This window comes from Rhizobium sp. H4, from assembly GCF_003013335.1.
GTDB lineage: Bacteria > Pseudomonadota > Alphaproteobacteria > Rhizobiales > Rhizobiaceae > Rhizobium > Rhizobium sophoriradicis.
This window is the reverse complement of the sequence record NZ_PSOW01000015.1, coordinates 1-113517: the sequence shown is the minus strand read 5'-3', so window position 1 is coordinate 113517 and position 113517 is coordinate 1. Positions and strand designations below refer to the sequence as shown.

Below are 113517 nucleotides of genomic sequence, written 5' to 3'. Positions count from 1 at the left end.
GCATGATGTCATCCTTCCGTTGGCGGCAAACAGGAAGATCAGTGCCCGCGTCTGCTGACCCGTTCGCCATCGATCGCCAAACGGCAAGGGATGTGAAGGTTGGTATCGGGATGCATTCACCATAACGCCATTGTCAAAACGTCGGCGTCGCGGGGCGGCTGGCCGCATCCGGCCGAGGCCGATACTAAGAGACGCGCAGTCCGGGATCAAGACGCCGTGCGCGATACCTCGAGGGGCACCGCCTGCAGGTGGCCGGCAAGCTCGACGCGATTGCGGCCGCCGCGTTTAGCGGCGTAAAGCGCCTTGTCGGCGGCGCTCAGCATGGCATCGAAATCGAGCGGCGTCGAGCGGCCGGGCGCCACCCCGACGCTGACCGTGCATTTCAGCACTTCGCCGTCGATCGGAATTTCGCGCGCCTCGAAGGCCCGGCGGATTCGCTCAGCCGTCAGTTCAGCCCGGCCGGGCATGATCTCCTTCAGCACCAGCGCAAATTCTTCGCCGCCGAGCCGGGCGGCGGTGTCGCCGGGGCGGCAATGGGCGGTCAGTTCGTCGGCGAAGACAGTGATCACGCGGTCGCCGGCGGCATGACCGTAACGGTCGTTGACGGATTTGAAATGGTCGATATCGAAGACGATGACGGCGGTGGTCGTTCCCATCGGGCGCGTGCCGTATTCGTCGAAGACGGCGCGTCGGTTGAGCAGCCCGGTCAGCGGATCAGTGATCGCCTCCAGACGATGGCGGGCGGCAAGCCGCCATTGATGCAGCGCCAGCGACAGCGCGCCGATCCCCGTCATGCCGGCGATGCAAATGGCGAGGCTCAGATCCTCGGCCCAGTTGCTAGGCGCCTTGCCGAGCACCAGCTTGCCGTCGGAAACGAGAACCGCGGCGCAGAGCAGGAAGGAGATCGCCGTCAGCGTATAGAGCGCGGCAATACCGAGGAGCGGCGCCGGCGCTTCGGCGCGAGCAAGCCAATATTGCCGGGCGGTGGCGAAGAGCAACAGGGCGATGGCGAGATTGTCGGCAATGAAGGCGAGGCCGTCATAGCCTGACAGCATCGGCAGGATCGAGGCGGCAATCGCCGCCAGAGCCCGGATCGCGATGGCGGCATTCGACACATGGCCAGTGAGGAACTGTTTCCCCGCGCCCCATATCGTGGCAAAGCCGGCATGGAACAGCACGAAGCTGCCAATAGCGAAGAGAGCTTCCGGTCGGTTGACGTAGGCGCTGTAGACAAAAATCCCGCTGACGACGAGGACGAGGCCGATGGTGGCGGTGAGCAGCACGGTTTCGGCCCGTCGCACCAGCCAGCTGCCCATCAAGGTCACGGCAAGACAGGCCGCGGAGACGCCGAGCGCCAGCAAGAGGGAGTTGTAGTCAAGCGTCATGCTTCTTCAGTCTCCGCAGCGGTTGTCGCGCCAGATGATCGGCAGACTGGGGTTCCGCGCGGAGAATGTCTTATGCATCCGTTAACAAATGATGCATCGCACAATGAAAATGTTATGCGCCTAACGCCGGGGCGCTATTTAAAATGAATATTCTATTTAAAATTGAAAATGCCTCACACCACGACCTGCCAATACAAGGGGAACATCGGATCGAAAACCGTCACCGGACCGGCGCCAGTTTCTATCCTTGCGGGAAAAACGATCGGATCGCTCTGCTTCGACAGGGTGATCCGCTCCTCGTTCGGCGACAGGCCGTACCAGGCCGGCCCATTCAGCGAAGCGAAGGCTTCCAACCTGTCGAGAGCGCCCTCCTCTTCGAAGACATGGGCGAGGCAGTTCATTGTATTGATCGAGGTATAGATGCCGGCGCAGCCGCAGGCGCATTCCTTCAGGGGATCGACATGCGGGGCGGAATCGGTGCCGAGGAAGAAGCGGGCGTCGCCGCTGACGGCGGCGGCGCGCAGCGCCAGCCGATGGTTTTCGCGCTTGGCGACCGGCAGGCAGTAATAATGCGGGCGGATGCCGCCGACGAGGATGGCGTTGCGGTTGATGATCAGATGGTGGGTGGTGATCGAGCCGGCGAGATTGCCCTTGGCGGCCTTGATGTAATCGATTCCATCCGATGTCGTCACATGCTCCATCGTCACCTTCAGTTCCGGCAGGCGCCGACGAAGCGGATCGAGCACGGTATCGATGAAGACGGCCTCGCGGTCGAAAATATCGACGTCAGGGGTCGTCACCTCGCCGTGGACGCAAAGCGGCAGGCCGATCTTCGCCATGCGCTCCAGCACCGGCATCGCCTTTTCCATGTCGCGCACGCCACCATGCGAATTGGTGGTGGCGCCGGCCGGATAGAGCTTGACGGCGGTGATGAGGCCGCTTTCCGCACCCGCCTCGACATCGTCAGGGCTGGTGTGCTCGGTGAGATAAAGCGTCATCAGCGGCTGGAAGCGATGGCCGTCCGGCAGGGCCTTGAGGATGCGCTCGCGATAGGTCGCCGCATCTGATGTGGTGACAACAGGCGGCACCAGATTGGGCATGATGATGGCGCGGGCGAAGGTGCGGCTCGTATCGGCGATCACGCCTTCCAGCATGGCGCCGTCGCGCAGATGCAGGTGCCAGTCGTCGGGACGGCGGATGGTGATCGATTGCATGGCAGGCCTCCGAAGCGATGCGTCTGCGGCCTCGATAGCACTAAAGTGCGGCGCATTGAAATCGATTCGTGGGCCGCGGCATTACGTCAGCGCGATCTCCAGCGTCACATCGGCCGCGCGGCGGTTTTCCAGGATCAGCCTTCCGTTCGGCAGGTCGTTGCCGTAGACCTTGGCGCTGGCGGCCTCCTCGTCGAGGTTGTAACCGCGCCAACGCGCCCAGAGCCGCTCCTCCAGCACCTCGATCGGCGGCGCCAGCATGATGGTGAAATCGAAGATGCCGTCGAGTTCGGCCCATTTGCCCTGCGTGAACAGCAGATAATTGCCTTCGACGATGATGAACCGGTCCTTGGGATCGATCGGCCGGGCCGAGGCGATGGCGAGTTCACGCGAGCGGTCGAAGACCGGCACCAGAACCTCCTGGTCGGCCGGCCTGACGGCGCGGACGATATCGAGGAAGCCGCGGACATCGAAGGTTTCCGGAATGCCCTTGCGGGCCAAAAGCCCGCGTTCGATCAGGATGGCATTGTCCATGTGGAAGCCGTCCATCGGCAGGACCGCAGAACTTTCGCCCCTGGCTTTCAGCGCCGCTGCCAGATTGTCGGCCATGGTCGATTTGCCCGAACCCGGCGGCCCGGCAATGCCGATCAGGTAACGTCTGGCATCGCCGGCGCGGCTAAGAACCTCGCCGGCGATTTCGTCGATGCGTGCATTCATGCAGCAACGGGCTCCGTCGGCACCGCCTTGGCGCCGGTCATGAAAGCGACGGCGTCCGACATGGTGTATTCCTTCGGATTGATCACCGTCAGGCGCCGGCCGAGGCGGTGAATATGGATCCGGTCGGCCACTTCGAAGACATGTGGCATGTTGTGCGAGATCAGCACGATCGGCAGACCGCGGGCGCGCACATCGAGGATCAGCTCCAGCACCTTGCGGCTCTCCTTGACGCCGAGAGCCGCGGTCGGTTCATCCATGATGATAACCTTCGAGCCGAAGGCGGCGGCGCGGGCGACGGCGACACCCTGGCGCTGGCCGCCCGACAGCGTCTCCACCGCCTGGTTGATGTTCTGGATGGTCATCAGGCCGAGTTCGGAAAGCTTGTTGCGGGCCAGCTTTTCCATCGCCGGCCGGTCGAGCATGCGGAACATCGAGCCGAGCGGGCCTTTCTTGCGGATCTCGCGGCCGAGGAACATGTTGTCGGCGATCGAGAGCGCCGGCGACAAAGCGAGGTTCTGATAGACGGTCTCGATGCCGGCCTCTCGCGCTTCCATCGGCGAGCGGAAATGCACCTGCCGGCCTTCCAGCGTGATCGCTCCCTCGTCGGGGGTGACAGCGCCGGAGATCGCCTTGATGAGCGAGGACTTGCCGGCGCCGTTATCGCCGATGACGGCAAGGATTTCACCCGGGTAGAGGTCGAAATCGGCATTGTCGAGGGCGGTCACGCGTCCATAGCGCTTGACGAGTCCGCGGGCAGTGAGAATGGGTTCGACAGCCATGATTACACCGAAACCTTTCTGATCCACTGATCGATGGCGACGGCGGCGATGATCAGCACGCCTGTCAGCAGGACTTTCCATTGCGGGTCGGCGCCGAGCATGTTGAGGCCCATCGACACGACGCCGACGATCATGGCGCCGAAGAGGGTGCCGAGAATGGAGCCGCGGCCGCCGAAGAGCGAGATGCCGCCGATCACGGTCGCGGTGATCGCCTGCAGGTTATAATCGGTGACTGCCGAGGACGGCGAGATCGAGCCATTGCGGCCGATCGAAACCCAGGCGGCGAAGGCGGCGATGACGCCCGATATGGTGTAGACGGTGAGCAGCACCTTCTTGGTCTGGATGCCGGAGAGCTTGGCCGCTTCCGGATCGTCGCCTACCGCATAGACATGCCGGCCCCAGGCGGTGTGGTTGAGCACATACCAGAGCAGCAGGACGAGCAGCACCATGGCGATGACGCCGAGGGTAAGCACGGCGGTGCCGAGCCTGAAGCTTGCGGCGAAAAGATGCAGCAGCGGAGCCTGGGCGTCGACATCGGCGTCGCGGATCGTCTCATTGGCGGAATAGATGAAATTCGTCGCCATGACGATGTTCCAGGTGCCGAGCGTGACGATGAAGGGCGGCAGCTTCATGAAGGCGACAAGGAAGCCGTTCAGCAAGCCGCAGAGACCGCCGACAAGCATGCCGGCTGCGACCGCGATAGGCGTCGGTATGCCGTAGGTGATGGCGACATTGCCCATGATAACCGCCGAGATCACCATGATGACGCCGATCGAAAGATCGATGCCGGCCGTCAGGATGACCAGCGTCTGGGCGGCGCCGAGAATGCCGACGATGGCGATCTGCTGCAGGATCAGTGTCAGGGTGTAGGACGAGAAAAACCGTCCGCCGAGCGTTATCCCGAAGATGATGATCGCCAGCACCAGCACGATGAGCGGCACGGCGGCCGGCGTCGAGTGCAGAAAATGCTGCGCACGCTTGATCAGCGGGACGCCCTGGTGCTCGAAGGAGGCGACGTTCTTGTCGCTGCCGTCGAGAACGCGTTCGAATTCCTGTGCTCCGGTCATGGTTCCTCCTCCGCATCCGCGCGCCGAACCCGCGCGGAGGCCGCCACCCATTGTCATCCGTTCGTTGCTTAGCCGGTGGGGTGACGGCACATCGTCCGTCCAAAACGGCCGGGGATCAAGCCCCGGCCACTTTCTCTTTCAATAGATCGGGCTCAGCCCCAGCACTTGTCGGTGCCTTCCTTGGTATCGATCGACTTGACGCCGGGAACCGGCTTGTCGGTGACGAGCGAGACGCCGGTGTCGAAGAAGGACTTGCCTTCCGTCGGCTTCGGCTTCTCACCGCTATCGGCGAACTTCTTGATCGCCTCGATGCCAAGCGACGCCATCAGCAGCGGATATTGCTGCGAGGTGGCGCCGATGACGCCTTCCTTGACCGACTTGACGCCGGGGCAGCCGCCGTCGACCGAGACGATCAGCACGTTCTTTTCCATGCCGACAGCCTTCAGCGCCTGATAGGCACCGACAGCGGCCGGCTCGTTGATCGTGTGGATGACGTTGATGCTAGGATCCTTCTGCAGAAGGTTTTCCATGGCCTTGCGGCCGCCTTCCTCGTTGCCGTTGGTCACGTCATGGCCGACGATGCGCTTGTCGTCTTCGTCGCCGATCTTGTCCGGGTTCTTCGGGTCGATCCCGAAGCCCATCATGAAGCCCTGGTCGCGCAGGACGTCGACCGTCGGCTGCGACGGCGTCAGGTCGAGGAAGCCGACCTTGGCGTCCTTGGCCTTGTCGCCGAGCGTTTCCTTGGCCCACTGGCCGATCAGCTTGCCGGCGAGCAGGTTGTCGGTGGCGAAGGTGGCGTCGGCGGCATCGGCCGGCTCGAGCGGCGTGTCGAGCGCGATGACCAGCACGCCGGCATCACGCGCCTTCTTGACCGAAGAGACGATGCCCTTGGTGTCCGAGGCGGTGAGCAGAATGCCTTTGGCGCCGTCGGCGATGCAGCTTTCGATCGCCGCAACCTGGCTTTCGCTATCACCGTCGACCTTGCCGGCATAGGACTTCAGCGAAACGCCGAGTTCCTTGGCCTTGGCCGTCGCACCTTCCTTCATCTTGACGAAGAAGGGATTGGTGTCGGTCTTGGTGATGAGGCAGGCGGAAACATCAGCCGCCATGGCAGGTGCGGAAAAAGCGACGCCGAGCGCGAGCGCGCCGAAAGCGAGAACTGATTTCTTCATGAACTCCTCCCAGAGTTTGCCGGCGCCGCCCGTGCGGGCCGGAATTTTCGAGATGTGACACTTCGCTTCGGTCGCTTGTCGCTTCCGAAGCCGCCCGTGCCCTTGACGCTGGCAATTAAGAGCGAAAGAAATTGGCTTGTCAATAAATAAATCCAATTGAATTATTAATTCGATGTGGCATGCTCGATTGAATTAGGGCATAGGCCAACAATCGGGAGGAGCGGCCATGTCGTCTTTGGATGGACGGGAACACACACCGGTCCCGCCGCCAATTCTAAATCCGGCCGGAGGTGCGAACCAGGTCAGGGTGCGGGCCTATAATGAACGGCTCGTGCTGTCGCTGGTGCGCCTTTACGGCGCGCTGTCGAAGGCCGACATTGCACGCCGCAGCGGGCTGTCGGCGCAGACGGTGTCGGTCATCATGCGGGTCCTGGAAAAGGAAGGGCTGCTGTCTCGCGGCGCACCGGTGCGCGGCCGCGTCGGCCAACCGTCGATCCCGATGCATCTCAATCCCGACGCGGTCTATTCCTTCGGCCTGAAAATGGGCCGGCGCAGCGCCGATCTGGTGCTGATGGATTTCGTCGGCCGCATCCGCATGCAGTTGCACCGGACCTATGCCTATCCGCTGCCGCACGAAATCCTCGCCTTCGTCACGTCAGGCATTCAGGAGATCGAGAGCCGGCTCGACGACAAGCAGCGCAGCCGTATCGCCGGCCTCGGCATCGCCGCCCCCTTCGAGCTGTGGAACTGGGCCGAAGAAGTCGGAGCGCCGCCCGGCGCCATGGAGGTCTGGCGCGACGTCGACCTGCAGGCCGATATCGCCGCGCGCGTTTCCCACCCGGTTTTCCTGCAGAACGATGCGACCAGCGCCTGCGGCGCCGAGCTCGTCTTCGGCGTCGGCCCCTCCTATCCCGATTTCGTCTATTTCTTCATCGGCTCCTTCATCGGCGGCGGCATCGTGCTGAATTCGGCGATCTTTTCCGGCCGTACCGGCACGGCGGGCGCGATCGGGCCGTTGCCCGTGCGCGACAGGAACGGCGAAACCAAGCAGCTGCTCGAAATCGCCTCGATCTTCGTTTTGGAAAACATGCTGCGCGAGCGCGGCATCGATCCCGAGCCGCTCTGGTATTCCGCCGACGATTGGGTGGATTTCGGCCAGCCGATGGAAATCTGGATTCAGGACACCGCCAAGGCGCTGGCGCAGGCAATCGTTGCGGCCGCCTCGATCGTCGATTTCAGCGCTGCCGTCATCGACGGCGGCTTTCCTCATTGGGTGCGCAGCCGCGTCGTGCAGGCGACGATCGACGAAGCCGCCAAGCTCGACCTGCAGGGCGTCGTCATGCCCGAGATCATCGAGGGCGCGGTCGGCGCGCAGGCGCGCGCCATCGGCGGCGCCAGCCTGCCGATCTTTGCGCGCTACCTCACAGACCAGAACGTACTCTTCAAGGAGATAGACCATGCTGAAGGGACTTGATCCGCTTCTGAGCCCGGAATTGCTTTTCACGCTGCGCGCCATGGGCCACGGCGACGAGATCGCCATTGTCGACGGCAACTATCCCGGCGTCGAACATGCCCGCCGGCTGATCCGGCTCGACGGCCATCATCTCATTCCGGTGCTCAATGCCGTGCTCAGCGTGCTGCCGATCGACGATTTCGTGCCGGAGGCGATCTTCCGCTCGACCGTCAAGGCCGAGCGCGACAAGCTCGATCCCGTGCATGAGGAGATGATCGACTGCTGCGCCCGTCACGAGCCCCATCGGCAGGTGGTGCCGCTCGTCGGCCAGGATTTCTACGGCCGGGTGCGGGCCGCCCATGCGCTGATCCAGACCAGCGAGCCCAGGCTCTATGCCAACATCATCCTGCGCAAGGGCGTGATCTACCCGAAGGAGGGCGGCCAGGCGGCCGAGGTGGATCCGTTCGTCTACTAGAGCATTTCCGGCCGGCCCGATGCCCGCTAAAAGTCTCTGGTTATCACCTTGACGACCCACGCCATCTCCACAGGCTTCTCTAGCCGTTGGATTGTCTTGAACCTCGGGGGAATTCCACCGGAACCGTACCCGGTGACGAAGGCGAAGGAAATGTTCCGTGCCACCAGCCTCTCTGCGATCGGAATAGCCGACTCCCCGTCCAGATTGAGATCGAGCATGGCGAAGTCCAGATGAGCGGTAGCGTCGAGAAGCGCAAGGGCGTCGCCCACGGAAGCGACCGGGCCGACCACCTGGGCACCGGCACGAGCAAGGGAGCGCACAAGTTCGTCGGCGATGAAATAGTCGTCCTCGACCACGAGAATGGCGAGGCTGGCAAGGGAGTTCATCGTCGTCATGTCTTTCATTCCTTTCCCCCATCTATGGCTATGGGGGCCAGAATGGTGCAGCGAACGCCATCTGCGCCTATTTCATAAGTAGTATTCGCCTTGAGCTGATACGGGAGTGCCCGCTCAATCAGTTCGCGACCGTAGCCGGAGCCCCGCGGTGGAGCGTCGTCAGACGGCATGTTTTCAACTCCGGTTTCCACCCACTCCAGAAACAGGGCCGGCGCCCCGCCGCCTTCATTCTTGAGGCGCCACCGGATCGTCAGGCAGCCCCGTGGAGACGCCAGAGCCCCATATTTGACGGCGTTGGTCGCCAGTTCGTGCAGCGCCAGCGCGAATGTTTGAATCGCCCGCGATCGCAGCCGTATTCCGCGCGGTCCATCGAGCATTATTTTTTCTTTACCGCCGACATGAGCGGCCAATTCGGCCTCAAGCAGTTCGTCAAAGGTAACCCGTTGGTCTTCGCCCAGCCGGGAGAGAAGACTCTGCACTCTGGCGACGGCAGCAAGCCTACGACTGAATGCCTCGGCGAAGTCGTCCAGCGTCATACTTGACTCGATCGTCTTCAGCGACAGCGAGCGTATAACGGCAACGATGTTGCGGGTTCGATGCTGGAGCTCCGCCAGCATGACCTCCTGCCTGCCCTGGAGTTCCTTCAGTTGCTGCACATCGGTGCAGGTCCCCAGCCACTCGAATTCCAGGCCGGTTGCCGGAAGCGAGCGGCTGTGGTGCCAGATATATTCACCGTCCGAAGCGCGGCGAATACGATTTTCGCAGTCGAGCCCGCCCTTGGCTTCCGCGTCCCTCCAGGCCGCCATCACAAGGTCGCGGTCTTCGGGATGGATGACGTCCAGCCAGCCCATTCCAGCGCTGTCTTCGTTGCGCTGTCCAGTGAACCTCTCCCATTGCGGGCTTGACCAGATGCGATGGCCGAGCGATCGCGCTCGCCAGACCAGTTGGGGAACGCCTGCTATAAGCGAGCGCTGCAAGGCTTCGCTTTCATAAAGCCGCTGTTCGGTTCGCCGCCGCTCCGTGACGTCCTGGCCGACCTTGAGGAAGCCCCTCACCGAGCCGTCCGGGTTTCGCAGGCAAACGGTCGAGCCGTCGACGAAAACCCGCGAGCCGTCCTTGCGCAAATGCCATCTCACGTCGGGCGCCGAACCCTCGCGTCTGGCCGTCTCGATCTCGTTGCGATCCTCCCCCCGCGTCCGATCTTCAGGCGTAAATAATTCGCTGCACGACATTCCCGCGGCCTCCTCGGCCGTCCACCCGAAGACCTTCTCAGCGCCCTTATGCCAGTCGACGATCCGATCCTGCGCGTCTGCGACAAAAATCGCATAGTCGCGGGCCTTCTCCACGACGATAGAGAAACGTTCCGTTGTCGCCTGAAGGGCCTGGACCTTGTGGAGCCTGTCGATCACGGGTCCGAGGATCGTGGCGTAGGTACGAAGGAATTGAGTGTCTTCTTCCCCGAAATCCCTCGGCTCGACGTCGTCAACCTGCAACAGCCCGTAAGCACGGTTGGCCGGCAAGAAGATCGGCACGTTGGCGAGCGCGGCGACACCGGCCTCTTTCATAAACATGGGAATTCTGAACCGCTCTTCCCTGGTGACGTCCTGAGTGATAACGGGCTCGCCGGTCCGGATCGAATAGGTTTCGGACGAATAGTCGTCCATGTCCAACTCGAGGCCGACGATGTCGGGCTGCCATCCGATGGCCGCTCGCACTCGCAGCTTTTTTCCACCTTCGTGAATTTCCAATACCTTGGAGCGCTGCGTTTCGACCGCATCGCTAACCAGACGGCAGGCCTCGAATAGGATGGCATCCAGATCATCTGAGCGAAGTGCGAATTCCCCGAAGTCGGCGAGGACTTTCTGGCGCTTGAGTAGCTGACCATGATCCAACACTTGCTTCCTCGGACGTGTCATTTCGAATCCTCTCGAACATCCCGCAAGAAGATCAGTTCCCGACAATGCGCGACCGGTGATCGCCGGCATCACGCGTACCTTGGATTGATCTAGCGTTAGTTCGGAATTTAACGAGTCATGGAGGCACCGGCGGGGCTGATGTTGAACGCCAATCAGATGCGGCAGCAGCAGCCACAGACCGGGAACATTCCTGGGATAAGGCGGTTAGTCGGCATCCAACCAGGAGGACCCCAATGTATCACCATGTAAAGAAGCTCATGTATACCGTTCGGGTTGACGAACCTGATCCGAAATTCGGCAATATGCTGCTTGAGCAGTTCGGTGGCGCAAACGGCGAACTTGCCGCCGCCATGCAATACTCTATTCAAGGTTTGAATTGCGAGGATCCCGGACGGAAGGACCTCCTGATGGACATCGGAACCGAAGAACTCAGTCACCTCGAGATCGTCGGGACTCTTGCGAGGATGCACCTCAAGCCGCTGAAGTCCGTCAGAGAAGAGGCGGAAGCCGACCCGCTGATCGCCATTGCAGGCGGCGGTGGGGTGAACCTTTTCAATTCGATGGGAAACCCCTGGACTGCCGATTATCTCAAAATAACGGGTGAATTGGACGTGGATCTGCGAAGCAATATAGCCGCGGAGGCACGTGCCAAGATCGTCTACGAACGCCTGATCGACTTCTGCCGCGATCCGGGGACCAAGGATGCGCTGCAGTTCCTGATGACCAGAGAGATCACCCACATGCGTGCTTTCGCCCTGGCCCTCGAAAGCATGGGCAAGCCGCCGCTGAGCGTCGGCAGGATTGCGCCGACTGCAGGACTGGTCGATCAGTTCTTCAACGATTCCACCGGTGAAGGGGATTTGGGTGAGGTCGACACCCGCGGCCCCTGGAATGAAGGAAAACCGTGGGAGTTTGTCGAGGCGCCGGCCTTCCATGATCTCCCGGGAGTGGAAAACGGGGGAACGGCAATCCACGCTCGAAGCGCCCCTCCGAACGGAGCAGAAGCGATCCAGGAAGTCCTTGTGGATGAGCTCCGTGACCTCCTGCATGCGGAAAAGCAGCTGTTGAAGGCGCTTCCCAAGATGCAGAAAGCCGCCCGCACTCAGCAGCTCCAGACCTTGCTGCGCAACCATCTTGTCGAGACGGAGGGGCAGGTCGAGCGCCTGAACGAATGTCTGCGCATTGTCGGCACGTCGCCTCGCGCCAAACCATGCAAGGGCATGGCCGGCCTGGTAGAGGAAGGCGAGGAGGTGATGGCGGAAGGCAAGAAAAAGGAAGACGCTCCCGCTGATCTGGCTTTGATCGGAGCGGCGTTGCGCGTCGAGCACTACGAGATTGCCGCCTACACCACCGCTCGCAATCTGGCCCTTCAACTTGCGCAGCCGGCGGTCGCTCAACTGCTCACACTGTCGCTGGGCGAAGAGCAGAATGCGGGACAGTTGCTGGATCAGGTTGCCCAACCCCTGATGTCGGCGGCGAGAATGCCAAGTAGCGTCCTGACAGTTTAGCCGACAGGAGCGAGGAACGCGTGATCCGGCTTGACGGCGACGGGCCTGCATAAGCCGAAGTTGCTACAGACGGCACCGCGCCTGTGAGGAGACGTGGTGCCGCCTGCGTGCAGGCGCATCGCCGCCGCAAGAGCTGCCTTTGTTGACCGCCAATATTAATGATATGCATAATCAATAATTCGAGCTATAATGACGGCTGACATCATAGTTTAAAATGGCCGTCGAAAGGATCGTGACGTGCGGATCACGAAGGAAAAGAAGCAGGAAAACTACGACCGGATTATCGCAACGGCGTCAGAGCTGTTTCGCGAGCGCGGTTTCGATGGCGTCGGCGTGGCGGAATTGATGGAGCGCGCAGGGCTCACCCATGGCGGCTTCTACAATCACTTCCGCTCCAAGGAGGAGTTGATCGCGGAATCGACCGAGAACGGTTTGAGCGAGACCTTGCAGCGCTACGCCGGTCACGACGTCCTCGATGTCATGGAGCTTTATCTTGCACGCGAACACCGGGATGGGCGCGGCCAGGGGTGCACGGCCGCGGCACTGAGTTGCGATGCCGCTCGACAGCCTAAGGAAACCAAGGCCGTTTTCGCTGACGGAATAGATAAGCTGGTGCGCGCGGTGGAGGGTGGCATTGCGCAACGTCACGCTTCCGGCGCCGGCGGGCGGGCGCAAGCTATCGCCATCCTCGCTCAAGCGGTTGGCGCAATCGTGCTTTCGAGGGCCTGTCCGGACGATTCCCCGCTGGCGGACGAGCTGCTCGACGCCTGCCGGGCGGATTGCCGCGACGCCATTGAGAATCGGATGCGGGAACGATAAGGGCACGCATAGGCCGGCGCGACCGACCTCAATCAGCGACCTCGATGACCACCTTGCCCTTGGCCCGCCCGGTCTCGACATAGGCCAGCGCATCTCCGGTCTTTTCAAACGGGAACACCTTGTCGACGACCGGCCGGATCACGCCTTGTTCGATCAGGTTGGCAATCTCAACCAGCTGCCGCCCCTCGGCGCGCATGAACAGGAATGAATAAGCGACGCCGAGACGCTTGGCCTTTTTGCGAACGCCGCGGCTGAGCAGCCGCAGCACCAGTTTCAGGAACAGGTTCAGGCCGAGCTCCCTGGCGAATGCAGGATCGGGCGACCGGAAATAGAGATGAGCCGGCCACCCGGCTTCAGCACGCCCAGCGATTTTTCGAGCGTCTTCGGATCCTGGCTGTTCAGCACCAGATCGTAGCCCGACAAGATCTTTTCGAAGTCCTGCGTCTTGTAGTCGATGACCACATCCGCCCCGAGACTTCTCGCCAGCTCGGCATTTTTTGCGCTCGTCGTCGTCGCAACCGTCGCGCCGAGATGTTTGGCGAGCTGAATGGCGAACGTCCCGACACCGCCGGAGCCGGCCTGAATGAAGACCTTCTGGCCGGGCTTTATCTTACCTACCTCGACGAGCGCCTGCCAGGCGGTCAACCCGACGAGCGGGATGGACGCCGCTTGGCTCATGCTGAGGTTGCTCGGCTTCAGCGCCGCATCGGCTTCATCGATGGCAATGAATTCGGCGAATGTCCCGACCCGATGATCGCGAGGCCGTGCATAGACTTCGTCACCCACCTTCAACCGCCTCACCCTGGATCCGACTTTGACAACCGTTCCGGCGAGGTCATGCCCGAGGACGAAGGGCGGACGATAGGGAAGAATAAGCTTGAACTCCCCGTCCCGCACCTTGGAGTCGAGCTGGTTCACGGCGGTGGCCTGAATCCGCACGAGGACGTCATTGTCCAGCAATTCCGGTTCCGGCAGGTTGGCCAGACGCAGAGCGCCTTTCTTCTTGTATTTATCAACGACGAATGCCTGCACGGGGCCTTCTCCTGTTGCGGCGTCAGCCAAAGGCTCAAATCGGCGTGGACCCATGTCGTAGACGACGACCTAGTCCCGTCATGAGATTTTTAATGACGTTTATCATCATAGATGATTAATGATTCTCATCATTAAAGTTGTCAAGCGATTATTTCCGATCCGACGCTTCATCCGATTTGCGGCGAAGCTATCCGTTGTGCGCAGCGAAACCCCGGCACCCCTGGTCAAGGCAACTCACCGTTAACCTTCGACGCTCACAATAGTCTTTCGAACTTGACTGCGCGCTTGACCGCGACCGCAAGCCGGCCTTTCAATTCCGCCCGAATGATTTGTGGCGGTCTCGATACCGCAAGGACGATGCGGTCCTGCGAACTGGCCATGATGGCTCTTTACAAAACAGGAGCCCGTTCATATGCCTCGCATCCAATCGAGCAGACCCCAGATGGAGATATTGGGCTGGCTCTCGATCTTCCTGCTTCTTTTCTGCCTGTCCTGGTTCTTCGATTGGCACGAGAGGCTGGATGGGTTCATCGAACGGTATCACGGCTATCCCCTGGACCATGCGCTGCTTGCCTTGAATGTCTCCGGGTTTTTGGGAGTCGTCTATTCCGCGCTGAGGATCCGGGATCTCTCGAGGGAGGTTCATCGCAGGCTGCAGGCCGAAAAACATGTCGACTGGATTGCCTGTCATGACACGTTGACCGAGCTGCCGAACCGCAGATTTCTGGAGTCCGTATGCGCGCAGGCGATGATCGATCAAAGGGCAGAAGAAACCTATGCCGTGTTCAGCATCGATCTCGACGGCTTCAAGAAGGTCAACGATCTCCTCGGCCACGATCACGGTGATGCGGTGCTGAAGACCGTTGCTCAGCGGCTCTCCTCGCTCTTTCCCCGTGAGCACGTTTTCCGCCTCGGCGGAGACGAGTTTGTGGTCCTGGCGCGCCGCAGCGGACATCCCGATCTCGTCGCTTTGGGGAACCGCATCGTCAGCGCCATCGGCAAGCCGTTCACATTCAATGGTGTCGCCGTCGACCTCGGCGCCAGTGTCGGCTTCGCAGTTTATCCCGAGGACGGCGATGAGCTCGGTCAGGTCATCCGGCATTCTGATTGCGCGATGTATGTCGCCAAAAAGCAGGGCCGCAATCTGGTGAAGCCCTTCGTGCCTTCGATGCAAGACGAGCTGGCGAAGCGGGTCAGGATAGAAGGCGATCTGCGCGCGGCCATCCGGAAGGGCGAGATCGTTCCCTATTATCAGCCGCTCGTGGATCTGAAGGCAAACAAGATCATCGGCTTTGAGGCGCTGGCGCGCTGGAAAACGGCGTCCGGCGAATTCATCCCGCCGAGCGAATTCATTCCAGTGGCGGAGGAAGCCGGCCTGATCGTCGAATTGACGGACCAGCTGCTTCGCAGCGCCTGCACCGATGCGCTTTCCTGGCCAAGCGAGCTTGTCCTGTCCTTCAATCTTTCTCCGATCCAGCTGAGCGACCGGTTGCTGGGCCTTAGAATTCTCAAGATATTGGGCGATGTCGGCCTGCCCGCGCACCGGGTCGAGCTTGAGGTGACGGAGAGCGCCATCATCCAGGACGCGGTCACGGCAAGGATTGTCCTCGACGATCTGGTGAATGCGGGGGTCAGGATTGCTCTCGACGATTTCGGAACGGGCTTTTCCAGCCTCTCGCAGCTGTCCAGCTACCCGTTCGACAAGATCAAGATCGACAGGAGTTTCGTCGCTTCGTTCGAGACCAATGACAAGCAGGACAAGGTGATCAAGGCCATCGTCGCTCTCGGCACCGGACTGGGCGTGAGGATAACGGCCGAAGGCATCGAAGAGGAGAGCCAACTTCAGCGGCTTCAGGATCTCGGCTGTGACTTCGGCCAGGGATATCTGCTGGGCAGACCTGCGCCGATTGAGGAGATCACCGCACATCAGGTCGACAGCAGGATTCTGCAGCGTCTTTGACGAAACCATGCGTTCGCCTGACGAGGGCAGGAGCGACAATCGATGCCCCTCGCCCGGTAGGGATCAACCGTCGATTTCGACTTCCGCTTCGCAGTTTACCGGCGCATTCAACGGGATGGCCATGCCGATGGACGAGCGTGCGTGGGCGCCGGCGTCGGGACCGTAGAGTTCCAGTATCAGATCGGAATAGCCGTTTGTGACCAGCGGCGTCTCATTGAAATCAGGCGCAACATTCACCATGGCGAAAACGCGCAGCCACGCCGTCACCCGATCGAGGTCTCCGACGGCGCGTTTGAGGCTGGCGAGATGGGCCAAGGCGACGAGCCGCGCCGATGCGTAACCCTGCTCCGGCGAAACTTCGGCTCCGACCTTGCCCAGCGGTTTTGCCAAAGTCCCATCCGGGTTGCAGGCGACATGACCCGAAATATAAGCGCGGGTGCCGCGCACCCGAACCCAGGCAAAGGGCAATTTCAGGCCGTCGCGAACCTTCAAAGGTTCGGGCAATTGCAGACCCATTTCGACCAGACGTTGTTCGATGATGGCCATGATGCACCTCCCATGTGATTAGATCGCGCCAAAGCGGCCAGTGGTTTTGCGATGGCGATATGCGAAAAACCGGGGCTTTAGGGCGTGGCGGCCAAATCCAAGGATCGCGACCCGCTTAGGGCACGATGCCGTCAAGCTCCGGCATGAGAATGACGCTCTCGTTCGCCGCGGGATCGTTGCGGGCACCGAGGAATTCGGCGTCTTCCGTGCTGCGATTGACGGCCACGTGCGGAACACCGGCCGGAATGAACAGGTAGTCGCCGGGGCGTACCGTTTCGCAGCGTTCGAGCTTCGGCCCCGACCAGATCTCGATCTCCTGGCCTGCGGTCATGAGAAGGGCGGTCTCGTGTCCCTCATGGCGATGGGCGCTGGTTCGCCTGCCTGCGGGCAGCGAAATCCTCCCGAGCCAAAGCATGGTCGATCCGACGCTCTCAGCCGAGACGCCCGATCGGTAGACAGATCCCTGCTTGGCAATATGGCTGTCGCCGCCGCTGATGACTTTTGCGGTTACTGCAGAAGGATTTTTCGGCTGGGCTGCTTCGTTCTTCATGGCTCTCACCATTTTCGTGGCGGCGATGAAACAGACTCTGCGCGCTCAGCCGGCGCAAGTCCTGAAGCGATGCCGAAAAATTCCGAAAAGCTGCGAAATCGGCGTATCATAGCCGGCCATGAACACCCAGCACCTTGCATTCGGCCATTTCGAGTTCATTGCCGAGAACGGATGCTTGCTTCGTGACGATCGGCCTGTCGCCATCGGCGCCCGCGGCGCTTCGCTGCTTGCCGTTCTGCTTGCGGCACAAGGGGGCGTCGTCGCCAAATCGGCTCTGATGGATGCCGTCTGGCCGGGATTGGCCGTCGAGGAAAGCAATCTTTCCGTTCAGATTGCCGCGCTTCGCAAGCTGCTCGGCCCCGCATCGGACGGCGGCGAATGGATCGTCACCGTCCCACGGCTCGGCTACAGGTTTTCCGGCCGGGTGGAGACCGCAAGCGACGGAGCCGATAGCGGGTGGCATGCGCAAGCCGAACCCAACCCCGGGATTGCAGTCCTGCCGTTTGAAAATCTGGGCGGCGATGCTGAGAAACAATATCTGGCCGACGGTATCGCCGACGACCTGATCATCGCGCTCACCCGGTTTAGATGGCTGCGCGTCGCGTCACGCGGAGCGAGTTTCGCAAGATGGAATGGCTCCAGGGATCCGCGCACCGTCGGGCTCGAACTCGGTATCAATTTTCTGGTGGATGGGGCGATCCGGTACACCGGCGATCGGATCCGGATATCGGTGCACCTCGCCGACGCGGCCAAGGGCGCGACGGTCTGGTCCGAGCATTACGACCTTCAGCTGGCCGAGATATTTGCGGTACAAGACGCCATCGCCGAGCGGATCGCCGCGGCGGTCGAACCGGAGCTGCTGTTGCGCCACGGGCTTGCGGTCGCTCCCCACACCGGCAACATCACGGCCTGGGACCTTGTCCGCCAAGGCACATTCAATTTCCACAAGGTCTCACAGCCAACCCACCTTCTGGCAAGACGATTTTTCCGCGAGGCCGCCGAGCTCGACCCCATGCTTCCGGAGGCGCAGATCTGGCGGGCGCGGGTCAATGCCGGCCTCATCGCCTACGGCTGGACGGACGATCCCGCCGCGGATGGCCAGGAAGGGTTAACTGCCGCCCTGCGGGCGATCTATCTCGACGCGCGAAACCCCTACTCACATTATGCGCTGGCGATCGTGTCGGCCTATACGGGTCGAGCCGACCAGGCGATCCTCGCCGCGGAACGGTCGATCGAGCTCGGCTCGAGCTTCGCCCTCGGGCATCTCGTCCTCGGCATGGCCCGGCTCTTTTCCGGTGATGCGGCCGGCGCACGCAAGCCTTTGTCTCGCGGCCTCGAACTCAATCCGCATGATCCGCAGAATGGGGTCTGGTTCAGCCTGCTGATGCTCGCGCGGCTCTTTTCGGACGATGTCGAGGGCGCGCTCGCGGTGGGACATACGGCCCTAAAGGCGCGGCCCGACTGGCCGGCGCTCATGCGCCTCCAGGCCTGCTGCCATATGGCCACGGGACATTTTGAGCAGGCTCGCCGCTTTGCCGCTGCCGCCAAAGGCATTCCCGAACCTGCCGGCGATGCGCTTGGACCGTTCCGGGATGGCAACCAGCCGTGGGCGACCCGCCTCAGCGGGCTGTTGCAAGAAGCGGAACGTTAAAGGCCCTTTTGCGAGCAAGTCGCAGGCAAGGTCATTACGCTCCGGCAGGCGGCAGAGCAATTCAAATCTCCCCCGCCGACGGCCCCCAGACATCCGTCAGTGCGAAGCCTGAGGGATGCGGGTCGAAGGGGTCGAGGGCCACCTGGGTGAGGCCGAAGGTGAAGCCGCGGCCGGTGATGGTGGGGATGACGGCTTGGCGGCCGGCGACCTCGGTCACCGCCTGCAGGCCGACCTCGAACTCGGAGCCGATGATCGATTTCGAGGTGAAGACGTCGCCGGCCTTCGCCCTGCCGCGGGCATGGAGCGCGGCGAGATTGGCGGAATTGCCGGTGCCGCAGGGCGAGCGGTCGGCCCGTCCCGGCCACATGGTGGTGCAGGTGCGCACCGTGCCGTCGGCCTCGGTATCGCGGAACATCACATAGGCGACGCCTGAAATTGCCGGGATTTGGGGATGGACGACCTTGATGTCGCGGTTGATCAGCTCCTTGAGGATCATGCCGGCCTGGACGAGGCCGGCGGCATTGGCCTTCTCGATCGTGAGATTGATCTGGCCGACATCGACCAGCGCATAAAAGATGCCGCCATAGCAGAGATCGGCTTTGATCCTGCCCCAATGCGGCGTGTCGATCTCGACGTCGAGCTCATGCACGAAGGACGGCACCATGGTGAGCTTGACCTTTTCGCAGCGCCCGTCGCGGCAGGTCGCCGTCGCCTTGACGAGGCCGGCGGCGGTTTCCAGCGTCACGATGGTCTCCGGCTCCTGCATCTCGACGATGCCGGCTTCGAGCAGCGCCGTCGTCACGCAGATCGAGTTCGAGCCGGAGCTCGCATGCGCCTGGTCGGGCTGCAGGATGATGAAGGCGGCGTCCGCTTCCGGATGACGCGCCGGCAGCAGCAGGTTGACTGAGCCGATCGGGGCGCCGCGCGGCTCGAGGCAGAGGAAGCGGCGAAGCTCGTCGCCCTTCGGATCGGTGTTCAGCCAATGCAGTTGGGCGGCGATGGTATCGCCGGGGATCTTCGGCACGCCGCCGATCGCGACACGGCCGATCTCGCCTTCGGCATGGACGTCCAGCAACTGGATCGTGCGCTTCCATCTCATATCGAAAACTCCGGTTCTGAGGTCACGGCTCTCATCAGTATCGGTCGATGCGGAACGGGCGCATGTCGACCGGCGGCTCAATGCCGGTCACCATATCGCTGATCAGCCGCGCTGTCGTCGGGGCATAGGTCAGGCCGAGATGGCCGTGGCCGGTCGCATAAAAAACACCCGGCATTTTCGACGACGGCGAAATGATTGGGATCGTATCGGGCAGCGCCGGGCGATGGCCCATCCAGTCCGTCGCCTCTTCGAGTTTCAGGCCGGGCAGCGCCCGCTGGGCGTGGCGCACCAGCACGCGCGGGCGGCGGAAGTCCGGCGCGGCGTCGAGACCGGCGAGTTCGACATTGCCGCCGACACGGATGCCGCCGGCCGTCGGCGTCACCATGAAGGCACGCGCCGGCCAGATCACCGAATAGCGCATCGATATGCCCGGCTTCATGATCTGGGTGTGATAGCCACGCTCGGTTTCGAGCGGGATCGGCTCGCCCAGTTTTTTGGCCAGGAATCGCGTGTGGACGCCGGCGGCGAGCACGACAGAATCGGCCTCGATGCGGCCGCCATTTTCCAAGAGGACGACGACGGCGCCATCGCCCTTGCGCTCGATGTTCCTGACGGCGCCGGAGACAAAGGCCGCGCCCGCGGCTTTGGCCGCCTCGGCCAGTTTGACCACCAGTCTATAGGGATCGCGGATCGACTTGTTGTCGGGCAGCAGCACGGCCTTGGCAATGACGGGCGAAAGAGCCGGCTCATAATATTGGATGGCGCCGTTGCTCAAGACTTCGAATTCGAGGCCGTAGCGCTGCATCATGGCGAGGTGGCTGCGGTCGGCGGCAAATTCCGCCTCGGTCTCGTAGATCGCCAGACACCCCTCCTCCGTCATCAGCTCGGAGGCGCCGATCGCCTGCAGCATCGCCCTGAAATCGCCGAGCGCGCGCTGCGACAGGCTCATGCCGGCATCTTCGATTTCCCTGAGGCGCGACGGGCGGCCGGCGGCAAGGAAACGCAGGAACCAGGGCAGCATTTTTGCTGCATAGGAGGGCCGCAACCAGACCGGGCCTTCGGGATCGAGTAGCCAGCCGGGCATTTTCTTCCAGGTCGAAGGGCCGGACCCAGCGGCAAAATCGAGGGCGATGCTCGCCATATTGCCGAAGGAAGTGCCGCGTCCCGGCTCGCCTTTGTCGACCAGCGTCACTTGGAGGCCACGTCGCTGCAGGTCGAAAGCAATGGAGGCGCCGATCACCCCCGCGCCGACGACAACAACCTTCTTCTTCGTCTCTTCAGCCATGCCATCAACCCAACCGCACGGCTGACAAGACCGCCGCTTCGCCAGCCTGATATATCAGAACGACGTTGATTGCCTATGAAATTTTTACTGGGTGGCGGGCAGGCCGGCGCCGACGCTGTCGCCGACCGAACCGACGGTATTGTCCACCGACTGGCCGAGACGTTTTAGCTGAGCGTCGTAATTGCGCCGGGTGCGCGGATCGAAGATGGCGATCGGCGTGCTGACAGCGACGCCGACGGCACTTCCGGCGGTCTGGGCAGCGCCCATCGCCACGGCGCCGACGGCCTCGCCGAGGCCGACATTGGAATCGGTGATTGTCTGGCCGGCGATCAGCCGGTCGCCGATCAGCTTCACCACTTCGGGGCTTTCGGCGAATTTGCCGTGGTTCAGCCTGTCGCCGCCCTTGAGCTTGGTGAGATCGAGCACGGTGATGCCGGCCGCTTCGAGCTTGCTGCGATAGGGCTCGGCCGAGGGATCGATCTGGCCGAGGCGATCGATATTGCCGGAGATGCGCCGCGACAAGGCGAGCGCCCGGTCGTCCTGCGAGACGAAGATGGTGAAATGCGGCCTGTCCTTGCCGAGGCTTGCGAACTGGCGGCCGAAGACGTCGACATCGAGATCCGGCGAGGCGAGGATGACATTGTTGATCTTGCCGGCGACGTGGCCGTTGCGGATCGCCATCTGCCTGAGTGCTTCGACGGTGAGCCAGGTGCCCATCGAATGCGCCATGATGGTGATGTCGCTGACGGCGGGATTGGCGGCGGTTCGCGTCAGCAGTTCTTCCAGTGCATCGCGGGAATAATTGGTGCTTTCCTTGTCGTAATTGTAATCGAAGATGCTGGCGCGCGAGGGCCAGGTGAAGACGACAGGTGCCACGTCGGCATGTGAATCATGGACGATCTGGGCGAAGCGGTAGACGGCATCCTCATAACGATTGTTGAAACCGTGCACGAAGACCAGCACGCGGCGGCTTTTCGGCATATGGGTCTTCAGCCAGGTCTCGCCCGCCCGCTCGCCTTCGAGCGGATCCACGGACACGGTGACGAAATCGCGTAAGGGATCGGCCGGCAGCCGCCTCGGCCATTGCACCTGGCCGACCTTGCGATTGGCATCCGGCGGAATGGAGACATCGACGGCATTGACCGTGAGCCCGGTGCCGCGTTCGCCGGAGAACAGCACGGCGGGATTGTCATCGGCAGCCCGCGTCGTCGCCACGAGCAGATCGACCTTCGAGGTGCCCGGCGGCACCGTGCCGGCCGCCTGCATGACGCCGACCGGCCTGCCGCCGCAGCCGGCGAGCACCAGCGCTGCAAGCAGAAGACCTGTCTGGGCCGCATGCGGGACGCGCCATCTGCCGATCATGATCAAACTCCAACCGGTGCGCGCACCGGACAGGGGCGCCCGTTCAAATAGTCCGTCGACGCCTGCCGAGTCAAACCGCGGGAAAACTTTGGGGGAAAAAGAAAAGAGCCTGGCGCGGGAGGAGGTGCGCCAGGCTCTTGATCCTGACTGGCAACTGGGAGGAGGAGTGTTGTCAGTCCGATGTAAGAGCGCTGGGAGGAGGAGTGCGCTGCTTACGAAGATAGTGATAGCCCATTCATTTGATCGGGAATAGCGAAAATACCGCAATGCAGCAATGCATCCAGTGCAATGCTTGCCCTCGAAATGACAGATCAACGCCTCATTTTGCGGCATGCTTGACCAGGTGGTCAAAATATTGCCGGAAAATGTGGCCTCGTTGATCGCCGACGGGCGCCCCTCATCCGGCTGCCGCCACCTTCTCCCCGCTCGCGGGGAGAAGGGGATATGCCGCGACCTCTCCGTTCCCCACCAACCTCTCGCAGGGCACGTCCCTCTCCCCGTAAAACGGGGAGAGGGTTAGGGTGAGGGGCAAGCCAAGCGCACTCTCATCGGCTGCCGTCGTCCCCTCACGCCGCATTGAATAGCTTCCGGCCTTCGGCATCCAGTGCCGAAAACTCCTCATCCGACAGCGTGATGTCGACGGCCGCGACATTTTCTTCCAGATGCTTGACCTTGGACGTGCCGGGGATCGGCAGCATGACAGGACTGCGCTTCAGCACCCAGGCGAGCGCGATCTGGCTGGGGGCCGCATTATGCTTCCTGGCGATCGTATCGAGCAGCGAACCGGGCTTGGCGAGATCGCCAGCGGCGAGCGGATACCAGGGGATGAAGCCGATATCGTGCTTGGCGCAATAATCGAGCACGTCCTCGCTGGTGCGATCGACGAGATTATAGCGGTTCTGGACGGTGGCGACCTTGAAGTGCTTCGAGGCAGCCTCGATATCGGCGACGGAGACCTCGCTCAAGCCGGCATGGCGGATGAGGCCGGCGTCGAGCAGCGATTTGATCGCATCGAACTGTTCCCTGGCTGGCAATTTCGGATCGATGCGGTGAAGCTGCCAGAGATCGATGCGCTCGACCCCGAGATTGCGCAGGCTTTTATGCGCCTGCTGGATCAGATATTCGGGACGGCCCACCGGCAGCCAAATGTCGGGGCCGTGTCGGGTCAGACCGCCCTTGGTGGCGACGACGGACTTGCCGCCATAGGGATGCAGCGCCTCCTTGATCAGCCATTCGGAGACATCGGGACCGTAGGAATCGGCCGTATCGATGAAATTGACGCCAAGCTCCGGCAGGCGCTTCAGCGTGCGGATGGATTCGGCGTGATCTTCGGGCTCACCCCAGATGCCCTTGCCGGTGACGCGCATGGCGCCGAAACCGAGACGATTGACCTCGATCTCCCCGCCGATCCTGAAGGTGCCTGACTTGGCTGCGTTGTAACTGGCCATGATCTTTCCTCTCTTGGTCAATGAAAATGGTTTGAAGTCTGCGGGACGGCGGAACCCTGCCGAGCCCCCGGTGGCATCGGCTGGAAGCGGCTTTCGAAGCGCGACTGTCCGCCCTGCCCTTGGCGCTGGCAAGATAGTGGTGAGCTGCCCGCCGCCGCCGCATCGGCAATGCGGGCGCCGCGACGCTTGAGATATAGGATGGTGCCACTGACATAACAGGGAGGACGCCGGAAACATGGCGTCAAAGCCATGCCGGCGCCCCTATGTTAACGACTGCCGTTCAGGCGCCCGTTTCGCCGGAAAAGGCGGCGAGTTCCATTTCGGTGTCGCTATCGCGGTATCGCAGGCGCTCGCGGGAAAGCTCCAGCGGCTTGCGGCGGGAAATCCGGTAGACGGAGGCCGGCGGCAGGTTGCGCACCGTGCCGCCGATGCGCACGGCCTTGAGGCCGAGCCGGTCGAGGATCGGCCGCGGCACCGGACAGCGCGGGCCATAGGTGAACTGATAGACCGCCCCGCCCGGCCGCATATAGGTGAAGGCGCCGGCAAGGATCGAGGCGATCTTGCGCGGCGACATCGACAGAAGCGGCAGACCGCTGATGACGGCGCCGACCGGTTCGTCCTTGAAAATATCGGCGTGGGCAAGGTGGGCGGCATCCATCTGCAAGACGCGCGCGGCCGGGAAACGCGCCTGCAGCGCGTTGATAAATTCAGGCCCATACTCGATCAGGGTGAGATCCGCCTCGCTGACGCCGCGGGCGAGCAGCGCCCGGGTGAACACGCCGGTGCCCGGGCCGAGCTCGATGATCGGCCCATCAAGTGCGGCAATTTCGCTGGTCATGATCCTGGCCAGCGAATCGCCCGACGGCGCGATGGCGGCCACCCGAAGCGGATTGCTGACCCAGGAGCGGAAAAAATGCAGGAAGTCGGAGCATGCAGCCTTTGCGGTCATGACTGTTCCACCTGTCTGAAATTCAATTGAGTATCAATGCGACCATCGCGGCCAGCATGGCAATTCCAAGGCAGAGGCGTCAATCGCCTGTGTGAGCCGGCGTTTGCGACGATTTTTTTAATCGGCGTCCGGTCTGGTTTGCGCATCCATGGCTTTTTGCCATCAATGACATGGCGGGTGCTCGCGCGAATGGCTGGCGCCGTTCCGGCCACCGTCCACATGGAAAGGGCGGCCCGGAAGCCGCCCCTCAGCCCGATCGCGAAGCCTCAATAGTTGCAGCTGGAGCTGCTTGTCGGGTTGAAGCCGAGCTTGCAACCCATGTTCAGCGGCTTCTTCGGGTTCATCATGTAGGGTGAAGCCATGGTATTAGGGCCGCGCTCGCCGATGGAACCAGTGGTGCGCCGGTCGCGCTGCACCTGGGTTTCTTCCTGGGCAACCGGCTGCTTGACCGCGCCCTGCTCCGTCGCACTCGACTGGAGGGGAGCCGCTTCGGCCGAGAACGAGGAAAGGCCGAACATTGCGCCGAGGGCCGCCGCCGCCAGGCCGCTCTTGAATGTCATGATCATGATCGTCTCCTTGGGAGGATTTCAGGGAATTTACGCCGAGGAGTTAGGAAGCGGATCTGTCACATACTACCGCACCGCAACAGGAGTCACGAACATGTGAGCGGCGCCCCGAGCGAAAGAGGACGGCTCGTCGCCGCCTCTTTCCTTTGCCGGCTCAATAACCGTTATCGCAGGGCATGCTGCCGGGACCGATCGATCCGGAAAACGTAGGGTTGCACTTTGTCGGAGCCGCCGGCCTGTTGACGGGCTGGTGAGTGATCGCGCCGGTCGTGGATTTACCCTGCGAAGATGCCTTTACGACCGGCGGGGTTCCGCGACCACGCGCGACTTCCAAAACTCGTGATTGCAGGCGATCCGGCGTGACCTCTCGCGAAAAATTGTGAAAAGTCGCAATCCGGCGAAAGGCGCCGACAGCGCCGGCGAGGAAACACGAATTCTCTGTTCTCAATTCGCGTATAATGTGCGGTAGCCTTGGCCGGAGAGGCAGGCGACATATTGCCGATGGGCGGCGGCGCGAGCAATCGTTTCGGCTTCCAACGCATCGGCCTGCGCATATCCGGTCAGCTGCGCGCGCAGCTCATACTGGCGCTTCGCCTCGTCATACATGGCATTGCCGTCGGTCATGCAGAGACCGTGTGCAACGGCCGGCGGATTGACCGGCACGCCGACGGCCAGCAGCACCGGGTCGTTGGCATGATCGACGCAGCCGGAAAGAACCGCCATCATCGCCGCCGCGCCCAGAGCCCGAAAAATTCCCATCGCCATGCATTCCTCCGGCCGAAAGCGCGCCAAACATCATCACGCTCGCGAGTACACCAGCAAGGTTGCGCGAAACTAGGCATGCCAACGGCAGGCAACTGCTCGGCGAGCCCATGGTTTGATATTGCGGGCCTATGAGGATTTCCCCACCAGAATCTATATAGCACTGCGGAATCCCGAAGCGGGGGAATTTCGGGATCCCGAAGTGGCGGTTTTTTCTTCCTGCCGACTCGCCCGCGTTTTTCGGCGGCAAGCTTGCGGTCGATCTCCGACCACTTCCGGCACCTCTCCGCCGTGCATCGCCGCCAATCCTGCGTGGGCGGCGCGCCCTCATGGTCACCGACAAACGTCAGCGTGAAGATGTTCGGATGCGCGACACCGTTGCCCGCCCGGCCGCGGCGAACCTTGATAAGGCCCTTATATTCCAGCTCGTCGAGGGCATCGGCCACATATTCGCCGGTGACGCCGTAAGAAACGAACTGCGGATGGGTCACGACGAGCCTGCCATTTGCCAGGGCGGCGTGCGCGGTGTGCTCGATGATGATGCGGAAGAAGGCGCGGCTGGCATTCGCGCTCAGTGATGTGAACGCCGGCGATTCCAGCAGCTGGATCGTCAACCATTGCCAGCGAAGGCTGCCGTCGCCGCCGCTCGGCGGGTTGGTATATTTGCGCACCAGCGACCGCGTCTTGCCGGCACTGGTGCGGCTCTTGTCACGAGGGTTGAATTCCGCCATCAGACCATCACCTCGGCTGCCGGCACGCCCTCGCAATTGACGGCAGAGGAACTCGTTTTTTCACGCCTACTGAGGGGAAGACGGGCCAACTCGCCCACATCGCCAATCACAACAATATTCTTCGACATTCAACATTCCATGGTTGCAACGGCTGGCAATCTAGCGTAAGAACGTTTCATGAACTAGGAAAATAATCTTAGTCGCTTAGATGTCACCTGATCCCGTTAGACGGTGATGGGTAGTTGCACACGGTTGGAGGCCACGATGCGAAAGTTCGGCATGAGGGAGAAGGGCGCGATGATCTATGCCAGCGGCTGTTGGTACTGGTTTCAATCTTGCTGGGAAGCGCCCCCCAGACTTTTGCCTGCGATCAGCCGATCGTGATTTCCAACTGGTCGCTCTGTGCGACCGGCAATGTTAGCGCTGAGGGCGGCGACGCTGATTGGAAAGTCGTTCCTGCGTGGACTCGCCAGAAAGCCATAAGCGCGTATTTCGGAAACGAGCCGCGGCTCTTGGCAAACCACGGCCTTGCAACGAAAAATTCCAGCGAGTCGTAACCTGCCTGCCCGGGTTGGCAAATGGGCAATCCGGATGAGTGCTCTTATCTGATCTGCAGTGGCTATTACTCATCCGCGTTCGGGAAGAGAGAAAGGGAAGCCTTTGAGAGAGACTTCCCGGCCGAGCAATAGTTTTTCGCTTCGCTGCCATGGGGAGAGGATGGAGCGACCGTCGCGGCAAACTTAATTTCATCCGTCTGTATTCCTGAACACGACAACGAATCCAGCGTAACGCTCAGCGGTGTCGAAATCGTCGGCATGTCTGGTCAGCTCAATGGTTGTGAAGCTCAAAACGCTGCAATGACCTTGGCTTCGGCCGCCATGAAGTCGCAGAACAACTTTACGCGCAAGGGCACCGTGCGCCCGAAGGCGTGCAGAGCATTGAACGGTAGCTTGGGCAGGGCGATTTCGGGTGCGAGATCAAGCAAGACGCCATCATTCAACTCTCGGGCGACCAAACATCTCAGCAGATAGGCCGCACCAAGGCCGCTCCGCGCGGCGTAGATCAATGCCCGTCCAGAATCGCAGTTGACGCGCCCAGAGGGAATGAATGTTCTTCCATCGGCCAAACGCAAGGGCGATACCATGCCACCGGACATAAATCGGGCGAACGGAACGCCTGTAAGGGCCTCGGCGGATCCCGCCGTCCCCCAACTCCTCAGGAATGGCGAGGATGCCACCACTATCATTGGCAGATCTGCCAGGTGACGGACAATGAGATCGCCACCTGTGGGATCTCCAACACGCAAAACCACGTCATAGTCTTCCCTGATCAAATCGACAAAACGGTCCGTCAAACCGATATCGAGGTGTAGGTCCGGATTGGCAGCCGCAAAGCGATCAAACAGGCCAGGGAGCAGTAAGGGCGCCAGTTCCCCGGGCATGCTGATGCGCAACCGTCCAGACGGCGCAGCCTGAGACCGGATCGCATCGTCGCTGGAATCGAGTTCCCGCAGAAGCGGCGCCACACGTTGGAAAAAAAGCTGACCATCCTGGGTAAGGGTGAGTGCACGGGTAGTGCGGAAAAAAAGGCGTGTTCCGATTTTCTTTTCCAACCGAGCAACGCTTTTGGAAACTGCCGATGGAGTCGTGTACAAATCGCGGGCTGCAGCGCTGAACGATCCGGCCTCTACGGTCCGCACAAACGCCATTAATCCCGACGTCTCACCCAATAGGTTTGGCATTTGCATCTCCCCGGCACAGCTCATGTGCCCAACGCTGATCTAATGGCGCAAGGCACTCCTGTTTATCTCAGTCTCACCAGACAACGGAGATAAACAATGCAACATCTGAAAGACAAGGTTGCCGTGATTACCGGCGGGAACAGCGGTATCGGCAAGGCGACTGCGCGCCTGTTTGCACAGGAAGGCGCGCAGGTCCTTATCACAGGTCGGCGACAGAACGTCGTTGACCAGGTGGTGGACGAAATTGGAAACGGCGTCATTGGCGTCGTTGGCGACGTTGCCGACCTTGAACACCATCAAAGGCTTGCAGAGATAGTGAAGAGGCGGTTTGGCAGCTTGGACATCTACATGGCCAATGCCGGGATCATCAACCTTACCGCTTCCAGGACCGTCACACCGGAAAACTATGATAGGCACTTCGCCACCAATACGCGGGGTGTGTTTTTTGGCGTGCAAGCGATGGAGCCGCTGATCCGCGATGGTGGCAATATCATTGTCACTAGCTCACTGGCTGCCACGAAAGTTCTGCCGGATCATACCATTTATGCCGGCTCCAAGGCCGCCATCGCCGCATTTGCAAAGAACTGGGCGATCGAGTTCAAGCCCCGAAAGATCCGCGTTAACATCTTGAGCCCGGGACCGGTAGATACCGCAATCCTCGGCAAGCTTGGAGTTTCCGATGCCGATCGCCCGGCCCTCGAACGCCATTTGGCTACCATCATCCCTGCTGGCCGTCTCGGACAGCCCGAGGAACTGGCCCGCGCCGCCCTCTTTCTCGCCTCCGAGGCTGGTAGCTTCGTCAATGGCGTAGAGTTGCATGTCGACGGCGGTATGACCTTGGCTTGAAAGGAGTGAGAGATGCATGTGCGACGTAGTCCCCGAAACGGCTGCGTCGGCTGGCGGTGAATGGCGCATTGCCGGCGAGACGGTGCTTCCATGGCCGATTTCGCCACGGCCAAGGTTACTCCAATCAGGGGAGGTATGGCGCCAGTTCTGCCGAAGCGGTCGAAGACTGGTCAAGCGCAGGGAGGCAAGGCAAATTCGACCACGACTGCCAGGGTTTGCCCACCGTTCACTGTCCAACTCGACCATCGATTGCCTCTCTAACCACCAACACTGTTGATCGGACACTTTGATGCAGCGTTGGACTCCCGTCGCCGAACCCCTGGTACGATCAGGAGCGAAGTCCAATGGCCAGCGTAGCCTCTCTTGAACAGGAAATTCCCTCGAATATTTGTGATATTTCCTCGATATAAGAAACGTGCGAATATCTGGAAGCACTGCGGAATCGCTCGCGACAATGGGGGATATATGCGTAGTAGGACTGATAAGGCCGGCCGCTACAGGCGGACGTACGTTCATGCGGCGATTATTACGGACATCGCACATAAGCAGCCCCACCCAAAGAACGTGTATCCATGAGCTTGCCTTCCCCCAGCGATCCTTCCGAAAGTTTGCCAGCTGAGACAATCGAGGCGCATCGGCACGAGACGCTGGAGGTTAACCGGAAGCCTGCGAACGAGATGTCGCGCGTTCTCAGAACCGCGCCGGTCCATCTAGCGGCAGACCCGTCCGGCGGTGCAATCGCCCATTGGCATCACGACGCTTTGCATGACGTCGTCGAGCCTATGACCGATCACGTCATCATGGCTTACAACGGCGCGATACAGCGCATGGAACGGCGGTCCGGAAGATCGATCGAGAGCGGAACGTTTCGTCGCGGGGTCGTGATCATCATCCCGTCTGGGTCAAGCTCCCGCTGGGATATTCCAAAACCGGTAGATGTCGTGCAGCTCTATCTTCCCCACGCGACACTGAAGCGCATTGCCGACGAAACCGACTCTTTCACGCCGACCGACCTCCTGGAGCGAACGGCGCATCCGGACCACATTACGTCCCGATTGCTCCTAAGTGCAGCCGATGTCTTAGAAGGCAATACGGCACTGGATACATTGTTCAGGCAGCAGTTGACTGATCTTCTCGCCACGCGCCTGCTGGCTGCGCACACTGGCAGGGCGCCGAGCTACCAGCCGGCGGTCGGCGGCCTCGCGCCCAACGTTCTGCGCCGGGCCATCGAACGATTACGGTCGGACGCTGACGCGGACGTCTCTCTTGCGGCCCTCGCTGCCGATTCCGGGCTGTCTCGTTTTCATTTCTGTCGGGCTTTCAAGGAAAGCACGGGCCTTTCACCTCACAACTGGCTGCGTCAATATCGGCTTGAGCAGGCCATGAACATGCTACGTGACCCTCAACTTTCAATCGCGTTAATCGCAGCTTCCCTCGGGTACGCCTCGCAAACTGCATTTGCAGCCGCGTTCCGCAAATTGACCGGTGAAACACCGACGGATTGGCGCCGCCGCCACGGCTGACCGCGATCTCCCTTCGCCCTCGCCTCGGATTTCGAGACTCTCATTCTTCGCGTGCACGTCATCGGCTCGAGTACACGACCATGCCGCGCGATCGCGTTGGCTAGGCGTCGGTCGCGGCGTCACTTGACTGTGCCTTGCCACAGCCATGGCCGCGTTTCGAGAGCTGACGTGTGCAACGCTGGACGATGAACCGCGACGCATCCGCTAAACCGCAATCGCTCTGCAATGGCGCCAATCGCTCTGGCGCAGCGGGAGAGTTGTTCCGCTAAACCATCATTGCGCCCATGCCAATGGATCCTGCGGAAACAGAGGATGGGTGTGGGATACCGCAATCGGACCGATGAGGGGTCAATCGCAACGAAGCGACCCAAGGCGGTTTGCATGTACCCAATTTCAGCAACGATCCGTTCGAATCGATGACGGGCAACGAAACAATTATTCTACAAAGGATCTGCACAATGACCTCCATTACAACCAGCGACGGTGTTCAACTTTTCTACAAGGACTGGGGACCGAAGTCCGCTCAACCGATCGTCTTTCACCACGGCTGGCCACTCAGCTCCGACGATTGGGATAATCAGATGCTCTTCTTCCTGGGCAAGGGCTTTCGCGTGATCGCTCATGATCGCCGCGGTCATGGCCGGTCTAGCCAGGTGAGCGACGGTCACGACATGGACCACTATGCCTCCGACGTTGCCGCAATGATCGACCACCTCAATCTTCGCAACGCGATCCACGTTGGACACTCTACCGGCGGCGGTGAAGCCGCGCGGTATGTCGCACGCTACGGTAAGGGCCGCGTTGCCAAACTGATCCTGATTGCGGCGGTGCCGCCATTGATGCTGAAGACCGCCGCTAACCCCGGCGGCTTACCGATCGAGGCATTCGATGGATTGCGCAGCCAACTGGCCGCGAACCGTTCGCAGTTCTATCGCGATTTCCCGAGTGGCCCGTTCTATGGTTACAACCGTCCAGGGTCAGAGCCTTCGCAGGCGGTCATTTCAAACTGGTGGCGTCAGGGCATGATGGGCGGTGCGAAAGCGCATTACGATGGCATCAAGGCATTCTCAGAAACAGATTTCACCGAGGACCTGAAGAGCATCACAGTGCCGGCGCTGGTATTGCATGGCGATGACGACCAGATCGTCCCGATCGGCGCATCAGCTCCATTGTCGGCGAAGCTCCTGCAGGCCGGGACGCTGAAAATCTATGAGAATCTGCCGCATGGGCTGTGCACGACCCACGCAGATGTCATCAATGCCGATGTGCTGGCGTTCATCGCCGGCTGAGCGACATCGCGTCACCTCCCCGCGCGCCATCGATTACCGAACATCTCCCCGCCCATCAGGAGCGGCAACGGTGACGCGCGGCCCTTGGAAACCACAAATTACGGAGTGGATAATATGAGACTTGTAATAGTAGGCGCCGGCTTCGCTGGCATGTACGCCGCGCTTTCCGCAGCCCGCTTGCGCGATATCGAAGGCGTTTCGCCCGAAGAGCTCGAAATCGCAGTGGTGTCACCGGAACCGACGCTCGTCATCCGCCCCCGGCTTTACGAGCCTCAGCCTGAGACGCTGACGGCACCTCTGCAGGCTGTATTTGACGCGATCGATGTCGCCTATGTGCAGGGCAGCGTCGAAAAGATTGACCCGAAAGCCTGCACCATCGACGTCATCAATGCCAAGCACGAACGAAAGCTCCTTCAGTATCATCGCCTGGTGATTGCCACCGGCAGCAGGCTGTTCCGCCCGAATATTCCTGGCCTTGCCGAATACGCCTTCAGCATCGATAACATTGATGATGCTATCGCCCTCGATCGCCATCTCCACGAGCTTGCGAAGATGCCGGATTCGGCCGCGCGTGACACCATCGTTGTTGCCGGCGCCAGCTTTACAGGAATCGAGGCGGCGACCGAAATGCCATCGCGGCTCAGGACCGTGTTCGACAAACCCGTTCATCCTCGCATCATTATCATCGATCGCAGCAGTGCGGTCGCCCCAGATATGGGCGAAGGTCCTCGCCCGGTCATTGAGGAAGCACTGCGCAAGCTCGGCGTGGAAACGCGGCTCAACGCCGGGGTTTCATCGCTGGATAAGTCAGGTGTGACGTTGAGTTCCGGCGAGCATATCGAAACCATGACCGTGATCTGGGCGGCAGGCATGCGCGCCAATCCGCTGACCACCAAAATCCCCGCCGAGCGCGACAAATTCGACCGGCTGCTGGTCGACGGCTGCCTGCGTGTGCCCTCCGTGCCTGGCGTCTTCGCCACCGGGGATGCCGCGCGTGCCGCTTGCGACAACTGCGGCAACTACGCAATGATGTCATGCCAGCACGCCACCCGCATGGGCGCATTCGCGGGTAACAATGCCGCCGCCGAACTGTTGGGCGTACCGACACGACAATACCACCAGGAGGCCTATGTCACTTGCTTGGACCTCGGCGATGCCGGAGCAATTTTCACCCGAGGCTGGGACCGTAAGGTGGAATTGGTCGGAGAGAAAGCGAAGGCGGCCAAGCAGGAGATCAACACCGTCTGGATCTATCCGCCGCAGGCTGAGCGCGCAGCTGCGTTGGCCTCCGCTGATCCGGAGCGTGTAACGAAGCTCTGAATGCATCACACAACACGAGCTGCTTATGGCACGAGCGCAGCTCGTTATATTCCGATCTACCTCGTAACACGCCCCATCGCATAGATGCCCTCTGTCGGTCATGAGAGCGCGCTTGATCGCTAAGCAAGGTCGCGTCCGCGCTGCCGAAACGAGCCATTCGGAAAACAGTTCGTTTAATTGTCGGTTCACGGTCCGCGCTTGCCGCGGTCGTCACTGGTTAGTCAAAGCGCAATGCCGCTCCATTCGGGCACCATCAACTTCGGCGGGATCGCGCGCCTCTTCTATGGCTGAACCCTCTTCAATATCCGTCTTGAATTTCGCTTCACACCTATTCGGGTCAATGCTTGTCTTCAGCTTCCGGCTTTATGAATAGGGCATCGGTGGAGCAGGATTTTATGGGCGACGAGCTAGATCGATCGACATCGGTGCGTCGTTACTTACGGCAGCATATTGGTTTCTCATCGGTGCCGGCACGAAAGCAAGGCTTTCGGCAGGCATGGCCAGAGAAAGCCCTCTCACTTTGCATTGATCATGAATCAAGTCTACGATCTCGTTCCTGGCCGGCGTTCGAAGGGCAACATTGTCGACGCGGAATTGCAACTCGACTTCGATGGCGATTGCGTCGATGGCTTTTAGGGCGACGACCGGCGGTGGATTCTTGGTGATCAGGACGCCGGATTGTAGCACCGACCGCATGACTTCTTCGACAAGGCGGGGTGTTTGCGTTGCGGCGATGCGCACACGCACCGCGATTTGGTGGGTCTCATCAGGACGGCTGAGATTTGTCACTCCCTGCTTTGCTAGGATGCTGTTGGTAGCACGACGACATTGTGCGTAACGGTCAGCAGGTTGGTGGAGCGCCAGTTGGTTTCGATGATGCGCCCTTCGGTTCCGTCGGTCAATTGTATCCAGTCGCCTATTGCATAGGCTCTGCCGAGCGTCAGCGCGACGCCGGAAAATACGTCTCCGAGTGTATTCTGCATCGCAAGGCCGAAGATGACGGCTATGACGCCCGAGGTTGTGACCAACGTGCCGACCGGCATGCCGAAGACGAAACCGATAACGGACAGCGCCACTCCGAGATAGATGACGGCTATGGCCATATCCAAGATGAGACGCGCTTCGCGTGGCTTGCGGTTCAATCTAAAGTAGATTTGGATGAAACCGATGATCGCCCAGGCGAGATGAGTCCACCACAGGATCCTGGCTGACTTGGAAAGCAGCGCACCAAAGCCCTGCGTATAAAGACTGTCTGGCCGATGCGGCGTGATCCCCGCCAAATATAGAACGAGGCTCATGCCAGTAAAGAACAGGATCTGGACGAGCAGTCGGCTCGTCGGGCGGTTGCCGCCCTGGATGTGCCAAACGACGATGCCGGCAGCACCCAGAAGGTTGACCAGAAGAAGCGGCACGAAATTGTCGTCACCAAACATGGCAGATCACCGATTATGGTTGCATCAAAGAACGGCCGGGCAGCAGCACTGCGGCCCGGCCTGATAGATTATTTCTTGATCGGGTAGATCAATTCCTGCTCAGCGGTATCGACCACGAAGACAGCGAGCAGCTTTGCCGGCTGAGTCTTGCTGGCGTTTTCACTTAGACCGTGGCGATCGCCTGGCAATTCCGAAAAGCTTTCACCCACCTTATAAACCGCGATGGGACCGTCATTAACCTGACTGCGGATCGCGCCTTCGAGAACGGTAGCGTAAATGAAGGAGGACATTGGATGCGTGTGGCCTTCCGAGAACCCGCCCGGAGCATATTCGACGAGCACGCCTTTCATGCTCTTACCGGGAACGTTCGGCAATTCATGGTCATAGACCACCGTGATCTTCGCGCCCTCGCCGCCATTCAGCGCATCATGTGCAAGAGCCGCACTCGATAGGAGAACCGTCAACGCAACGGCAAAATGCAATGACTTGATCATGTCTATCGTCCTTTCGTGAGTAGGCACCGGCCGCCTCGCTGACGGCCTGTGTGCTCGTTATTTTCTCGGTGTTGTGGCAAACCAGTCATCGAAACGGATGCGGCCGATGCGAGGATGATTGTCGGAGACGAGTGACCCGTCCTCCAACTTGGTCCCGAAATAGAGGGCCTGCGGATCTGCGACAACTTTGCGAGTATCTCCTATCGCCTTGAGGTAGCGCGCGGCGAAATCGCACAGCCGCGCTCGCTCGGGGCCGCAGATTTCGATAATGCCGTTGGCTGGCACGGCAAGGGCAGCGTCAGCTACGAAATCAGCTACGTCGTCAGACGCGATCGGCTGCAGGAAACCCGTCGACAAGCGGGCGGTATCCCCGACTGTGCCTTCTTGGGCGATTCCGCCGAGAAACTCCATGAACTGTGTCGACCGGACGATTGTATAAGGGATGCGGGCTTCCCGAATAATCTTTTCCTGGGCGTCCTTGGCTCGAAGATAGCCGCTATCCGGCAATCGATCGGTGCCGACGATGGAAAGCGCAATATGGTGTTTCACGCCCGCATCCATTTCCGCGGCCATCAGGTTCCTGCCCGCCGTCTGAAAGAATTCGAGCACGGCTTTATCCTCAAACGAGGGCGAGTTCGCGAGGTCAATCACCACCTCTGTATTCTCAAGTACTTCCGCTAAGCCCTCGCCGGTTAGGGTGTTAACACCGGTTTTGGGGGCAGCGGCAATGACCTCATGCCCCTTCTTTCGTAGGCGGTCGGCAGTTTTGGAACCGATCAATCCCGTTCCGCCAATGATCACGATTTTCATAAGTACCTCCATATGCAGCTTCCCAACCAAATGGGGTGCATCGTTCGATAGTGATTAGGGGGAAGGCCGAACCGGTTATAACCTTCAAGGGCACACGTGCCGGCTCGGCCCCAACTCAAGTGGCGTTAGTAATCCCAGGCAATCGGTACCCAACGAAAGGCGTCACCTTCGACGGCGACGTGGCCGGTGGACGGGAATGGCATATGCGTGGCCACCAGCAGTTCGCCAGTCGCTGCCAGCTCCTTCAAGAGCCGAACCCGAACGCGTGCAGCCTCCTCCGGATCGTGTTCGAAACCGTTGTGCCAGTCGGGGTGGTCGAAGCCGACCGTGAACACGGCGTCACCGGCGAACATCAATCGGTCGCTGCCGGACGTCAGACGCACGATACTGTGGCCGGGGGTATGGCCGCCGGTGCGGGTAACGACCACTCCCGGCGCTACCTCATATTCCTCATCGAACAGGCGCAAATTACCGTGATATTCTTCCGCGAACCGCTTGGCGGCAGCCCGAAGCGCGTCCGGGAATCCTGCCGGCATGTGCACACGAGAGAAATCGGGCGCCTCCCAGAATTTGACCTCGGCGGCGGCCACGTGAATCCGTAGATCCGGACGCAACTGCTCCTTCACTCCGCCAACGATCAACCCGCCAACGTGGTCCATGTGCATATGGGTCAACACAATATCGGTCACCGAACCAAGATCAATGCCGGCGGCCTCCAGTCGCCTGACCAACTGCCCGGCCTTCGGCAAGTTCAAGTCGGGATCCAACCCTAGTCCAGCATCGATGAGTATGGTCTGAGCGCCGCTGCGCACCACAACTACGTTCAGCGCCCAGTCGCAAGCGTCCTTCGACAGGAACATGTCGCCCAGCCAGGTTTCCCGGTCGGCCGGGGCGGCATTGTGTCCCAACATTTCGGTTGGAAGCGGTAGCACTCCATCGCTAACCACCAAGACATCAATCTCGCCGATCCGCAGCGCGTAGCGTGACGGAACCAGTTCTTCGGTTCCCAACCTGCCCGTTTGGGAGGTGTTGTCCAGTTTAATGTTTGCCTTCTGAGAGTTCTTGATCATCTGGTTCATCTTTCAAAACTCCTGCGTTCTATCTTGGTGCTAAATTCTGGGTGGCTTACCCTTCCTGGCTAGACTGGAAGCACGCTCGCCGGTGAAGTCTAAGGCTATTGGCGACACACCCACTGCTGGCGTGTCCTCTGATGTTCTATCGAAGCTGATTTGCGGCTGCGCCAGAACGATTGCTGCCGCTGTAGAGCGATTGCTGCCAACCATGCGCATTCGGCAAGTGTCCAAAGTTTCGGCGGTCACTTGAATGCGGCCGATGTGATTCATCTGGATGCTGGAGCGCCTCGACCGGCGGATATCCTGGCGATATCGGCTCAATGATGGCAGAAGGCTGGTCCCCAGCTTACGATCGATCGTGGATCCATCAGACGTTATTGAAGCAACCCGAATCTTCGATGAGCGGTGTTGGTGGTGACCGCACGGGTGAGGAATTCTACGCGCAATGGATTTAGTCTGTGACCATGTTCCCTTGTGAAGGAACGTGGGACACGGAATTGCAGAAAGCGCCTGCGACGGTGCATCGTGGAAAAGACCGGAGGGAAGCTAGTTGGAAATCCTCCTGCAACCTCCCCCTAACGCGCCGCATAGCTATTTTTCATTCACTTTCACGACGCAATTTTGCCGCCGCAGCAAAGTTGCCCACTACTTGGATCGGCTGTCTTGAGCGCCGTTCTCCAAGCTCTGCGCCACCGTCAGGTAGTAGTTGCGGGCGGTCGCATTCATCTGACGTCCACCGAGTTCCCGGAGCGCCCGGATCTTGATCATCATTGCAGCGCCGTTCTGTGGCTCAAGGGCAATAACATAATCAGCCTGTTCCGCCGCCCACTGGAATTCGCCGTCCGAAAGCGACGCCTGAGCATGCTCCATCATCTTCGCTGGACCGCCAGCCATCGCCACCAGCTTTGCTGCCCGTTCCTTGTCGGTCAGCGGGAAGATATGTGTCGGGTTGCCGTCAAACCAGCCGGCGTTTTGTGAATAGATCCCACGCACCGCCCAGGCGACAGTACCGTAATATTCCTGCAGGTATGGATGTTGCCGCAACTCGGCGGGCAGGTTTATCTCCTGAACCAACTCGTCGGGGGTCTTGCCCTTGCTAATTCCTTCCATCGTCTTGTCGTAGACGAACTTGATACCGTCCCGGTAGGACGTGAGCGCGTCCTTCGCTTCGTCTGCGCCGCTGATCGTGCCCATATGGCCAGGCACGATGAAGTCAGCGTTGAGCGCAATCAGCTTGTCCAGGCTGGCGATCCATTTTTCCACGGGACGCGTCGGAAGACCTCTCAGCGGCGCTATGTTGGGAAAGGTCTTCAAAAACACGTCGCCCGCGATCAAGACCTTACGATCCGGCAGCCAGACAGAGACGTTCTCGTCGGCCTCGCCAGGCGTGAGGATCAGTTGCATCGGCACGCCCGCGATCGTCAGGCTTTCTTCCTCGCCGTCGAAGGTCTGGGTGGGCGGCAAAAACCCCTCGCGGGTATGAGGCGTCACCCTGCCGTATTCCAACTGCGTGCCGGCGTTGACGAACTGATCGTCAGGCAGAGCGATACCAAACGCATCGCCACCGTCACGACGTCCTCGACCTATGTCCGGCTTGGCCGTGACCAGAAGCTTGTGGCTATAGATTCGAGGCTTGTCACCGCCTGCGAATACTGTTGCACCCCCTGTGTGGTCGGGATGATTGTGGGTATAGATGATCGCATGCACAGGGTGGGTCATCCGATCACCGAAGGCTTCAACGATCGCCTTGGCATCGACCGGATTGGCCGAAGTATCGACAATGATCGAGCCACCTTCGGCCTGAATCAAGGTGACATTGCTGGCGGAGTAGCCGATCGCGGCGTAGACGCCCTCGGAAACTTTCTCGACGCGTTTGCGAAATTCCTGCGAGTGCGCCCTCAGTCTGTCTCGACCTGAGAAATCGTCGGCAGCGAAAGCCGGAGCCGTCATCCCGAGTGTTGTTGCGATAGCCATGACGACTCCTACTTTGCGTTTCAATGAGCCTGACATCTTACCCCTATCTCCAAAATGGCCAGCGGCGAGCATTCGGCCGCTCTAGGTGAGGGCGAAAAGTAAGATGCTCATTTACAAAACGGTAGCCAGCGATTTGACAAGCCGCCTCTCACCAGCGATAGGCACCTTATGGATTACAACGCTGTCAGCATGTTCATCGCGGTCACGCAGACGGGCAGTCTTTCTGCTGCCGCCACGCGAATGGGAGTTCCGCTTCCGACCTTGAGTCGCAAAATCGCGGAACTCGAGAGTCACCTGAAAGTGCAGCTTCTGGAGCGCACCGCCCGTGGCTGTCGAGTGACGGACGCCGGATCGCGATTGTTCGAGCACGCCAGCGGCGGGATAGAGGCGCTGCAGGAGGCCGAGCGCTTGATTGTGAGTGCGCAGGCGCGACTGGTCGGACGCCTTCGCCTGTCGCTACCGCAATCCTTCGAACCCTGGTGGGAGCTACTAGGCCTGTTCCAACGCGCCCATCCGGACATTCAGATCAGCGTCTATTCGACGGAAAGACGTGTTGATCTCTTGTCGGACGGGGTCGATGTCGCGCTACGGGTTGGCGCGATCGCCGACGATGCGGTTGTCGCCCGACATATGCTCACGTTCCGGCATGTCCTTGTCGCCAGCCCCAGACTGGTCGAACGGCATGGCAGATTGAACCAGCCGGCCGATCTCAGCCGATATCCCTGCGCCGCATGGGGGTCCGCCCTCGACGCCCGCCCCGTCTGGATGCTTGGCGGTCATGCGAACCAAGTCTCAGCCACTTTCACGGTGAACGACTATCTTCACTTGAGGGCAAGGGCCGTTGCGGGGGACATTGCGACGGAATTGCCCTCGTTCCTCGCCGCGGAACCTCTAGAAAAGGGCGAGCTCCTAGAATTGCTGCCCAAGCATCCTTTCCCGGACACTGCTTTGCACCTCGTCTACAGGCGCCAACGGCATCCATCCACGATTGTTCGGGCTTATCTCGACTTCTGCTCGGCGCATCTCTCGATCATCGAGGACAGTTGCAGGGTTCCGTCGGACGAGGAGTAGTTCCAATAGCGGTTGCACCGCGATCCCGGAGAAGGGCTTGAACCCCGATGGAGCCCCGACGCTTAGCCGGAAAGGCAACATAGTGGCCAAAAAGGCAAATTAGCGTGGCAAGCGACAATGAATGGAAATGGCGCACCCGAAGAGATTCGAACTCCTGACCCCCAGATTCGTAGTCTGGTGCTCTATCCAGCTGAGCTACGGGTGCGTGGCGGAAGCGGCGGTGCCGCTTGCGTGGGCGATCCTCTAAAGGGTCCTTTCGGACAATGCAAGAGCATTTCTGAAAAAATCGCGCGTTTGCCTGTTTGCGGCCGCGGTGGGCGAAATTCCCTCACTTCTCGCTGTGCGTCCGGTTGCGGTAATCGTCCAGCGAAACCGGGCGATCGGGGATTTCGATGCGGAACTGGGTGCCGACCGTCGGTTTTTCCACAAGCGCGATGGTGCCGCCATGGGCGAGCACCAGCTCGCGGGCAATGGTGAGACCGAGGCCGGTGCCGCCGGAGCGGGCCGAACCGCGGAAGGCGGCAAAGAGGTTCTGGCGCGCCTTCAACGGCATGCCGGGACCGGTATCGTCCACCGTGATGCTGACGACACTGCCGACGCGCTGGGCGGAGACGGTGATGCGCCTGACGGCGCCCGGGCCGCCCTCACCCGGCGCGGTCAGCGCCTGCAGTGCGTTGCGGCAGAGGTTGTGAATGACCCTGAAAAGCTGTTCGCCATCGGCATCGACCTCGAGATCGGCAGCGAACTGTTCGATGAATTCGATGCCGCTTTGCGGGTCGATCGCCAGCATGTCCCTGACATCCTGGGTCAGTTCCAGCAGCCGGACATGGCGGCGGCGCGGCGCCGATTCGCTCGCCTTGCCGTAGGACAGCACCTCGGTGGTATAACCGACCGCCCGGTCGATGGTGCGCAGCAGCTTCGGCGCGAAGCTCTTGACCATCGGATCATCGACATCGACCAGCCGGTCCGACATCAGCTGGGCGGAAGCCAGGATATTGCGCATGTCGTGGTTGATCTTGGAAACGGCAAGGCCGAGGGCCGCGAGGTTCTTCTGCTGCTTCAGCGTCTTCTGCAGCTCCATCTGCATCGAGGTCAGATTGCGGCCGGCGACCGCCAGCTCGTCGCGGCCGCCGTCACCGATATAGACATGGGCGGGGTTTTCGGGGTCGGAGGAGAATTGCTGCATGCTGCCGGTCAGCCGGCGAATCGGGCCGATGAGGAGGCGGTTGATCGCAAAGAAGATCAGCGTCGCCGTGAACAGCGAGATCAGCACCGACAGCAGCAGCACATTGCGCGAATAGGCGAACATCGCCGTGCGCAGCGGCCGGTCCTTCATCACCACTTCGACGCCGACCTGGGTGTCGCCGACGGGGCCGTAGACGCGGATTATCCTGCCGCCGCCGAAAATCAGCGTGTCGAGCGCGTCGCGAATCGCCGTCAGCGGCGGCACGTCGGTCAGATCGTAGGATTCGTCGACCGAGGTCGGCATGTCCGTTGTCGCCAGGAGCCGCGAGGTGCCTTCCTTGCGCAGCACGATCGCCTTGGTGCCGGTCGCCTCCAGCGTCTCCTTCTGCAGCGCCCGCGGCAGCTCGATCGGCTGCAGCCCATCGATGACGATGGCGGCGGCGGCGGCGGTGTTCAGCCTGTCCTGCAGCCAGCGCATGCGCATGCTGGCAACCGAGGGAAAGAAGATCAGGATTTCGGCGAGCATGATGAAGACGACGGTGAGCCAGAGCAGCTTGCCGGACAATCCGCCGAACATGCCGGCAGACGGGCACCGCCCCTTGGCGGCCTCGCCGGCCGCCGGGATGTCTGCCGAAGGATCGTTGCCCTGGTCTCGAACCGGCATTTGAGTCTCGCCCGATTAGCGGCATGCGGCCGCCCTATCGCTAGTTAGAGCATGATGTCGTCCGAAAACCGCTTACACTTTTCGGCATCATGCTCTGGAGCCTTATATTAGACCAACAGGCTCCGCTTTCAAATCTTTGCGATCAGCGTCACGTCGTCACAAAGAAGCGCCCGGCCGGGAGGAGGAAGGCCCCTCCCCAACCCCTCCCCACAAGGGGGAGGGACTAATTTGCGGCGCCCGCGCGCCAAATATCAGCCTTTCCGCGGATGAGAAGATGAAGTGGGAAGCGCCGGTGCGACAGGTTAAGCCCCTCCCCCTTGTGGGGAGGGGTTTGGGGCGGGGTCTTTGCCGGCACGAACCGGGCAGAAAAACAAACGCCGCCCGAAGGCGGCGCTCGACGATGCGTGATCCGGTGGAGATCAGAACTCTTCCCAGCTCTGTTCGGCAGGGGCGGCACTGCCGCCGCCGAAGGCGCGGGCGACCTTGGCGATCGCCCGGCGGGCGGGGGAGGCGACCGGCTGCCGGTGCGGCTCGTTGCGGACAAGCGCCACGGGTGCTGCCCCATCCGACAGCTTGAAGCGGGCGATGAGGTGCACCAGCCCGTTGGCTTCGGCCGAAAGCCTGTGGGTGGCGGCGGAGGTTTCCTCCACCATCGCCGCGTTCTGCTGCGTCACCTGATCCATCTGGTTGACGGCGGTGTTGACCTCCTTGAGGCCGGTCGACTGCTCGACCGCGGCGGTGGCGATCGAATGGATATGATCGTTGATGGCGATGACGCGGGTGCCGATTTCGGAAAGCGCCTCGCCGGTCGCCTGGACGAGCTTCACCCCGACCTGCACCTCGTCGCCCGACTTGGTAATCAGCGCCTTGATGTCCTTGGCGGCCGTTGCCGAGCGCTGGGCAAGTTCGCGCACTTCTTGGGCGACCACGGCAAAACCCTTGCCGGCCTCACCGGCGCGGGCCGCTTCAACTCCGGCATTCAGTGCCAATAGATTGGTCTGGAAGGCGATCTCGTCGATGACGTTGATGATCTGGCTGATCTCGCGCGAGGCCTGCTCGATGCGGCCCATGGCCTCGACGGCATTGCGTACGACGACGCCGGAGCGGCCGGCATTTTCCTTGGCTTCCGACACCATGACGGTGGCTTCATGCGCCCGCTCGGTGGAATTCTGGACGACGGCGGTGATTTGATCGAGCGCCGCCGAGGTCTGCTCGAGGGCGGCCGCCTGCTGTTCGGTGCGCTTCGACAGGTCGTCGCTGGCATTACGCAGCTCGGCGGTGTTGCCGTTCATCGCTTCCGTCGTCTGGCGCACTTCGCGCATCGTCGCCTGCAGCGTCACGAAGCTGTTGTTGACATTCTGCTGCAGCTCGGCGAAGGCGCCTTGGAAGTTGCCGTTCATCGTCTGGGTGAGGTCGCCTTCGGCAAGGCTTGCGATGACCCGGCGGGTCTCGCCGATGCCGGCATCAACGCTCGACAGCAGCGTGTTGATGTTGCCGGCGAACCGGTTGAGGTTCTCGTCCTGATAATCCTTGTCGATGCGGTGGCTGAAATCGCCGGCCGCAGCCGCGGCGACGACGACGGACATGCTCGACTGAAGATCGTCGCTCTCGGCACGCATTGCCGCTTCCTGGGCGTTCAGACGCTTGATGGCCAGGCCGTTCTGCTTGAACACCGCGACGGCGGCGGCCATCTCGCCGATTTCGTCCTTGCGGCCGGCAAAGGGAACCTCCGCGTCGAAATTGCCGTCGGCGACTTCCTTGATCGCATGGGTGACGCGCTTGATCGGACGGCTGAGATGGCTGGTGCCGATATAAAAGCCCATGCCGACGCCGACCGCGATGCCGATGCCGGTGATGCCGAGGACGAGCATCAGGACCCAGGAACGGAAGCTCTCGATCTCATCACTGACGGCCTGAAGCGCTGCCTTGTCGGTGGCGACCACCACGTCGATCTCGGCCTGGAATGCCTTGCGGTTGGCGCGATTCGCCTCGTTGTTGCCCTGGGCGCTGGCGGCCTCGGGGCCGACCTCGGTGCCCAGCCGTGCCGTTTCCGTGCGGAAGGTGCGGAATTCGGCGGCGCGCGCGACCAGCTTGGCGAAACTGTCCTTTTCGTCCTCGGGCACCAGCGGCGCCCAGCCGGCGATGACCTTGTCGATTTCATCGAGGCCAGCCATCAGGCCCTTGGCAAAGTTCGGCGTATCCTTGATCGACTTGGCCGCGTAAATACCGCGCGATTCCATGACGACGGCCGTGACGAAACGGTTGAGACGTTCGCCGGCATAGGCGCGGGCGGCGGCGTGCTCGTAAGCCGTGAGATTGCGGCTGTATTCACGCATGGCGGATAATGCCGTTGCGCCGATCAGAAGCGCCACCGCGCCCATCACGCAAACCAGCAGATTAATTTTCCCGCGGATCTTCAATGCAATGCCTCCTAGCTACACCACAGCTTGGAAAGCAGTTCCCCCAGCCGATACGCTGAATATCGGCGAAATTGATTAAAGTTAGATTTCCAGTATTTACGATTATGCGCAGGAATTATTGCCGATCCAGCCATCCCCTTCGGCTTCAAATTATTGAAACATAGGGTTTTTTTTGTTGATTTTGGGGCGAAGTACAACCTTTCGGAGCGTCGCGGATTTATTAACACCACAATGCGAAAACCGCAGTCGGCGGCGCCCGCGCAAGTGAAATTATCGGCTATAATTGACTTTGCCGGGCTTCATCCGTATAAGCCGCCGCACGTCCGGTCATTCAAGCCTTTCATGGGCCGCCCGTTCGAAAAACAACGCTCCTTGCATCATGCAAATTCAAGAAGGGCCGCACTCCGCGGTGTTTAAATAAATGAAGCGTACCTACCAACCATCCAAGCTTGTTCGCAAGCGTCGCCACGGCTTCCGTGCGCGCATGTCCACGAAGGGTGGCCGCAAGGTCATCGCTGCCCGCCGCGCGCAGGGCCGCAAGCGTCTTTCGGCTTAAGGCCGGGTTGCCCGGTAAGAGATGGCGGGCGAATTGACGACCAGTGAGAAGAAATACACTGTCGGGCGGCTGAAGAGCCGCCCGCAGTTTCTTGCCGTGCGCGAGGGCGAAAAACGCCGCGGAGCTCTCTTCCTTCTCGAAGTCCTCGACCGGAAGGAACCCGACAGCCAGGCCCGCGTCGGATTCACAGTCACCAAAAAACATGGCAACGCGGTCGAACGGAACCGCATGCGCCGCCGCCTGAAAGAGGCGGTGCGGCTTCATGCGGGATTTGCAATGCGGCCCGGACACGACTATGTGGTTGTCGCGCGCAGGGACGTGCTTGACGCGTCCTTCCAGGAATTGGCCGCGGAGCTGAAGCTTCGCGTGGAAACCAGGCCGAAACACCGGCGCTCCGGAGACGGACGCCCCAGGAACGTATGATGGAAAACAACCGCAATTACTTCATTGCGATCGCTCTCTCGGTGCTGATCGTCCTCGGCTGGCAGTTTCTCTATATGAATCCGCGCATCGAGGCCCAGCGCAAGGCGCAGGAAGCCCAGAAGGCGCAGCAGCAGACAGAGCAGGTGCAGCAGCCCGCAGGCGGCCAGGCCCCGGCCCAGACAAGCGGTTCGGCACCTTCCGGCCAGGCGGCCGCGACGGCGACCCTCGAGCAGGCGCTGGCAAAGAACCCGCGCGTTGTCATCGATACTCCTGCCCTTTCCGGCTCGATCAACCTTGCCGGCGCGCGGCTCGACGACCTGAAGCTCAAGGGCTATCACGAGACCGTCGACGACTCGAGCCCGATCATCACCCTGTTCAGCCCGGCAGACACCAAGGACGGCTACTTCACCGAGCTTGGCTATATCGGCAGCGACGCGACGGGCGCCGTCCCCGGTCCCACGACGCTCTGGACGGCACCGGAAGGCGCCAAGCTCACTGAAAAAACGCCGGTGACGCTCTCCTATACAAATGACAAGGGCCTGACGTTTACCCGGACGATTTCCGTCGACGAGCGCTACATGTTCACCGTCGCCGACAAGATCGAAAATACCGGCCAAGCTCCCGTATCACTGTCTTCCTACGGCCGTGTCACGCGTTACAACAAACCGACGACGCCCTCCGTCTACGTCCTGCACGAAGGCTTCATCGGCGTCATCGGCGATGACGGCCTCGTCGAAACAAAATACTCCGCCGTCGAGAAGGAAGCCGTCATGCCGGCGAAATCCACCGGCGGCTGGCTTGGCATCACCGACAAATATTGGGCGGCGACGATCGTTCCGCCGCAGACGTCAGCCTATGAAGCGCGCTTCTCGCATTTTGCCGATGGCCAGCCACGCTACCAGGCCGACTACAAGGACGATGCCTTCACCGTCGCGCCGGGCCAATCGATCGAGCTCAAGAACCTGGTCTTTGCCGGCGCCAAGGAAGTTCCCGTTATCGACGGCTACGAGGCCAGCTATTCGATCCCGAAATTCGACCGGCTGATCGACTGGGGCTGGTTCTATTTCATCACCAAGCCGATGTTCAAGATGATGGACTTCTTCTATCGCTTCTTCGGCAATTTCGGTGTGGCGATCCTGTGCACGACCATCGTCGTGAAGCTGTTGTTCTTCCCGCTCGCCAGCAAGCAATATGCCTCGATGGCGAACATGAAGCGCGTGCAGCCGAAGATGGAGGAGCTGAAGACGAAATTCGGCGACGACCGGATGGGGCTGCAGCAGGCGATGATGCAGCTTTATAAGGAAGAGAAGATCAATCCGATCGCCGGCTGCTGGCCGGTGGCGCTGCAGATCCCGATCTTCTTCTCGCTCTACAAGGTGATCTACATCACTATCGAGATGCGGCATGCGCCCTTCTTCGGCTGGATCAAGGACCTTTCGGCGCCCGATCCGACGACGATCGTCAATCTCTTCGGCCTGCTGCCCTTCGAGGGGCCGGCGTTGCTGCATCTCGGCGTCTGGCCGCTGATCATGGGCATCACAATGTTCGTGCAGATGCGCATGAACCCGACGCCGCCCGATCCGACGCAGGCGATGATCTTCAACTGGATGCCGCTGGTGTTCATGTTCATGCTGGCAAGCTTCCCGGCCGGCCTGGTCATCTACTGGGCCTGGAACAACACGCTCTCGGTGGCGCAGCAGGGACTGATCATGAAGCGCCATGGCGTCAAGATCGAACTCTTCGACAATCTGAAGGGCATGTTCCGGCGAAAACCGGCGCCATCGAAATGATGCTCGCAAGCCCCGCTCCGGCGGGGCTTTTCATTTCCGGCCGGCCCTTGAAACGAGGCGCGGACCGCCAGAAAGCTTGACATCCGCCCGCAAAACCACGAAGCCGACAGAAGACCGAACCCTAGGATTGCCGAGCCCGCATGCCCGAAACCGAAAAGCCGCTCTTCGGCCACCCCTGGATCTTCATCCGCGGCGTCCCGTCGCTCACCTTCCTGCCGCCGGAGGGGCCGTCGGAAGTGGCCTTTGCCGGCCGCTCGAATGTCGGCAAATCGTCGCTGATCAATGCGCTGGTCGGCCAGAAGGGCCTGGCGCGCACCTCGAACACGCCGGGGCGCACGCAGGAACTCAACTATTTCGTCCCGGACGGCTATTCCGGCGAAGGCGGCGATCTGCCGCCGATGGCGATCGTCGACATGCCGGGTTACGGCTATGCGCAGGCGCCGAAGGAGCAGGTCGACAAGTGGACCAAACTTGTCTTTGATTACCTGCGCGGCCGCGCGACGCTGAAGCGGGTGTACGTGCTGATCGACAGCCGTCACGGCATCAAGAAGAACGATGAGGACGTGCTCACCCTGCTCGACAAGGCCGCCGTCTCCTATCAGCTGGTGCTGACCAAGACCGACAAGATCAAGGCGCCGGCCGTGCCGAAGCTGCTGGCCGAGACGGCGGACAAGATCCGCAAGCGCCCGGCCGCCTATCCCGCCGTGCTCTCCACCTCGTCCGAGAAGGGCGACGGGCTCGACGATCTGCGCCAGGCGATCGCGCAAACGGTCGGCATCGCAAACTGGAAATAATGACCCGACCTCTATTGTACTTACCAAAACAGCTAAAAGTTTATTTTACCGGTCAAACGGAAAACTAAAGGTTGACGAGCCGGATTGGGTGGCCTACATAGTGCTTACCGAATTTTGCTTGCTGGCTTGGTTATCGCGCGATTAGCACCGCGGCCTGAACGAACTTCCTTTCAAAAATCGTTACCACCATCCGCATCGCCTTAACGCCTTGCGGTTTCTCAATATTGCTATGAAAGGGTTCATCATGACCACTGGCACAGTTAAATGGTTCAACTCCACCAAGGGCTTCGGCTTCATCCAGCCGGACAACGGCGGCGCTGACGCCTTCGTTCATATCTCCGCCGTCGAGCGCGCCGGAATGCGCGAACTCGTCGAAGGCCAGAAGATCGGCTTCGATCTCGAGCGAGACCACAAGTCGGGCAAGATGTCCGCTTGCAATCTCCAGAAGGCTTAAATCGGGATCTGCTTCCCTTTGACCACGGATGTACTGGCACTGCCGGAAGCACCGATTTATTCAAGGCCGGGCGCTCTGCCTGGCCTTTTTGTTTTCGCTCGCAGTCGAGCCTTCAATATCGGAGAAGAAATGACAGAAACATACAGCAAATCCCGCCAGCGGGCGGAGATCGCCTTCGGCAACATCCAGTCCGAGTTTTTCGCGAAGAATAAGGCGATGGAAGAGCTGGAATCCGGCGCCCAGTCGCAACAGGCAAAGACCTTGCGGTTGCGGGAAGCACGGCTTGCAAAGCAACGCGACGATCGCGCCTCGGCGATGTCTGCTCTTCTTGCGAAACGCGCCAAAGCCTGCTGATCACGGGCAAAAGGTTGCGGCCGAGGCCGATGCAGGTGGCCCGGAGACGTGGCATGCCGAGCTGCGCCGAATATCTTCTCGTGCACGAACCGCGCCGCATCGCCCTCTCCCGACGCACTTTCAAAGAAAGCTTTCGCGGGTTCAAAGGGGCGTCAACAGGCACGCGCAGAGCCGTGCTGACAGTTCACTCATACCAAAGGACGCCGTAATGGCAGAGGATACGAAGGAACTTCAGTCGATCAATACAGCATGGCAGATCGCCATCCAGGAGATTTTGCGCATGGTTATCCGAGATATGTATCATGGCGGCGGCGAGGCCTCGTTCAAGTCCCATATCAAGCGCATAGAAGAGGCCGCCGTGGACAGTATTTATACGGATTTGCGGCTGCGCGGGACGGATGAGTGGACCGAACTTCTGGTCAAAGAAAGGGCCAGCAATTTTGTCACCACGCTGCTAACCTCATTCACCTATGACCGGCCGTAAGCTCGCGACTGACGCTGACACAAGACCTCGCGGCCAACAGAGGCCTGCCGACAGTCATGTCGACCGTGGCGTTCACGGCGGCTTCGAGATCCCCGACAGTTGGCGCATTTAGACACCGGCTGATTAGACCTGCGACATCGATTGTACTTGCGCCATCGCAGTTTTTGCAGCAACGCTTGATCTCATGCTGTTGAAGAGCAGCGGCGTCCGCGAGAAATCATTCATGACTGACAGCAAAGACGAAGCGCTTTCGCCAGACGGCGTCGGCAACCTGCCCCATCTTGCGGAAGCCCTCGACGACGACCGGTTTCGACACTTTCTCGATCATGTTCCGTTTGCGGTGGCGGTTTCCGAGCTCGGCACCTGTGAGAAGCTAATCTACGTCAACCTCGAATTCGAACGGCTGACAGCGCTCACCGCCACACAGGTGGAGGGAAAGCGCTGGTCGGACATCGAGGTGAATTGCACTGCAGTCTCCGGCGAGGCAACGCTTACAGCCGCTGTGACCACGGCGGAGGAATATATTGGCGCCTTCTCGCTCGTAGCAGAACCCGAAAGCAATGTGATGATCGACGTGTGGTCGAACACGATCGTCAACGATGATGACATCCCGCTGTTTCGTCTGGTCGCCTTTGCTGCCCGCAATGAGGTGACGGGTGGCCAGAGCTTCAGCGAGCTGCTGGTCGAGAAGGATGTCCTTCTTCGAGAACTTCAACATCGCGTGAAGAACAATCTGCAGATGATAACGGCGCTGATCCGAATGGAAGCGCGTAATGCTCAAAAGAATGAGGAAAGCGAGCGGTTTGCACGTCTTGCGGGGCGGATTGAAGCCTTGGCTCTCCTCTATCGCGCACTGTCGGACGACGAGAAGGGCGCGATGATCGATCTCGGCAGCTATGTGAGCCAGATCGCCGCGTCGGTTATGGCCGCCCACGCTGTAGAAGGCATCCGGCTCGACATGAAGGTGGACACCTGGCCGGTTTCTGTGAACGTGGCGATGCCTGCCGGACTCGTCATTAACGAGCTGCTGACCAATACGTTCAAGCATGCCTTCGTAGGGCGGGATAGCGGAGAGATCACTCTGCGCTGTGTCGTCAGCGACACCGGATGCAGGATCACCGTCGCCGATAATGGGGTCGGCCTTCCTCAGGATGCAGCCTGGCCGAACCCCGGAAAACTGAGCGCAATGATCATCCAATCCCTGAAACAGAACGCCCGCGCCGAGATCGAAGTAAGCTCTTCCCCCGGCACTGGCATGAGTGTCTCGCTCGTTTTCCCAAGGATCGAAGCGGCCCAATAGCTGTGTCAGTGGCGCCGGCGCCCTATTCACGGAAACGCTAGACGCTGGGCACCATTCGCAGTTGGTTGGGGCGCGCCCGAAGAGCGCGCCTTCCGCCGATACACACTTACATCTTCGGCAGCAGCACCTTGTCGACGACGTGGATGACGCCGTTCGACTGTTTGACGTCGGCGATCGTCACATGCGCGACATCGCCGTTCTCGTCGGTCAGGGTGATCTTGCCCATATTTTCCCGGGCTTTGATCACGCAGCCGCCGACGGTCTTGATGGCGTGTGCGCCGCCGTCAGCCTTGATCATCTTGGCGACGGTCTCGGCCATCGCATCGGCGGCCACGACGTGGCAGGTCAGGACCTTGGTCAGCGTCGCCTTGTTTTCCGGCTTCAGCAGCGTCTCGACGGTGCCTTTCGGCAGGGCGGCGAAAGCTTCGTTGGTCGGCGCAAAGACGGTGAAGGGGCCTTTGCCCTCGAGTGTGCCGACGAGGCCGGCTGCCTTGACGGCAGCAACCAGTGTCGTGTGATCCTTGGAATTCACGGCGTTTTCGATGATGTTCTTGCTGTCGAACATCGCCGCGCCGCCAACCATTGGGTTCTTGGCGGCGGCAAAGGCGACAGCAGAAAGGACGGTGGCGAGCGCGAAACCGCGCAACAGGGACTTGATCATGATTTTCTCCTCACCGGACATCATCCGCGGGGCTTTATGCCTGAGCGTCGCCGGATATTTCGAACTACGGAGGTCCGCGCCGAAGAGTTTCAGACAGGAGAAAATGATTTCACGGCCGGCGCCTGATTACGGCCGGTGCACCTTGCCGCTTGCGACGATCGGGCCGGTCGCCTGTCCGGTCGGCGAGCCGCCGAAGGGTTCGAGGCTGACGGCAAGGCTTGCGCCATCCGTGACATGGTTGCGCAGTTCGGCGGGAATGACGAGCTCACCGCTTTCGCCCGGCTGAAAGACGCCGAGCGATTTTGCCAAGCCGCCGCCCGGCACGAGCCAGAGTTCCAGCGATTTCTCCTCCGGCTTGCCGGCAGCGACCGGCACGATCTTCAGCCGGCCGCTTTGCAGCTCGTAGGAGGCGCGGAGATTGATCGCGTTGTTTTCACCGGAAAGCTCGGCTACCAACGGTGCCGGCCCCTGCGGCTCAGGCACAACGCCGGAGGCGAAGATGACGGCGCTGACGGCGACGACGATGCAGGCGAAGGCCAGCGAGCGCCAGAAGACCGCCGAGTTCCACAGTCCTTGCGAGAAGGAGGCGGGTTTGCCGGCATCGCCGAACAGCCGGGACTCAATCTGCTTGAAGGTTTCCCGGCTCGGCGCAACGCCGTCATATTCGTCGTTGAAGGCGGAGAGATTGGCTTCCCAACGGCTGACGATCGCAGCAAATGGGCGATCGTGGCGCATGCGCTCTTCCACCACCCGGCGGTCCTGCAGTGACAGGACGCCCAACACATACTCGCCGGCGAGAACTTCGTCTCGGGAGCGGTCTCCCTTGCTTTTATCGGGCGATGTCATCGTTCCATGCACTCTCTCAGTTTCAAGAGGCTGCGCCTGAGCCAGGTCCGCATCGTGTTCAGCGGAACGCCAAACTGATCGGCCAGTTCCTGATAGCTCAGCCCTTCGACATAAGCCCGTTTCACGGCGACCGCACGATCAGCTTCCAACTCTTCCATGCAGGTGTCAATCCGCCTTCCTTCATCCTTCGTCACTGTCTGCCTTTCCGGGTCGGGCGCGGAATCGGCAAGATCGTAAGCGCTGTCGAGTTCGTCGGCGATGGGCTTGCGCGCGCGCAGCAAATCGATCGCCCGGTTGCGGGCAATGGCCGAAAGCCAGGCCGAGGATGAGCCCGAGGCGGCCTGGAAGCTGCGGGCACGTTGCCAGATGCTGATATAGACGTCCTGCAGCGCTTCCTCGGCTTCGGTGCGGTCCTTCAAGATACGCAGGCAGATTGCCAAAAGTTTCGGTGCGGTCTGGTTGTAGAGGGCAGCGAATGCCGTGCGGTCGCCGAGCGCGACGCGGCCGATCAGGTCCTTGATCTCATCGCCTTGCATGCCGTTCCTCATATCGTGCTTTTGCCGTACGACCGGGCCGAACTCTCGGTCTCCGTGCCACATACGAAAAACTATTGCGTTCTGGATTATTCCCTCTGTTGGAAAGTTGCGATAAAAGGCCGCGATCAATTCCTGCGGGGTTCCCATGAACGAGTCCGAAAGCGAAATCCAGGCACGTCTTCTCGCCCAAGCGCTGCCCTTCATGCAGCGTTATGAAAACAAGACGATCGTGGTGAAATACGGCGGTCACGCCATGGGCAACCCCGAACTCGGCAAGGCCTTTGCCAGTGATATCGCGCTTCTGAAGCAGTCCGGCGTCAACCCGATCGTCGTTCACGGCGGCGGTCCGCAGATCGGTGCCATGCTGAACAAGATGGGCATCGAATCGAAATTCGAAGGCGGCCTGCGCGTCACCGACCAGAAGACGGTCGAGATCGTCGAGATGGTGCTCGCCGGCTCGATCAACAAGGAGATCGTCGCGCTGATCAACCAGACCGGCGAATGGGCGATCGGCCTGTGCGGCAAGGACGGCAACATGGTCTTCGCCGAAAAGGCGCGCAAGACCATCAAGGACCCGGATTCCAACATCGAGCGCGTGCTCGACCTCGGTTTCGTCGGCGAGGTGGTCGAGGTCGACCGCACGCTGCTCGATCTGCTTGCCCGCTCGGAAATGATCCCGGTCATCGCCCCGGTCGCCCCCGGCCGCGACGGCGCGACCTATAATATCAACGCCGACACTTTCGCCGGCGCCATTGCCGGGGCGCTGAACGCCACCCGCCTGCTGTTCCTGACCGACGTGCCCGGCGTGCTCGACAAGAACGGCCAGCTGATCAAGGAGCTTTCCGTCGCCGAAGCGCATGCACTGATCGCCGACGGCACGATCTCCGGCGGCATGATCCCGAAGGTCGAGACCTGCATCGACGCGATCAAGGCCGGCGTCCAGGGCGTCGTCATCCTGAATGGCAAGACCGCCCATTCCGTCCTGCTCGAGATCTTCACCGAGCACGGCATCGGAACGCTGATCGTTCCCTGATCGAATAGCGCCGGCATTCAAGAGAGCCTCACCCTGAGGTGTCCCGAAGGGACCTCGAAGGGCGGGGCGGGTGCGCTGGCGTTTGATGCATGCAAGGAGCGGCGCTGCGGCGTGTCCTTCGAGGCTTCGCCCTTCGGGCTACGCGCCTCAGGATGAGGTGCGTTGGAGAATGCCGCGCTGAACCCTCCCAAGCCGCGATATCGCATCCGACAGGTCGCAAATCGCACGATCTAGCCTTGGCAAGGTTTCGAATCGTGCTTTAGGTTGCCCCCGAAAACTAACTGGGTTGAGCAAAAAGATGCGCCTTACAGACTGCTATAATTTTCATGATTTCCGGCGCATGGCCAAACGGCGGCTTCCCGGGCCTATCTTCGACTATATCGACGGTGCGGCCGATGATGAGGTGACCTATCGGCGCAACACGGCGGCCTTCGATGCTTGCGATCTGGTGCCCAACGTTTTGCGCGGGGTGGCCGACATCGACATGTCGGTGACCGTCATGGGGCAGAAGCTGGCGATGCCGGTCTATTGCTCGCCGACGGCGCTGCAGCGGCTGTTTCACCATCAGGGGGAGCGGGCGGTCGCGGCGGCGGCGGCCAAACACGGCACGATGTTCGGCGTCTCCTCGCTCGGCACGATCAGCCTGGAGGAAGCCCGGCAGATCAGCGCCGGACCGCAGGTCTATCAGTTCTACTTCCACAAGGACCGCGGTCTCAACCACGAGATGATGGCGCGGGCGAAAAATGCCGGCGTGCAGGCAATGATGCTGACGGTCGACAGTATTACCGGCGGCAACCGCGAGCGCGACAAGCGCACGGGTTTTGCCATTCCCTTCAAGCTCAATCTCGCCGGCATGACGCAGTTTGCGATCAAACCCTCCTGGGCGATCGACTGGCTGACGCACGAGCGCTTCCGGCTGCCGCAGCTCGAAAACCACGTCAAGATGGATGGCGGCGCGCTGTCGATCAGCCGCTATTTCACCGAGATGCTCGACCCCTCCATGTCGTGGGACGACGTGGCGGAGATGGTGCGCGCCTGGGGCGGGCATTTCTGCCTGAAGGGCATTATGTCGGTCGAAGACGCCAAACGCGCCGTCGAAATCGGCTGTACCGGCATCGTGCTGTCCAATCATGGCGGGCGCCAGCTCGACGGCTCGCGCAGTGCCTTCGATCAGCTCGCAGAGATCGTCGATGCCGTCGGCGACCGGATCGACGTGATGATGGATGGCGGCGTGCAGCGAGGCACGCATGTTCTCAAGGCCCTGTCGCTGGGGGCAAAGGCCGTCGGCCTCGGCCGCTACTATCTCTTCCCGCTTGCGGCGGCCGGACGGCCCGGCGTCGAACGGGCACTGGAGACGATGCGCACCGAGATCGAACGCGGCATGAAGCTGATGGGCTGCACCTCCGTCGACCAGTTGACGCGGAGCAATCTGCGCTTCCGGTCCTGAGCGGGATCTCGTTTTCGGGCCGCAGCCTTTCATGCGGATGCGGCCCGCAAAGATCTCAGAGCAGGCTGTAAATCGCCGCCGCTTCCTGTTTCAGCTTATCCATCATCGACCGGTAAGGCCCCGGCCCATAGCTGATGCGGCCGACGCCGAGCCGTGCCAGGGTTTTCACATCGGGGGCGCCCGCCCGCATCATGACATTGACCGGCAGCGACGATGCCGCGCAGATCTTTTCGATCAGACCGGGATCGATCAGCCCGGGCACGAAGAAGCCGTTGCCGCCGGCCGCCGCATAGGCCCTGCCCCGCTCGATCGCCTCGTCCACCAGACCGGCATGTTTTGCAAGATCGCTCTCGGCCAGGAAGAGGTCGGTGCGGGCGTTGATGAAGAAGGGGATGTCCTTGCCGTCGGCCATGGCGCGAATGGCGCGGATGCGGGCCGCCTGGCTCTCGACGGGGTAGAGCCCCTCGCCGGCAACGACCCGGTCTTCAAAATTAATGCCGACGGCGCCGGCCTCGACCAGCCTGGCGACGTTGGCCGCCGCCCCCTCGGGCTCCGCCGAATAGGCGCCTTCGAAATCGACCGAAAGCGGCAGGTCGACGAAATCCGCGATGGATTTTGCCGTCTCGACAAGCACCGACATCGGCAGCTTCTCGCCGTCGGCATACCCGTGGGCTGCGGCGACCGACCAGCTTCCGGTCGCAAGCGCCTTGGCGCCGGCCTCCGCCACAGCCTTCGCCGTGCCGGCATCCCAGATATTGTAGAGCACGATCGGATTGCCCTTCTGGTGAAGCGCGTGGAATGCCTTGGCCTTTTCAGTCTGGTTCATGCTGTCTCCTCCGTCTTTGCTTGCGTGCTGATCTTTTCTTCATGGCGCAGCAGCCATTGCTTGCGCCAAAGCCCGCCACCGTAGCCTGTCAGCGACCCGTCTGCGCCGAGGACACGATGGCAGGGCACGATGATGGCCAGCTGGTTGGCGCCATTGGCGCGGCCGACGGCACGCACCACCTCCGGCCTTTCCATCTCCCTGGCAAGATCGCCATAGGTGCGGGTCTTGCCGACAGGGATTTCCATCAGCTTTGCCCAGACATGTTTTTCGAAGGGCGTGCCGCCGAGCGCCAACGGCGTCCTGAAGAGGCTGAGCCGCCCCTCGAAATAATCCCGGATCTCCGCCCCGATCTGATCGATGACAAGGGTGCGGCCGATCGCGACCGAGGAGCGGACGCGTTTCTGCAGCGCTTCGAGCTCGGCCGGCAGCGCCTTGCGATCGTGAAATTCGAGAAGATGCAGATGCGTCTTGTCGGCAACCGCGATCATCGGCCCGAGCGGCATATCGAACCAATCGGCAAAGAGCAGTTCGCGGTTCTGCGAAAGCGCCGGCGCCTTGCCGACGAGCCGCTGGAAAGCCGAGCGGAAGCCGCTTGGCGATTCGTATCCGGCGTCAATCTGGACATCGATGACACGCGCCCCGGCGGCGAGCTGCCTGGCCGCTTCGCCGAGCCTGATGTAACGGACGATATCGTGGAAGGTCATGCCGAGCGCCCTCTTGAAGGCCGGCGCACGGTCGAGGGATCATGGCCGCGGCGCACGAGTTCGTCTTCGCTCCAGCGAACCTCCGGCTCGGCCTCGAGCCGGGCCAACAAGGCATCGACGATCGGCTCCCGCCCCGGCTGCTCCAGCGGCCTGCAGCGCCGGCAGGGACGGAAGCCGGAATGCATGCAGGCGGCGATCGTCTCGAAGAACAGGGTGTTTTCCCGCTTCGGCTTGCGCGCCGGGCAGGTCAGACGGCAGAAGACACCGGTCGTCTTCACGCAGACATGGCCTGCCCCTCGTAATCGGCGCTACGCGCGATCAAGGCTTCATAAAGCGTATCATCGTCGGGGCGTTCGAACAGCATGTCCGCTTTCTAGCATCCCGCGCCTGCCGCGTCCGCCGAAAATCGGGCGTCTATTTTATTCGGCCGCGTCGAGACTTTTAACATGGCGTTGCGGGCGCAGCATCGACTCCTCCTCGGCATCCTGCGGCGCGCCCCAGAAATTCTCGAGCGTCGGGCCGTTCTTCAGATGGCGGCGGCGGAAAAGAAATTCGAGAACCTCATGAAACCAGACGCGGCGCCCCATCTGCGTGTACCAGCGCATGGAATGGCGCTGCTCGCGGTCGCGATGAAAGAGGATGCGCATCAGCGCCTTTGGCCGCGCCTGGACCGCAACCTCGATGAGCTTGACGCAGGCGATCAGCACGAAGGGGTGGAGGTACCGCATCTTCAAGACCTGATGTTTGTAATCCCATTTGCGGATATCGCCCTCGATCACCTGCCGGTCGCGGGCGATACGGAAGAAAGGGGTCCAGCGATGCGGGGTGACATAGAGCGCCTGGATCTGGTCGGGATCGTAGGAGAGCAATTGCCGGAAGCCGCGCCAGAGATCGCTGAGCTTCTCTTCTTCGAAACCGACGACCCAGGTCGCCATCGAGAGGATGTCGTGCCGACGCAGAAGGCGGATTGCCTCCCTGTCGGTCGCCTTGGCTCCGCCCTTCTTGATCAGCGCCAGGGTTGCCTCGTCGGTATTTTCCATGCCGAGCAGCCAGCGCACGACACCGGCCTTGCGATAGAGGTGCAGAATATCGGCGTCGCGGACGATGTCATCCGCCCGCGTCGAGCCGACGATCTGCACCGGCACATTCTCGGCGATCATCGCTTCGAGGAAAGCCAGCCAGGCCTTGCGCGACGAGGTCGGGTTCTCGTCGGCGAGGTTGATGAGTTCGACACCCTGTTCGCGATAAAGCCTGGCGATCTCGCGGGCAAACAGTTCAGGCGAGCGGTGACGCCAGCGGGTCCAGAAGCCGCGCTGGCCGCAATAGTTGCAAAGATGCGGGCAGCCGCGCGAGAACTGCATAACGACCGCCCGCTTGCCACCCCAATAGCTGTAGCGGGCATGATCGATCAGTTCCCAGCCGATGCGATAGGCATCGAGATCGGCGATCGCCTGCGCCGGTTGGGTTGCCTGGACTTCGCCGTGGCCGTCGCGATAGGCGACGCCGGCAATGGATTAAGCGGACGGTTGGCGGCCAGGGCATCGGCGAGGCGCCGCATCGTTTCCTCGCCCTCCCCTCGCACGACAATGTCGAATGCCTCGGTCTCGGCCAGCACCTCTCGCCAATGGTAGGTGGGAAACACGCCGCCATAGACAATGCGGATCGAGGGATCGCAGCGCTTGACCGCTTCCGCGATTGCGCGGGCAGTAGGATGGGCCGAAGTCGAGCCGGAATGGCCGATCAGCACCAGATCAGGGCCGTTCGCCGTGATCCGGTCGGTGATTTCCGCAATGGTCAGCGGTCCGAATTCCGCATCGATGAGGCCGACATCATGACCGTCATCGATCAGGGGACCTGCGACCGAGAGAAGGCCGAGCGGTGGAAGGTGATCATCGGGAATACGGCTGCCGATCGCGGTATGCGGCGGATTGATCAGAACGATCTTCATGCGACTTTACCCTTGCGGGTCCCCTGTCTGACGCAGGCAGAAAGTCACCAGCGATCAATGGCGATATTCAGCCAGAATCTCTTTAAAGTTGTGAAAATCTGGCGGCATTTTCAAGAAGGCGACGGGAAAGCGGAAACTCGAGCAAAAGCCCTTTGGTTTCCCACGGCAGCCATGCCATAAGACCGCCATGACAAAGATCGACCGCACCCCCGAAAAAGCCGATTTCGACCACGTTACGGATTGGGTTTTCGACCTCGACAACACGCTCTATCCGCATCATGTCAATCTCTTCGCGCAGATCGACAGGAACATGACCGCCTATGTCGCCGCGCTCTTACAGATGGAGCGAGAAGAGGCGCGCAAGCTGCAGAAGCAATATTATCTCGAGCACGGCACGACGCTGCAGGGTCTGATGATCCATCACGGCATCGATCCGAACGACTTTCTCGAAAAGGCGCATGCAATCGACTATTCGGCTCTGATGCCGCAGCCGGAACTCGGGCAGGCCATCAAGGCGCTGCCGGGACGTAAATTCATCTTCACCAACGGCAGCGTCAAGCACGCCGAGATGACGGCAGGAGCGCTCGGCATTCTCGAGCATTTCGACGATATCTTCGACATCGTCGCCGCCGATTACGTGCCCAAGCCGGCGCAGGCGACCTATGACAAGTTTGCGGCGCTGAAGCGCGTCGACACGGGCAAGGCGGCGATGTTCGAGGATCTGCCGCGCAATCTGACGGTGCCGAAGGCGCTCGGCATGCAGACCGTGCTGCTCGTGCCGCGCAATCTGGAAGAGACGGTCGTCGAATGGTGGGAGAAGACGAGCGGCGAAGAGGATCACATCGATTTCGTCACCGATGACCTTGCTGCATTTCTCGGCAAGGTGACCAGATCCGGTTGACGTCACCTTACCAAAGTTTCACCCAGCTTACCGATGTTTAACTGGGTCTTTCCGGCCCGCTGCCATAGCGTCTTTCGTGAGGGGACACCTTACGAAAGGGAAACACGATGTACCGCAACAAGCTGATACTGGCAGCGCTCTCCTCCGTCCTCGTTTTCGGCGCAGCCGCCGGGACAAGCTTTGCCGCACCGGGCAACGGGCCGCGCCCGCATCATGCCGGCATGGACGGTCCGGGCCGCGACGCCTTCCTCGAAATCACCTATGTCCGCATGCTCAAGGAGTTCGACGCGAACAAGGACGGCAAGGTCTCCAAGGAGGAAGCGACCAGCGGCCTCGACAAGATCTTCGCCGCGATCGACACCAACAATGACGGCTCGCTGACCCCCGGCGAAATCCGCCAGTACCGGCAGACGCAGCTGCAGGCGATGAAAGATCAGCACAAGCAGGAGGCCGGCGACGAAAGGGACGCGAAGACTGCGTCCGACATGTCTGACGGCGAGCCCGGGCGGCCAAACCCCGGCGGGCATGACGGCCATCACTGGATGCGCCATGGCGGCAATTTCATGCGCGCCTCGATGATGATGCGCCGGGCCGACACCGACGAGAACGGCCAGATTTCCAAACAGGAAGCGGTTGCCGCCTTCGATAAGCTGTTCACCCGCATGGACCGCAACAAGGACGGCGTCATCTCGATCGACGATATGCCCGACCGGCCGCTTCTGTAAGGCTAAACCATTGCCCTCTTTCCCCGCTCCGGTGGGGAAAGAGCCATGTCAAAGCGTCGGATGAAACCATGCGACGCGCTATAACTTTTTCATTTTATGCATGTCGTAATCCCGGAACCGCTGCACACTTCCCGGCGACATGCATCAGTGCTCGTAGAAATCCTGAACGATCTTCCATGCGGCGTCGGCCGTGTCGACGAAGCTGATCAGCTTGACGTCATCAGGCGCGATCGTGCCGAATTCGGCCAATGCCTCGAAATTGATGATGCTTCGCCAGAAGGCCTCGCCGAACAGGATCAGCGGCAGGCGCTCCATGCGGCCGGTCTGGATCAGCGTCAGGCATTCGAAGAATTCGTCGAGCGTTCCGAAGCCGCCGGGAAAGACCGCGATCGCCTTGGCGCGCACCATGAAATGCATCTTGCGAATGGCGAAATAGTGGAAGTTGAAGCTGAGCTCCGGCGTCACATAGGCGTTCGGCGCCTGCTCATGCGGCAGCACGATGTTGAGGCCGATCGACGGTGCGCCCTCGTCGGCCGCGCCGCGATTGCCCGCTTCCATGACGCCGGGACCGCCGCCGGTGACGATGACATATTCCTGGAAATCGAAGCTCGCCGAATATTTCGAGCAGAGCCGGGCGAATTTGCGGGCTTCGTCATAATAGATCGACGCCGCCTCCAGATTGGCGCGCTGGATGTCGTTGCGCGCCGCCCAGGCGCTCTGGCCGGGGGCAGGAATGCGGGCGCCGCCGAACATGACGACGGTCGAGCGGATGCCGCGTTCCGTCAGCATCATCTCGGTCTTCAGCAGTTCCAGCTGCAGGCGGATCGGCCGCAGCTCCTCGCGGCAGAGGAAATCCTCGTCGACATAGGCAAGACGATAGGCCGGCGACATCGTCTGCGGCGTCTTCGGCACGGCTTGCGCCCGCTGCCTGTCGGTCGAACTGCTTTTTAGCGGGTCCCATACGCCATCCTTGCGCCTAGAACCGCCGTTTCGTCCCTTCGCCATGTCCAAATGCCTTTCAGTATTGGCAGCATCAACTGCCGGATATGTCGCTATAACGCCTTGAAACCAGATATGATCTTGTCGGAAAAATCATTCCGTTCTACGGGTGCATGCTATAGAGCAGGATATACCCACACCGATCGCATTTCAGGAGACTTCGGCGTCTCCACGATAGAGATCGAAGTTTAAGGAATTCTCATGAGCGCCACCGACCTCGCATCCCTCGAAAAAACCATCGAAACCGCCTTCGACAATCGCGACAATGTGAACATGTCGACGAAAGGCGAGGTCCGCGATGCGGTGGACGCGGCGCTCGATCTGCTTGACGGCGGCAAGGTCCGCGTGGCCGAACGCGGCACCGACGGCAGCTGGACGGTCAATCAGTGGCTGAAGAAGGCGGTGCTCCTGTCCTTCCGCCTCAATGACATGGAGGTGGTCAAGGGCGGCTCGGGCAATTCCACCTGGTGGGACAAGGTTCCCTCGAAGTTCGAAAACTGGGGCGAGAACCAGTTCCGCGCCGCGGGCTTCCGCGCCGTTCCCAACTGCGTCGTGCGCCGCTCGGCCTATATAGCGCCCAACGCCATCCTGATGCCGTCCTTCGTCAATCTCGGCGCTTATGTCGGCGAAGGCACGATGGTCGACACCTGGGCGACGGTCGGCTCCTGCGCACAGATCGGCAAACATGTGCATCTGTCCGGCGGCGTCGGCATTGGCGGCGTGCTGGAGCCGATGCAGGCCGGCCCGACGATCATCGAGGACAATTGCTTCATCGGCGCCCGGTCCGAAGTGGTCGAGGGCTGCATCATCCGTGAAGGCTCGGTGCTCGGCATGGGCGTTTACATCGGCAAATCGACCAAGATCGTCGACCGCGCCACCGGCGAGGTGATGTACGGCGAAGTGCCGCCCTATTCGGTCGTCGTCGCCGGTTCGATGGCTTCGGCCAATGCGACGATGGCAAACGGCCAGCCGGCGCCGCATCTCTACTGCGCCGTCATCGTCAAGCGCGTCGACGAACAGACCCGCTCCAAGACCGGCATCAACGAGCTGCTCAGAGATTGATGACACCGGCACATTGATCCGGTAAACAGACGGCTTCTTTTACGCGAGGCGACTCCGCCTTGCCATGTCTTTGCCATTCCCGCCGGATAGTTCGACGCCATGACCGCTACCGACCCCGTCGCCAATCTCCAGACGTTGATTCGCTGCCCGTCCGTGACGCCCGCCGAAGGCGGCGCGCTCGCGGCGCTCGACGCCATGCTCACGCCGCTCGGCTTTACCGTCGACAAGGTGACGGCACGCGAAGAGGGCACAGCCGATATCGAGAACCTCTATGCCCGCCTCGGCCGCGACGGCCCGCACCTGATGTTTGCCGGCCACACCGACGTCGTGCCGGTCGGCGACGAGGGCGCCTGGACACATCCGCCGTTTGCCGCCGAGATATCAAAGGGCGAGCTCTTCGGCCGCGGCGCCGTCGACATGAAGGGCGGCATCGCCTGCTTCGTCGCAGCCGTCGCCCGCCATATCGAAAAGAACGGCCCGCCGGCCGGCTCGATCTCCTTGCTGATTACCGGCGACGAAGAAGGTCCAGCGATCAACGGCACGGTCAAGCTGCTGCAATGGGCGGCTGAGCGCGGCGAGCGCTGGGACGCCTGCCTGGTCGGTGAACCCACAAATCCCGACAGGCTCGGCGACATGATCAAGATCGGCCGGCGCGGGTCGCTGTCGGGCAGGATCACCGTGCACGGGGTGCAGGGCCACGCCGCCTATCCGCACCTCGCCGACAATCCGGTGCGCGGCATCGTCCAGCTGACGCAGGCGCTGATGGATCCGCCCTTCGACGGCGGCACCGACGATTTTCAGCCGTCGAACCTCGAAGTGACGACGGTCGATGTCGGCAATCCTGCCACCAACGTCATTCCGGCAAAGGCATCGGCAAGCTTCAACATCCGCTTCAACGACAGCTGGACGGTCGACACGCTGCGTGCGGAAATCCTGCGGCGGCTCGATGCCGCCGCAGGCAACGGTCAACTGCGTCCGGGCCGGGAGCCGGTCAAATACGATATCGTCTGGGCCGACCGGCCGAGCCACGTCTTTCTCACCCGCAACAATGCTTTGATCGCCTCGCTGTCTTCGGCCGTCGAAAGCGTCACCGGCCGGTCGCCGGCGCTCTCGACCACCGGCGGCACGTCCGATGCCCGCTTCATCAAGGACTATTGCCCGGTCGTCGAGTTCGGCCTGGTCGGTCAGACGATGCACATGGTCGACGAGCGTGTCGCCGTTGCCGATCTGGAGACGCTGACGGCGATCTACGAGACCTTCATCGACCGCTGGTTCGCCCATGCCGGGTCTTAAGGAAGTCCAGTATTATCTGGCCGGCCTGTGGCTGCTGATCCGGATGGATCCGCGCGGCTTCCGCTTCCTCGATCTGTCGGAGCGCGGCGTCAACCGATCGTTCTGGGCGATGGCCTGGTGCCTGCCGCCTATGGGTATTTCCTGGCTGTGGTGGCGACAGGCCTTCCTGCGGTCGATGCCGCCGGAAGCCGATGTCGATTTTGCCTTCTTTATCAGGCTCGGCCTCGTCGAGGTCGCCAACTGGTTCGTGCCGCTGGTCTTTGCTGGGCTGCTGCTGCTGGCCTTCCGCATGGGCGAGCGCTTCGCCCCCGTCGTCGTCAGCGTCAACTGGCTCGGCGTGCCGCTCTCCTATATCAACGGCCTGCTGCTGGCGCTGGTGTTCTTCCTGCCCGGCACCGTCGGCCTCGTCTCGCTGCTGCTGCTCGCCTTCATGCTGGCGCAGGTCTTCGCGCTGGCACGAATCCTCCGGATGATCTGCCATGATCACGCGCTGATGGTCGGCGCGCTGACGCTGGTGCTGCTGGTGCCGTCGATGATCCTTTCGGAATATCTGCAGCACTTCCTCGGGATCTATCCCGCCTGACCCAAGCTACCGCATCGGGCCGATGCGGGCCTCATGAGAGATCGTCGTCGTTTTCGTCGGTAGGCCTGCGCCGATTGGTGATCACCTCGGGATAATCCACCTGCAGGAAATAGAGCCCGTCCGGCGGCGCCACCGGGCCGCAGGCCTTGCGGTTGCGCGCTTCGAGTGCCGCCTCGACATCGTCGGGCGTCCACTTGCCCTCGCCGGCGAGCTTCAGCGTGCCGGCGAAGGAGCGGATCTGATTGTGGAGGAAGCTCTGCGCCGTGGCACGGATTTCGATCAGCGCACCGCTGCGCGTCACGTCGAGCCGGTCGAGCGTGCGCACCGGGCTATTCGCTTGGCAATGGGCCGAGCGGAAGGTGGAGAAATCGTGCCGGCCGACCAGTCGCTGGGCGGCGGCATGCATGACCTCATGGTCGAGTGTCTTCGGCACCCACCAGGCCTTGCCGGCTTCGAGCGCCAGCGGCGCCCGGCGGCTGACGATACGGTAGAGATAATGGCGACGGAGCGCCGAGAAGCGAGCATCGAAGAATTCGGGAACCACCTCGACGTCGAGAATGGAGACGCGCTCGCCGGCAAGCCTCAGATGCGCATTCAGCGCATTCTGCAGCTGATAGGGCGACCATTCCTTGGAAAGATCGACATGAATCACCTGTCCCATGGCGTGGACGCCGGAATCGGTGCGGCCGGCGCCCCGGACCGAAACGGTCTCGCCGGTCAACGACAGCACCGCGGCTTCGAGCGCACCTTGCACCGACGGACCGTTCTCCTGCCGCTGCCAGCCGACATAGGGGCCGCCGTCATATTCGACGGTCATGCGGTAACGCGGCATCAGGAGAGCCTCGTGCCTGCGCAAAGCGGCGTGCCCCGGAGGAAATCGGCCGCTGCGAGCGGCTTGCCGCCGGCCTTCTGCAGCCTGGTCAGCCGCACTGCGCCGGAAGCACAGGCAACGACGAGATCGTCCGTCAGCAGCTCACCGGCGGCGCCCTGCCCCTCAGCCAGCTCCGAGCCCAGCACCTTTACCCGTTCCGGCCTGCCGCCGATCTCAAGCTCGAACCAGGCGCCGGGGGATGGCGCCAGGCCACGGATATGATTGTGCACATCCCTGGCATCTCTTGCGAAGTCGATGCGCGTCTCGGCCTTGTCGATCTTGGCGGCGTAAAGCACGCCGTCTTGCGGCTGCGGCGTCAGCGGCAGGTCGTTCATTTCAAGCTTCACCATGGCTTCCGCCATCGCCTTGGCGCCGACCTGCATCAGCCGGTCGTGCAATTCGCCAGCCGTCATGTTCGGGCCGATCTCGACTTCACGGGTCAGGGCGACGGCGCCGGTATCGAGACCCTTGTCCATTTTCATCACCATCATGCCGGTCTTTGCATCGCCGGCCATAATCGCCCGCTGGATCGGCGCAGCACCCCGCCAGCGCGGCAGTAGCGAGGCATGGCCGTTATAGCAGCCGTCGCGGGTGCCGTTCAAAACCGCCTCGGGCAGCAGCAGCCCGTAGGCGACGACGACGGCGACATCGGCCTTGAACGCGGCAAACCTCTCGCGCTCCTCCGCATCCCTAAAATTGATCGGCGTGAAGACCGGGAGGCCGAGCAGTTCGGCCGCCTGATGCACCGGCGATTTCTGCAGATCGAGCCCGCGCCGGCCGCCCGGCCGCGGCGGCTGCGTATAGACGGCGACGATCCTGTGGCCGGCGTCGACGAGCAGGCGCAGGGTCGGCACCGAGAACTCCGGGGTTCCCATGAAAATGATGCTAAGAGACATTCTATCTCGCCAATTGAGGATCAACCGTCTTCAAACGGGTTTACGAGCTTGAGATCAAGCCCCTCGAAATCTCTGGTGTTGCGGGTAGCGAGTGTGGCGCCATTTGCAAGGCAGATGGCGGCGATCATCGCATCCTTGGTCTCCATCGGCCGTCCCGCCTTCCTGCGCTGCGCCGCCAGGAGGCCGTAGCGATTGGCCGCGCTCAGGGAAAAACCGAGGATCCGGCCGGAAAATTCCGACTCGATCCTGTTGAAGTCGGATATCAATGTTGCCTTCCGCCTGCCATCGCCGAGAAGTTCAAGACCATAGCGCATTTCAGCGACGGCGATCGTCGTCAAGAAAAGCATCTCGACGTCGTAACCATCAAGCCAGTTCAATATCCGCTCGCTATGGGTCCTCCCCTGCAACTCGGAAATCACATTCGTATCGAGGACGATCATGTGTCGAAGCGCGGCGGTTCGCGGTCGAGTTCGTGACGAGATGCGGCGATGGCTTCCACTTCCTCATCACTCAACCTTGCATCGCTCATCAGCGAGCGCAGGCGCTGTCCGGCGGAAGCCCCCGAACGCCCGACCGCAATCTGCCGGCGGATGATTTCGATCGCCTCTTCCGAAAGGCTGCGGCCATTTCGCTGCGCGCTTTCCTGCAGTTGCCGCTTCATTGCGTCTGGAACATCGCGAATAAGCAGGTCACCCATTCGGCACCTCCATTATGATATCAGCGATATCATAATGCTTTGTCGCATCATTTTCAACGCAACGCTCAGAGCGCCTTGGATTTCGCCGCCTTGGTGAACTTCTTGATCACCATCTCCCGCTTCAGCCGCGAGATATAATCGATGAACAGCACGCCGTTCAGATGGTCGATCTCGTGCTGCAGGCACGTGGCGAGCAGGCCGTCGGCTTCCACCGTCTGTTCCTTGCCGCTGCGGTCGAGATATTTGACCGAGACGACAGCCGGACGCTCGACCTCGGCATAATAATCCGGAATCGACAGGCAGCCTTCCTCATAGATCGAGCGTTCGTCGGAGGATTTGACGATCTCGGGGTTGATGAAGACCTGCGGCTGCTTTTCCTCGCCTTCGCGCGACACATCGATGACGAGCATGCGGCGCGGCACGCCGATCTGGACGGCGGCAAGGCCGATGCCGGGCGCGTCGTACATGGTTTCCAGCATGTCGTCGGCAAGGCGCTGCAGGTCGGCATCGACCCGCTCGATCGGCTGGGAGAGCTGGCGGAGAATGGGGTCGGGAAGTATGATGAGTGGCTTGATGGTCATGGGCGTTCCCATAACCCATCTTTTCCCACTATGGAATTATCCGGCAGGCGGGGATTGCTGTTTTTTGCATCCCCGCCCGGAATTCCGCCATATTTGTCTCACGCCGCCTGGCGGGCAGCAATGACCGAACGGCCGTCCGGCCTTGCCCGGAAGCGCTGCACAGCGCGATCAGGTTCTCCACCTCGGCCGCGATTTTCGGCTTTGCGAACAAGACGCGCGGCCTCGGAAGATATTCAGGATCGCCGATTTCGTTCACGTTTTGATCTATATGTTGCCGCATCTTCTGTTATGGTTGCGCCATGACCGTCACTTCCGAATCGCTCGCAGCTTCCGTCGCCTCCATCAGCCCGGCCATGCTGGCGCTGGCCGGCGGCGTTCTTGCAGCCCTCATCCTGCTGGTGATCGTGCTTTTTCTGCGCGCCGCCGGCCTTCGCCGCGAACAGGCGGAGGAGGCGGATCTGCGCGCCAGGGAAAGTGCGATGCGCATGGCCGAGCTTTTGAAGATCCAGGCGGAGATGCAGGGCCGCATCACCGCCATGGCCGAGGTCTTCGGCGCGCGGCAAAGCGAACTCAATCAGTCGATCAACCAACGCCTCGATGGCATGTCGCAGCGCATGAGCTCGACGATCACCGAGCAGACCAAATCGACGCATGAGGACCTGCAGCGGCTGCAGGAGCGGCTGGCCGTCATCGATGCCGCCCAGAACAATATCCAGACGCTTGCCAAGGATGTGGTCGGGCTGCAGGCCATTCTTTCCAACAAGCAGACGCGCGGCGCCTTCGGCCAGTCGCGGATGGAAACGATCGTCGCCGACGGCCTGCCGATGGGCGCCTATGCCTTCCAGCAGACGCTGTCGAACGGCTCGCGGCCGGATTGCACGATCCGCATGCCGAACGGCGCGCCGCCGCTCGTCATCGACGCGAAATTCCCGCTCGAAGCCTGGAACGCCATTCGCGACGCCGGCAGCCCCGAGGCCGGCAAGCTCGCCGGCCAGCAGTTCCGCCGCGACATGGAAATCCATATAAGGGATATTGCCGAGAAATATCTGATTCAGGGTGAAACCCAGGATACGGCCTTTCTCTTCGTGCCGTCCGAATCGATCTTTGCCGAACTCCACGAAAATTTCGAGCCGGTGGTGCAGAAGGCACACCGGGCGCGCATCGTCATCGTCTCGCCGTCGCTGCTGATGCTGTCGATCCAGGTCATCCAGGCCGTGCTGAAGGACCAGCGCATGCGGGCGCAGGCGCATCTGATCCAGGGCGAGGTCGCGGCTCTGATGGACGATCTCGGCCGTCTCGACGAGCGGGTGCGCAAGCTGCAGGGCCATTTCGCCATGGCGCAGAAGGATATCGACATGGTTGTCACATCAGCCGACAAGCTGACCAGGCGCGGCGCCAAGATCGAAGCGCTGGAATTCGAGGCGGGCGGCGATATCAGGCCGGCCCGCGACGACGAAGCCCCGGCCAAATCGGTGGAAAGCCGCACCGGTCTTCTCAAGCTTCGGGTGGTTGACGAGGAGTGACCGCTTCGGGCAGTGTCTGCCCCGCATTTCAGACAAGAGTTGGAGCATGACGTCGCCGGCATGTTCCAAAGGACGGGACATCCTCATGATCACAGTTTTCGGGTCCATCAACATGGATCTCATCGCCACGACAGGCCGCCTGCCGAAGCCCGGCGAGACGGTGGCCGGCAATAGCTTTGCCACGGCCGCCGGCGGCAAGGGCGCCAATCAGGCGCTGGCGGCGCGGCGCGCCGGCCGCTATGTGCATATGGTCGGCGCCGTCGGCAAGGATGGCTTTGCCGCCGACGCGCTCGCCCTGCTCGATGACGCCGGAACCGACCTCTCCCTCGTCAAACATGTCGACGGCCCCACCGGCACGGCGCTGATCCTCGTCGGCGGCGATGGCGAGAACATGATCGCCGTGGTCCCCGGCGCCAACGGCCGGGTGACGGCTGCCGATGCCGAGACCGCGGTCGGCAGGATGAGCGAAGGCGATATCCTCATGCTGCAGCTCGAAGTGCCGGTCGATGCCGTTGAACGTGCACTCTCGGCTGCCCGCGCCAAGGGCGTCACCAGCATCCTCAACCTGGCGCCGCTGATTGCCGATGCGCCGCGTCTCGGGCGCCTGGCCGATATCGTCATCGCCAACGAAACCGAGTTCGAGCGGCTCGCCGGACAGGACGGCATGGACGCCGAGGCACGCGAGGCGGCCCTTCACCGCCTGCACCAGGAGACCGGCCAGACGTTGATCGTCACACTCGGCGGTGATGGTGTCATCGCCATTCGCGACGGCGTTATTTCCAGGGCGCAAGGCCTGAAAATCGAACCTGTCGATACCGTCGGTGCAGGAGATACCTTCTGCGGCTATTTCACCGCCAGCCTCGACGAAGGCCTCGATTTTGCCTCGGCGCTGCGCCGCGCGGCCGTCGCCGGCTCGCTCGCATGCCTCAAGGCGGGGGCGCAGCCTTCGATCCCGTCAAGCAAGGACGTCGCGGACAGAATATAGTTTCAGTCTCTTTGCGAAGCCGCCGAGAAAACCCGTTAGTTTTAAGGGAATTTCTGCGGCTTTCCTTGCCTCGACCATTCGAGTTTCATTCAAATTTAAGGTATTTCCGGCGATCTTCCTCATGGTCGCCGGCGCCCTTCGTTTTTGCAGCCGGCCGCCAGTTCAAAGTGCTGCAGCGTCACGTGGTGTCTTGAAAGACGCGCGCCGCTGCAGGCGGCTGCTCCATGACGGGGCGATGCCTTCGCTCCTATCGCCGGAGAATGCCCGTTCGGCGTATCCTTGCCCGAGGACCCCATGTTTATTTTTCGCATGAAATCGCTTGCGGCGAAACTTCTCGTCATCACCGGCATCGCCATCGCGCTTGTTCTCATCGTCTCGAACTTTTTTCTCATCGGCCAGACACGGGATCGCGTCCAGACGCTGACGATGGATCAGGCCAACCTCGAGGCGAAATCGATCGCCAACGAAATCGCCGCCAATGTCGGCGAACTCGCCAGTGCCGCGCGCACTATGTCGGGCGTGATCGGCCGCGGCCATGAGGGCAAGTCGCTCGACCGCAAGGGCATGATCAATGTGCTGAAGGCCAATCTCGAGCAGAACGCCTTCGCCTTCGGCAGCTGGTTCTGCGAGCAGCTCGGCGCGCTCGACGGCAAGACCACCGAAATCGCCAACAGTAATGACGAAGGCACGAACAAGAACGGCGCCTTCACGCCTTACTGGTCGAAGACCAAGGATGGCGGCGTCCAGTACTCGACCTTCGACAATGATTATACCGCCGAATGGTGGAAGCTCGCCGCCGACAGCGGCAAGGGCGCGATCACCACGCCTTACCTTGCCGAGGGAACCGATGTCCCGACGCTGCTGACCTCGATCGCCTATCCCGTCACGGCGGGCGGCAAGATGATCGGTCTCGCCGGCGTCGACATTTCGCTGAAGTCGCTTACCGACAAGCTGCAGGCGCTGCATCCTTTCGACTCCGGCCGCGTGACGCTGCTGTCGCAGGCCGGCAACTGGATCGTCGCCCCGACCCCTGACCTGATGACCAAGCAATATGACGGCGAAGGCGCCGACGTCGTCAAGGCGGCGCTGTCGAACAAGCAGCCCGGCCTCGTCAGGAACCTCGCCTATGACGGCCTCGATCCCTTCGACCGCGTCGTCTATCCCTTCGCCGTTCCCGGCGTCAACGCCACCTGGGTCGTGCTCGTCGATGTCCCGCACACCGCGATAAACGCGCCGGTTAACGACCAGACCTACATGATGATCATCAACGGCCTGATCGTGCTCGGCGCGGTTATGCTTGCGCTCTATTTCGCCGTCCGTTCCCTCGTTCAGCGGCCGCTCGGCGGGCTGGTGGCCAGCGTCAAGGCGCTGAGCGACGGCCAATATGAGGAGCCGGTCGCAGCTCAGGATCGGAGCGACGAGGTTGGTTCGGTCGCCAAGGCGCTCGAAGGCTTCCGCTTTGCGCTCGCCGATACAAGGCGCCTCGAAGACGAGGCTGCCAGAGAGCGGCAGGCGGCGGAGGCCGAGCGCGGCCGCTCGGAATCGGAACGCCAGGAATCGGTGTCGCTGCAGCGCCGTATCGTCTCGATCGTCGGCGCCGGCCTTTCCGAGCTGTCGCGGGGCAATCTCGGCCACCGCATCACCGAGGACTTCCCCGGCGAATACGGCAAGCTGAAGCAGGATTTCAACGCGGCGCTTGCTAGCCTCGAAGAGACCATCAACACCATGAGCCTCAGCGTCGCCAATATCGGCTCCGGCACCGGCGAGATCAGCAACAGCGCGTCCGACCTCGCCAAGCGCACCGAACAGCAGGCGGCAAGCCTGGAGGAGACGGCGGCCGCGCTCAACGAGCTCACCGCGCAGGTCGATTCCAGCGCCGATAATGCCCGAACGGCGGCCGACAACGTCAGCCTCGCCTGCCAGGACGCCGAAAGGTCCGGCGAAGTGGTGCAGAAGGCGATCGCCTCGATGCAGGGGATCGAACAGTCTTCGACGGAGGTATCGCGGATCATCGGCGTCATCGACGAGATCGCCTTTCAGACCAATCTGCTGGCGCTGAATGCCGGCGTCGAAGCGGCGCGGGCCGGTGAGGCCGGCAAGGGTTTTGCCGTGGTCGCCCAGGAAGTGCGCGAACTCGCCCAGCGCTCGGCCAACGCCGCCAAGGAGATCAAGACGCTGATCAACACCTCGGCCGTCCAGGTCAAGGAAGGCGTCGATCTCGTCGGGCGCGCCGGCGGCACGCTGCACAAGATCGCCGAACAGGTGATGGGCATCAACGACCTCATCCGGCAGATCTCGGCCTCCGCCAGCGAACAGGCCGTGGGGCTGAAGGAAATCAACCAGGCCATGAACCAGATGGACCAGGTGACGCAGCAGAACGCGGCGATGGTCGAGGAAGCAACCGCCGCCAGCGTAGCGCTCAACGACGAGGCACAGACGCTGAAAGCGCTCGCCACACGCTTCCGGGTCTCCGGTTCGGGCAACGCCGCTCAGCTCACCGCCGTCGCCCAGCAGATGCGCGCGCCGGCAACCTCAGCCGCTTCGCCCAGGACCGCAGCCCCGGCAGCCCGCCGACCGGCCGCGCCATCGCACGGCTCCGCCGCCTTGGCGCAGGACAATTGGGAAGAGTTCTGATCGTTCCGTTCCGTCTATAATGAAAAAAGGCGCCTGCGAAATCAGGCGCCTTTTTTGTCAGGAATAGACGCAGTTCAGGCCGCGTTCGAGGTCTGCTCTTCGTTGAGGAAGGCGTAGATCGCCGAGGCGGAATCGGTGGCGCGCAGCTTTGCCACGAGATCGTGATCACGCAGGACGCGGGCGATGCGCGACAGCGCCTTGAGATGATCGGCGCCGGCGCCTTCCGGCGCCAGCAGCAGGAAGACGAGATCGACCGGCTGGTCGTCCAGCGCCTCGAAATCGACCGGCTGCTCCAGCCGGGCGAAGATGCCGACGATCGAATGAATGTTCACCAGCTTGCCGTGGGGAATGGCGATACCGTTGCCGACGCCGGTCGAGCCCAGGCGTTCACGCTGCAGGATGACGTCGAAGATCTCCCGTTCGGAGAGCCCGGTGATCCTTGCGGCTCTTGCCGCCAATTCCTGAAGCAACTGTTTCTTGGAATTTACTCTGAGGGCGGGAATGATCGCATCCTGATGGAGCAAATCTGCCAATGCCATTTCTTTTTCCTTCTGTCGCCGGGATCAGATGTGCGGGGAAGCGGCGGCGATACCGCCGCTTACCGCCCTGATCTCAGCCTTTGATATTGGCCGAATCGATCCAGCCAATATTCCCGTCGTGGCGACGGTAAACAATGTTCAGATGTTCCTTGCCGGGGCTGCGGAACAGGAGAAGCGGCTCGTCGGTCATGTCGAGCGCCATCACGGCGGTGGCGACCGACATGGTCTTCAGCTGCTTCGTGCTTTCAGCGACGATCGCCGGGGCGAAATCGTCGGGAATTTCATCCTCGTGATCAGGAACGGAGTCCATGACCGTGTAGGAGACTTCTGCAAAACCATTCAGGTGGTTTCCGGCATGATGGTCCTTCAGCTTGCGCTTGTAGCGGCGCAGACGCTTCTCGATGCGCTCGGAAGCGGCGTCGAAGGCAAGCTGCGGATCGGTTGCTTCGCCGGCGGCATGCAGCACCACCCCGCTGTCGAGATGAAGCTTGCAGTCTGCCGAGAAACGAGAACTCGCCTTTTCCACGGTCACCTGGCCGGAATACCCCCCGTCGAAGTATTTCGTGATGGCCATACCAATTTGGTCCTCGATCTTTTGACGGAACGATTCACCAATTTCCATATGTTTCCCGGATACACGCACACTCATGGAGTTTCCCTTCTTATGGTCGTTTGCGGGTATCAGTTTACGCCAAGCCTCAGGTTCATCCAAGCACTTCGCGCAATCTCAAGCAAGATCGGCGTGGGCCTGCGGGCCCTCGGTGCCCTTGGGATGATGGGGATACCTTCAAAAGGCGCTCACGGCGTCGATTGCGGCGGGCTTCTAGCCAGAGCTTACCAAAAAGTCAATAGGGCGGAAAATCGCCTGCGCCGATGCGCGGGAAACGTGCGGAGGATTCCTTGCCGACAGGCGCCCCACGCCGATCACCGCTTAGGTGGCTTTCAACGCTTCGCGCTTAAGCTGTGCCGCCTTACGGGTAACATTATGGCGGTGATCACTGCTGGCCGGCTGGCGTCGACGGCTGCCCCTCACCCTAACCCACCGGGGTCGAGGCCGCGGCTCGACCCGGTTGGTGGCGGGCGGCGATCTCTTAGAGTGACAATTGAATTGTCTAAACGCTGAGAAACGTCTGATACCAGTAGAATCAACGCCGTGCAGCGAGTCCACCAAATTCGGACGGCTGGCGATGCGGTTCCGACCGAGCCCGGCACTTGGATGAGACCCGCGTCAGAAGCCCGCAACCTTGGCCAGCGCCCGCTTCTCGCGGCGGCGTTGGACCGAGGAGGCGATGTTCATCGCTTCCCGGTATTTCGCCACCGTGCGGCGGGCGAGATCGATGCCGCCCTTCTTCAGCATGTCGACGATATCGTCATCGGAGAGCACCGCGTCCGGGCTCTCCTGCATGATGAGGGCGCGGATCTTGTGACGCACAGCCTCGGCCGAATGGCTGTCGCCGCCTTCGACGGCGCTGATCGACACTGTGAAGAAATATTTGAGCTCGAAAAGGCCGCGCGGCGTCAGCATGTATTTGTTCGAGGTGACGCGGCTGACGGTGGATTCGTGCATCTTGATCGCCTCTGCCACCGTCTTCAGGTTCAGCGGCCGCAGGTGGTCGACGCCGTTGAGCAGGAAGGCATCCTGCTGGCGGACGATCTCGCTCGCCACCTTCATGATCGTCTTTGCCCGCTGATCGAGGCTGCGCGTCAGCCAGTTGGCGCTCTGCAGGCACTCGGAAAGGAAGGCATGATCCTCACCGTTCCTGGTCACGCGCGAAAAATAGGACTGGTTGACCAGCACGCGCGGCAGCGTATCCGGATTGAGCTCGACCAACCAGCCGCCGTCCGCGGAGGGCCTGACGACGACATCGGGCATGATCGCTTCGGAAACACCCGCCTCAAAGCCGCTGCCGGGCTTCGGATTAAGCTGGCGGATTTCACCGAGCATGTCGAGAAGGTCTTCCTCGTCAACGCCGCAGAGCCGCTTCAGCGTGGCGAAATCGCGCCGCGCCAGCAGTTCGAGATTGTCGACGAGCGCCTGCATGGCAGGGTCGTAGCGGTCCTTCTGCCTGAGCTGGATCGCCAGGCATTCGGCCAGGCTGCGGGCGAAAACACCCGGCGGATCGAGTGTCTGGAGGGCGGCAAGCACGTGTTCGACCTGTTCGACGCTCGTGCCGAGCCGCTCGCCGGTCTCGACGAGATCGGTCTGGAGATAGCCGGCATCGTCGAGTTGATCGATGAAATTCTGCGCGATCAACCGGTCGGTCATGTCAGGCAGGACGAAGGGGATCTGCTGAGCGAGATGGTCGCGCAGCGACAGCTGGCCGGCGACGAAATCGTCGAGATCATAATCGGCGCCCTCGGTGCTGCCCGGCATCGACTTCCACTGGCCGACAAGCTCGGGCGCATCGAGGCGCTGCGGGCCGCCGTCATCGGGAAAGACATTGGTATAATTGGCGTCGAGCTCGTCGTTCAGCCGGCCGGTGCTCTCGCTGCCGCCATTGTCGTACCAGTCGCTGGAGAGCGCCTCAGCGCGATTGTCGGCGCCGTCGTCAGAGCCGGCATCTTCCGGCGGCTGGCCGAACGGCTCGTCCTCGCCGGCACCCCGTTCGTCACCCGCTTCGCCGTCGTTAGACGGGAATTCGAGCAGCGGGTTCTTTTCCACTTCCTGGGCGATGAACTGATTAAGCTCGAAATGCGTCATCTGCAGCAACTGGATGGATTGCATCAGTTGCGGCGTCATCACCAGGGACTGGCTCTGGCGCAGGAAAAGATTGGCGGACAGTGCCATGACGGACGCGAAACTCCCCTCAATTCCTCCGGGAAACCGCGTCCAGTTAACGCCTCGGGCCACGGAAATCCAGTTGGCCCAAAAATTGCTTTTTTATCTCATTTGGTCAAGCGGAACTAAGCGACAAGGTGAATTTCCGCGCCGGCGAGAGCATGACGGATGCCGATTTCAGGCCGTTTTAGCCCAAAATCAGCCTGATCCAGCGTCAGAGGCTGAATTTGTCGCCGAGATAGAGCCGGCGCACTTCCGGATTATTGACGATATCGTTCGCCCGGCCATGGGTCAGCACTTCGCCGGCATGAATGATATAGGCGCGGTCGATGAGACCGAGGGTCTCGCGCACATTGTGGTCGGTGATGAGAACACCGATGCCGCGCGCCGTCAGGTGATGGACGAGGTTCTGGATGTCGGCGACCGAGATCGGGTCGACACCGGCAAATGGCTCGTCGAGCAGCATGAAGGTCGGGTCGGTCGCCAGCGCACGGGCGATTTCGAGACGGCGGCGCTCGCCGCCGGAAAGAGCGACGGCAGCACTCTTTCTGAGCTTCTGGATATGAAATTCCTCCAGCAGCTCGTTCAGCTTCTGCTCGCGCTCGGCCTTGTCCTTGACATGCACTTCAAGGACGGCGCGGATGTTTTCTTCCACCGTCAGCCCACGAAAGATCGAGGCTTCCTGCGGCAGATAACCGACGCCGAGGCGGGAGCGGCGGTACATCGGCATGGTCGTGACGTCGTTGCCGTCGATTTCGATCGTGCCTTCATCCACCGGCACAAGGCCGGTAATCATGTAGAAACAGGTCGTCTTGCCCGCACCGTTCGGACCGAGAAGGCCGACGGCCTCGCCACGGCGCACCACCAGCGAAACGCCGTTGACGACGCGACGCGTCGCATAGGTCTTCGTCAGACCGCGGGCGATCAGCGTTCCCTGATAGCGACTCTTGTCGGCGGCACCCGCAGCTTGTGGCTCGGGCTGGCCGAACATGGTGGATAGCGATGATAATTTCACGTGGGAGGCCGGTTCAGTTCTGCTTCTGCGAGTTCGGCTGCGATTTCGGATCGAGCTGAATCTGGACACGCCCGCCGCAGCTTTCAAGCTCCGCCCGGCCGGTTTGCATATGAACGGTCAGCTTACAGCCGGTGAAGACGTTCGGCCCATCCGAAAGAATAACCTTGTTTCCCTGGTCCGCCGTGAGGATGAACGTCTGCGCGGCCATGTCAAAACTGCCGTCATCAGCCGTCGCCGTCTGCGTGCCCGAGACCAGGTAGACCTTGTCCGTCACCAGGATCTTGTCGATATCGGCGCTTCCCGATGCCAGCGAGGCCGACTGCTCCGGTTTGGCTTCGGGTTGCGCCGCCGCGTCGGCGCCCGGCTTTGCCGCCTTGTCCTTGTAATAGACGGTCATCTTTCCGGACTGCAGCGTTGTTGTGCCCTGGACGACCTTGACATTGCCGGTGAAAAGGGCCGTGTGCTCCTGGTCGTGGATCTCCAGCTTATCGCTTTCGATTTGGATCGGCTGGTCGTTGGAAAGCTTCATGCCCGACATGGTCGTCGACTGTGCGCCCGCGCCCGCGGCCGTCAGAATAAGGGCAAATGCGCCGGCAATGAATGCTACGCCAGTCTTGCAAGCTGAAATGCGACAATCTTTTGTCATGGTGACCCGGCTGGTTAGGTGCCCTGTTTATGGATGGTGGATGGATCGACATTCATGCGAACATTCCCCTCGAATGTGATCACCCGCCCCTTATCTGTTATCTCAAGCGTCTTCGCAACAATGGAGGCATTATCCTTGGTGATGGTGACGGGGTCGTCGCTGCGCATGTTGCCGCCCTTGATATCGAGCCGGGCGGACTGGAATTGCGCGTTGAGGCCGCTGCTCAGCACCAGGGTGAAGGGAGCCGTCATATGCAGATTGTCGGTGGCGCGGTTGTAATCGGCGGTCGAGGCGACGACGCGGGCGATCAGGCCGTCATTCATCGGCACGGCGGCCTTGATGGTCTCCAGCGTGATGAAATCGGGATTACGGATATCCTGCAGCGCCCGTTCGGCGAGCATCGAATAGTTGATGCCGTCGGAATTGCGGCCGGCGATCGCCGGCTTTTCCATCACGACCTTGCCGTTCTCGATCTTGGCGCCTTCGAACTTGACGTTTTCGGGCAGGTAGATGCTGACCAGCGCCACCGCCGTGAGGCCAGCGGCGACGATGAGGGCCGCCACCGGCAGCAGGATCTTCAGCCGCCGCACCCGGGCGGAATGGAACAACGCGTCGCCATAGGCGCTCCTGCCGGAGCCCGCATAGGCGGCCTGTCCGTTGTTCTTCAGGGTATCGAGCATAGGTCTCGTTCCATGTGCGGTGATCGCCGCGCCTTCGTAACAAAGCCGGCCGCCAATCACAGTTCGTTTCGCATTATTACATTGGCTTGCCAATATGGAATTTTTTCTGCAACAAGCAACAAAATGGAAAAACATTAAAAAGTGGCATTCGTACGCGCCGCTGCCATCTATTTCACCGACGACCGGCGCCATGCCGACGCCGGGCCAGTGCTGGAGGTACCTCATGGACAGTTCGATCATCGCCGATCGCCGGCGGCTGCGCCGCAAGCTCGGCTTCTGGCGCATCGTCGCGGTGGCCCTCGTCGTGGCGCTTGGTCTGGCCTTCTACGGCTTCGCCTTCGGCGGTGCCGGAACCGAGCGCCCGCATATCGCCCATGTGACGATCTCCGGACTGATCGTCGATGACGACGAGCTTCTGGAGCGATTGAAGAAGGTCGAGACCAGCGATCAGGTGAAGGCAGCGGTAATTTCGATCTCCTCGCCCGGCGGCACGACCTATGGCGGCGAAAAAATCTTCAAGGCGATCCGTGCCATATCGGCCAAGAAGCCCGTCGTCTCGGACGTACGCACGCTTGCCGCCTCGGCCGGCTATATGGTCGCCACTGCCGGCGATACGATCATTGCCGGCGACAGCTCGATCACCGGCTCGATTGGCGTCATCTTTCAATATCCGCAGATCCAGCCGCTGCTCGACAAGATTGGCGTGTCGCTGCAGGAGATCAAATCCTCGCCGCTGAAGGCCGAGCCCTCGCCCTTCCACGAGGCGAGCGAGGAAGCCAAGGCGATGATCCGCAACATGGTGGTCGACAGCTACAACTGGTTCGTCGACCTGGTCGCCGACCGGCGCAAGCTGCCGCGAGAGGAGGCGCTGAAGCTCGCCGACGGCACGATCTTTACCGGCCGGCAGGCACTCCAGGCGAAGCTCATCGATACGATCGGCGGCGAGCCCGAAATCCGCGCCTATCTCAAGTCCCGCGGCGTCGATGCCGATCTGCCGATGGTGGACTGGGACAAGAAGAGCAACACGCCCTTTCTGCTCGCTGGGGCTGTTTCGCGGTTGATTACGATCCTCGGTTATGATGATCTCGTCAAAGGCCAGGATATTAATGGAATCCTACCCCCAAAGTTGCTTCTTGACGGGCTGCTTTCAGTTTGGCAGGTTGGCCACGATTGATAAGAAATCAATAATTTAAGGGGGCGACTGTGATCAAATCCGAACTGGTGCAGATTGTTGCGGCACGCAACCCGCATCTCTATCACCGCGACGTCGAAAACATCGTCAACGCGGTTCTCGACGAGATCACCGATGCACTGGCCGCGGGCAACCGCGTCGAATTGCGCGGCTTCGGCGCGTTTTCGGTCAAGAACCGCCCCTCCCGCTCCGGGCGCAACCCGCGCACCGGCGATACCGTCTTCGTCGAGGAGAAGTGGGTTCCCTTTTTCAAGACCGGCAAGGAGCTGCGCGAGCGGCTCAATCCCGGCCAGGCCGACGAAGAGGATTGAGCAGCGCAGGCTGTCTGCGGCGAAACCGCACTTGAACTCGACGGCGGTTTTCCTATTCTGCTGACGCATCGGCCCGAAAATCGGAAGCGATTTTCGGGCCGATGCGTAGATACAAAACGCCGCGCATGGAGACCTCAAATGGCCAAGAAGATCGTCAACCTCTTGATTCTGCTGCCGCTCGGCGTCATTCTCATCGTCTTCTGCGTCGCCAACCGGCAGAGCGTCACCCTCGCCTTCAATCCGTTCCGGCCTGACGATCCGGTGCTTGCGGTTTCGGCGCCCTTCTTCGTCTTCCTGTTCATCGCGCTGATCGCGGGCATGCTGATCGGCTCTGCCGCCACCTGGTTCACCCAGGGCAAACACCGCAAACGGGCCCGCACAGAGGCCAAGGAAGCCATTCGTTGGCAGGGAGAGGCCGACCGCCACCGGACGCGCGCCGAAGATATCGCCGGCCAGCTGCCGTCGCGGTAATGTTGTTGCCGGCGCGTCAAACCGGCAAGAAGCTCAGCTCCTCATAATCCCCCTCCGGCGACGCGCCGTTGCCGGTCACCTGGAAACCGTGCGAGAGGTAGAAGGCCTTCGCTCGCCGGTTGTTCACCAGGCATTTCAGCCGGTATTTATGTTGCGGCCATTCCGGCAGCGCCTGCAGCAGCGCCTTGCCGGCACCGAGACCCTGGAATTCCGCTCTTATGTAAAGCATGTGGATGAAATCGTCTTCCGGCCAGAGCGACAGGAAGCCGGCAAGTCTGCCATCGGCATGCTCGCAGACGAGGATCGTTTCGCCACTGGTATGGGCGGCAAAATCCTCGCGATGGAATTTGCCGGGATCGACCCAGACGAATGTCTGGCGCCGAACGGACAGATAGATATCCGCGAGCATGTCCTGGTCTTCTGCCCGCGGCGGCCTGATGGTCCACGTCATGATGAGCCCTTAAACCAAGCTCCTGCCGGCGCCAAGTTCACAGCGAACGGCACTCAATCGGCCACCATTTTTGCAACGACGGCGGCATTGAAATCGGAGAAGAAACCTTCGGCCAGCCTTTGCGAGGTCGAATCGAGCAGGCGCGCGCCGAGTTGGGCGAGCTTGCCGCCGAGTTCGGCCCTGCCCCGGTAATGCAGGATCGTCTCCGCGCCCCGCTCTTCGAGCACGACATCGGCGGCTCCCCTGGCGAAGCCGGCAAGACCACCCTTGCCTTCGGCGGACAGCGTATAACTTCTCGGCGCATCGACATTGGAAAGCGTCAGCAGGCCATGGAAAGTAGCCGACAGCAGGCTGAACTTGACCTTGATCGTCGCCTCGAAGTTTTCCGGCGACAGCCGCTCGATATTTTGGCAGCCCGGAATGCAGCCGCGCATGATCTCGGGATCGTTGAGCGCCGCCCAGACGACGTCCCGCGGCGCGGCGATGCGTTCTTCGCCGGTGAAATCCATTCGACAGCCCTATCTCCGATTCGCCTATCTTATCCCAGTGGGAAGGCCTTTTGCCAAGGCGCAGAGGAATGTTATCTGCCAATCCCGAGCAGGCAATAGGCGGCGCGGCATTCTCTAAGGCTCCTCATCCTGAGCCGCAGTCCGTGTCCGCTGCCCTTCCGCGCATGCACGTCCAGTCAAAGCTATGCTGATATTTTGACTACGCGCGCCTCAGACGGCTTGAAATAGACGCCCGCGCCGACACGCAGTTGATCCGGCACGGTTTTCTAGGCTACTGCATAATTCAAAGGGTGCGGCAGAGGACGCAGCCCCGTCAACATACCCCGATAGAGACGCGGAAGAGCACGTTGAAACAAAGAGAACGCCGGCCGGGCCAGAAGAAAACCTCCGGTCCTTCCGGCGAAAGCCGCAGGGACGACCGGGGCGGACGGCCGCCGAAGCCGGTTGCGCGGCCTGCGGCCAGCCGCGAGACGGTGCGCGAAGCTGCCGTGCCTGCCGCCGTCGAGCGTCCGTTGACGGCGCGCAGCGGCGAACGTCCGGCCGAGCGCGTACCTGTCATTCTCGACTCGCTCGGCGCCGGCGATTTCCACCTGATCGACAGCGGCGATGGCCAGAAGCTCGAGCAATACGGCCCCTATCGCATCATCCGGCCGGAGGCCCAGGCGCTGTGGCAGCCTTCGCTGCCCTCTCATGTCTGGGAAAAGGTCGATGCCGTCTTTACCGGCGATACCGATGAGGAAGGCACCGGCCGCTGGCGCTTCCCGAAGGCCGCACTCGGCGAGACCTGGCCGCTCAACCTGCTCGGCGTCGATTTCCTCGGCCGCTTCACCTCCTTCCGCCATGTCGGCGTTTTCCCCGAGCAGATCGTCCACTGGAGCTGGATGAAGGACCAGGTCGAAAAAACCGGCCGACCGCTGAAGGTATTGAACCTCTTCGGTTATACCGGCGTCGCCTCACTGGTCGCCGCCGCGGCGGGCGCCGAGGTTACCCATGTCGACGCTTCGAAAAAGGCGATCGGCTGGGCACGCGAAAACCAGGCGCTCGGACGCATGGAAAAGCTGCCGATCCGCTGGATCTGCGAGGATGCGATGAAATTCATCCTGCGCGAGGAGCGCCGCGGCAGCCAGTACGACATCATTCTTACCGATCCGCCGAAATTCGGCCGCGGCCCCAATGGCGAAGTCTGGCATCTCTTCGAGCATCTGCCGCTGATGCTCGATGTCTGCCGCGCGATCCTGTCACCGAAGGCGGCCGGCCTCGTGCTGACGGCCTATTCGATCCGCGCCAGCTTCTATTCGATCCACGAGCTGATGCGCGAGACGATGCGGGGTGCGGGCGGCGCGGTCGAATCCGGCGAGCTGGTGATCCGCGAGGCCGGCCTCGACGGCAAAACGCCGGGCCGCGCACTTTCCACCTCCCTCTTTTCCCGCTGGGTGCCGAAATGAGCAAGGACTTCCACGATCAGGGACCGCGCAGGGTCGGCCAGGTGAAGGAAGTCACCTCGCTCGCCAATCCGATCATCAAGGATATCAAGGCGCTGACGAACAAGAAGTCGCGGGAGGAAAGCGGGACTTTCCTCGCAGAAGGGCTGAAGCTCGTCATCGATGCGATCGAACTCGGCTGGACGATCCGCACGCTGGTCTACGCCAAGGCCGCCAAGGGCAAGCCGCTGGTCGAGCAGATGGCGGCCAAGACCGTCGCCTCGGGCGGGCTGGTGCTTGAAGTCAGCGAAAAGGTGATCGGCTCGATCACCCGCCGCGACAATCCGCAGATGGTGGTCGGCATCTTCGACCAGCGCTGGAAGCCGCTCAAAGACATCCGACCCAGGGAGGGCGAAACCTGGGTGGCGCTCGACCGCGTGCGCGATCCCGGCAATCTCGGCACCATCATCCGCACAGCGGATGCAGCCGGGGCTTCCGGGGTCATTCTGGTCGGAGAGGCAACCGATCCCTTCTCGCTCGAGACCGTGCGCGCCACCATGGGCTCGGTCTTCGCCGTGCCGGTCGCACGCGCAACGCCGGAGGAATTCCTCGCCTGGCGGAAATCAGCCGGCGTTGCCGTCGTCGCGACGCATCTTGCCGGCGCGGTCGATTACCGCACCATCGACTACCGGAAGAAGCCGATCGTGCTCCTGATGGGCAACGAGCAATCCGGCCTGCCCGAGCAGCTCGCCAAAGAGGCCGACGCGCTTGCCCGCATTCCGCAGCAGGGCCGCGCCGATTCCCTGAACCTCGCCGTTGCCACCGCCGTCATGCTTTTCGAGGCGCGCCGCCATCTCCTCTCACTTGCCGAGGGCAAATGACTGAACAGACCTATGTGCGCCCCGCGCTGTTTTCGCGTCCGGCGCCGATCTTCTTCTTCATCGTCGCCGCCGTTCTGATCGACCAGATCGTCAAGATCGCCGTTAACCACTACCTGCCGCTGCAGGAGGTAGTGCCCGTCATCCCGATGCTGGCGCTCTACCGCACCTATAACCTCGGCGTCGCCTTTTCGATGTTGTCGGGCATGGACGGCTGGTTCATCGTCGGCATGCGGCTCATCATCGTCGCCTTCGTCATCTGGCTGTGGTATCGCACCGCCAAGGACCGCTGGCTCGCCCATCTCGGTTACGCGCTGATCATCGCCGGCGCGATCGGCAATCTGATCGACCGCTTCGCCTACGGGCATGTGATCGACTACATCCTCTTTTACACCGAAAGCTGGTCCTTCGCGGTATTCAATCTCGCCGACAGTTTCATCACCATCGGTGCGGCCTGCGTCATTCTCGACGAGCTGCTGCTGCCGAAAAAGGCCAGCCGCTAAAATCTTATCGAATTCCTGAAGGCATTCGGAACGGGCCTCATGTTAGCCATATAGCATGCAGAACCTGGGACAGTTGCAGGAAAGATTGTCCGCCGCCTTCGGCGGACCCGCCGCCAAGCCGCATCAGGAGCGGATGGGGCAGTCCTCCCCGCGACCACGTGCAGCGGCACCTCAGGAAGCCAATCAGGCCCGAGCGCCAGCGCCGACACAGCGCCTGCTGTTCTACTGGCTGAGCGGCGCCGGCCTGCTTGCCGCAACGATCCTCATGCTGCTTGCCCATGCCGGCGATCCGCTGCTGCTTCCAGGCGGGCTTGTCGTTCTCGGTCTTGCGGTGATTGCCGGCTACCTACTCCTGACGATCCGCCGGCACGGGGCAAACAAGCCCGGCCGCCAATCCCTGCCGGAGCGCAACGACGGCGCAAAGCTCTTCGCCGACGTGCACGACGTGCTCGGCGACATCACCCTCGGCCGTACAATGGACCGGCGCATCGTCTCCGCCAACGATACGTTTCGCCGTCTGACCGGTCGACTGCATCCGGAGGGACGCAGCTGCGAGGAGATCGGCCTCGCCTTCCGCCCCGGTCCGATCCCGCATTGCTACGATGTCGAAATCTCGACACCGGAAGGCCAGCGGATTTTCGTCTGGCGCGACGTCGTCACCCGCGATCCTGCGAGCGGCCGCCTGCTGCTGCAGAGCGTTGCCCGCGACGTCACCGAAGAGCGGCTGATCGCGCAGGGCCGCGAGGAAGCCCGCCAGAAGGCCGAGTATAACAGCGCCGCCAAGTCCAGGCTGCTTGCCACCGTCAGTCACGAGGTGCGCACGCCGCTTTCCGGCATCCTCGGCATGACGCACCTGCTCGCCGAGACGCGGCTGACACAGGAGCAGCAGAATTATCTGGCGAATATCCGCCAATCCGGCCACGCGCTGACACAACTCGTCGAAGACCTGCTGGATTTCTCCACCATCGAGGTCGGCCGTTTCGAACTGCACCCGCGCTCCGAATCGCTGCGCAAGCTTCTCGAGAGCGTCGTCGAGATGCTTGCCCACCGGGCGCATGAAAAGGGTATCGAGATCGGCGCCACCGTGTCATCGGACGTGCCGGAGCAGATGAGCTTCGATCCGGCGCGGCTGCGCCAGGTTCTGTTCAACGTCATTGGCAACGCCGTGAAGTTCACCCAGGTTGGCGGCGTCTTCATCCGCGTCTCGCTTGACGCCGGCAACCTGCTGATCACCGTCGCCGATAGCGGTCCCGGCATGACGGCGGAGGAGCAGGCGCGCGTCTTCGGCGAGTTCGAGCAGGGCGGCACCGTCGCCGACAAGAGCGGCGGCACCGGGCTCGGCCTGGCGATCTCGGCGCGCATCATGCGCGAATTCGGCGGCGCATTGACGGTTGCCAGCGAAAAGGGCCTGGGCAGCGAATTCACCATCCGCTTTCCCGTCGATGTCGGCGGCGAAAGGTCCGAGCGGCGAAACACGCTGCTTGCCGGCAACAGCATCGTGCTTTTGGCGCCGGCAGGCGCGGCGCGCACCGCCATCGCCGAGACCATCACCGCGCTCGGCGGCATCTGCCATCTCGTCGGCGACGGCGAGACGGCGCGGGAAAAGCTGCTCGGCATGGCCAATGGCGGCGGCCGACCGACCGATATCATCGTCGACCACCGCATGTCGGCGGAATTTTCCACTCACCTTGCCGATCGCGCCGAAATCGCCGCGCTCGGCCTGCGCAAGGTTCTGCTCGTCAATCCGGAAGAGCGCAGCGCCCATCCGCTCGACCTGTTCGATGCCTGGCTCATCCGGCCGCTGCGCGAACAGTCGCTGATCGATGTGCTTCGCGGGCGCATGCGCGGCATGGAAAAGCGCGACGCGCTGAACGACAATCAGCCGGGGTTTGGGCTTTCGGTGGCGGAGACGAGGGTGGCGGCGAGCGGGCTCAGCATCCTGCTCGGCGAGGACGATCCGATCAACGCCATGCTGGTGCGCGTCGTCCTGGAAAAAGGTGGGCACAAGGTGCGCCATGTCGAAGATTTCGAGACGCTGCTCGATTGCGCCCTCGGCGAGGCGGATGCCCGCCCCGACATCATCATCAGCGATCTGTCGATGCCGGGCGGCAACGGCATCGACATGCTGGGACGGCTGCGCGGCCACGAACGGCGGCTCGATCTTGCCCCCGTGCCGGTGATCGTGCTGACCGCCGACAAGAGCGACGAATCCCGCCGCCAGGTCTTGCTCAACGGCGCCAACCGCGTCATGGTGAAGCCGGTCGACCCGCTGCGGCTGCTGACCGAAGTACAGGCCGTCGCCGCACTTTCGGCCCGTCGGGCAGAGGCGCGATAGAGCCTGTGCGGCCACCACGCGCCTTGCCTCGGGAAATGCAATATGTCACTTTCCTGTCGTACAGAAGTGTTTTATGGCGTCGATAAGCCGGCAACCGGAGAATCGCCATGTCCTCCATCGACATCCTCAATCGTGACGTCACCGCGGAGGCTGCACGGCCGTCGACGGCTGCTGCCCAGAAGGACGGCGATATCCTTGGCCGCATAGGCAATCTGGAAACGCGCCTTGCCCGCACGACACGCGAGATCGACGCCGCCCAGGCGGTGCGCTACCGTGTCTTCGTCGACGAAATGAAAGCGCAGCTGCCGCTGGACGCCATGCGCCGCCAGCGTGATGTCGACGCCTATGATGCTGTCTGTGATCATCTTCTTGTTCTCGACCGTGCGATAGAGGGCGACTCTGAAGACCAGATCGTCGGTACCTATCGGCTGCTGCGCCAGGATGTCGCCATGGCCAATGGCGGTTTTTACTCGGCTTCCGAATTTGAGATCGAGGGGCTTCTCGCCAAGCATCCGGACAAGCGCTTCATGGAGCTCGGCCGTTCCTGCGTGCTGCCGGAATACCGCACCAAGCGCACCGTCGAGCTACTGTGGCAGGGCAACTGGGCCTATGCGCTGAAGCATGGCATGAGCGCCATGTTCGGCTGCGCCTCATTCCCCGGCGTCTATCTCGAAAGCCACGCGCTGGCGCTGTCCTTCCTCTATCACACTGTGCTGGCGAAGGACGAATGGGCCGTCGGCGCATTGCCGCATCTCGCCCGCAACATGGACCTGATGCCGGTCGAGGCGGTCAATCCGAAACGGGCGCTGATGGCCCTGCCGCCGCTCATCAAGGGGTATCTGCGCCTCGGCGCGATGGTCGGCTCCAGCGCCGTCGTCGATCATGCCTTCAACACGACAGACGTGCTGATCGTGCTGCCGATCTCCAGCATTTCCGACCGCTACCTGAACTATTACGGCGCCGACGCCGGCCGCTTCGCAAGCTAAATATTTCCTGATCGGCTTGCAGCATGCTGCCCTGGCGCAAACCCGCCAGGCTCTCCGATCGGCGCCCTCATAGATCGGATCGCCTTCTCGTATCCGACGGGTTCTCTCCATAGGCCGCCCGATAGATCGCCGCAAAACGGCCAAAGTGGAAGAATCCCCACTTCAAACAGATGTCCCGCAATGGCTGCCGGTTTGAAGGATCGCGCAGATCCTCCCGGACCGCCTGCAAACGGATCGTCCGGAGGTATGCGGACGGTGTGGTTGCCTTGAAAGCCCGAAAACCGACTTCGAGAGCGCGAGTGGAAATGCCCGCCGCCTCCGCAACATTCTGCATCGTCAACGGCTGCGCGATGTTCGCATGCATGAATTCCATTGCGCGGCGGACATGCCGCGGTGCGATCAGATGGATTTTCTTGTCCAGAAGATGCGAGAGCCGATGAGGAACCAAGCGCACGACCAGATCGGCAAATGCCTGGGTCAGGTTCGACATGGCAATTGGCGAGTGAAGGAGCGGGCCGTCGTTGCGCATGCCGATGATCATCGTCTGGGCGAGACTGCCGATCAACTGCCCCGCCGCGGTGGAGCGATCAACGACCGGCGACAAATCCAATGACCCGATCAGCGGGGTCTCCAATACGGCGGCGACGGTCTGAGCTAAGATCGGCCAACTCAGACTGAGTGTGTCTGACCGGTGAGGCGCTGCCCTCACGGAAACCCGTTCCGGCTCAAGATTGTTCATCAACAACACCCGCTCGGGTGTCGCTTCGGCCACAGTCCGACCAAAGGCTACGTCGAGACCACCCGTTCGCGGAACGACGATTGCCAGCGTTTCCGGCGTTCCATCTGCCGTTCTTGCACCCCAGCCGCCGGAATCCTGGTTGCTGACCAGCGACACCCGCTCATCACCCCAAAACCCCACCCTCCAGTCGAGCGCTTTCTCGCGACCATTTCGCCACGCGTCGAACGAACCGAACCCCTTGGTCAGAGCCTCGACCATATCGTCGAACGTGGTCCCCTGAAATAGGGCGGTGAAATTCGGGGAAGCGTTTTCCGGCATGGGAATCCAAACGGCTGATGAAATATCGAATTTATGCCGCGCGCGCTGTTTCAAAAGTATGACTTATCGGATGAACCCTTTCAACCATATCCTCGGCGAGCAAGCCACAAAAAGGCGCGCCCGGCCGACGTGCTGCCGGCCGGGCGCTAAATGCCGCCTAATGGGAGGCTGAGGCAAGTTTACGAACCCGCCCCGTAGGCAGCGATCGCCGCCATGTTGACGATGTCGCTGTCCTTGGCGCCCATCGAGGTGATCTGCACGGCCTTGTCGAGGCCGACGAGGATCGGGCCGATGACCGTCGAGCCGCCGAGTTCCTGCAGCATCTTGGTCGAGATCGAGGCCGAGTGGAAGGCCGGCATGACCAGCACGTTGGCCGGACCGGAGAGCCGGCAGAAGGGATATTGCTCCATCACCTTTCGGTTCAGCGCGACATCGGCGGCCATCTCGCCGTCGAATTCGAAATCGACGCGGCGCTTGTCGAGGATCTTCACCGCCTCGCGCACCCGCTCGGAGCGTTCGCCGGAGGGATGGCCGAAGGTGGAATAGGCGAGCATGGCGACACGCGGCGGATAACCCATGCGCCGCGCCAGACCGGCGGCCTCTTCGGCGATATCGGCAAGTTGCTCGGCCGTCGGCATGTCGTGCACCGCCGTATCGGCAACAAAGACGGTGCGGCCGCGGCAGAGCGCCAGCGACACGCCGATGACGCGGTGGCCGGGCTTCTCGTCGATGCAGCGGCGCACATCCTCGAGCGCGGTCGAATAGTTGCGGGTGATGCCTGTCACCATGCCGTCGGCGTCGCCGAGCGCCACCATGGTGGCGGCGAAATGGTTGCGGTCGTTGTGGATCAGGCGCTGGGCATCGCGGTGGAGATAACCGTGCCGCTGCAGCCTGGCATAGAGGTAGTCGATATAGGCGTCGACGCGGGTGGAGATACGGGCATTGACGATCTCCAGGCCGGGGCGGTTGAGATCGATGCCGGCGCGCTCCGCCGTCGCCCGGATCAGGTCCTCGCGGCCGAGCAGGAGCGCGGTGCCGAGCTGCTGGTTGGCATAGGACAGTGCTGCGCGCAGGACCTGCTCTTCCTCGGCTTCGGCAAAGACGATTCGCTTCGGCCGGCGGCGGACACGCTCGTAGAGGCTGGCGAGCGTCGAAGCGATCGGATCGCGGCGGGCCGAAAGCTCGCGGGCATAACCGGCCATATCAGTGATGACCTTGCGGGCGACGCCGCTCTCGATCGCGGCCTCAGCGACCGCGACGGGGATTGCCGAGATCAGCCGCGGATCGAACGGCACCGGGATGATATATTGCGCGCCGAAACGCGGCCGGTTGCCCTGATAGGCAGCGACCACATCATCGGGCACATCCTCGCGGGCAAGATTTGCCAGCGCCTTGACGGCGGCGATCTTCATCGCGTCGTTGATCGTCGAGGCACGCACGTCGAGCGCGCCGCGGAAGATATAGGGGAAGCCGAGGACGTTGTTGACCTGGTTCGGATAGTCCGAGCGGCCGGTCGCCATGATGGCGTCGTCGCGGATGCGGGCCACCTCTTCCGGGGTGATTTCGGGATCGGGATTGGCCATGGCGAAGATGATCGGCCGATCCGCCATCGAGCGGATCATGTCGGCCGAGAAGGCGCCCTTCTGCGACAGGCCGAAGATGACGTCCGCTCCCTTCATCGCCTCTTCCAGCGTGCGCGCGTCGGTCTTTGCCGCATGCGCCGATTTCCACTGGTTCATGCCCTCGGTGCGGCCCTGGTAGATGACGCCCTTGGTGTCGCAGAGGATAATATTGTCAGGCGCAAAACCCATCGCCTTGATGAGTTCGACGCAGGCAATCGCCGCCGCTCCCGCACCATTGCAGACGAGCTTCGTCGTCTTCAGGTCGCGGCCGGTCAGTTCCAGCGCGTTGATGAGGCCGGCGGCGGCGATGATCGCCGTTCCGTGCTGGTCGTCGTGGAAGACCGGGATGTCCATTAGCTCGCGCAGCCGGCTTTCGATGACGAAGCAATCCGGCGCCTTGATGTCTTCCAGATTGATGCCGCCGAAGGAGGGGCCGAGGAAGCGCACGCAGTTGATGAACTCGTCGACGTTTTCCGTGTCGATCTCGAGGTCGATGGAATCGACGTCGGCAAAGCGTTTGAACAGCACCGACTTGCCTTCCATGACCGGCTTGGAGGCGAGCGCGCCCAGATTGCCGAGGCCGAGGATCGCAGTGCCGTTGGAAATGACGGCGACCATGTTGCCGCGCGCCGTGTAATCATAGGCCGTCTGCGGATCGGCGGCGATCGCCTTGACGGGGACGGCGACACCGGGGGAATAGGCGAGCGAGAGGTCACGCTGCGTCGCCATCGGCTTCGTCGGGTTGATCTCCAGCTTGCCGGGGCGGCCCATGGCGTGAAAATCGAGCGCCTCCTGGTCGGTCACCGAGGTCACCGGCCGGTCCTTCTTATCGATATCGGGCATATATCCTCCAACGTCCTGTGGGCGACGCTTTGCTCTTCCTCAAATGCTGTTGTCATCTATAGCGGCGCGCGGATAGGGTTGGCACCTGTTTTTTTGGGAAAAACTGCACCTCCGTGAACGCACGAATAGACACAGGAAATGAAGCCTTTTCGGCTGCCGAGCTTGCCACGGCGGAAAGCCGCGCCTCGGCGACGCCGATGATGGAGCAATATATCGAGATCAAGGCGAACAATCCGGGTTCGCTGCTCTTCTATCGCATGGGCGACTTTTACGAGCTGTTCTTCGAGGATGCGCTGGAGGCGTCGCGCGCGCTCGGCATCACGCTGACGAAGCGCGGCCAGCACATGGGCCAGGATATCCCGATGTGCGGCGTGCCCGTCCATGCCGCCGACGATTATCTGCAGAAGCTGATTTCCCTCGGTTTCCGCGTCGCCGTCTGCGAGCAGATCGAGGATCCGGCCGAAGCAAAGAAACGCGGCGGCAAATCCGTCGTCAAGCGCGATGTCGTGCGGCTGGTCACGCCGGGCACGATCACCGAGGAAAAGCTGCTGTCGCCCTCGGAGTCCAACTATCTGATGGCGCTCGCCCGCATTCGCGGCGGGGCCGAACCGGCGCTGGCGCTTGCCTGGATCGATATTTCCACCGGCGTCTTCCGGCTGGCGGAGACGGAAAGTTCGCGGCTGCTCGCCGACATCCTGCGCATCGATCCACGCGAGCTGATCCTGCCCGATACGATCTTCCACGATGCCGAGCTGAAACCCGTCTTTGACGTGCTCGGCCGAACGGCGGTGCCGCAGCCGGCGGTTCTCTTCGACAGCGCCAGCGCCGAAGGCCGAATCGCCCGCTATTTCGGGGTTTCGACGCTGGACGGCTTCGGCAGCTTCTCGCGCGCCGAGCTTGCGGCGGCCGCAGCCGCCGTCGCCTATGTCGAGAAGACTCAGATCGCCGAGCGTCCGCCGCTTGGGCAGCCCGAGCGGGAAAGTGCCGCCTCGACGCTTTTCATCGATCCGGCCACCCGCGCCAATCTCGAGCTTGCCCGCACGCTGTCAGGCGATCGCAACGGTTCGCTGCTGAAGGCGATCGACCGCACCGTCACCGGCGGCGGCGCCAGGCTTCTGGCCGAACGGCTGATGTCGCCGCTCACCGATCCCGCCCGCATCAATGCCCGGCTCGATTCGATCGGCTTTTTGCTCGACGAACCGTCGCTCTGCGGCAGGCTGCGCGACACGCTGAAACACGTGCCAGACATGCCGCGAGCGCTCTCCCGGCTGGCGCTCGATCGCGGCGGTCCGCGTGATCTCGCGGCCATTCGCCAGGGCCTGCAGGCCGCAAGCGGCCTCGCGGATCTGCTCGCCAACGCCATGCTGCCGGAAGAACTCGGCGAGGCATTGTCCGGGCTGAAAGCGCTTCCCGCGAGCCTGGAAAGGCTGCTTGCCGAGACGCTTGGCGACGAACTGCCGCTGCTGAAGCGCGACGGCGGTTTCCTGCGCGACGGCGCCAGCGCCGAACTCGACGAGGTTCGAGCGCTGCGCGACCAGTCGCGCCGCGTCATCGCCGGGCTGCAGCTGCAATATGCCGAGGAAACCGGCATCCGGTCGCTGAAGATCAAGCACAATAATATTCTCGGCTATTTCATCGAGGTCACCGCTGGCAATGCCGCCCCGATGACCGATACGGCCGAAGCCAAGTCCCGGTTCATCCACCGCCAGACGATGGCGAGCGCGATGCGCTTCACCACGACCGAACTTGCCGATCTCGAAAGCCGCATCGCCAATGCCGCCGACCGGGCGCTTTCGATCGAACTCGAAGCCTTCGACAAGATGACGGCCGCCGTCGTGGCTGAAGCCGAGGCGATCAAATCGGGCGCCCGCGCCCTTGCCGTGATCGACGTCGCCGCCGGCCTGGCGCTGCTCGCCGAAGAACAGGCCTATTGCCGGCCGCAGGTCGACGGCTCGAAGATGTTTGCCATCGAGGGCGGCCGCCATCCTGTTGTCGAGCAGGCCCTGCGGCGGCAGGCGAGCGGCCCCTTCGTCGCCAACCATTGCGATCTTTCGCCGAAGGACGGCGCCAAGGATGGCGCCATCTGGCTGCTGACTGGCCCGAATATGGGCGGTAAATCGACCTTCCTGCGCCAGAACGCGCTGATCGCGATCCTGGCGCAGATGGGCTCTTTCGTGCCGGCGACATCGGCCCATATCGGCATCGTCGACCGGCTGTTCTCGCGCGTCGGCGCCTCCGACGACCTGGCGCGCGGGCGCTCGACCTTCATGGTCGAGATGGTCGAGACGGCTGCGATCCTCAATCAGGCGAGCGACCGCTCGCTCGTCATTCTCGACGAGATCGGCCGCGGCACCGCGACATTCGACGGCCTGTCGATCGCCTGGGCGGCCGTCGAGCACCTACACGAGGCCAATCGCTGCCGCGGCCTGTTCGCCACGCATTTCCATGAGCTGACCGTGCTGTCGGAGAAACTTAGCCGACTATCGAACGCTACGATGCGCGTCAAGGAATGGGACGGCGACGTCATCTTCCTGCATGAGGTCGGGCCTGGTGCGGCCGACCGCTCCTACGGCATCCAGGTCGCCCGCCTCGCCGGGCTTCCGGCCTCGGTCGTGGCGCGGGCCCGCGACGTGCTCACCCGCCTCGAGGATGCCGACCGCAAGAACCCGGCAAGCCAGTTGATCGACGACCTGCCGCTCTTCCAGGTGGCGGTGCGCCGCGAGGACGCGGCTCGCGGGCCGTCCAAGGTCGAGGAGGCGTTGAAGGCGATGAGCCTCGACGACATGACGCCGCGCGAGGCGATGGACACGCTTTACGATCTCAAGAAGAAGCTGAAATAGGAGCGCGGCCGATGTTCATGGAAAAGCTGGTTCGCGAAACCGAGCGCCTCTCACTGATCTCATCCATGCTCGACCCGATGCGGCGCGCCGATCAGGACCGCAATGCGCGCGGCTGGACCTCGCCGATCGGCCTGCTGAAAATGACGCGCAGTTGCGCTACAATCTCGGAGCTCGCCACTTCGATCGCCAAGGCAGGTTATCGCGAATGCGACCGCCAGACACTCGAGGAGATCCTGAGCGAGACACGGCAGGTCTTGTATTCGCTGCAGGCCGAGTTCGCGAGCTGAGGCTTTTCGGGAAAGTCCGCTGCTTGCGTCAAAGCGTCCCGCATCCAGCAGCGGACAAACACCATTTCGCCAAATTTAAAGGTTCTTGCAGTATGAAAGCCCGTGTCAATCGCCGGGCAAAGAGGCTATAGCGCATGCAGACGAAACCAGCGGCAGGCCGCGAACCGGCAGCCCGGCATGAACAGGACGCCACTCCGGCGAAAGCGATGCGCGACCTCGATTTCTCCACGATCCTCGACACTGAACTGCTGCAGAACCAGTGCGATGCCGTTGCCGAAGCCAACCGCAACCGGCCCGACATCATGCGCGCCGATCTCCTCGCCGTCCTGAAAAAGGCGAGCACGGAGGGCCGGCAGAAGGCGCGCGCCGCACTTGCCGCCGACGGCAGCGGGCTCAACTGCGCCTACCGGATTTCCTGGCTGCAGGACCAGATCATCACCGCCCTCTATAATTTCGCCACCGCCCATATCTTTCCGCAGCAGAAGGACAAGTTCGCCGTCACCGCCGTCGGCGGCTATGGCCGCGATACGCTGGCGCCCGGCTCCGATATCGACCTGCTCTTCCTTTTCCTGCCGCGGCCGGCGGAAGAGACGCACAAGGCGGTCGAATTCATGCTCTACGTGCTGTGGGACATGGGCTTCAAGGTCGGCCACGCCACCCGCACGGTGGAGGAATGCATCGCGCTTTCCAAGTCCGACATGACGATCCGCACCGCCATTCTGGAGATGCGCTTTATCTGCGGGCTGCAGCGGCTGGAAACCGAGCTCGAGAACCGCTTCGACAAAGAAATCGTCACCGGCACCGGCCCTGAGTTCATCGCCGCCAAGCTTGCCGAGCGCGACGAACGACACCGCAAGGCCGGCGACACGCGTTATCTCGTCGAACCGAACGTCAAGGAAGGCAAAGGCGGGCTTCGCGACCTGCACACGCTGTTCTGGATCTCGAAATATTATTATCACGTGCGCGACCAGGCGGAGTTGGTCAAGCTCGGCGTCCTGTCAAAACACGAATACCGCCTGCTCGAGAAGGCCGATGATTTCCTCTGGGCGGTGCGCTGCCATATGCACTTCCTGACCGGCAAGGCCGAGGAGCGCCTGTCCTTCGACATCCAGCGCGAGATCGCCGAAGCCTTCGGCTATCACACCCGCCCCGGCCTTTCGGCCGTCGAGCGCTTCATGAAACATTATTTCCTCGTTGCCAAGGATGTCGGCGATTTGACCCGCATCCTGTGCGCCGCACTCGAAGACCAGCAGGCGAAGTCGATCCCCGGCCTCACCGGCGTCATCAGCCGTTTCACCCATCGCACCCGCAAGATCGCCGGCAGCGTCGAATTCGTCGAAGACCGCGGCCGCATCGCACTCGCCGACGCGGAGGTCTTCAAGCGCGATCCGGTCAGCATCCTGCGGCTCTTCCATGTCGCCGACATCAACGGCCTGGAATTTCATCCCGATGCGCTGAAACGCGTCACCCGTTCGCTTGCCTTGATCGACAACAGCTTACGGGAAAACGACGAAGCCAACCGCCTGTTCATGTCGATCCTGACATCGAAACGCGACCCGGCGCTGATACTGCGCCGCATGAACGAGGCCGGCGTACTCGGCCGTTTCATTCCCGATTTCGGCAAAATCGTCGCGATGATGCAGTTCAACATGTATCACCACTATACGGTCGACGAACATCTGATCCGCACCGTCGACGTTCTCTCCGAGATCGACAAGTCGCGTTCCGAGGATCTGCACCCGCTCGCCAACAAGCTGATCGCGAATATCGAGGACCGCGAGGCGCTCTACCTGGCCGTTCTTCTCCACGATATCGCCAAGGGCCGGCTGGAGGATCATTCGATCGCCGGCGCCCGCGTCGCCCGCAAGCTCTGCGCCCGCTTCGGCCTGTCGCAGAAGCAGACGGAACTCGTCGTCTGGCTGATCGAGGAACATCTGACCATGTCGATGGTGGCGCAGACCCGCGACCTCACCGACCGCAAGACCATCACCGATTTCGCCGATCGGGTGCAGTCGCTCGACCGGCTGAAGATGCTGCTGATCCTGACGATCTGCGATATTCGCGCCGTCGGCCCCGGCGTCTGGAACGGCTGGAAGGGCCAGCTGCTGCGTACGCTCTATTATGAAACCGAGCTGCTCTTGGCCGGCGGCTTCTCGGAGGTCTCCCGCAAGGAGCGGGCGAATGCCGCCGCCGAGGCGCTGCGCGGTGCGCTCTCCGACTGGAGCCAGAAGGATCGCAACGCCTATACCAAGCTGCATTACCAGCCCTATCTGCTTTCGGTACCGTTGGAAGACCAGCTCCGCCACGCCCAGTTCATCCGCCAGGCCGACAAGGCGGGCCAGGCGCTCGCCACCATGGTGCGCACCGACAGTTTCCACGCCATCACCGAGATCACCGTGCTGTCGCCCGACCATCCGCGCCTGCTCGCCGTCATTGCCGGGGCGTGTGCGGCGGCCGGTGCCAATATCGTCGACGCGCAGATCTTCACGACCTCAGACGGACGGGCGCTCGACACGATCCATGTCAGCCGTGAATTTGCCGACGATGCCGACGAGCTGCGCCGTGCCGGCACGATCGGACGGATGATCGAGGACGTGCTGTCGGGGCGCAAGCGACTGCCCGAGGTGATCGCCACGCGGGCGCGCAACCGCAAGAAGAACAAGGCCTTCGTCATTCCGCCGTCGGTCAACATCACCAACAGCCTGTCGAACAAGTTCACCGTCATCGAGGTCGAGTGCCTCGACCGGCCCGGCCTGTTGTCGGAGATCACCGCCGTGCTCTCCGATCTGTCGCTCGACATCCAGTCGGCCCGCATCACCACCTTCGGCGAGAAGGTGATCGACACCTTCTACGTCACCGATCTTGTGGGACAGAAAATCTCGGGCGACAGCAAGCGCGCCAACATCACCGCCCGGATGAAGGCCGTGATGGCCGAGGAGGAGGACGAACTGCGCGAGCGCATGCCTTCCGGCATCATCGCGCCCGCCGCCACCGCCCGGACTTCGACCACAGCCGAAAAGAAAGCCGATTCCCCAGCATGAGTCTCGTCAAGAAATTCGCGACCGTCGGCGGCGCCACCCTCGGCAGCCGCATCTTCGGCTTTGCCCGCGAAACCCTGATGGCGGCAGCGCTCGGCACCGGACCGATGGCCGACGTCTTCTACGCCGCCTTTCGCTTCCCGAACCTTTTCCGACGGCTGTTTGCCGAAGGCGCCTTCAACGCCGCCTTCGTGCCGCTCTTTGCCAAGGAGATCGAGGCGAACGGCACGGACGGCGCCAAGCGCTTTTCGGAGGAAGTCTTCGGCGTCCTGTTTTCGGTGCTGCTCCTCATCACCATCGTGATGGAGCTCTGCATGCCGCTGCTCGTGCGCTTCGTCATCGCGCCGGGCTTTGCCGACGATCCAGAGAAGTTCTCGATCACGATCCGCATGGCGGCCGTGATGTTTCCCTATCTCATGTGCATGTCGCTGACGGCGATGATGAGCGGCATGCTGAATTCGCTGCATCATTTCTTCGCCGCCGCCATCGCTCCCGTCTTCCTCAACGTGGTGATGATCGGAGCGCTGTTCTATGCGCTCTATACCGGCGCCGATCCGCTGGCGACCGCCTGGTATCTCTCCTGGGGCGTTCTTGCCGCCGGCGTGCTGCAGCTCGCCGTCGTCTATGTCGGCGTGCTTGCCGCCGGCATGAGCATCGGCTTCCGCTTCCCGAAAATGACCCCGAACGTCAAGCGGCTGCTGATCCTCGCCGTGCCGGCCGCGGTCACCGGGGGCATCACCCAGATCAACCAGCTGATCGGCCAGGCGATCGCCTCCTCGCGCGACGGCGCGATCGCGGCGCTGCAATATGCCGACCGCATCTACCAGCTGCCGCTCGGCGTCGTCGGCGTCGCCGTCGGCGTGGTGCTGCTGCCGGAGCTCGCCAGGGCGCTGAAGGGCGGGGCGCTGCGCGAGGCCGGCAACCTGCAGAACCGCTCGATCGAATTCGTGCTGTTCCTGACCATTCCCGCCGCCTTCGCGCTGTGGATCCTGTCCGACGAGATCATCCGCGTGCTCTATGAGCGCGGCGCCTTCCATCAGGAAAATACCGCCGTCGTCGGCTCGATCCTGGCGATCTACGGCATCGGCCTGCCGGCCTTCGTGCTGATCAAGGCGCTGCAGCCGGGTTTCTATGCCCGCGAGGACACCAAGACGCCGATGCGTTTCTCGGCGATCGCCGTTGCGACCAACTGCGCCACGGCGCTGACACTCTTCCCCTATATGGGCGCACCCGGCATCGCGGTCGCCGAAGCCACCGCCGGCTGGATCAGCACCGTGCTGCTGTTCACCACGCTGCTGCGCCGCGGCCACCTGACATGGGAATGGGCGCTGGCAAAACGCGCCGCCCTGTTGATCGTCGCTGCCGCCGTCATGGGCGCAGCGATCGTCTTCCTCAAGCAATATTTCGCGTCCTGGCTTGCATCGGGCGCGCCGCTTCTGACCAAGATCGGCACGCTGGGGCTGCTGATCGCGATTTCCATGCTGGTCTATTTCGCCACCGCCTTCCTGATCGGCGGGGCAAATCTCGGGATGATCCGGCGCAATCTGAACCGCAAGCCGGCGGCGGCGGAAGATGCATAAGCTCTAACAATCGACCCATCGCCTTTGCGGCCCGACGTCGACATGAATGATGCCGTTGCAATAGCTGCCGATGCCGCCGATGCCGGGCGCGCTTCTTGCGGCGGCGATGATGGTGCGCTCCGACAGGCCCGGCATCCTGAAATCGGCCGCAAGGCATTTGCCATGCAGGGAGCCATGACGGCGGGGATGCGGCCTGTGGCCGGAGGTGATTACCGGTCGGCGGCCGGTTTTTGCAGCGATATGCGACAGGATCGCCCGAAGACGATTTGGAAAACAACCGGCTCGGACACTGACGGTCTGGACCGTATAGGCGAGACGCGCCTCGTGTTTCGTCAGATGAATGGCCGGCCTTTTGTTGTCTTGACCGACGGCGCTGGTTGCTGATTGTAGGGCGAAAAGGCCTGCCATGGCGAGCGAAGCGAGGTTCTGCATGGTCCCTCCGGGCGGTTGGAACGGCGGCCTTCCGCCGACACTGCGCGCGGTCGAGGATTTTCAGTTCAATAAAAGCTTTTCTGTGAAATTTTATACTCAATTGTGACTAAACCGTCTGATCAATTCGGCTTAAAATCGGGGCAGTATCTGCCTCAAAATGAAAAAAACATCCAAACGCAGGAGGTCGCATGACGATCCAGTCTCTTTTCCTGGTCACCCTCGTCGTCGACGATTACGACCGCGCCAAGGCCTTCTATTGCGAAACGCTCGGTTTCGATTGCCTTGGGGACGAGCCGCAGCCGGCGGGCAAACGCTGGGTGGTGGTGAAGCCAAGAGGCGGGGACGGCGCCGCCTTTCTGCTGGCGCAGGCAGCAAACGAAGTACAGCGGGCAGCAATCGGCAACCAGACGGGCGGCCGGGTCGGCTTCTTCCTGAAGACCGACGATTTCGCTCGCGATCATGCCGCGATGCTTGCAGCCGGCGTGCGCTTTCTGGAGGAGCCACGGCATGAGGTTTACGGCACGGTCGCGGTCTTTGCCGATCCTTACGGCAACAGCTTCGATCTGATCCAGCATGCCGCAGGCTGAACCCCTTGATTGCGACGGGTTGCCCGTGCATAAGCCGCGGCGTTAGCAACATAGGCGAAAAGCCCACTTTGCGCGTCTGAAAGACGCGCGGCGCTGTAGGCCCTCCACCAGCCTTTTGAGGACGACATGAGCGAATTCAAGAAACTCGTATTCTCCGGCGTGCAGCCGACCGGCAATCTGCATCTCGGCAACTATCTCGGCGCGATCCGCCGCTTCGTGGCGCTGCAGGAAGGCAATGACTGCATCTATTGCGTCGTCGACATGCATGCGCTCACCGCTCAGCTCGTCCACGAGGACATGCCGAGCCAGACGCGCTCGATCGCCGCCGCCTTCATCGCCGCCGGCATCGATCCGGAAAAGCATATCGTCTTCAATCAGTCGGCCGTGCCGCAGCATGCCGAACTCGCCTGGATCTTCAACTGCGTCGCCCGCATCGGCTGGATGAACCGCATGACGCAGTTCAAGGACAAGGCCGGCAAGGACCGCGAGCAGGCCTCGCTCGGCCTTTACGCCTATCCGAGCCTGATGGCCGCCGACATCCTCGTCTATCGTGCCACCCATGTGCCGGTCGGTGAGGACCAGAAGCAGCATCTGGAACTCGCCCGCGATATCGCCATGAAGTTCAACCTCGATTATGCCGAGCATATCGGCAGGACCGGCTACGGCGTCGACATCACCGTCGGCGACGAGCCGGTGCATGCATATTTCCCGATGGTGGAACCGTTGATCGGCGGGCCGGCGCCGCGCGTCATGTCGCTGCGCGACGGCACGAAGAAAATGTCGAAATCGGACCCTTCCGACCTGTCGCGCATCAATCTGATGGACGACGAGGATGCGATCTCGAAGAAGATCCGCAAGGCAAAGACCGATCCTGATGGTTTGCCGAGCGAGACCGACGGGCTGCAGGGCCGGCCGGAAGCCGACAATCTGGTGGCGATCTACGCCGCGCTCGCCGACAAGTCGAAGACCGAAGTGCTGGCCGAATTCGGCGGCCAGCAGTTCTCCGTCTTCAAGCCGGCGCTGGTCGATCTGGCAATCAACGTGCTCGCACCGATCACCGGCGAGATGCGCCGGCTTATGGACGACACCAGTCATATCGATGCCATCCTGCGCAAGGGCGGCGAGCGCGCAAGGGAGCGAGCCGAGGTGACGATGAAACAGGTACGCGACGTCATCGGCTTCCTATATTGAGGCCGATCTCCTCTTCTCCCTGCTGGGCGAAGAGGAGCAAAAACTGAGCTTGCAATTTTTCCGCTTCGGGTGTCAGAGTCCGCCCCATGGTATCGAAGCGACTCTCACGGCTCGAAGGTCATCGCCGCAAATTCATGGCGGTGATCGACGGTACACCCGAATGCCAGCGCGCCGTTCATTATGCCGGCCGGCGCGCGAAGAATTCCAATGGCGGGCTGGTGCTGCTCTACGTCATCCCCGACGGCGATTTCCAGCAATGGCTGGGCGTCGAGGCGATCATGCGGGCGGAAGCGCGCGAGGAGGCCGATGCGGTGGTTGCCAAGATCGCCCAGATCGTGCGCGAGACGATCGGCATCGAGCCGGAGATCGTCATCCGCGAAGGCGGTGCGGCCGAACAGATCAACGCGGTGATTGAGGACGACCGCGATGTGGCGATCCTGGTCCTAGCCGCCGGTTCGGCGAAGGAAGGTCCGGGACCGCTGGTCTCATCGATCGCCGGCCGCGCGGCGGCGTTTCCGATCCCGGTCACGGTGCTGCCGGATACGCTGACCAATGAGGAAATCGACGCCCTCTGCTGAGAAATTCTTGAGTATAAATCTCTTGAATGGAACCGGCAATCGGCTTATCTTCTTTTGAAGAATTCTAAAGACGGCGAAGCCATGGGCAGCCGCATGGAGACCCAGATGTTCATTCAGACCGAAGCCACCCCCAATCCCGCCACGCAAAAGTTCTTGCCGGGCAAGGTGGTGATGGAAAACGGTACGGCCGAGTTCCGCAGCGCCGAAGAAGCTCAGGCCTCGCCGCTTGCCGCCCGGCTGTTCGAAATCCCTGGGGTGACCGGTGTCTATTTCGGCTATGATTTCATTTCCGTCTCCAAGGACGATGCCGAATGGCAGCATCTTAAGCCGGCTATATTAGGCTCGATCATGGAGCATTTCATGTCCGGCAAGCCGGTCATGGGCGACGCCTCCATCCTTTCCGAAGACGCCGATGCCGGCGACGAATTCTTCGACGAAGGCGATGAATCGATCGTGCTAACCATCAAGGAGCTGCTGGAGACCCGCGTGCGCCCGGCCGTTGCCCAGGACGGCGGCGACATCACCTTCCGCGGCTTCAAGGACGGCAAGGTCTATCTGAACATGAAGGGTTCCTGCTCCGGCTGCCCGTCTTCGACGGCGACGCTGAAGCACGGCGTCCAGAACCTGCTGCGCCATTTCGTCCCCGAAGTGCAGGAAGTGATTGCCGCTTAAAAACGTAGGTTCGTCCGGCCGTTCATCTCCCGTTCGGCCGGATGAAATTATGATCGAGCGACAATAGATTTTTCGGAAATTGATGGCATGATTGTTCTGGCGCTCGACACGGCAGGTGTAGACTGCGCTGCCGCTGTTTATGACAGCGGTAGGAATACGATGCTGGGGGAGGCATCGGACATGATCGGCAAGGGGCATGCTGAACATCTGATCGGTATCGTCGATCGCGCACTCGATCAGGCCGGGCTGGCACTGTCCGACATCGACCGGCTTGCAGTCACCGTCGGCCCCGGCTCGTTTACCGGCATCCGCGTCGGCGTTGCCGCAGCCCGGGGTTTTGCGCTTTCCCTCAATGTGCCTGCCGTCGGCGTCACCACGCTCGAGGTCATGGCATCAGCCCAGCGCGAGAAGACGCCCGGCCGCGCGGTGCTGGCGGCAATGGACGCCAAGCGCGACGAGATCTACCTCCAATCCTTTTCAGCCGACGGTTCGGCCCTCGATGCGCCGCGGGCGGCAAGCGTCGCCGAGGCCCAGGCTTTCGCCGCCGGCTTCGACGGCGAGATTACCGGTTCGGCGACGCCGCTCTTGATGGCGGGCGCCGGCGGCGACCACGCCAACAGATTCCCGATTTCCATTGTGGCGCGCCTCGGTGCTGCCGCCTCCCCCGATGCCGGAAAGCCGAAGCCCCTTTATCTGCGCGGACCGGATGCCAAACCGCAGTCCGGATATGCGATCGCCCGACGAGTATGACGATGCTGGAAGCCTATCTGACGCTGAAGCCCGAATTCGAAATCATCGCCATGGAGCGCGAGGATTGCCGTGATGTTGCCGTGCTGCATGGCGAGCGGTTCGCGCGGCCTTGGGGCGACGGCGAGTTCCATAGCCTGCTGTCGCAGGAGACGGTGTTCGGCTTCGTCGCGCGCCAGACCAATGCCATCCTGAAAAAGCCGCTTCCCGGCTTCATCCTTGCCCGCCAGGTCGCCGGCGAAGCGGAAATCCTGACGATTGCCGTGCAGGCGAAGGCAGCCCGGGCCGGGCTCGGTTGGCGGCTGATGCAGGCCGCGATGCGGGAAGCGCGGGCGCGCGGCGGCGAGAGCATGTTTCTCGAGGTCGATAACGGTAATACGGCCGCCCTCGGCCTTTACCGCAAGCTCGGTTTCGAGAAGGTCGGCGAGCGCCAGGGCTATTACAAGCAGGAAAACGGCGCCCTTTCCACGGCGCTTGTCATGAAGCGCGTTCTTCGATAGTTCCCTGGCAGAGAAGACAGGCTGGCGCGACGACCGTGCGGGCGTTGTCGAAACGTGGATAGTTTTGAAGGCGGGCCATGCCTGATGTAGCCAAGACCCTTGAGGAGCTTTGCGCCGAACGCGGCATGCGCATGACCGAGCAGCGCCGCGTGATCGCACGTATCCTGGAAGATTCGGCAGACCATCCCGACGTCGAAGAGCTCTACCGCCGCTCGGTGAAAGTCGATGCGAAAATCTCGATCTCGACCGTCTATCGCACCGTCAAACTGTTCGAGGATGCCGGCATCATCGCCCGCCACGACTTCCGCGACGGGCGCTCGCGCTACGAAACAGTGCCGGAAGAGCATCACGACCACCTCATCGACCTGAAAACCGGTACGGTTATCGAATTTCGCTCGCCGGAGATCGAGGCGCTGCAGGAGCGCATCGCCCGCGAGCATGGCTTCAAGCTGGTCGACCACCGCCTGGAGCTCTACGGCATTCCGTTGAAGAAGGACGATCTCTGAAGCAATGGGTGCCCGGGAGCAGCACATTTGATCGCCTGGCTGCGCATTGCTCTGGCTGCGGTCGTTATCCTCGCCGTCAGCATCGTGCTCATACCGCTGCAACTGCTGGCGCTCAATTTCGACTGGCGGCTGCGCCGCCGGCTGCCGCGAGTCTGGCACCGCATCATCTGCTATTGTCTCGGCATTCGTGTGCGCGTCACCGGCAGGCTGGAAGATCGCCGGCCGCTGATGCTCTGTTCCAACCATTCGTCCTGGATGGATATCATGGTGATGTCGGCGGTTGCCGACGTCGCCTTCATCGCCAAGATCGAGGTGGCCGAGTGGCCCATCTTCGGCACGCTCGCCAAGCTGCAGAAAAGCGTCTTCGTCGTGCGCGAGGAGAGGCGCAAAACCGGCCATCAGGCCAATGAGATCGCCGGGCGCATGGCCGACGGCGAAATCATCGTGCTCTTCCCCGAGGGCACGACCTCTGACGGCAACCGGCTGCTGGAGGTGAAATCCTCGCTGTTCGGCGCCGCCGCGATGGCCGTGCCCGCCTCGCCGACCGGAACCGTCGTGGTTCAGCCGGTGGCCGTCGCCTATACAAGGGTGCACGGTATCGCCATGGGGCGCTATCACCGGCCGCTCGCCGCCTGGCCGGGGGATATCGAGCTTTTACCGCACCTCCTCGACATCGTGCGCTGCGGCGCCATCGACGCCGAGGTTTCCTTCGGCGAGGCGGTGGATTACCGCGCCGACAGCAATCGCAAGGAGGTCAGCGCGACCATTGCTTCGCGCATTCGCAACCTGCTCAACAGCCGCCTGCGCGGGAGGGAAATCTCCTAGCAAGCTGCGAAAACAAGATTTCGATTTTCTCGGGCGGCAAAACCCACTAAATAGCGCGGCATGACACAGGACAGCGCCCTTCTCCAGGCCCCGGAGCCGATGCTCCGCGACGGCTCCAACAGCCGCAAGGTCTTCATCAAGACCTATGGCTGCCAGATGAACGTCTATGATTCCATGCGCATGAGTGATGCGCTCGCCCGCGACGGTTACGAGCCGACGGAAGACATGGAACAGGCTGACCTCGTCCTTCTCAACACCTGCCATATAAGAGAGAAGGCGGCCGAGAAGGTCTATTCCGCGCTCGGTCGGATGCGCGAGATGAAGAAAAAGAAGGCGGCAGACGGCCGGGAGATGATGATCGGCGTTGCCGGCTGCGTCGCCCAGGCCGAAGGCGAGGAGATCCTGCGCCGGGCGCCGGCCGTCGACGTCGTCATTGGTCCGCAGACCTATCACCGCCTGCCGGAAGCTTTGCGTCGGGCCAAACAGGGCCAGCGCGTTGTCGACACCGAATATGCGATCGAGGACAAGTTTGAGCATCTGCCCATCGCCGAAAGCCGGAAGATCCGCGCCCGCGGCGTCACCGCCTTCCTGACGGTGCAGGAGGGCTGCGACAAGTTCTGCACCTTCTGCGTCGTGCCCTACACGCGCGGCTCGGAAGTGTCGCGGCCGGTCACTCAGATCGTCGAGGAAGCCGAAAAGCTCGTCGAAGCCGGCGTGCGCGAAATCACCCTGCTCGGGCAGAACGTCAATGCCTGGCACGGCGCCGGGCCGCAGGGGGAGGCATGGAGCCTCGGCGACCTACTCTACCGCCTCGCCGAAATCCCCGGCCTCGCCCGCCTGCGTTATACAACCAGCCATCCGCGCGACATGGACGACCGGCTGATCGAGGCGCATCGCGACCTCAGAGCATTGATGCCCTATCTGCATCTGCCGGTGCAATCGGGTTCCGATCGCATCCTGAAAGCGATGAACCGGCGCCACACGGCGGCCGAATATCTCTCGCTGATCGAACGCATCCGCACGGTGCGACCCGACATTGCCCTTTCCGGCGATTTCATTACCGGCTTTCCGGGGGAGACAGACGAAGATTTTGAGGATACATTAGAACTTGTGAAGACGGTGCGCTATGCGCAGGCCTTCTCGTTCAAATACTCGACACGGCCGGGGACACCCGGCGCGGAACTGAAGGACCAGGTGCCGGAAGAAATCAAGGCAGAACGGCTGGAACGCCTGCAAGCGCTTCTCCTGAAGCAGCAGCAGGAATTTGCCGAATCCTGCATCGGCAAAGAGATCGATCTGCTGCTCGAAAAGCCCGGCCGCATGCCCGGCCAGTTAATCGGACGTTCTCCCTGGCTTCAGTCTGTGAATGTTGATGCAAAAGCATCGCAAATCGGTGACATTATCAAAGTGCGAATCACCGGAACCGGAACGAACAGCCTGTTTGCCGAACGCGCAGAGGCTGCGGTTTAACCCAAGGAGCCCGACCGCTTGAACGGACAAGAATTGGTTTCTTCTTCACCGCGCCACCCCCGCACGCCGAGCGACACCAATCACTTCGTCCTGACGTTCGAGAACAATCGGTTCGCCAGCGAGCTCTTCGGTCAATTCGACCAGAACCTCAAGCTGCTCGAGGAGCGGCTCAACATCGATGCGCGGGCGCGCGGCAATTCCGTCGTCATATCGGGCGATGTCGTGACCACCAACCAGGCACGGCGCACGCTCGATTATCTCTATGAAAAGCTTCAGAAAGGCGGCAGCGTGGAAAGATCCGACGTCGAGGGCGCAATCCGCATGGCGGTCGCCGCCGACGACCAGCTCAGCCTGCCGACGATGGAGCGCAAGGCCAAGCTGACGATGGCGCAGGTCTCCACCCGCAAGAAAACGATCATCGCCCGCACGCCGACCCAGGACGCCTATATCAGGGCGCTGGAACGCTCCGAACTGGTCTTCGGCGTCGGCCCGGCCGGCACCGGCAAGACCTATCTCGCCGTCGCCCATGCCGCCCAGCTGCTGGAACGCGGCGCCGTCGAAAAGATCATCCTGTCGCGTCCGGCCGTCGAGGCCGGCGAGCGCCTCGGCTTCCTGCCGGGCGACATGAAGGAAAAGGTCGATCCCTATCTTCGCCCGCTCTATGACGCGCTCTACGACATGATCCCAGCCGACAAGGTCGACCGGGCGATCACCGCCGGCGTCATCGAAATCGCGCCGCTCGCCTTCATGCGCGGCCGCACGCTCGCCAATGCCGCGATCATCCTCGACGAAGCGCAGAACACCACATCGATGCAGATGAAGATGTTCCTGACGCGCCTCGGCGAGAATGCCCGGATGATCGTCACCGGCGACCCGAGCCAGATCGACCTGCCGCGCGGCGTCAAATCCGGCCTCGTCGAGGCCCTGCAACTGCTGAACGGCGTCGAGGGCATCTCGATCGTGCGCTTCAAGGATACCGACGTCGTGCGTCATCCGCTGGTCGGGCGCATCGTCAGAGCCTATGATTCCACCTATGCCGTCGAAGCCGAAGACGTCAGCCGGCCCGACTGATGGCCGAGCTCGACATCCAGATCAGCATCGAGAACATCGGCTGGCCCGAGGAGGAGACGCTGCTGGCTTTTTGCGGCCACGTGCTCGGGGCAGCGGCGATCTATCTCCGCGACAGTGAAAAGCAGCCCTTTCCGACGATGCCGCCCGAGGTGTCGCTGGTCTTTACCGACGACGCCTCGATCCAGGACATCAACGCCGAATGGCGCGGCAAGGACAAGGCGACCAACGTGCTGTCCTTTCCGGCCTTTCCGGTCAAGCCGGGCAAAATGCCCGGCCCGATGCTCGGCGACATCATCATCGCCCGGGAGACGGTGGAGCGGGAGGCCCATGAGCTCGAAAAAAGTTTCGACGACCACCTGACCCATCTTCTGGTGCACGGTTTCTTGCATCTTCTCGGCTACGACCATATGAATAGTACCGAAGCCGAAATTATGGAGGGGCTGGAGACTCGCATTTTGGCGCAGCTCGGCCTATCTGATCCTTACGAGGGTCAAGACCTTAAAATGGAACCATGAGCGACTTTACGACGAAGCCGGCGGCAGACGCCAAGGACTCTGAGCCATCCTCTTCTTCGGACGAGGCGGGCAGTAGTAGTCGGCCATCCGGCCGATCCCAATCCTTCTGGTCGCGCGCCGCGCGCATACTTCGCCCACAACAAGGTTCACGACTGCGCGAGGATCTCGCCGACGCGCTGATGACCGACGCGGCCGGCGACGACGCCTTTTCTCCCGACGAGCGGGCGATGCTGCACAATATCCTGCGCTTCCGCGAGGTGCGCGTTGCCGACGTGATGGTGCCGCGCGCCGACATCGAGGCGGTCGATCAGAACATCACCATCGGCGAGCTGATGATCCTGTTCGAGGAATCCGGCCGTTCGCGCATGCCGGTCTATGCCGATACACTCGACGATCCGCGCGGCATGGTGCATATCCGCGACCTGCTCTCCTATGTCGCCAAGCAGGCGCGCAACAAGCGCCGCGGCCCGACGAAACCTTCGGTCGCGGTGCCGGCGATCGAGGTTGCGCCTGAGAATATCCAGAAGCCGCCGCGTTCGGCCAAGTCGAATTTCGATCTTGCCCGCGTCGACCTGCAGAAGACGCTGGCCGAGGCCGGCATCATCCGCAAGATCCTGTTCGTACCGCCGTCGATGTTGGCCTCCGATCTCTTGCGCCGCATGCAGGTGAACCGCACGCAGATGGCCCTCGTCATCGACGAATATGGCGGCACCGACGGTCTCGCCTCGCATGAGGACATCGTCGAAATGGTGGTTGGCGACATCGACGACGAACATGATGACGAAGAGGTGATGTTCAAACGCGTCGCCGAAGACGTTTTCATCGCCGACGCCCGGGTCGAACTGGAAGAGATCGCCGAAGCGATCGGGCCGGATTTCGACATCAGCGAGCAGGTCGACGAGGTCGATACGCTGGGCGGGCTGATCTTCTCGGCACTCGGCCGCATTCCGGTGCGCGGCGAGGTCGTTCAGGCGCTGCCGAATTTCGAGTTTCACATCCTCGACGCCGATCCGCGCCGCATCAAACGGCTGCGCATCACCCGCAAGCGCCACGCGATCCGCCGCCGCGCCAAAGAGGCCGGCGACATCACGCCCGGCTCCGAGACCGGCGACGACCGGCCAGCCGAATCGACCGCCAACTAGTCCCTTGCTTGAACATGTCGTCAGGAACTGCCGCACAGTTCCTGACGACATGCATTAAAGCGTGTCGCGATCTTTCAGATTCGCTCCTTGCGCTTTAATTTGGCTCTTTGTTTTTGCGCATGTCGTTGCCGCAAAACCGCGGCACACTTTTGCGCGACATGCTCTAACAGGACAAAGCGCCGCTTTTTTGAAAGACTGCGGATCGGTTGATTCGCGGCTTGACGGGAGTGTGCATGGAGCGGCTTGCGGACAGGGTTATCCTCGTCTGGGGGTTCAAACGGTCGTTGCTGGCGATCGGCGCAGGCGCGTTCGCGGTGCTGGCGCTGCCGCCCTTCGGTTTTTTCGCGGCGATGTTCCTCTCCTTCACGCTGCTCGTCTGGCTGATCGACGGGGCAGCGGCTTCGCCTGAAAGCGGCCTGATCGGCAGGCTGTGGCCGGCCTTCGCGGTCGGCTGGCTGTTCGGCTTCGGCTATTTCGTCGCCGGCCTCTGGTGGCTCGGCCATGCGCTGCTGGTCGATTCGGAGGAGTTCGCCTGGGCGCTGCCGCTCGCCATCCTCGGTCTGCCGGCCTGTCTGGCGATCTTCTACGGGCTGGCTGTTGCGCTGGCCCGCATCTTCTGGTCCGACGGCATGGGGCGGATCGCCGCACTTGCGGCTGGCTTCGGGCTAATGGAATGGCTTCGCAGCGTCATCCTCACCGGTTTTCCCTGGAACGCCATCGGCTACGGCCTGATGCCGGTTCCGCTGATGATGCAGTCGGCGCACGTGATCGGGGCGATGGGGGTGACTGCCCTTGCCGTTTTCGTGTTTTCCGCGCCCGCCCTTGTCGGGACCCGGCAGGGCGCTCGTACCGGCATTGCGCTTGCCGTCCTGCTGTTTGCCGCCCATCTCGGCTACGGCGCCTACGCTCTCTATCTGGCGCCGCGGCCGGCGCCGTTGCCCGAGGACAAGCGGCCGGTGGTGCGGCTGGTGCAGCCTGATATCGACCAGGCGGCGAAGATGGACAACGACGCCGATCGCAATGCGATCTTCGAGACGCATCTGAAGCTTTCGGCCGAGGCGCCTAAAAATGGCGGGCGCAAGCCCAATATCATCGTCTGGCCGGAAACCTCGATCCCCTTCATCCTGACCGAAAACCAGGATGCGCTGACGCGGATCGCCGATACGCTCGACGATGACCAGATCCTGATCGCCGGCGCAGTGCGCGCCGAGGAAATGGGGCCGGGCACGCCGGTGCGCTACTATAATTCCATCTATGTGATCGACGGCCGCGGTCAGATCATCGCCGCCTCCGACAAGGTGCATCTGGTGCCCTTCGGCGAATATCTGCCCTTCGAAGACCTGCTCACCGAATTCGGAATCCAGAACGTCGTGGAGATACCGGGCGGGTTTTCGGCTGCCGCAAGCCGGCACCTGCTGGCGCTGCCCGGCGGCCTCAATCTTTATCCGCTGATCTGCTACGAGATCATTTTTCCGGGTGAAATGACCGGCGACATAAAAGACGCCAACGCCCTCCTCAACCTCACCAATGATGCCTGGTTCGGCATGACCCCCGGCCCCTACCAACATTTCCTACAGGCGCGGGTGCGGGCGGTCGAGACCGGCCTGCCGCTGATTCGCGATGCCAATAGCGGTATTTCGGCGCTGGTGAACGCCCATGGAGAAATAATCGCCGGCCTCGATCTTGGAGAAACCGGCTTTATTGATGCAACTGTCGATAGCTTCGGTGAAGGGTTCGGAACCACATACCCCCACCAGACATACTTCTGGTTGACCGAGGCTCTGCTGATTTTGATTGCGCTGATTTCACGCGGAGGTTTTATTTTAGGGTTGAATTGACCAAAAACCCCTAAAATTGCATAGTGATGACAATCGGCGTTCTTAACGGATGTTGGAAGGTGGGTTCCCACCAACTGCAACGTGGCGTTTTGGGATGGATCAGGGGCATGCCGGTTAGAAACAGGTTGAAATTCGTAGCTAGGGCACGACCATGATTGAAAACAAAAAGAAGCCAAATCCGATCGACATCCATGTTGGCAGCCGCATTCGCCTTCGCCGAACAATGCTGGGCATGAGCCAGGAAAAGCTTGGCGAAAGCCTCGGCATCACCTTCCAGCAGATCCAGAAATATGAAAAGGGAACCAACCGCGTCGGCGCAAGCCGTCTGCAGAACATCTCGAGCATCTTGAATGTTCCGGTCTCCTTCTTCTTCGAGGATGCGCCCGGCGAACATTCCGGCGCCATTGGCGGCATGGCCGAAACCTCGAGCTCGAATTATGTCGTCGACTTCCTCTCCTCCTCCGAAGGCCTGCAACTGAACCGCGCCTTCGTGAAGATTTCCGATCCCAAGGTTCGCCGCAAGGTCGTGGAACTGGTCAAGGCGCTTGCCGCGGAAGCCGACGCCGACTGATCACAGCTCCCTTCGCAGCATGGAGGCGGCCGAAAGGCCGCTTTTTTGCGTTTTTGGGGCAAAATTTGTCACTTTGCCGCAGATATAAAGATATATTTATGTCCTTCTGCGCTTGTCATCAGCGCACGAACTGAGTACCTACTAGCAAGCTTTTATTCTTTGAGGGGAATCCCGGAATGCGCGCGAATTATCTCTTTACCAGCGAATCTGTTGCCGAAGGTCACCCGGACAAAGTGTGTGACCGCATCTCCGACGAGATCGTCGATCTGGTCTACCGCGAAGCGGCCAAGACCGGCGTCAATCCGTGGGGCGTGCGCATTGCCTGTGAAACGCTGGCGACCACCAACCGCGTCGTCATCGCCGGCGAGGTCCGCCTGCCGCCGAGCCTGATGAAGAAGGACAAGGACGGCAACGACGTCATCAATCCGTCCAAGTTCAAGGCCGCCGCCCGCCGCGCGATCAAGGATATCGGCTACGAGCAGGACGGCTTCCACTGGAAGAAGGCCAAGATCGACGTGCTTCTGCACTCGCAATCGGCCGACATCGCCCAGGGCGTCGACAGCGCCGCCGACCAGCAGGGCGACGAGGGCGCCGGCGACCAGGGCATCATGTTCGGTTATGCCTGCCGCGAGACGCCGGACCTGATGCCGGCGCCAATCTATTATTCCCACAAGATCCTGCAGCTGCTGGCGGCCGCCCGCAAGAAGGGTGATGGCGAAGTCGCCAAGCTCGGCCCCGACGCCAAGAGCCAGGTGACCGTGCGCTATCTCGACGGCAAGCCGTCGGAAGCGACCTCGATCGTGCTTTCCACCCAGCATCTCGATGAGAGCTGGGATTCGAAGAAGGTCCGCGCCGTCGTCGAACCCTATATCCGCGAAGCGCTCGGCGAGCTGAAGATTGCCGATGATTGCAAGTGGTACATCAACCCGACCGGCAAGTTCGTCATCGGCGGCCCGGACGGCGACGCCGGTCTCACCGGCCGCAAGATCATCGTCGATACCTATGGCGGCGCCGCACCGCATGGCGGCGGCGCATTCTCCGGCAAGGACACGACCAAGGTCGACCGTTCGGCCGCTTATGCTGCCCGCTATCTCGCCAAGAACGTCGTGGCCGCCGGCCTTGCCGACCGCTGCACGATCCAGCTCTCCTACGCGATCGGCGTCGCCCAGCCGCTGTCGATCTATGTCGATCTGCACGGCACCGGCAAGGGCGTTTCCGAGGACCAGGTCGAAGCGGCGATCCGCGAGAATATGGACCTGTCGCCGTCGGGCATCCGCCGTCACCTCGACCTCAACAAGCCGATCTACGCCAAGACTTCCGCTTACGGCCATTTCGGCCGCAAGGCCGGCCGCGACGGCTCGTTCTCCTGGGAGCGCACCGACCTCGTCAAGGCGCTGAAGGAAGCCGTCAAGATCAAGGCTGCTGCATGACGGATATGGAACGCCGGGGCCGGGCGACCGAAGCCTTTTTCGGTCGCCGTAAGGGCAAGGCCCTGCGCGAACAGCAGGCTGAGACGTTAAACAGCCTGCTCCCGGCATTCCTCGTCGACCTCTCGGCGGCTCCTCCGGAGCCGCTGACATCCCTCTTTCCGGTTCCCGTCAAAACATTGCGGCTGGAAATCGGTTTCGGCGGTGGCGAGCATTTGATGCACCGCGCCTTGGAACGGCCTGCGACCGGCTTCATCGGCGTCGAGCCCTTCGTCAATTCCATGCAGAAGCTGTTGTCGCGCATCGGCGACACCGGCGCGCGCAATATCCGCGTCTATAATGACGATGCGACGCAGCTGCTCGACTGGCTGCCGGACGCGTCGCTCGACCAGATCGATCTGCTCTATCCCGACCCCTGGCCGAAGCGCAAGCACTGGAAACGCCGCTTCGTGTCGAAGACCAATCTCGACCGCTTCCATCGCGTGCTGAAGGCCGGCGGCCTGTTCTGCTTCGCCTCCGACATCGACACCTATGTGAACTGGACGCTGCTCAAATGCCGGGACCATAGCGGCTTCGACTGGCTCGCCGACAATGCAGCCGACTGGCTGACGCCCTACGAGGGCTGGCCGAGCACCCGCTACGAGGCCAAGGCGCGGCGCGAGGGCCGGTCTTCGGCCTATCTGACGTTTCGGAAAATTTGAGTTTCGACGGCAGCTAAAGGGCAATAGTGACGGGCGTGCCGTGCGGCCCCCTTGCATGTTCAATTTGCGCTGATTGTTGGATGATCGGTGCGCACTCCGGCGGATGGCCATCCGCCGGAGTGCGGACGGCCGGGACCGCAGGCCCCTTGGCTTGAACCGGGGATGAGATTGGTC

The 113517-nt window shown here is 61.7% G+C and carries 103 protein-coding genes, 1 tRNA gene and 7 pseudogenes (1 of these 111 only partly in view); 57 read left to right on the top strand and 54 right to left on the bottom strand.

Translation table 11 applies throughout. From position 1 onward, the window contains the following. From C4N04_RS22595 to C4N04_RS22565, 7 genes are all read right to left on the bottom strand, one after another. Positions 1 to 4, bottom strand: the beginning of a protein-coding gene (locus C4N04_RS22595; protein ID WP_106797067.1) for a glyoxalase superfamily protein. It extends 533 nt beyond the left edge of the window; only the first 4 of its 537 coding nucleotides appear in the window; it begins with the start codon at positions 2 to 4; the stop codon falls past the left edge of the window. 202 nt (positions 5 to 206) lie between these two features. Further along, positions 207 to 1385, bottom strand: a complete 1179-nt coding sequence (locus C4N04_RS22590; protein ID WP_106797066.1) for a GGDEF domain-containing protein — start codon at positions 1383 to 1385, stop codon at positions 207 to 209. Positions 1386 to 1558: 173 nt separating this feature from the next. Continuing rightward, positions 1559 to 2599: a dihydroorotase gene (pyrC, locus tag C4N04_RS22585; protein WP_106797065.1), complete on the bottom strand. Its 1041-nt coding sequence runs from the start codon at positions 2597 to 2599 to the stop codon at positions 1559 to 1561. Between the two features lie 81 nt (positions 2600 to 2680). Next, positions 2681 to 3313, bottom strand: coding sequence for a nucleoside triphosphate hydrolase (locus C4N04_RS22580; RefSeq protein WP_106797064.1), 633 nt, complete (start codon positions 3311 to 3313; stop codon positions 2681 to 2683). Then, the gene (locus tag C4N04_RS22575; protein WP_106797063.1) at positions 3310 to 4092 is read right to left on the bottom strand and encodes an ATP-binding cassette domain-containing protein; all 783 of its coding nucleotides are present in this window, start codon (positions 4090 to 4092) and stop codon (positions 3310 to 3312) included. The genes C4N04_RS22580 and C4N04_RS22575 overlap by 4 nt, the downstream gene beginning before the upstream one ends. Positions 4093 to 4094: 2 nt before the next feature. Next, on the bottom strand, positions 4095 to 5159 hold the full coding sequence (locus C4N04_RS22570; RefSeq protein ID WP_096762966.1) for an ABC transporter permease: 1065 nt from the start codon (positions 5157 to 5159) through the stop codon (positions 4095 to 4097). A gap of 152 nt (positions 5160 to 5311) precedes the next feature. Further along, positions 5312 to 6331, bottom strand: a complete 1020-nt coding sequence (locus tag C4N04_RS22565) for a sugar ABC transporter substrate-binding protein (RefSeq protein ID WP_106797062.1) — start codon at positions 6329 to 6331, stop codon at positions 5312 to 5314. A gap of 226 nt (positions 6332 to 6557) precedes the next feature. On the opposite strand from C4N04_RS22565, the gene C4N04_RS22560 reads away from it, so the two are divergent. Both C4N04_RS22560 and C4N04_RS22555 read left to right on the top strand, forming a co-directional pair. Next, positions 6558 to 7805, top strand: coding sequence for an ROK family transcriptional regulator (locus C4N04_RS22560; protein ID WP_038686605.1), 1248 nt, complete (start codon positions 6558 to 6560; stop codon positions 7803 to 7805). Continuing rightward, a complete protein-coding gene (locus C4N04_RS22555; RefSeq protein WP_096763098.1) occupies positions 7789 to 8259 on the top strand; it encodes an RbsD/FucU domain-containing protein in 471 nt (156 codons plus the stop codon). Before C4N04_RS22560 ends, C4N04_RS22555 begins: the two co-directional genes overlap by 17 nt. A 26-nt stretch (positions 8260 to 8285) precedes the next feature. Here the strand turns inward: C4N04_RS22555 and C4N04_RS22550 are convergent, their stop codons facing one another. Both C4N04_RS22550 and C4N04_RS22545 read right to left on the bottom strand, forming a co-directional pair. Then, positions 8286 to 8663 (bottom strand): response regulator, encoded by a 378-nt coding sequence (locus C4N04_RS22550; protein ID WP_245425651.1) that lies wholly within the window; start codon positions 8661 to 8663, stop codon positions 8286 to 8288. Then, complete coding sequence (locus C4N04_RS22545) at positions 8660 to 10549, bottom strand: PAS domain S-box protein (protein ID WP_183599094.1); 1890 nt, start codon at positions 10547 to 10549, stop codon at positions 8660 to 8662. Before C4N04_RS22545 ends, C4N04_RS22550 begins: the two co-directional genes overlap by 4 nt. A 254-nt stretch (positions 10550 to 10803) precedes the next feature. Between C4N04_RS22545 and C4N04_RS22540 the strand changes: the two genes are divergently transcribed. After that, positions 10804 to 12078 carry a DUF892 family protein gene (locus tag C4N04_RS22540; protein ID WP_038686601.1) on the top strand — a complete coding sequence of 425 codons (1275 nt, stop codon included), beginning with the start codon at positions 10804 to 10806 and terminating at the stop codon, positions 12076 to 12078. A gap of 237 nt (positions 12079 to 12315) precedes the next feature. Next, positions 12316 to 12897 (top strand): TetR/AcrR family transcriptional regulator, encoded by a 582-nt coding sequence (locus C4N04_RS22535; protein ID WP_106797061.1) that lies wholly within the window; start codon positions 12316 to 12318, stop codon positions 12895 to 12897. A 28-nt stretch (positions 12898 to 12925) separates the two neighbouring features. Here the strand turns inward: C4N04_RS22535 and C4N04_RS22530 are convergent. Beyond that, positions 12926 to 13929 (bottom strand): annotated as a pseudogene (locus tag C4N04_RS22530) (NADP-dependent oxidoreductase). A 412-nt stretch (positions 13930 to 14341) separates the two neighbouring features. On the opposite strand from C4N04_RS22530, the gene C4N04_RS22525 reads away from it, so the two are divergent. Then, complete coding sequence (locus C4N04_RS22525) at positions 14342 to 15889, top strand: EAL domain-containing protein (RefSeq protein WP_106797060.1); 1548 nt, start codon at positions 14342 to 14344, stop codon at positions 15887 to 15889. A gap of 63 nt (positions 15890 to 15952) precedes the next feature. Here the strand turns inward: C4N04_RS22525 and C4N04_RS22520 are convergent, their stop codons facing one another. Beyond that, positions 15953 to 16435: a RidA family protein gene (locus C4N04_RS22520; protein WP_106797059.1), complete on the bottom strand. Its 483-nt coding sequence runs from the start codon at positions 16433 to 16435 to the stop codon at positions 15953 to 15955. A gap of 115 nt (positions 16436 to 16550) precedes the next feature. Further along, a complete protein-coding gene (locus tag C4N04_RS22515) occupies positions 16551 to 16985 on the bottom strand; it encodes a cupin domain-containing protein (RefSeq protein ID WP_106797058.1) in 435 nt (144 codons plus the stop codon). Positions 16986 to 17103: 118 nt separating this feature from the next. On the opposite strand from C4N04_RS22515, the gene C4N04_RS22510 reads away from it, so the two are divergent. Further along, positions 17104 to 18636, top strand: coding sequence for a winged helix-turn-helix domain-containing protein (locus tag C4N04_RS22510; protein WP_106797057.1), 1533 nt, complete (start codon positions 17104 to 17106; stop codon positions 18634 to 18636). Between the two features lie 61 nt (positions 18637 to 18697). On the opposite strand, the gene C4N04_RS22505 is transcribed toward C4N04_RS22510, so the two are convergent. The 11 genes and pseudogenes from C4N04_RS22505 to C4N04_RS22450 form a co-directional block, all read right to left on the bottom strand. Next, positions 18698 to 19735 carry a proline racemase family protein gene (locus C4N04_RS22505; protein WP_096762971.1) on the bottom strand — a complete coding sequence of 346 codons (1038 nt, stop codon included), beginning with the start codon at positions 19733 to 19735 and terminating at the stop codon, positions 18698 to 18700. Positions 19736 to 19769: 34 nt separating this feature from the next. Next, positions 19770 to 21020 carry an FAD-dependent oxidoreductase gene (locus C4N04_RS22500; protein WP_106797056.1) on the bottom strand — a complete coding sequence of 417 codons (1251 nt, stop codon included), beginning with the start codon at positions 21018 to 21020 and terminating at the stop codon, positions 19770 to 19772. Positions 21021 to 21104: 84 nt separating this feature from the next. Continuing rightward, positions 21105 to 22382: an alpha/beta hydrolase gene (locus C4N04_RS22495; RefSeq protein WP_096762973.1), complete on the bottom strand. Its 1278-nt coding sequence runs from the start codon at positions 22380 to 22382 to the stop codon at positions 21105 to 21107. Between the two features lie 566 nt (positions 22383 to 22948). After that, a complete protein-coding gene (locus C4N04_RS22485) occupies positions 22949 to 23830 on the bottom strand; it encodes an aldo/keto reductase (protein ID WP_096762974.1) in 882 nt (293 codons plus the stop codon). Between the two features lie 280 nt (positions 23831 to 24110). Then, positions 24111 to 24779 (bottom strand): methyltransferase domain-containing protein, encoded by a 669-nt coding sequence (locus C4N04_RS22480; protein ID WP_096762975.1) that lies wholly within the window; start codon positions 24777 to 24779, stop codon positions 24111 to 24113. Between the two features lie 266 nt (positions 24780 to 25045). Beyond that, complete coding sequence (locus tag C4N04_RS22475; RefSeq protein WP_096762976.1) at positions 25046 to 25345, bottom strand: hypothetical protein; 300 nt, start codon at positions 25343 to 25345, stop codon at positions 25046 to 25048. 154 nt (positions 25346 to 25499) lie between these two features. Next, positions 25500 to 25613 (bottom strand): annotated as a pseudogene (locus tag C4N04_RS32245) (cell surface protein); the annotation flags it as partial. Positions 25614 to 25789: 176 nt separating this feature from the next. Then, positions 25790 to 26110: a hypothetical protein gene (locus C4N04_RS22465; RefSeq protein WP_096762977.1), complete on the bottom strand. Its 321-nt coding sequence runs from the start codon at positions 26108 to 26110 to the stop codon at positions 25790 to 25792. A gap of 167 nt (positions 26111 to 26277) precedes the next feature. Beyond that, a pseudogene (locus C4N04_RS32240) lies at positions 26278 to 26838 on the bottom strand (hypothetical protein); the annotation flags it as partial. Then, positions 26838 to 26966: a hypothetical protein gene (locus C4N04_RS32515; protein WP_280950814.1), complete on the bottom strand. Its 129-nt coding sequence runs from the start codon at positions 26964 to 26966 to the stop codon at positions 26838 to 26840. The gene C4N04_RS32515 and the pseudogene C4N04_RS32240, both read right to left, overlap by 1 nt. 716 nt (positions 26967 to 27682) lie before the next feature. After that, complete coding sequence (locus C4N04_RS22450; protein WP_096762979.1) at positions 27683 to 28579, bottom strand: LysR family transcriptional regulator; 897 nt, start codon at positions 28577 to 28579, stop codon at positions 27683 to 27685. Between the two features lie 96 nt (positions 28580 to 28675). Here C4N04_RS22450 and C4N04_RS22445 point away from each other — a divergent pair, with 96 nt between their 5' ends. From C4N04_RS22445 to C4N04_RS22425, 4 genes are all read left to right on the top strand, one after another. Then, positions 28676 to 29425 (top strand): glucose 1-dehydrogenase, encoded by a 750-nt coding sequence (locus C4N04_RS22445; RefSeq protein ID WP_096762980.1) that lies wholly within the window; start codon positions 28676 to 28678, stop codon positions 29423 to 29425. A 572-nt stretch (positions 29426 to 29997) separates the two neighbouring features. After that, positions 29998 to 30948 carry an AraC family transcriptional regulator gene (locus tag C4N04_RS22440; protein ID WP_096762981.1) on the top strand — a complete coding sequence of 317 codons (951 nt, stop codon included), beginning with the start codon at positions 29998 to 30000 and terminating at the stop codon, positions 30946 to 30948. A gap of 458 nt (positions 30949 to 31406) precedes the next feature. Beyond that, positions 31407 to 32237, top strand: coding sequence for an alpha/beta hydrolase (locus tag C4N04_RS22430; RefSeq protein ID WP_096763102.1), 831 nt, complete (start codon positions 31407 to 31409; stop codon positions 32235 to 32237). 114 nt (positions 32238 to 32351) lie between these two features. Continuing rightward, the gene (locus C4N04_RS22425) at positions 32352 to 33557 is read left to right on the top strand and encodes an NAD(P)/FAD-dependent oxidoreductase (protein ID WP_096762982.1); all 1206 of its coding nucleotides are present in this window, start codon (positions 32352 to 32354) and stop codon (positions 33555 to 33557) included. Between the two features lie 393 nt (positions 33558 to 33950). Here C4N04_RS22425 and C4N04_RS22420 read toward each other — a convergent pair. From C4N04_RS22420 to C4N04_RS22395, 5 genes and pseudogenes are all read right to left on the bottom strand, one after another. Further along, positions 33951 to 34990: pseudogene (locus C4N04_RS22420) on the bottom strand (mechanosensitive ion channel family protein). A gap of 68 nt (positions 34991 to 35058) precedes the next feature. Continuing rightward, on the bottom strand, positions 35059 to 35484 hold the full coding sequence (locus C4N04_RS22415; protein WP_096762984.1) for a cupin domain-containing protein: 426 nt from the start codon (positions 35482 to 35484) through the stop codon (positions 35059 to 35061). Between the two features lie 57 nt (positions 35485 to 35541). Then, positions 35542 to 36294: an SDR family oxidoreductase gene (locus C4N04_RS22410; protein ID WP_096763103.1), complete on the bottom strand. Its 753-nt coding sequence runs from the start codon at positions 36292 to 36294 to the stop codon at positions 35542 to 35544. Positions 36295 to 36419: 125 nt separating this feature from the next. Next, positions 36420 to 37373 (bottom strand): MBL fold metallo-hydrolase, encoded by a 954-nt coding sequence (locus tag C4N04_RS22405; protein WP_096762985.1) that lies wholly within the window; start codon positions 37371 to 37373, stop codon positions 36420 to 36422. A 639-nt stretch (positions 37374 to 38012) separates the two neighbouring features. Next, positions 38013 to 39341: an alkyl/aryl-sulfatase gene (locus C4N04_RS22395; protein WP_245425649.1), complete on the bottom strand. Its 1329-nt coding sequence runs from the start codon at positions 39339 to 39341 to the stop codon at positions 38013 to 38015. Between the two features lie 168 nt (positions 39342 to 39509). On the opposite strand from C4N04_RS22395, the gene C4N04_RS22390 reads away from it, so the two are divergent. Continuing rightward, the gene (locus tag C4N04_RS22390) at positions 39510 to 40412 is read left to right on the top strand and encodes a LysR family transcriptional regulator (RefSeq protein WP_106797053.1); all 903 of its coding nucleotides are present in this window, start codon (positions 39510 to 39512) and stop codon (positions 40410 to 40412) included. Positions 40413 to 40540: 128 nt separating this feature from the next. On the opposite strand, the gene C4N04_RS22385 is transcribed toward C4N04_RS22390, so the two are convergent. The 3 genes from C4N04_RS22385 to C4N04_RS22375 all read right to left on the bottom strand — a co-directional run bounded on the left by C4N04_RS22385 (position 40541) and on the right by C4N04_RS22375 (position 44681). Next, positions 40541 to 40617: transfer RNA gene (locus C4N04_RS22385), tRNA-Arg, on the bottom strand. Positions 40618 to 40740: 123 nt separating this feature from the next. Next, positions 40741 to 42261 carry a HAMP domain-containing sensor histidine kinase gene (locus C4N04_RS22380; protein WP_106797052.1) on the bottom strand — a complete coding sequence of 507 codons (1521 nt, stop codon included), beginning with the start codon at positions 42259 to 42261 and terminating at the stop codon, positions 40741 to 40743. Positions 42262 to 42680: 419 nt separating this feature from the next. Next, positions 42681 to 44681 (bottom strand): methyl-accepting chemotaxis protein, encoded by a 2001-nt coding sequence (locus C4N04_RS22375; RefSeq protein WP_106797051.1) that lies wholly within the window; start codon positions 44679 to 44681, stop codon positions 42681 to 42683. Positions 44682 to 45102: 421 nt separating this feature from the next. On the opposite strand from C4N04_RS22375, the gene rpmH reads away from it, so the two are divergent. The 8 genes from rpmH to C4N04_RS22335 all read left to right on the top strand — a co-directional run bounded on the left by rpmH (position 45103) and on the right by C4N04_RS22335 (position 50836). Beyond that, the gene (gene rpmH / locus C4N04_RS22370; protein WP_008524438.1) at positions 45103 to 45237 is read left to right on the top strand and encodes a 50S ribosomal protein L34; all 135 of its coding nucleotides are present in this window, start codon (positions 45103 to 45105) and stop codon (positions 45235 to 45237) included. Positions 45238 to 45258: 21 nt separating this feature from the next. After that, positions 45259 to 45660, top strand: coding sequence for a ribonuclease P protein component (gene rnpA / locus C4N04_RS22365; RefSeq protein ID WP_039617616.1), 402 nt, complete (start codon positions 45259 to 45261; stop codon positions 45658 to 45660). Beyond that, entirely contained in the window at positions 45660 to 47450 is a 1791-nt protein-coding gene (gene yidC / locus C4N04_RS22360) for a membrane protein insertase YidC (RefSeq protein WP_106797050.1), read from the top strand. Before rnpA ends, yidC begins: the two co-directional genes overlap by 1 nt. Positions 47451 to 47590: 140 nt before the next feature. Further along, on the top strand, positions 47591 to 48244 hold the full coding sequence (gene yihA, locus C4N04_RS22355; protein WP_016734930.1) for a ribosome biogenesis GTP-binding protein YihA/YsxC: 654 nt from the start codon (positions 47591 to 47593) through the stop codon (positions 48242 to 48244). A 244-nt stretch (positions 48245 to 48488) separates the two neighbouring features. Continuing rightward, a complete protein-coding gene (locus tag C4N04_RS22350; protein WP_016737600.1) occupies positions 48489 to 48698 on the top strand; it encodes a cold-shock protein in 210 nt (69 codons plus the stop codon). Between the two features lie 129 nt (positions 48699 to 48827). Next, entirely contained in the window at positions 48828 to 49052 is a 225-nt protein-coding gene (locus C4N04_RS22345) for a hypothetical protein (protein ID WP_106797049.1), read from the top strand. 208 nt (positions 49053 to 49260) lie between these two features. After that, the gene (locus tag C4N04_RS22340) at positions 49261 to 49536 is read left to right on the top strand and encodes a hypothetical protein (RefSeq protein WP_096762989.1); all 276 of its coding nucleotides are present in this window, start codon (positions 49261 to 49263) and stop codon (positions 49534 to 49536) included. Positions 49537 to 49759: 223 nt separating this feature from the next. Beyond that, the gene (locus C4N04_RS22335; RefSeq protein WP_106797105.1) at positions 49760 to 50836 is read left to right on the top strand and encodes a sensor histidine kinase; all 1077 of its coding nucleotides are present in this window, start codon (positions 49760 to 49762) and stop codon (positions 50834 to 50836) included. A 106-nt stretch (positions 50837 to 50942) separates the two neighbouring features. Here the strand turns inward: C4N04_RS22335 and C4N04_RS22330 are convergent, their stop codons facing one another. From C4N04_RS22330 to C4N04_RS22320, 3 genes are all read right to left on the bottom strand, one after another. Further along, a complete protein-coding gene (locus C4N04_RS22330) occupies positions 50943 to 51497 on the bottom strand; it encodes a fasciclin domain-containing protein (RefSeq protein ID WP_106797048.1) in 555 nt (184 codons plus the stop codon). A gap of 126 nt (positions 51498 to 51623) precedes the next feature. Continuing rightward, positions 51624 to 52343 carry an anti-sigma factor gene (locus tag C4N04_RS22325; RefSeq protein WP_106797047.1) on the bottom strand — a complete coding sequence of 240 codons (720 nt, stop codon included), beginning with the start codon at positions 52341 to 52343 and terminating at the stop codon, positions 51624 to 51626. After that, positions 52340 to 52879 (bottom strand): sigma-70 family RNA polymerase sigma factor, encoded by a 540-nt coding sequence (locus C4N04_RS22320; RefSeq protein ID WP_106797104.1) that lies wholly within the window; start codon positions 52877 to 52879, stop codon positions 52340 to 52342. Before C4N04_RS22320 ends, C4N04_RS22325 begins: the two co-directional genes overlap by 4 nt. A 145-nt stretch (positions 52880 to 53024) precedes the next feature. Between C4N04_RS22320 and argB the strand changes: the two genes are divergently transcribed. Together argB and C4N04_RS22310 are read left to right on the top strand one after the other, a co-directional pair. Next, positions 53025 to 53912: an acetylglutamate kinase gene (argB, locus tag C4N04_RS22315; protein WP_012482454.1), complete on the top strand. Its 888-nt coding sequence runs from the start codon at positions 53025 to 53027 to the stop codon at positions 53910 to 53912. A 298-nt stretch (positions 53913 to 54210) separates the two neighbouring features. Beyond that, complete coding sequence (locus C4N04_RS22310) at positions 54211 to 55359, top strand: alpha-hydroxy acid oxidase (RefSeq protein ID WP_077991169.1); 1149 nt, start codon at positions 54211 to 54213, stop codon at positions 55357 to 55359. Positions 55360 to 55414: 55 nt separating this feature from the next. Here the strand turns inward: C4N04_RS22310 and C4N04_RS22305 are convergent, their stop codons facing one another. From C4N04_RS22305 to bchE, 3 genes and pseudogenes are all read right to left on the bottom strand, one after another. Next, positions 55415 to 56185, bottom strand: coding sequence for an isocitrate lyase/phosphoenolpyruvate mutase family protein (locus tag C4N04_RS22305; RefSeq protein WP_106797046.1), 771 nt, complete (start codon positions 56183 to 56185; stop codon positions 55415 to 55417). Next, positions 56182 to 57253, bottom strand: a pseudogene (locus C4N04_RS22300) (trifunctional transcriptional activator/DNA repair protein Ada/methylated-DNA--[protein]-cysteine S-methyltransferase). The gene C4N04_RS22305 and the pseudogene C4N04_RS22300 overlap by 4 nt, the downstream one beginning before the upstream one ends. A gap of 55 nt (positions 57254 to 57308) precedes the next feature. Then, a pseudogene (gene bchE / locus C4N04_RS22295) lies at positions 57309 to 58837 on the bottom strand (magnesium-protoporphyrin IX monomethyl ester anaerobic oxidative cyclase). 187 nt (positions 58838 to 59024) lie between these two features. On the opposite strand from bchE, the gene C4N04_RS22290 reads away from it, so the two are divergent. Continuing rightward, positions 59025 to 59738 (top strand): pyrimidine 5'-nucleotidase, encoded by a 714-nt coding sequence (locus C4N04_RS22290; RefSeq protein WP_038686552.1) that lies wholly within the window; start codon positions 59025 to 59027, stop codon positions 59736 to 59738. 107 nt (positions 59739 to 59845) lie between these two features. Continuing rightward, complete coding sequence (locus C4N04_RS22285; protein WP_106797045.1) at positions 59846 to 60463, top strand: EF-hand domain-containing protein; 618 nt, start codon at positions 59846 to 59848, stop codon at positions 60461 to 60463. A 144-nt stretch (positions 60464 to 60607) separates the two neighbouring features. Here C4N04_RS22285 and C4N04_RS22280 read toward each other — a convergent pair whose 3' ends face one another. Next, positions 60608 to 61468 (bottom strand): LOG family protein, encoded by an 861-nt coding sequence (locus C4N04_RS22280; RefSeq protein WP_038686548.1) that lies wholly within the window; start codon positions 61466 to 61468, stop codon positions 60608 to 60610. 195 nt (positions 61469 to 61663) lie between these two features. Here C4N04_RS22280 and dapD point away from each other — a divergent pair, with 195 nt between their 5' ends. The 3 genes from dapD (at position 61664) to C4N04_RS22265 (ending at position 64400) form a co-directional block, all read left to right on the top strand. After that, on the top strand, positions 61664 to 62524 hold the full coding sequence (gene dapD, locus C4N04_RS22275; RefSeq protein ID WP_106797044.1) for a 2,3,4,5-tetrahydropyridine-2,6-dicarboxylate N-succinyltransferase: 861 nt from the start codon (positions 61664 to 61666) through the stop codon (positions 62522 to 62524). Between the two features lie 99 nt (positions 62525 to 62623). Next, positions 62624 to 63817, top strand: a complete 1194-nt coding sequence (gene dapE / locus C4N04_RS22270) for a succinyl-diaminopimelate desuccinylase (RefSeq protein WP_096770663.1) — start codon at positions 62624 to 62626, stop codon at positions 63815 to 63817. Beyond that, entirely contained in the window at positions 63804 to 64400 is a 597-nt protein-coding gene (locus C4N04_RS22265; RefSeq protein WP_009989997.1) for a hypothetical protein, read from the top strand. The genes dapE and C4N04_RS22265 overlap by 14 nt, the downstream gene beginning before the upstream one ends. Before the next feature lie 31 nt (positions 64401 to 64431). Here the strand turns inward: C4N04_RS22265 and truA are convergent, their stop codons facing one another. The 5 genes from truA to def form a co-directional block, all read right to left on the bottom strand. Then, positions 64432 to 65232, bottom strand: coding sequence for a tRNA pseudouridine(38-40) synthase TruA (truA, locus tag C4N04_RS22260; RefSeq protein WP_106797043.1), 801 nt, complete (start codon positions 65230 to 65232; stop codon positions 64432 to 64434). Continuing rightward, complete coding sequence (gene fmt, locus C4N04_RS22255; RefSeq protein ID WP_106797042.1) at positions 65232 to 66167, bottom strand: methionyl-tRNA formyltransferase; 936 nt, start codon at positions 66165 to 66167, stop codon at positions 65232 to 65234. Before fmt ends, truA begins: the two co-directional genes overlap by 1 nt. A gap of 20 nt (positions 66168 to 66187) precedes the next feature. Beyond that, entirely contained in the window at positions 66188 to 66607 is a 420-nt protein-coding gene (locus C4N04_RS22250) for a type II toxin-antitoxin system VapC family toxin (protein WP_106797041.1), read from the bottom strand. Next, positions 66604 to 66864, bottom strand: coding sequence for a plasmid stabilization protein (locus C4N04_RS22245; protein WP_038686534.1), 261 nt, complete (start codon positions 66862 to 66864; stop codon positions 66604 to 66606). Before C4N04_RS22245 ends, C4N04_RS22250 begins: the two co-directional genes overlap by 4 nt. Before the next feature lie 65 nt (positions 66865 to 66929). After that, on the bottom strand, positions 66930 to 67445 hold the full coding sequence (def, locus tag C4N04_RS22240) for a peptide deformylase (RefSeq protein ID WP_096763002.1): 516 nt from the start codon (positions 67443 to 67445) through the stop codon (positions 66930 to 66932). A 299-nt stretch (positions 67446 to 67744) separates the two neighbouring features. Here def and C4N04_RS22230 point away from each other — a divergent pair, with 299 nt between their 5' ends. The 3 genes from C4N04_RS22230 to C4N04_RS22220 all read left to right on the top strand — a co-directional run bounded on the left by C4N04_RS22230 (position 67745) and on the right by C4N04_RS22220 (position 72587). Continuing rightward, complete coding sequence (locus C4N04_RS22230; protein WP_106797039.1) at positions 67745 to 68968, top strand: DNA recombination protein RmuC; 1224 nt, start codon at positions 67745 to 67747, stop codon at positions 68966 to 68968. Between the two features lie 85 nt (positions 68969 to 69053). Further along, complete coding sequence (locus C4N04_RS22225; protein WP_106797038.1) at positions 69054 to 69953, top strand: ribokinase; 900 nt, start codon at positions 69054 to 69056, stop codon at positions 69951 to 69953. A 294-nt stretch (positions 69954 to 70247) separates the two neighbouring features. Then, positions 70248 to 72587 (top strand): methyl-accepting chemotaxis protein, encoded by a 2340-nt coding sequence (locus C4N04_RS22220; RefSeq protein ID WP_106797037.1) that lies wholly within the window; start codon positions 70248 to 70250, stop codon positions 72585 to 72587. Between the two features lie 74 nt (positions 72588 to 72661). On the opposite strand, the gene ptsN is transcribed toward C4N04_RS22220, so the two are convergent. From ptsN to lptC, 6 genes and pseudogenes are all read right to left on the bottom strand, one after another. Further along, positions 72662 to 73126, bottom strand: coding sequence for a PTS IIA-like nitrogen regulatory protein PtsN (gene ptsN, locus C4N04_RS22215; RefSeq protein WP_003570770.1), 465 nt, complete (start codon positions 73124 to 73126; stop codon positions 72662 to 72664). A 73-nt stretch (positions 73127 to 73199) separates the two neighbouring features. After that, positions 73200 to 73775: a ribosome-associated translation inhibitor RaiA gene (gene raiA / locus C4N04_RS22210; RefSeq protein ID WP_003570772.1), complete on the bottom strand. Its 576-nt coding sequence runs from the start codon at positions 73773 to 73775 to the stop codon at positions 73200 to 73202. 579 nt (positions 73776 to 74354) lie between these two features. Beyond that, on the bottom strand, positions 74355 to 75914 hold the full coding sequence (gene rpoN, locus C4N04_RS22205; RefSeq protein WP_077991195.1) for an RNA polymerase factor sigma-54: 1560 nt from the start codon (positions 75912 to 75914) through the stop codon (positions 74355 to 74357). 205 nt (positions 75915 to 76119) lie between these two features. Beyond that, a pseudogene (gene lptB, locus C4N04_RS22195) lies at positions 76120 to 76851 on the bottom strand (LPS export ABC transporter ATP-binding protein); the annotation flags it as partial. An 82-nt stretch (positions 76852 to 76933) separates the two neighbouring features. Further along, positions 76934 to 77566 carry an LptA/OstA family protein gene (locus C4N04_RS22190; RefSeq protein WP_038686524.1) on the bottom strand — a complete coding sequence of 211 codons (633 nt, stop codon included), beginning with the start codon at positions 77564 to 77566 and terminating at the stop codon, positions 76934 to 76936. 14 nt (positions 77567 to 77580) lie between these two features. Continuing rightward, entirely contained in the window at positions 77581 to 78246 is a 666-nt protein-coding gene (gene lptC, locus C4N04_RS22185; RefSeq protein ID WP_038686522.1) for an LPS export ABC transporter periplasmic protein LptC, read from the bottom strand. Between the two features lie 223 nt (positions 78247 to 78469). Between lptC and sppA the strand changes: the two genes are divergently transcribed. The 3 genes from sppA to C4N04_RS22170 all read left to right on the top strand — a co-directional run bounded on the left by sppA (position 78470) and on the right by C4N04_RS22170 (position 80220). After that, the gene (sppA, locus tag C4N04_RS22180) at positions 78470 to 79420 is read left to right on the top strand and encodes a signal peptide peptidase SppA (protein ID WP_038686520.1); all 951 of its coding nucleotides are present in this window, start codon (positions 78470 to 78472) and stop codon (positions 79418 to 79420) included. A 29-nt stretch (positions 79421 to 79449) separates the two neighbouring features. Beyond that, positions 79450 to 79749 carry an integration host factor subunit beta gene (locus tag C4N04_RS22175; protein WP_003544934.1) on the top strand — a complete coding sequence of 100 codons (300 nt, stop codon included), beginning with the start codon at positions 79450 to 79452 and terminating at the stop codon, positions 79747 to 79749. A gap of 138 nt (positions 79750 to 79887) precedes the next feature. After that, positions 79888 to 80220, top strand: coding sequence for a LapA family protein (locus tag C4N04_RS22170; RefSeq protein ID WP_064693582.1), 333 nt, complete (start codon positions 79888 to 79890; stop codon positions 80218 to 80220). A gap of 16 nt (positions 80221 to 80236) precedes the next feature. Here C4N04_RS22170 and C4N04_RS22165 read toward each other — a convergent pair whose 3' ends face one another. Then, positions 80237 to 80671 (bottom strand): GNAT family N-acetyltransferase, encoded by a 435-nt coding sequence (locus tag C4N04_RS22165; protein ID WP_077991197.1) that lies wholly within the window; start codon positions 80669 to 80671, stop codon positions 80237 to 80239. A 53-nt stretch (positions 80672 to 80724) separates the two neighbouring features. After that, the gene (locus C4N04_RS22160; protein ID WP_077991198.1) at positions 80725 to 81180 is read right to left on the bottom strand and encodes a carbon monoxide dehydrogenase subunit G; all 456 of its coding nucleotides are present in this window, start codon (positions 81178 to 81180) and stop codon (positions 80725 to 80727) included. A gap of 347 nt (positions 81181 to 81527) precedes the next feature. Between C4N04_RS22160 and C4N04_RS22155 the strand changes: the two genes are divergently transcribed. The 5 genes from C4N04_RS22155 (at position 81528) to C4N04_RS22135 (ending at position 87303) form a co-directional block, all read left to right on the top strand. Next, positions 81528 to 82625 carry a class I SAM-dependent methyltransferase gene (locus tag C4N04_RS22155; protein ID WP_106797036.1) on the top strand — a complete coding sequence of 366 codons (1098 nt, stop codon included), beginning with the start codon at positions 81528 to 81530 and terminating at the stop codon, positions 82623 to 82625. Beyond that, positions 82622 to 83482 (top strand): RNA methyltransferase, encoded by an 861-nt coding sequence (locus C4N04_RS22150; RefSeq protein ID WP_077991200.1) that lies wholly within the window; start codon positions 82622 to 82624, stop codon positions 83480 to 83482. Before C4N04_RS22155 ends, C4N04_RS22150 begins: the two co-directional genes overlap by 4 nt. Continuing rightward, positions 83479 to 83982: a signal peptidase II gene (gene lspA, locus C4N04_RS22145; protein ID WP_106797035.1), complete on the top strand. Its 504-nt coding sequence runs from the start codon at positions 83479 to 83481 to the stop codon at positions 83980 to 83982. The genes C4N04_RS22150 and lspA overlap by 4 nt, the downstream gene beginning before the upstream one ends. Before the next feature lie 55 nt (positions 83983 to 84037). After that, a complete protein-coding gene (locus C4N04_RS22140) occupies positions 84038 to 86317 on the top strand; it encodes an ATP-binding protein (RefSeq protein ID WP_106797034.1) in 2280 nt (759 codons plus the stop codon). Positions 86318 to 86424: 107 nt separating this feature from the next. Further along, entirely contained in the window at positions 86425 to 87303 is an 879-nt protein-coding gene (locus C4N04_RS22135; protein WP_077991204.1) for a GNAT family N-acetyltransferase, read from the top strand. A gap of 67 nt (positions 87304 to 87370) precedes the next feature. On the opposite strand, the gene C4N04_RS22130 is transcribed toward C4N04_RS22135, so the two are convergent. Together C4N04_RS22130 and C4N04_RS22125 are read right to left on the bottom strand one after the other, a co-directional pair. Then, positions 87371 to 88360 (bottom strand): helix-turn-helix transcriptional regulator, encoded by a 990-nt coding sequence (locus tag C4N04_RS22130; protein WP_106797033.1) that lies wholly within the window; start codon positions 88358 to 88360, stop codon positions 87371 to 87373. Positions 88361 to 88539: 179 nt separating this feature from the next. After that, positions 88540 to 90825 carry an NADP-dependent malic enzyme gene (locus C4N04_RS22125; RefSeq protein ID WP_038686501.1) on the bottom strand — a complete coding sequence of 762 codons (2286 nt, stop codon included), beginning with the start codon at positions 90823 to 90825 and terminating at the stop codon, positions 88540 to 88542. A gap of 113 nt (positions 90826 to 90938) precedes the next feature. Between C4N04_RS22125 and mutS the strand changes: the two genes are divergently transcribed. The 4 genes from mutS (at position 90939) to murJ (ending at position 98570) form a co-directional block, all read left to right on the top strand. Then, complete coding sequence (gene mutS / locus C4N04_RS22120) at positions 90939 to 93665, top strand: DNA mismatch repair protein MutS (RefSeq protein ID WP_106797032.1); 2727 nt, start codon at positions 90939 to 90941, stop codon at positions 93663 to 93665. Between the two features lie 11 nt (positions 93666 to 93676). Then, on the top strand, positions 93677 to 93952 hold the full coding sequence (locus C4N04_RS22115) for a hypothetical protein (protein WP_096763013.1): 276 nt from the start codon (positions 93677 to 93679) through the stop codon (positions 93950 to 93952). Positions 93953 to 94086: 134 nt separating this feature from the next. Next, positions 94087 to 96993, top strand: a complete 2907-nt coding sequence (locus C4N04_RS22110; RefSeq protein WP_096763014.1) for a [protein-PII] uridylyltransferase — start codon at positions 94087 to 94089, stop codon at positions 96991 to 96993. Next, positions 96990 to 98570: a murein biosynthesis integral membrane protein MurJ gene (gene murJ / locus C4N04_RS22105; RefSeq protein WP_039617543.1), complete on the top strand. Its 1581-nt coding sequence runs from the start codon at positions 96990 to 96992 to the stop codon at positions 98568 to 98570. Before C4N04_RS22110 ends, murJ begins: the two co-directional genes overlap by 4 nt. A gap of 3 nt (positions 98571 to 98573) precedes the next feature. On the opposite strand, the gene C4N04_RS22100 is transcribed toward murJ, so the two are convergent. Further along, entirely contained in the window at positions 98574 to 99002 is a 429-nt protein-coding gene (locus C4N04_RS22100; RefSeq protein WP_096763015.1) for a D-Ala-D-Ala carboxypeptidase family metallohydrolase, read from the bottom strand. Positions 99003 to 99190: 188 nt separating this feature from the next. On the opposite strand from C4N04_RS22100, the gene C4N04_RS22095 reads away from it, so the two are divergent. From C4N04_RS22095 to C4N04_RS22020, 16 genes are all read left to right on the top strand, one after another. Further along, on the top strand, positions 99191 to 99589 hold the full coding sequence (locus C4N04_RS22095) for a VOC family protein (RefSeq protein WP_096763016.1): 399 nt from the start codon (positions 99191 to 99193) through the stop codon (positions 99587 to 99589). Between the two features lie 126 nt (positions 99590 to 99715). Continuing rightward, positions 99716 to 100780 carry a tryptophan--tRNA ligase gene (gene trpS / locus C4N04_RS22090; RefSeq protein ID WP_096763017.1) on the top strand — a complete coding sequence of 355 codons (1065 nt, stop codon included), beginning with the start codon at positions 99716 to 99718 and terminating at the stop codon, positions 100778 to 100780. Between the two features lie 86 nt (positions 100781 to 100866). Then, positions 100867 to 101358 carry a universal stress protein gene (locus C4N04_RS22085; protein WP_106797031.1) on the top strand — a complete coding sequence of 164 codons (492 nt, stop codon included), beginning with the start codon at positions 100867 to 100869 and terminating at the stop codon, positions 101356 to 101358. A gap of 105 nt (positions 101359 to 101463) precedes the next feature. Continuing rightward, positions 101464 to 102030: a NifU family protein gene (locus tag C4N04_RS22080; RefSeq protein WP_009993091.1), complete on the top strand. Its 567-nt coding sequence runs from the start codon at positions 101464 to 101466 to the stop codon at positions 102028 to 102030. Between the two features lie 87 nt (positions 102031 to 102117). Continuing rightward, complete coding sequence (gene tsaB / locus C4N04_RS22075; RefSeq protein WP_106797030.1) at positions 102118 to 102780, top strand: tRNA (adenosine(37)-N6)-threonylcarbamoyltransferase complex dimerization subunit type 1 TsaB; 663 nt, start codon at positions 102118 to 102120, stop codon at positions 102778 to 102780. Continuing rightward, positions 102777 to 103277, top strand: coding sequence for an N-acetyltransferase (locus C4N04_RS22070; protein WP_010004257.1), 501 nt, complete (start codon positions 102777 to 102779; stop codon positions 103275 to 103277). Before tsaB ends, C4N04_RS22070 begins: the two co-directional genes overlap by 4 nt. 77 nt (positions 103278 to 103354) lie before the next feature. Continuing rightward, the gene (locus C4N04_RS22065; protein ID WP_009983216.1) at positions 103355 to 103783 is read left to right on the top strand and encodes a Fur family transcriptional regulator; all 429 of its coding nucleotides are present in this window, start codon (positions 103355 to 103357) and stop codon (positions 103781 to 103783) included. Between the two features lie 27 nt (positions 103784 to 103810). Continuing rightward, complete coding sequence (locus C4N04_RS22060) at positions 103811 to 104608, top strand: 1-acyl-sn-glycerol-3-phosphate acyltransferase (protein WP_106797029.1); 798 nt, start codon at positions 103811 to 103813, stop codon at positions 104606 to 104608. 60 nt (positions 104609 to 104668) lie between these two features. Continuing rightward, positions 104669 to 106078 carry a tRNA (N6-isopentenyl adenosine(37)-C2)-methylthiotransferase MiaB gene (gene miaB, locus C4N04_RS22055; RefSeq protein ID WP_106797028.1) on the top strand — a complete coding sequence of 470 codons (1410 nt, stop codon included), beginning with the start codon at positions 104669 to 104671 and terminating at the stop codon, positions 106076 to 106078. 18 nt (positions 106079 to 106096) lie between these two features. Continuing rightward, positions 106097 to 107149, top strand: a complete 1053-nt coding sequence (locus C4N04_RS22050; protein WP_038686477.1) for a PhoH family protein — start codon at positions 106097 to 106099, stop codon at positions 107147 to 107149. After that, positions 107149 to 107664, top strand: coding sequence for an rRNA maturation RNase YbeY (gene ybeY, locus C4N04_RS22045; protein ID WP_038686475.1), 516 nt, complete (start codon positions 107149 to 107151; stop codon positions 107662 to 107664). Before C4N04_RS22050 ends, ybeY begins: the two co-directional genes overlap by 1 nt. After that, on the top strand, positions 107661 to 108806 hold the full coding sequence (locus C4N04_RS22040; protein WP_039617524.1) for a hemolysin family protein: 1146 nt from the start codon (positions 107661 to 107663) through the stop codon (positions 108804 to 108806). Before ybeY ends, C4N04_RS22040 begins: the two co-directional genes overlap by 4 nt. A 233-nt stretch (positions 108807 to 109039) precedes the next feature. After that, positions 109040 to 110644, top strand: a complete 1605-nt coding sequence (lnt, locus tag C4N04_RS22035) for an apolipoprotein N-acyltransferase (RefSeq protein WP_106797027.1) — start codon at positions 109040 to 109042, stop codon at positions 110642 to 110644. Positions 110645 to 110795: 151 nt separating this feature from the next. Beyond that, positions 110796 to 111215 (top strand): helix-turn-helix domain-containing protein, encoded by a 420-nt coding sequence (locus C4N04_RS22030; RefSeq protein WP_038686469.1) that lies wholly within the window; start codon positions 110796 to 110798, stop codon positions 111213 to 111215. Between the two features lie 176 nt (positions 111216 to 111391). After that, the gene (gene metK, locus C4N04_RS22025; protein ID WP_038686468.1) at positions 111392 to 112645 is read left to right on the top strand and encodes a methionine adenosyltransferase; all 1254 of its coding nucleotides are present in this window, start codon (positions 111392 to 111394) and stop codon (positions 112643 to 112645) included. Beyond that, entirely contained in the window at positions 112642 to 113343 is a 702-nt protein-coding gene (locus C4N04_RS22020; RefSeq protein WP_096763022.1) for a tRNA (guanosine(46)-N(7))-methyltransferase TrmB, read from the top strand. Before metK ends, C4N04_RS22020 begins: the two co-directional genes overlap by 4 nt. Positions 113344 to 113517: the final 174 nt, after the last annotated feature.

Bases quoted from the DNA above. Each gene is read 5' to 3' on its own strand.
- C4N04_RS22590 (WP_106797066.1), bottom strand. From the start codon at position 1,385: ATGACGCTTGACTACAACTCCCTCTTGCTGGCGCTCGGCGTCTCCGCG.
- pyrC (WP_106797065.1), bottom strand. From the start codon at position 2,599: ATGCAATCGATCACCATCCGCCGTCCCGACGACTGGCACCTGCATCTG.
- C4N04_RS22580 (WP_106797064.1), bottom strand. From the start codon at position 3,313: ATGAATGCACGCATCGACGAAATCGCCGGCGAGGTTCTTAGCCGCGCC.
- C4N04_RS22575 (WP_106797063.1), bottom strand. From the start codon at position 4,092: ATGGCTGTCGAACCCATTCTCACTGCCCGCGGACTCGTCAAGCGCTAT.
- C4N04_RS22570 (WP_096762966.1), bottom strand. From the start codon at position 5,159: ATGACCGGAGCACAGGAATTCGAACGCGTTCTCGACGGCAGCGACAAG.
- C4N04_RS22565 (WP_106797062.1), bottom strand. From the start codon at position 6,331: ATGAAGAAATCAGTTCTCGCTTTCGGCGCGCTCGCGCTCGGCGTCGCT.
- C4N04_RS22560 (WP_038686605.1), top strand. From the start codon at position 6,558: ATGTCGTCTTTGGATGGACGGGAACACACACCGGTCCCGCCGCCAATT.
- C4N04_RS22555 (WP_096763098.1), top strand. From the start codon at position 7,789: ATGCTGAAGGGACTTGATCCGCTTCTGAGCCCGGAATTGCTTTTCACG.
- C4N04_RS22550 (WP_245425651.1), bottom strand. From the start codon at position 8,663: ATGAAAGACATGACGACGATGAACTCCCTTGCCAGCCTCGCCATTCTC.
- C4N04_RS22540 (WP_038686601.1), top strand. From the start codon at position 10,804: ATGTATCACCATGTAAAGAAGCTCATGTATACCGTTCGGGTTGACGAA.
- C4N04_RS22525 (WP_106797060.1), top strand. From the start codon at position 14,342: ATGCCTCGCATCCAATCGAGCAGACCCCAGATGGAGATATTGGGCTGG.
- C4N04_RS22520 (WP_106797059.1), bottom strand. From the start codon at position 16,435: ATGGCCATCATCGAACAACGTCTGGTCGAAATGGGTCTGCAATTGCCC.
- C4N04_RS22515 (WP_106797058.1), bottom strand. From the start codon at position 16,985: ATGAAGAACGAAGCAGCCCAGCCGAAAAATCCTTCTGCAGTAACCGCA.
- C4N04_RS22510 (WP_106797057.1), top strand. From the start codon at position 17,104: ATGAACACCCAGCACCTTGCATTCGGCCATTTCGAGTTCATTGCCGAG.
- C4N04_RS22505 (WP_096762971.1), bottom strand. From the start codon at position 19,735: ATGAGATGGAAGCGCACGATCCAGTTGCTGGACGTCCATGCCGAAGGC.
- C4N04_RS22500 (WP_106797056.1), bottom strand. From the start codon at position 21,020: ATGGCTGAAGAGACGAAGAAGAAGGTTGTTGTCGTCGGCGCGGGGGTG.
- C4N04_RS22495 (WP_096762973.1), bottom strand. From the start codon at position 22,382: ATGATCGGCAGATGGCGCGTCCCGCATGCGGCCCAGACAGGTCTTCTG.
- C4N04_RS22485 (WP_096762974.1), bottom strand. From the start codon at position 23,830: ATGGCCAGTTACAACGCAGCCAAGTCAGGCACCTTCAGGATCGGCGGG.
- C4N04_RS22480 (WP_096762975.1), bottom strand. From the start codon at position 24,779: ATGACCGCAAAGGCTGCATGCTCCGACTTCCTGCATTTTTTCCGCTCC.
- C4N04_RS22475 (WP_096762976.1), bottom strand. From the start codon at position 25,345: ATGATCATGACATTCAAGAGCGGCCTGGCGGCGGCGGCCCTCGGCGCA.
- C4N04_RS22465 (WP_096762977.1), bottom strand. From the start codon at position 26,110: ATGGCGATGGGAATTTTTCGGGCTCTGGGCGCGGCGGCGATGATGGCG.
- C4N04_RS32515 (WP_280950814.1), bottom strand. From the start codon at position 26,966: ATGTCGAAGAATATTGTTGTGATTGGCGATGTGGGCGAGTTGGCCCGT.
- C4N04_RS22450 (WP_096762979.1), bottom strand. From the start codon at position 28,579: ATGCCAAACCTATTGGGTGAGACGTCGGGATTAATGGCGTTTGTGCGG.
- C4N04_RS22445 (WP_096762980.1), top strand. From the start codon at position 28,676: ATGCAACATCTGAAAGACAAGGTTGCCGTGATTACCGGCGGGAACAGC.
- C4N04_RS22440 (WP_096762981.1), top strand. From the start codon at position 29,998: ATGAGCTTGCCTTCCCCCAGCGATCCTTCCGAAAGTTTGCCAGCTGAG.
- C4N04_RS22430 (WP_096763102.1), top strand. From the start codon at position 31,407: ATGACCTCCATTACAACCAGCGACGGTGTTCAACTTTTCTACAAGGAC.
- C4N04_RS22425 (WP_096762982.1), top strand. From the start codon at position 32,352: ATGAGACTTGTAATAGTAGGCGCCGGCTTCGCTGGCATGTACGCCGCG.
- C4N04_RS22415 (WP_096762984.1), bottom strand. From the start codon at position 35,484: ATGATCAAGTCATTGCATTTTGCCGTTGCGTTGACGGTTCTCCTATCG.
- C4N04_RS22410 (WP_096763103.1), bottom strand. From the start codon at position 36,294: ATGAAAATCGTGATCATTGGCGGAACGGGATTGATCGGTTCCAAAACT.
- C4N04_RS22405 (WP_096762985.1), bottom strand. From the start codon at position 37,373: ATGAACCAGATGATCAAGAACTCTCAGAAGGCAAACATTAAACTGGAC.
- C4N04_RS22395 (WP_245425649.1), bottom strand. From the start codon at position 39,341: ATGGCTATCGCAACAACACTCGGGATGACGGCTCCGGCTTTCGCTGCC.
- C4N04_RS22390 (WP_106797053.1), top strand. From the start codon at position 39,510: ATGGATTACAACGCTGTCAGCATGTTCATCGCGGTCACGCAGACGGGC.
- C4N04_RS22380 (WP_106797052.1), bottom strand. From the start codon at position 42,261: ATGCCGGTTCGAGACCAGGGCAACGATCCTTCGGCAGACATCCCGGCG.
- rpmH (WP_008524438.1), top strand. From the start codon at position 45,103: ATGAAGCGTACCTACCAACCATCCAAGCTTGTTCGCAAGCGTCGCCAC.
- rnpA (WP_039617616.1), top strand. From the start codon at position 45,259: ATGGCGGGCGAATTGACGACCAGTGAGAAGAAATACACTGTCGGGCGG.
- yidC (WP_106797050.1), top strand. From the start codon at position 45,660: ATGGAAAACAACCGCAATTACTTCATTGCGATCGCTCTCTCGGTGCTG.
- yihA (WP_016734930.1), top strand. From the start codon at position 47,591: ATGCCCGAAACCGAAAAGCCGCTCTTCGGCCACCCCTGGATCTTCATC.
- C4N04_RS22350 (WP_016737600.1), top strand. From the start codon at position 48,489: ATGACCACTGGCACAGTTAAATGGTTCAACTCCACCAAGGGCTTCGGC.
- C4N04_RS22345 (WP_106797049.1), top strand. From the start codon at position 48,828: ATGACAGAAACATACAGCAAATCCCGCCAGCGGGCGGAGATCGCCTTC.
- C4N04_RS22340 (WP_096762989.1), top strand. From the start codon at position 49,261: ATGGCAGAGGATACGAAGGAACTTCAGTCGATCAATACAGCATGGCAG.
- C4N04_RS22335 (WP_106797105.1), top strand. From the start codon at position 49,760: ATGACTGACAGCAAAGACGAAGCGCTTTCGCCAGACGGCGTCGGCAAC.
- C4N04_RS22330 (WP_106797048.1), bottom strand. From the start codon at position 51,497: ATGATCAAGTCCCTGTTGCGCGGTTTCGCGCTCGCCACCGTCCTTTCT.
- C4N04_RS22325 (WP_106797047.1), bottom strand. From the start codon at position 52,343: ATGACATCGCCCGATAAAAGCAAGGGAGACCGCTCCCGAGACGAAGTT.
- C4N04_RS22320 (WP_106797104.1), bottom strand. From the start codon at position 52,879: ATGCAAGGCGATGAGATCAAGGACCTGATCGGCCGCGTCGCGCTCGGC.
- argB (WP_012482454.1), top strand. From the start codon at position 53,025: ATGAACGAGTCCGAAAGCGAAATCCAGGCACGTCTTCTCGCCCAAGCG.
- C4N04_RS22310 (WP_077991169.1), top strand. From the start codon at position 54,211: ATGCGCCTTACAGACTGCTATAATTTTCATGATTTCCGGCGCATGGCC.
- C4N04_RS22305 (WP_106797046.1), bottom strand. From the start codon at position 56,185: ATGAACCAGACTGAAAAGGCCAAGGCATTCCACGCGCTTCACCAGAAG.
- C4N04_RS22290 (WP_038686552.1), top strand. From the start codon at position 59,025: ATGACAAAGATCGACCGCACCCCCGAAAAAGCCGATTTCGACCACGTT.
- C4N04_RS22285 (WP_106797045.1), top strand. From the start codon at position 59,846: ATGTACCGCAACAAGCTGATACTGGCAGCGCTCTCCTCCGTCCTCGTT.
- C4N04_RS22280 (WP_038686548.1), bottom strand. From the start codon at position 61,468: ATGGCGAAGGGACGAAACGGCGGTTCTAGGCGCAAGGATGGCGTATGG.
- dapD (WP_106797044.1), top strand. From the start codon at position 61,664: ATGAGCGCCACCGACCTCGCATCCCTCGAAAAAACCATCGAAACCGCC.
- dapE (WP_096770663.1), top strand. From the start codon at position 62,624: ATGACCGCTACCGACCCCGTCGCCAATCTCCAGACGTTGATTCGCTGC.
- C4N04_RS22265 (WP_009989997.1), top strand. From the start codon at position 63,804: ATGCCGGGTCTTAAGGAAGTCCAGTATTATCTGGCCGGCCTGTGGCTG.
- truA (WP_106797043.1), bottom strand. From the start codon at position 65,232: ATGCCGCGTTACCGCATGACCGTCGAATATGACGGCGGCCCCTATGTC.
- fmt (WP_106797042.1), bottom strand. From the start codon at position 66,167: ATGTCTCTTAGCATCATTTTCATGGGAACCCCGGAGTTCTCGGTGCCG.
- C4N04_RS22250 (WP_106797041.1), bottom strand. From the start codon at position 66,607: ATGATCGTCCTCGATACGAATGTGATTTCCGAGTTGCAGGGGAGGACC.
- C4N04_RS22245 (WP_038686534.1), bottom strand. From the start codon at position 66,864: ATGGGTGACCTGCTTATTCGCGATGTTCCAGACGCAATGAAGCGGCAA.
- def (WP_096763002.1), bottom strand. From the start codon at position 67,445: ATGACCATCAAGCCACTCATCATACTTCCCGACCCCATTCTCCGCCAG.
- C4N04_RS22230 (WP_106797039.1), top strand. From the start codon at position 67,745: ATGACCGTCACTTCCGAATCGCTCGCAGCTTCCGTCGCCTCCATCAGC.
- C4N04_RS22225 (WP_106797038.1), top strand. From the start codon at position 69,054: ATGATCACAGTTTTCGGGTCCATCAACATGGATCTCATCGCCACGACA.
- C4N04_RS22220 (WP_106797037.1), top strand. From the start codon at position 70,248: ATGTTTATTTTTCGCATGAAATCGCTTGCGGCGAAACTTCTCGTCATC.
- ptsN (WP_003570770.1), bottom strand. From the start codon at position 73,126: ATGGCATTGGCAGATTTGCTCCATCAGGATGCGATCATTCCCGCCCTC.
- raiA (WP_003570772.1), bottom strand. From the start codon at position 73,775: ATGAGTGTGCGTGTATCCGGGAAACATATGGAAATTGGTGAATCGTTC.
- rpoN (WP_077991195.1), bottom strand. From the start codon at position 75,914: ATGGCACTGTCCGCCAATCTTTTCCTGCGCCAGAGCCAGTCCCTGGTG.
- C4N04_RS22190 (WP_038686524.1), bottom strand. From the start codon at position 77,566: ATGACAAAAGATTGTCGCATTTCAGCTTGCAAGACTGGCGTAGCATTC.
- lptC (WP_038686522.1), bottom strand. From the start codon at position 78,246: ATGCTCGATACCCTGAAGAACAACGGACAGGCCGCCTATGCGGGCTCC.
- sppA (WP_038686520.1), top strand. From the start codon at position 78,470: ATGGACAGTTCGATCATCGCCGATCGCCGGCGGCTGCGCCGCAAGCTC.
- C4N04_RS22170 (WP_064693582.1), top strand. From the start codon at position 79,888: ATGGCCAAGAAGATCGTCAACCTCTTGATTCTGCTGCCGCTCGGCGTC.
- C4N04_RS22165 (WP_077991197.1), bottom strand. From the start codon at position 80,671: ATGACGTGGACCATCAGGCCGCCGCGGGCAGAAGACCAGGACATGCTC.
- C4N04_RS22160 (WP_077991198.1), bottom strand. From the start codon at position 81,180: ATGGATTTCACCGGCGAAGAACGCATCGCCGCGCCGCGGGACGTCGTC.
- C4N04_RS22150 (WP_077991200.1), top strand. From the start codon at position 82,622: ATGAGCAAGGACTTCCACGATCAGGGACCGCGCAGGGTCGGCCAGGTG.
- lspA (WP_106797035.1), top strand. From the start codon at position 83,479: ATGACTGAACAGACCTATGTGCGCCCCGCGCTGTTTTCGCGTCCGGCG.
- C4N04_RS22140 (WP_106797034.1), top strand. From the start codon at position 84,038: ATGCAGAACCTGGGACAGTTGCAGGAAAGATTGTCCGCCGCCTTCGGC.
- C4N04_RS22135 (WP_077991204.1), top strand. From the start codon at position 86,425: ATGTCCTCCATCGACATCCTCAATCGTGACGTCACCGCGGAGGCTGCA.
- C4N04_RS22130 (WP_106797033.1), bottom strand. From the start codon at position 88,360: ATGCCGGAAAACGCTTCCCCGAATTTCACCGCCCTATTTCAGGGGACC.
- C4N04_RS22125 (WP_038686501.1), bottom strand. From the start codon at position 90,825: ATGCCCGATATCGATAAGAAGGACCGGCCGGTGACCTCGGTGACCGAC.
- C4N04_RS22115 (WP_096763013.1), top strand. From the start codon at position 93,677: ATGTTCATGGAAAAGCTGGTTCGCGAAACCGAGCGCCTCTCACTGATC.
- C4N04_RS22110 (WP_096763014.1), top strand. From the start codon at position 94,087: ATGCAGACGAAACCAGCGGCAGGCCGCGAACCGGCAGCCCGGCATGAA.
- murJ (WP_039617543.1), top strand. From the start codon at position 96,990: ATGAGTCTCGTCAAGAAATTCGCGACCGTCGGCGGCGCCACCCTCGGC.
- C4N04_RS22100 (WP_096763015.1), bottom strand. From the start codon at position 99,002: ATGCAGAACCTCGCTTCGCTCGCCATGGCAGGCCTTTTCGCCCTACAA.
- C4N04_RS22095 (WP_096763016.1), top strand. From the start codon at position 99,191: ATGACGATCCAGTCTCTTTTCCTGGTCACCCTCGTCGTCGACGATTAC.
- trpS (WP_096763017.1), top strand. From the start codon at position 99,716: ATGAGCGAATTCAAGAAACTCGTATTCTCCGGCGTGCAGCCGACCGGC.
- C4N04_RS22085 (WP_106797031.1), top strand. From the start codon at position 100,867: ATGGTATCGAAGCGACTCTCACGGCTCGAAGGTCATCGCCGCAAATTC.
- C4N04_RS22080 (WP_009993091.1), top strand. From the start codon at position 101,464: ATGTTCATTCAGACCGAAGCCACCCCCAATCCCGCCACGCAAAAGTTC.
- tsaB (WP_106797030.1), top strand. From the start codon at position 102,118: ATGATTGTTCTGGCGCTCGACACGGCAGGTGTAGACTGCGCTGCCGCT.
- C4N04_RS22070 (WP_010004257.1), top strand. From the start codon at position 102,777: ATGACGATGCTGGAAGCCTATCTGACGCTGAAGCCCGAATTCGAAATC.
- C4N04_RS22065 (WP_009983216.1), top strand. From the start codon at position 103,355: ATGCCTGATGTAGCCAAGACCCTTGAGGAGCTTTGCGCCGAACGCGGC.
- miaB (WP_106797028.1), top strand. From the start codon at position 104,669: ATGACACAGGACAGCGCCCTTCTCCAGGCCCCGGAGCCGATGCTCCGC.
- ybeY (WP_038686475.1), top strand. From the start codon at position 107,149: ATGGCCGAGCTCGACATCCAGATCAGCATCGAGAACATCGGCTGGCCC.
- C4N04_RS22040 (WP_039617524.1), top strand. From the start codon at position 107,661: ATGAGCGACTTTACGACGAAGCCGGCGGCAGACGCCAAGGACTCTGAG.
- lnt (WP_106797027.1), top strand. From the start codon at position 109,040: ATGGAGCGGCTTGCGGACAGGGTTATCCTCGTCTGGGGGTTCAAACGG.
- C4N04_RS22030 (WP_038686469.1), top strand. From the start codon at position 110,796: ATGATTGAAAACAAAAAGAAGCCAAATCCGATCGACATCCATGTTGGC.
- metK (WP_038686468.1), top strand. From the start codon at position 111,392: ATGCGCGCGAATTATCTCTTTACCAGCGAATCTGTTGCCGAAGGTCAC.
- C4N04_RS22020 (WP_096763022.1), top strand. From the start codon at position 112,642: ATGACGGATATGGAACGCCGGGGCCGGGCGACCGAAGCCTTTTTCGGT.